The following is a 115,343-nucleotide window of genomic DNA, read 5'->3' on the forward strand; positions in this document are numbered from 1 at the left end:
AGCAGGGCATTCAGATGCTGGTGGATGGCCAGACCTCCAGCACCATCAAGGAGCTGCTCTCCAAGGAGCGCCTGATGACGCTCGAGCACAACCGTTCCGGCGCCAAGGTCTTTACCGCCCTGGCGGATGTGGGCCCGGCCATGGGCATGATCGGTACCCTGATTGGTCTGGTACAGATGCTGTCGAACATGGAAGACCCCAAGTCTATCGGCCCGGCCATGGCGGTGGCCCTGCTAACCACGCTCTACGGCGCCATGATTGCCACCATGATCGCCACCCCGATTGCCGACAAACTGTCGCTGCGGATGACCGAAGAAGCCCGCATCCAGTCCCTCTACATAGACGCTCTGGTGGCCATCCAGGAAGGCACCAACCCGCGCATTATCGAGCAGTTGCTGTCCAGCTACCTGCCGCCGAAGGAACGGGCCAAGAACGGTGAAGCCGAGGCGGCAACGGGGTAAGCCATGGACGATTTGCCGGAAGAGGAAAAACCGGGCATTCCGGCGTGGGTCATGACCTTCGCCGACCTGATGTCGCTGCTGATGTGCTTCTTCGTGCTGTTGCTGTCGTTCTCTGAAATCGACGCCATGAAGTTCAAGCAGATTGCCGGTGAACTGGCCAAGGCCTTCGGTGTGCAACGGGATGTGCCCGCCCTGGAAATTCCCATGGGCACCAGCCCGATTTTTGACGAATTCTCGCCTGCCCCGCCAGAGCCGACGCTGGTCAATGAGATCAAACAAACCACCACCGACCAGCAACCGGAACTGCAAACGCTCAAAAGTCCGGAAGAACAAGCCATAACCGAAAGCATTCAGCAAGAAATGGACGAGAACATGGCGCGGATTCTCGAGGTGCTGGAGCCAGCCATCAAGGATGGCCGCATCAACGTCTCCGAAGACCAGCGCCGGATCGTGATTCGGGTCGAAGAGAAAGGCTCCTTTCCATCCGGTTCCGCCCAGTTGACCTGGGAGTTCGAGGGTTTACTGCTGGATATGGCCGAAGTGCTGGCGGAAATGCCCGGCGATCTGGCCATTGAAGGCCACACCGACGATATTCCAATCCGTACCGACCGTTTTTACAGTAACTGGGATCTATCGGCCGCCCGGGCGGCGGCGGTGGCCAACGTTCTGGTGGCCAAAGATCAGGTGGAACCAGGTCGGCTGAGGGTGACCGGGCTGGCCGACACCGAGCCCCGTGTCGCCAACAACTCCCCGGACAACCGGGCGAAAAACCGGCGGGTCGAGATTGTGGTCGACCTATCGGAACCCATGGAAGAGCAGGAAATCCGCCTGCGGGAACTGATCCAGTCCCGGGATACCGAAGATCAGGAAGCCATTATTGGCATTGAGGCCGACAACGTCAGTTCCGGTGAGATCACCTGGTAGGCCAATCCCTCACTCGGCGGTTCTGTGGTAGCCGGTCAGCTCCATATAACCAACACCGGTATGGCTGCCCTCAACCCTGACCGGGCTTTCCCAGTAGGGGTAAAGACCCTGGTTGTAGTAATCCCCTGGCGGCGCCGATACCCGGAGGTCGACCCCGAAATCCGCCACCTGCAATCGCCAGCGCCGGGGAGCGCCAGCCGAAGCCCCATCCGGCGCCATTATGATTTGCCCGGCAAGGCCCGCCCGCAACTGTACATTTTCCAGCAAGGTCAGCGTGGGCATCAGGTTGGCTTCCTGAAACACCACCCCGAGCTTGCCCCACCTCAGTTGCGCCCAGTGGGCCTCTCGCGCTTCAGTCTGCGGCTCCCAGAGGTTCTGCGGTGGTGCCCCTGCGCCGTGCCCGCCAGGCGCGCGCCTGCTCTACCCAGGATAGCAAGGCCGGTATCACGAACAGTACCAGCACCGTCGACAGCCCCAGACCAAAGGCGATGGACGTCGCCATCGGAATCAGGAACTGGGCCTGCAGGGAGGTTTCGAACAACAGTGGCATCAGGCCACCGATGGTGGTCAGGGAGGTGAGTAACACTGCGCGAACCCGCTGCACCGCCGCCTCGTTCAGTGCCTCGGTGATGTCCAGCCCCCGCGCCCGCTGCTGGTTGTAGAAGGTCACCAGAATGATCGCGTTGTTCACCACGATGCCCGACAGGCCGAATAGCCCGAACAGGGACAGAATGGTCAGTTGCAGCCCCATCGCCCAGTGCCCCAACAGCGCCCCCACCAGCGCGAACGGGATAATGGCCATCACAATCAGCGGCAGGCTCCAGGAAGCAAAGACCCAGGCCAGCACCACGTACATCAGGGCCAGGCCAATCATCAAGCCCACCTTCATATCATCCAGACTTTCCCGCTGATCCGCCGATCGGCCTTCAAAGCTGTAACGCACTCCGTAGCGGCTGGTGATGTCCTGCAATGGCCCGGATTCCAGGCTCTCGAGCACCTGCGCGGTGGTGGTCACGCCGGCATCCAGGGCCGAAGTCACTTCCACCGACAATTTGCCATCGGCATGACGCAGCGCCTGAAAACCCTGCTGATGATCCAGATTCATGACCTGGGTCAGCGGTACAAACCGCCCATCGGGCACCCGCACGGTCAGCCGTTCCAGGGTGGCGTAGTGCTCCCGCTGATCCCGGGGCAAGCGCACCCGCACCTCCACCTCATCACGACCATCCTGATAAATCTGGGCGATCCGGCCATCGAAAGCCGCCCGCAACTGGCGGCCCAGCTCCACTGTGGTCAATCCAAGTGCGCGGCCATGGTCACTGACCTGATAAATCAACTGTTCCCGGCCCCAGGGCATGTCATCTTCCACATCCAGCACCCCCGGCAAACTGGCCATGGCCTCACCCAGTTCGGCCGCGGCGGTTTTCAGGGCCCGGGCTTCGGTGCCGGTCAGGCGCACATTCACATCCCGCCCGGGCGGGCCCGCCTGGCGTTCGGTAATATTCAGACTATCCAGGCCAGCGGGCAGCGACAGTCGGGCCCGCCATTCCCGGATAAACTCGGCATTTCGAACGGCCCGCCGGTCTGACGGCACCAGCTCAACCAGCATCGACCCGAGGCCATCATCATTACGGGAACTGCCTTCGGCACCCTGGGTCGCGCCGTAGGTGGTCACGGCATGCTTCACCAGGTCACCGCCGAGCGCCTGTTCAGTGTCGTTCAGGGCCTGCTGCATATCGACGATAAAGCCGTTCACGGTTTCCCGGTCGGTGCCAGCCACAAAGGTGGCGTTGGCGTAAAACACCGACGGCTCCGGTGTCGGGAAGAAATTGAACCCGAGGCGGCCGCCAGCCAGCAAACCAACCGTGATAATGGCCAGCCCCAGAGCCAGCGCCAGGGTAGCGCCCCGATGCTCCAGACTGTAACGCGACAGGCGCCGGAAAGTGCCGTCCCGAAACCGCTCAAAGCCTTGTTCAAAACGCCCTCTCAGGCGAGTGACCGCGTTACCGGCCCGGGGTTTGTCGGGCTCGCCCGGTCTGATCTTGAAAGCATGGCGCAGATGGGCGGGCAGCACCACAAAGCACTCCAGCAAGGAGGCCACCAGCACGCAGATCATCACGATCGGGATGTCTCCGAGAATATTACCGATCACCCCGCCGACCACCAGCAGTGGCATGAACGCCGCCACGGTGGTCAGTGAGGAAGCCAGCACCGGCCATACCATACGCCGGGCAGCGCCCTCGGCGGCGGCCTGGGAGCTTTCCCCCAGCCGGGCATGGGCATCGGCGTCCTCGCCCACGACGATGGCATCATCCACGATGACCCCGAGCGCCATAATCAGGGCAAACAGGGAAATCATGTTGAGGGTACCGCCCAGCAGCCACAACACCCCCAGGGCAGCCAGAAACGCGGTGGGAATACCAATCGCAACCCAGGCGGCCACGCGGCCCGGCAGAAACAAATACAGCAGGCCCACCACCAGCAGCAGACCGCCCAGGCCGTTGTTGACCAGCAGGGAAATGCGATCTTCGATCAGCTGCCAGGTTTCGTCATATACTTTCAGCTCCACCGACGGCGGCAACCCCGGCCGCACCTCCGCCAGCCAGTTCTCCAGCACCTTGGCCGCCGCCAGCGAGTTGCCGTTTTCCGCCCGTTGCAGGCGCAGCTCCACCGCGGGCATTCCCTCGTTTTCCAGCAGGGTCTGATTGTCCCGCGCTTCCTGCCGGATAATAGCAATATCCCCGAGCTGCAACCGGATACGGTCACCGGTGATCACCGGCACCGTTTCAAAGCCACTGACACTGCGGCGCTGTTCAACCGCCCGCAGTTCCCGGGCCGCATCCTGCTCCGCCATGATGCCTGCGGGTAAATCCCGGGACACTGCAGCCACCCGGTCGGCAATCTGCTCCAGCGACAAGCCCAGGGTTTCCAGCCGCTCTACCGGCACATCGATGCTGATCTGTTGTTCCGGCAAACCGCGGATGGCCACACGATCAATGCCCCGATCCAGCAGCTCATCCTCGAACCGGTACACCAGCTGGCGCAACTCGGAGCGGGCGACATTGCCATACACCAACAGGCGAGCCACCGGCTCGTACCGTTCGATGCGTGCAATCTGAGGCTGTTCTGCCTCTGAAGGCAGATTGGTGAATTCATCCACCTGCTGGCGCACGTCGTCCAACGCCTGTATCGGGTCGGTACCTTCCTTGAACTCAAGGGTGATGGAGGACACACTCTGGGCCGAGGTCGAGGTCATTTTTTTCAGTCCATCGACACTGCGCAACCGTTGTTCCAGCGGATCGGTAATGCCCCGCTCCACGTCTTCAGCAGAGGCGCCACTCCACACCACCCGCACACTCACCACATCCAGAGCGAAGGTCGGAAAGAACTGGATGTTCATGCGGCTCAGGGCCAGCGCCCCCGCCAGCAACATAACCAGCATCACCAGATTGCCAGCCACCCGATGCTGTACAAAAAAACCGATAACGCCGCGCCGTTCGCTCATGAGGCAGGTGCTCCGGCGGCAGTCGCCACATCCACTTTCAGGCCGGTGATGGCGTTAGGCAGGTGGGTGATGATTAGCCGGGCACCGCGGGTCAGCTGATCGCTGCGCACCAGAAGTTGCCGGTTACCCTGGCGATCACGGGTTTCACCCACCCGTTCCACGGTAATGGCCTGCATCCGGCCCTCGTCGGTCAGCAGATACATCCGGTCGGCGCCGTAAAGTGCACTGTAAGGGGCCATCACCGTGTTGTCCCGGGCTGGCCGTTGCAGCACCAGGGATTGCAGAGCGCCGGGCCGAAGCCCCCCGGGCTCGCCCTGCAGGGTCAGCACGGCTTCCGTGCCCGCGGCGTCCGAGCGTCCGGCAAAGCGCTCCAACCGGAATTGATGATCGCCAGCGTCTGCCGTTGCTATCAAGGACTGGTTGCGGGCCAGCGCCTCACTGAGCTCCGGTACAAAAGCCTGAGGTACCCGGGCCCGCACTTCCAACCCCTGCACCGGATACACCGACAACAAAGGCTGGCCGGGCGCCACCTGATCACCAGTTGCCACCTGAAGGCCAGTCACCACGCCGTCAAAGGGTGCACCGGCCCTGGCCCGCTCACTATCCAGTTCGGTGGCAGACAACTGGGCCCGGGCCCGGGACAACCGGGCCTGCAGGCTCTGCAAGCGGGTGGGATGCTCGGCAATGGCCCGTTCCCGGTTCTGCACCGTTAACTCGGCCCGGGCCAGCGCATCGGTCACCGCCTCAAGGTTTTCCCGGGAAGCCAGATTACGCGCCACCAGAGACTCAACCCGCTCGAACTGCCGCCGGGCGTTGTCAAGAATGGCCTGTTCGCTGGTCAGCGACTGGCGATCGCTACGGTAGCGTACCTGTTCCGCCGCCGCCTGGGCCTCCAGGTCGGCCACCTGGGCCCGGGCCTCTGCCAGTACCGGCTCCAGATCCGATTCGTCCAGTGCCACCAGCAGCTCGCCCCGGCTTACCTGCTGGCCCTCCCGCACCGGCAACCGCGCAATCCGCCCGGGCAAGGTGGCGGTGATGGTCTGCTCATCCGGCGCCACCAGTTCGCCATACAGCGACAGCACCGGCGTACCCACGCCAGGGGTCACCGTCTGCACCTGCACCAGCCAGCTGCGCTCACTGGCCGACACCTGTTCCGGTTCCGGTCGGGTGATCTTCAACAATGCAAAAACCGCTACGGCCGCCGCAAGGATCAACAGGGGGAGAAGTTTTCTGGACATGAGGCCTTGCCGCTCCGTTAAAATAGAAGGTGCATAACAACGGTAACGTTACTATACATTTTTCAACAACATCCGGATGACCCGGTCAACCCGACTCCCGACCAGGACTCACCCTGTGGAAGAAAGTCACGGCACGCTGCTCAACGTCACCCTGCTCAATGCGCTGCTGGTCTGCCTGGTGGTGGTTATTCACAATGAAGCCCTGGTTCGGCTCAGCAGCTTGATGGGCCGGATGCGCCAGAGCCATCATTTTCGATTGATTGTTGCCGTGCTCGGTTGCCTGGCCGCCCACACCCTGCAGGTCTGGGCATTCGCAGGGGCTTTCTACCTGATGCACCACGCCGACGGCTGGGGCCAGCTGGGCGGCAATTTCAACGGCACCCTGCTGGATTGCGCTTATTTCTCCTTCACCACCTTTACCACGCTCGGTTATGGCGATATCGAAGCGATTGGCCTGCTTCGACACCTGACCGGCATTGAGGCGCTCACCGGCCTGTTACTGATTACCTGGAGCGCCTCGTTCCTGTACCTGGAAATGCAGCGTTACTGGCCCACCCGATAACGCCGCAGGTTCAGTCAGATCCACTTGCAACGGGCCATGGTGTAATACAGCAGCGGTACCACAATCACCGTAAACAGGGTGGACATGGCCAGGCCGAACACCAGCGAAATGGCCAGGCCATTGAAGATGGGATCGTTCAGGATAAAATACGCGCCCACCATTGCGGAAATCGCCGTCAGCAGGATGGGCTTGATGCGCACGGCGCCAGCCATCACTACCGCCCGCTCCAGTTCCATGCCTTCGTCCAGCAATTGCTGGATGAACACCACCAGCAGGATGGAGTTACGCACGATAATGCCCGCCAGGGCGATCATGCCGATCATGCTGGTAGCGGTGAACTCCTTACCCAGCAGCGCATGGCCCGGCATGATGCCAATCAGGGTCAGGGGAATCGGTGCCATGATGATCAGCGGCAGCAAGTAGGAACGGAACTGCGCCACCAGCAGCACGAAGATCATGAACACGCCCACGCTGTAGGCCGCTCCCATATCCCGGAAGGTTTCGTAGGTGATCTGCCATTCACCGTCCCACTTCAGGGTGCCCTTCTCCGGTAAGGGTGGCTGCTGAATATAGAATTGTTCCGGCGCATCGTCCCGGCTTTCCAGCAGGTCTACCATGCGGAACATGCCATACAGGGGTGAATCTATGTCACCGGCCATGTCGGCGGTCACGTAGGTGACCGGCAACAGATCCTTGTGGTAAATCGCGCCCAGCCAGTCGGCCTGGTGCATATCTGCAATGCTGGCCAACGACACCAGATCGCCGGAACGGCTCCGAACCTTGAGCGACAGCAAGGCCGAAGGCTGCGCCTTATCCCCCTCCGCCAGAATGACCCGGATAGGCACCGGATACTTGGCCTGTTCGTCGTTCAGATACCCCACGCTGCGGCCGCCGAGGGCGACCTGCAGGGTTTCAACCACGTGCGCCTGGGACACGCCAAACCGTGCCGCCCGGGCCCGGTCAACCACCACTTCCCACTGGCGGGTGGGCGCCTCCAGGGTGGTGTCGATGTCCACCAGCCCCTCAATCTGCGCCATGTCAGTGGCGACCAGATTCGCCAGCCCGGCCCGGCGGTCGGCATCGGCGGCATAGATTTCCGCCACCACCGGCGACAGCACCGGAGGCCCGGGCGGTACTTCGACAATTTTCACCTTGGCACCGTGGCGGTCAGCAATCGCCTTCAGAGGAGCCCGCAGGCTCTGGGCAATATCGTGGGACTGACGCTGGCGCTGGTCGGCGGCCGCCAGATTGACCTGGATATCACCCTGGTAAGGATCATTGCGCAGGTAATACTGGCGCACCAGACCATTAAAGTTGATGGGTGATGCGGTACCGGCATAAGCCTGCCAGTCCGACACTTCCTCCACGGTTTCCAAATGCTGCCCCATGTCGGTGAGCACCCGCTGGGTCTGCTCCACCGGCGTGTGTTCCGGCATATCGAGGACGATCTGGAACTCGGATTTATTGTCGAACGGCAGCATCTTCAGAATCACCACCAGAAGCACCGGAAGCGACGCCGCCGCCAGGGTCAATGCCAGTACCCCCAGGCCAAGCAGCCGACGACGCCAGATGTGTTCACCCAGAAACGGCCCCAGCACTCGGTTGAAAATACTCAGGGCCAGCGGGCTGGCGCCTTCGGCGGAACTTGCGGAATCTCCGGCAGGCTGGGAACCCTCCGCTTTACGATGTTTCAGCAACCGGAAGGCCAGCCAGGGTGCAACCACGAACGCAACAATCTGCGACACCACCATTCCGGCCGAAGCGTTGATCGGAATCGGGCTCATGTAGGGCCCCATCAGGCCGGTGACAAAGGCCATGGGGAGCAGCGCCGCCATGATGGTCAGACTGGCCATGATGGTGGGCGTACCCACCTCGTCCACGGCCACCGGGATAATGTCTTTGATGGCCCGGCTGGAATTCTGGATGCGCCGGTTGATGTTCTCGGTAATCACGATGGCGTCATCCACCAGAATGCCGATGGAGAAAATCAGCGCAAACAGCGAGACCCGGTTCAGGGTGAATCCCCAGGCCCAGGAGAACACCAGAGTCAGCAACAGGGTTATCAGTACCGAGACACCCACAATCAACGCCTGGCGCCAACCCATGGCTGCCAACACCAGCAACATCACCGCCACGGTCGCCGACGCCAGATCCGAGATCAGCTTCTGAGCCTTGTCCGAGGCCGTCACGCCGTAATCGCGGGTAACCAGCACTTCCACATCCGCTGGCAGGGCCCGGTTACGCAGTTCGTCCAGGCGGGCCTGGATGGCGGTAGTGATGTCGATGGCGTTTTCGCCCGGCTTTTTGGCAATGGCCAGGGTCACCGCCGGATACACCTGGCCAGGCTCACCGGCCTTAAACGAGGGATGAGACGGGCCAAAGCCGGTCATCACACTCTGATCCGGAACCGTACCGCCCCGGCGCACCCGGGCCACGTCGCGCATGAACACCGCCGCGCCGTCGTGCATGCCCACCACCAGGTTGCGCACCTCCTCTTCCGACTGCAGCAGTGTTCCGGCCTGTACCGGGATGGACAGATTGTTGCGGGTAATGCGGGCTTCCTGGCCAGCCGTGTTCGCCGACGCCAGTGCACTGGCAATATCGGCAGTACCCAATCCAAAACCCGCCAGCAGGGCCGGGTCAAAAACAATGTCTACCCGATCCGGCACACCACCGATGGTGTAGATGTCCCGGGTGCCGGGTACCCGCTTCAGGGCCACTTCCAGCATATGAGCCAGGCGGGTGAGCTCTTCACCGGAACGGCTGTTGTCCGGGTCGAACAGAGTCAGACTCATCACCGGTACATCGTCGATGCCCCGGGGTTTGATCAGGGGTTGCGAGGCTCCCAGATCCGCTGGGAGCCAATCCTGGTTGGAATAAACCTGATTGTACAGGCGCACCAGGGCTTCCTGGCGGGTGATGCCCACCTCGAACTCCACGGTAATGACCGCCTGCCCCTGGCGGGACACCGAGTACACGTGCTCAACGCCTTTGATTTCGCTCATCACCTGTTCGGCAGGTGTGGCAATAACACTCTCGACCTGTCGGGCACTGGCGCCCGGCATGGCCACCATGATGTCGGCCATGGTCACATCAATCTGGGGTTCTTCTTCTTTCGGGGTAACCACCACCGAAAGCACGCCTAGCAGGATGGCCAGGATCGCCAGTAACGGGGTCAGATGGTTATTCTGGAAGGCACGGGCAATAACGCCGGAGGGGCCGACCGGAGGCAGGGATTGATTCATTGCGCGTTACTCCCCGTCTGACGGGACGGTTGCAGGCACTGCCAGTGCCGGGCTGCCTACCAGAGTGCCCGGGTTGACCACCACCTGCTCACCCTCGGAAAGCCCCGCCAGTATTTCCAGGCGGTCATCATCACGCTGGCCGACGCGCACCTGGCGTAAGCGGGGCTGGCCTGCATCGTTCTGCACAAACACTGCCCGCAACTCGCTGCGTTCAATCAGCGCTGACGCAGGAATCCACAACGCCTCACGACTGGCCACCGGCACACTGACTTTCACCAACATGCCCGGGAACAGGCTGCCATTGGGCTCTTCCAGTTGCAGCCGCAGGCGGAAAGTATGAGTTTGAGGATTGGCGTAGGGGTAAAAGGTCATGTCGCCGGTCTTCAACACCCGGCCATCGGCCAGGGTTACTGTCGCCTGGCGCTGGCTGCGAGCCGCATCGGCGTATGTCTGGGGCAGATCTACGACCACCCGTAACTGCTCCAGGGACAAGCCACTCAGCAGCGGCTGGCCGGGGCTGACCGATTCGCCCAGCTCCACATGGCGCTCGGTCAGAATGCCACCATAGGGCGCAATAACCCGGGTATAGTCCAGCTGTTTGCGGGCCTCGGCGACCGCCGCTTCAGCCCGCTCAACCCGGGCCTGGGCGGCACTCAGGTTATTCCGGGCACGATCAAGTTCCTGCCGGGACACCAGACCCCGCTCGTGCACCGTCTCGGTACGCTGGAATTGCTGGCGGGCGTCCTGCAGGCCCGATTGCGCCTCTTGCAAGCCAGCTTGCGCCTGATCCAGCCGGGCTGTCTGTTCGCTGTCTTCCAGGCGCACAATCAGGTCGCCAGCACTGACCGAGTCGTCCACATCAAAGGGCAGCTCCACAATCGTGCCACTGGTCTGAGCCGACACGGTGCTTTGCTGCACCGCCTCGATAACCCCATCAAGCTGGGCGCTTTCCTGTAAGGGCGCTGATATAACAGCGCGGGTGGCTACCGACTCCGCCCAGGTCAAGGGCGCGTGTAACATCAAAAAACCGAGACAGACGGACTGAAACTGTTTGACCATACCCTTATTCCATAATTGAATTACCTAATTCCAAAAAGTATAGCACTAATAAAAACTCGCCGGGAGCCAATTTTCACCTTGCGCCAGCCACTCAGCCATAAAAAAACCCCGCGGGAATAGACTTCCACACGGGGTATCAATGTCACCCGCCGGCTATGAGAAGCGGGTAACCGCCATACCGATTTACCATCGTGCCGTCAGGGCCGCCCGCAAGGTACGGCCCGGCTCATTCACCCGGAACACACCGCTGTCCGACAAGTTGTCCTTGCTCACGTGATGCGCCCAGGTGTTGTCAAACAGGTTATCCACGGCCCAGGTCAGGCTGAGATTGCTCATTAACGGATGGGTTCCGGACAGGTTGAATACGCCGTAGCCCGGCGAGGCACTGGGATCCAGCCCGCCATCGGCCACCAGGTCTACCCGATCTTGCCGCCGCGCCAGTTGCCACTGAGCCTCCAAAGTATGCCCCGAATGGTGCCAGCCCAGGGTCTGGACGAACTGGATGGGCGGAATCCGCGGCAGCGCCCGGTTTTCATCCCGGTTTTCACCACGCACCGAGGCCAACTGGCTGCCCAGGCTCCAGGTACCGTTGCTCCAGCCTAGCTCGGCCTCAGCACCCAATAGCCGCGCACCAATATTGCGGTAACGGGTGTCGGTTACCGTCTGGCCGTTCACCTCCCGCCGGGTATCAAACCGGTAGACGTAATCATCCACCTGATCGATCCATACCGCGGGGCGCCAGTGCCAGTTGCCGTCACGACCGGCCAGACTGAGCTCCAGCTTGTGGTGTTTCTCGGTATCCAGATGTGGATTGCCAATCCAGGAGCCTTTCATCACCTTTCGGGCCACGTAGCGCTCGTTCACACTGGGCGAGCGCACACTGTGGCTGGCGGTCAGCTCCAGAGTCTGGCGGGGTGAAAACCGCCATTCACCGGTGACAAAGCCGCTGACGTTGTTATCGCTGACCGCCGCATCGGTGACACCATAGGCGTCGCGATAAAGCATGGCCGGGGTCATCGCCATGGGCGCACCGGCTTTCATGCGGAACTCGTCGCTGGCCCGGGTGGCGTCCATTTCCACCCGGTCGTAGCGCACCCCGGCTCCCACCCGGGTGTTTACCCGAATCCGGTGAAACCCTTCAACAAACACGCCTATCCGGTCACGTTCCACGCCCGGCCACATCAGCGATGCGGCGTTCTGCAGATTCATGCCGTTGAACATAGTGGCATCCCACTCATTGCGCTCAACGTCCACCCCAACCGCCAACTCCCGGGTGTAATTGATGGTCTGATCCAGCACCAGGCGAGCGCCCTGGGTCGCGGTTTCCGAACGGGTGAGCATTTTCATCGGCATCCCCATCATTACCGGTGGGGTGCGCAGGCTGAAGTTGTCCATGATGTGATCGACATCCGCTTGCCAGGCCATCAGATTCCAACTGCCGTCGGCAACCGGCGCCCCCAGCTCCAAACGGTAAAGATCGGTATCGGTCTTCGGGGCGTCCATGCCACGCCCCGGGAACGTCACATCCCGTTCTTGCTGACGACTCGCCTGACCTTTAATATAAAGCCCGTTCTCAGCAGTCCAGGCGCCATCTACCCGGCCCTCAGTGTTCTCATAGGAACTGCGAATGTCATTGCCGTCACCGTCCTCGTAATCTCCGGCCTCATCGTAACCACCGGCCAGCCGGATATAGCGGTCACTCCGGCCCGCCGCCACGCTGCCATTCACCAGCTTGCCGTCGCCATTATCTGCACCCCCCAGGGTCAGATGCCCGGCGGTATGGTTATCCCCGGCAAACACCGGCGCCGCCGTGGTGGCCACCACCTGACCACCCGCCACCGGCCCCCAGCGCAGAGTCCGGTTGCTGGTGCGCACCTCCAGCACCGGTGCCAGCGAAGTGCTCAAGCGACTGGTGGGCGGATCCATTCGGCTCGGGCAAGCGCCTTCAACCCGCATGCCATCGATCAGAACGTCCACCCGCTCCTCATTCTGGCCACGAATCACCGGGTCCAGCCCCCGACCGCCCATGCGTGACAGAGACACCGCCGGGCTGACAGACAAGCGCTCCACCGGTTCGGTCTGGATAGCAGCTTCCGACAGCCGGGCGGCTTCGGCAGATTGACCTTCGGTTACGCGGATAAGCAAAGATGGATTGTTGTCAGCCTGAGCCCAGGCCAAAGGCGAAACGGCAGCGCCGACCAGAGCAAGGCTGATACAGCGGGCCAGAGGGGTCTTTTTCCACATCGTACAACGGATTCCCGAATCAGGATGAAAGAAGCAATTCGATACCCGACTGATTTTATGGCGATGGGGATAGCGCTGGCTTGGGACACAATGCCGCACCCCTTTCGGGGTATCCAGAGATAGCTGCAGAAGCGAACCATCCAGCCCTGCACTTGCAAACAACCCCCGAATTATGGTGAAATCGCGTCCCTTTTTTTGGTCGGTCGTAAATTCTTGCGACTTTCAATACGCGAATTCCGAGGGCTTATCCTATGACAGCAACACTCGACGAAAAGCTGCAGCCGATTTATCAGGACGTACTGCACCGCAACCCGGGCGAGAAAGAGTTCCATCAGGCGGTTCATGAAGTGCTCGAAACACTGGGACCAGTTCTGGTGAAATATCCGGAATTCGCCGACAAGAAAATCATCCAGCGCATCTGCGAGCCAGAACGCCAGATCATTTTCCGGGTACCCTGGCAGGACGACAGTGGCGAGATCCACATCAACCGCGCCTTCCGGGTGGAGTTCAACAGCGCCCTGGGCCCCTATAAAGGTGGCATGCGTTTCCACCCATCGGTCTACCTGGGCATCATCAAGTTCCTGGGCTTCGAACAGATCTTCAAGAACGCCCTGACCGGCCTGCCCATCGGCGGCGGCAAGGGCGGCAGTGATTTCGACCCCAAGGGTCGTTCCGACGACGAAATCATGCGTTTCTGCCAGAGCCTGATGACCGAGCTCTACCGCCACCTGGGCGAGTACACCGACGTACCGGCCGGTGACATTGGCGTGGGCGGCCGTGAAATCGGCTACCTGTTCGGCCAGTACAAGCGCATTACCAACCGCTACGAATCCGGCGTATTCACCGGCAAGGGCCTGGCCTGGGGCGGCAGCCGTGCCCGTACCGAAGCCACCGGCTACGGCGCGGTGTTCTTCACCCAGGAAATGCTGAAAGCCCGGGGCGACTCCCTCGACGGCAAGACCGTTGTGGTGTCCGGCTCTGGCAACGTGGCCATCTACGCCATCGAGAAAGCCCACGAACTCGGGGCCAAGGTCATTGCCTGCTCTGATTCCCAGGGCATGATTGTGGACGAGAAGGGCATTGATCTGAAAGCACTCAAGCAGATCAAAGAAGTGGAGCGCCGCCGGATCAGCGCCTACACTGAATTCCACAAACACGCGAAATACGTGGAAGACGGCAACATCTGGACGATTCCCTGTGATGTCGCTCTGCCCTGTGCTACCCAGAATGAGCTGAACGGCAAAGACGCCAAAACACTGGTCGAGAATGGCTGCATTGCCGTTGCCGAAGGCGCCAATATGCCAACGACACCGGAAGGCGTAATGGTGTTCCAGGACGCAGGCATCGCCTACGGCCCAGGCAAGGCAGCCAACGCCGGTGGCGTAGCAACTTCCGCTCTGGAAATGCAGCAGAACGCCAGCCGGGATTCCTGGACCTTCGATTACACCCAGAAGCGCCTTGAGGAGATCATGATCGATATCCACAAGAACTGCTACGAAACCGCCGCCGAATTCGGCGCCGAAGGCAACTATGTACTGGGTGCCAACATCAATGGCTACATCCGCGTGGCACGCGCCATGACCGCGATGGGCGTTATCTGATAACGCCATGACCGGCCAGCACCTCTGCCAGCCGGACGACCGGGTTTCCACCGGTCTGCCGGAACTGGACAGGGTGCTGGACGGGCTGCGAATCGGCGATAACGTGGTCTGGCGCACCGCCGACCTCTCCGATTATCGCCGTTTTGTTGTTCCTTTTCTGAATTCGGCTCAAGCTTCCGGCCGCCAGGTTCTGTACCTTCGCTTCGGCCAGCACGCCCCGATCGTCAAACAGCACCCCGCCGTACACACCATCCCTATCGACGCCCAGGGCGGCTTCGACAGCTTCACCAGCCGGGTCTGGCAACTGATTGAAACCCATGGCCGCGGCGCTTTCTATGTGTGCGACAGCCTGAGCGACCTGCTCAATGCCTGGGCCACCGACACCATGGTGGGCAATTTCTTCCGGGTGATCTGCCCGCTGCTGTTCCAACTGGACACTGTGGCCTGGTTTGCTCTGGATCCGGATCGCCACTCCCGCACCACGCTCGATCGCATTCGCCAGACCACCCAGGTGATGATCGATATCTATCGCAACGGCAACGACGTACAGGTTCAACCCATCAAGGCCTGGGAGCGGCAATCCCCCACCATGTTCCTGCCCCACCGGGAAGACAACGGGCGCTTGCAGCCGGTCACCGACAGCAGCGAAGCCACCCGACTGCAGGCCAGCCTGGAAACCCGCCGGGGCCCGTCGCAACCATTGCTGGATTACTGGGATCGTCTGTTCGAGAACGTGCAGCAGGCCATGATGGGCCGGGACAAGCCCCTTATGGCACAGCTGCGGGAACAGGTTCTGCAGGTGATGATCAGTCGTGAACCCCGAATGCAGGCACTGGCCAGGCGCTATCTGTCGCTGGAGGACCTGCTGGCCGTCCGCGCCCGCCTGGTGGGCAGTGGCTCCATCGGAGGGAAGGCCACCGGCATGCTGATTGCCCGCAGCATTCTGCTTAACGATGCGCCAGAACTGTGGCAGGCCAATCTGGAGCCCCACGACTCCAGCTATCTGGCCACCGACGCCTACTACGCCTTCCTGGTGCACAACGGTCTGTGGCCAGCGCTGATGCGCCAGCGAACCGATGAAGGCTACTTGTCCGAAGCACCCGCACTGCGCCAGAGCATACTCGAGGGCCGGTTTCCGCCGGAAATCCGTTCAGAACTCAACCGTCTGCTGGACCACTATGGTCAGTATCCCGTGCTGGTGCGCTCATCCAGTATGCTGGAAGACGGTTACGGCAACGCCTTTGCTGGCAAGTACGACAGCGTATTCCTGACCAACCAGGGCGACTCGGAAACACGGCTGACGGCACTGGAAGACGCCATCCGCCAGGTGTATGCCTCCTCCATGAGCCACGACGCACTGGTGTATCGCCAGCAGCGGGGCCTGGACCAGAAAGAAGAGCCCATGGCGCTGCTGATACAGCGGGTAAACGGCCGCTTCCACGGCCGCTACTACCTGCCTGCCGCAGCCGGTGTGGGGGTATCCCGCAATACCTTTGCCTGGGATCGGCGCATGGACCCGAACGCGGGCATGGTGAGGCTGGTCATGGGACTCGGCACCCGGGCGGTCGACCGCATCGAGAATGACCACGCCTGCGTCATGGCGCTGGATCAGCCCACCCGCCAGCCGTTTCGTAATCAGGACGAAAGCTACCGCTTCTCCCAGCACCTGGTGGATCTGCTCGACCTGGAAACTCAGCAACTCGCCACCTGCCCGTTGAGCCAGTTGCAGGCCGCAGCCCCTGACATTCCCTGGGCACAACTGGGCGAGATCGACCGGGCGGCCAGCGCCCGGGCGGAAGAGCTGGGCCTTGGAGGGCCGGTCTGGCGCCTCACCTTTCGGCCCCTGGTCCGGCAAAGCGCCTTTATTCCCCGGCTGGCAGCATTGCTGCAGGTTCTGGAGGCGGGCTACCAGCATCCAGTGGATGTGGAGTTTACCCTGCACCTGGACGAACATGGCGAGCCCGCCTTCAATCTGGTGCAGTGCCGCCCGCTCGCCACCATCGGTAAAACAGGGCGGGCCAGCCTGCCAGAGCGGGTGAAAACCCGCGACACCCTGTTCCATACCCGCGGCCACTTTATGGGCGGTAACATCAATCTGGCGATCGAACGGGTGGTTCGGGTCGACGCCAGCATTTACGCCACCCTTGACCACAACCAGCGCTATCAGCTGGCCCGCCGCCTGGGCGAGTGCCTGCGGGAAACCGATGCCACCACCATGCTGATCGGCCCCGGCCGATGGGGCACCAGCAGCCCGGAGCTTGGCGTGCCTGTGTGTTTCGCTGACATTGCCGACGTGGATGTTCTGGTGGAAGTCTCGGAAAACGCCGGCGACATGGTGCCGGACCTGTCCTACGGCTCGCATTTTTTCCAGGATCTGGTAGAAGCGCAGATTGCCTATGTGGCCCTGTTCCCGGAAGCCGCCCATTGCCAGTACTACCCGAATCATCTACCCGACGAAATCATCGAGCCTCAGCACCGCTCGGTGATTGAGCAAGCCATTCGCATCCATCAATTGGCCGACCACCCCTTGCGACTGACCGGCGATATCGATCGGCAGGAGCTGATCTGCTACCACCCGGAGGGCCCGGAGGCCTGACAACCAAAGATTGTCCGCCACCACCACCCGCGGGCTGCTAGAATGGCCGCCATGGAATGGCTGACATACTCCCAGACAGGTCTTCGCCAGGCAGCCCGCTACCTGTTGGGTATGCGACTGGCGATCATCATCACCATGCTGGTGGCCATTGCGGTGGCCGAATCCCGCCTTGCCCTCGCCCACCGGGCCGAGGCGCTGTTGCTGTGCCTGCTGTACGGCGTTCTGGCCACCCTCGGCTGGCTCTGGTTCAGCCGCCGCCCCCCGGCCTCGCCCATTCCCGCCAGCCTGTCGCTGGCCACTGATCTGGCACTGATCGGGCTCTGGCTTTACCTGACCGGGGGCTACACCAACCCCCTGGTATCGCTTCTGCTGCTGCCCATTGCAGTGGCCATTATCCTGGTGCCCGGGCGCCACGGCATTGTGCTGACCATCTCTGGCGTGCTGGTTTACACTGCACTGGTGCGCTGGCATGTGCCTGCTATTGAACATCAGCATCACGACAGCAATCTGGCGCAACTGCATCTGGTGGGTATGTGGGCCACCTTTGCCCTGACCGCTGCCATCCTGCTGCTGGTGGTTGGCACCCTGGCCCATCAGTTGCGAACCCAGCAACAGCAGCTGGCACAGTTCCGGGAAAACCGGCTGCGGGATGAACAGATCATTGCCCTGGGCCTGTCCGCGGCCTCGGTTGCCCATCGGCTGGGCACCCCGCTGAACACCCTGACCCTGCTGCTGGGGGAAGTTCGATCAGCCACAGAACACAGCCAGAACCCACACCTCGACGACGACCTGACGCTGATGGAGCAGCAGCTGACACTGTGCAGCGACCATCTCAATCAGCTCACTCAGGCCGCCGTTCAGGCCCGCTCGGCACAAACTGACGTGCTGACTGCTAGCACCTGGCTGCATCGACTGAGGGAATCCTGCACCCTGTTGTGGCCGGCAGGCCCGATTCACTGGGCAGCCCCCTGGCCAGACGCCCATATCGCAGTGGACGCCACCCTGGATCAGGCGGTGCTTAACCTGCTGGCCAACGCCCTCACCGCCAGCCCGCAGTGGGTAAATGTCAGCTGCCGGGCCACCGGCAACGATGGCATTGAGTTGATTGTTGAAGATCATGGCGAGGGCCTGGAAAGTGCGCTTTCCGGCGCCCCCGGACAGGACATCGTTGAGTCCCGGGACGGCCTGGGGGTGGGCCTGTTTCTGTCCAACGCCACCATTCAACGCCTGGGTGGCAACCTCCGGGCCAGGGTGAACGACCGGGGCACCACCATGATGATTTATCTCCCCACCGTGAACCCCGCTGTTTCAGGAGTGCTGTAATAATGTCTTCCGGTGAATGCTGGCTTTTGATTGACGACGACCTTGCCTTTCTGCAGGTACTCGCCCGCTCGCTGTCGCGGCATAATATCCAGGCCCATACCGCCACCACCTCAGCAGAAGCCCTGGCGGCCCTGGACACTCCCTGCATTCGGCGCTGCGTTCTGGACCTCAACCTGGCAGGGGAAAGCGGCCTGCAACTGCTGCCCGAACTCCTGACCAGACAACCCGGCCTGGAAGTGCTGGTGCTCACCGGCTATGGAAGCATCGCTACGGCGGTGGAAGCCATGCGCCGCGGCGCACTCAACTACCTGTGCAAACCGGTAACGGTGAATCAGCTGATCAGCGGTTTCGCGCCGCTGGATGGCGAGCCCGAATTGCGCCCCGAACCGCCCTCGGTGGAGGAAATGGAATGGGAGCACATCCAACGGGTTCTGAATGAGCACGAGGGCAACATCTCTGCCACCGCCCGGGCTCTGAATATGCACCGGCGCACACTGCAACGTAAATTGCAGAAACACTCCCGGTGGCGACAGTGAGCCCGGGTCATCAATCCTGCAACAACAACCCCCTGTTTTATTAGCGATCTAACGCAAATTTGATTAACGTCAATTTTTTACACCAAACGCGCATACCCGAACGCAAGAGGATGCTGCTATCCTCCGGCCGGTACTGCAGAAATCGGATATTGGGCAAGTTTTTAATTAAGTTGATCACCTATATTCGTTGCTATACTTGACGCGTTCTCACAAGGAGGCGAGAAAAAGCACCCAAACGACTAACAAATATGCCGTAGACGCCGATGCCGCCCGAACTCAACGCGCCCGCCCAGAACATCGATGCACGCCGCCTGGCACTGGTTGCCCGGGCAACGCGGAACATGATTCTGATTCTGGATGAAGCAGGCGCACTGGAATGGGTTAATCCCGCTTTTGAGACCCACACCGGTTATCGTCTACAGGACATTCAGGGCCGGATGCCCAGCGAATTTCTGGCCGGGCCCGGAACCGACCGGGAAAGCATAACCCGAATTCGACGTCACCTGTTCTGCAACACCGAATTTGAAATGGATTTGCTCCAGTATACCGCCGATGGCAGGCCGTATTGGGTACATACCTACTGCACCCCGGTAGGCGAAGCCCAGGGCGTTAAACCAGGATTTGTATTGGTACAGACCGTCATTTCCGATCGAAAAAATGGCGAACGGGGCCTGCGCATCGCCGCCAGTGTATTCGACCGCAGCCACGACGCCATCATTATTTCCGACCACAAGAACCGTATTGTGGATGTGAACCCCTCATTCACCCGGATCACCGGCTATACCCGGGAGGAAGTGCTGGGGCTGAACCCGGCGATCCTCAGTTCCGGTCGTCATTCCACGGCTTTTTACCGGGCGCTTTGGCAGTCCATTGAGCAGCACGACCACTGGCGGGGTGAAATCTGGAATCGCCGGAAAAACGGGGAAGAGTTTGCCGAGTTGCTGTCCATCAGCCGCGTGCATCTGGAAAGCCCGGCCACCTACTATCACGTGGCCACCTTTTCCGACATCACCGTCATCAAGAATCACCAACTGGAGCTGGATCGCGCCGCCAACTATGACCCGCTCACCGGCCTGCCCAATCGCCAATGGATTGAGGAGCGCTTGCGGGCTGCCCGGCAGGAGGCTGACAGCAACAAGCACCCGCTGGTTGTCGGATATCTGGACATCGACGGCTTCAAACTGATCAACGATCAACTGGGTAAGGAGGTCGGTGACGAGGCCCTGCGAATCATCGGCGATCGCCTGAGCAACCGCCTGGGGGAGCGCGCCACCATCGCCCGAATTGGCGGCGATGAGTTCGTGCTGATACTGGAAGGAGAACGTTCCGAGACCGATTACCGCCGAATTCTGTCGGTGGTCAGCGATCCGATCACCGTGCACAAAACACCCATTATTGTCACTGCCAGCCTGGGCATCACCCGTTACCCCGATGATGACACCGACGCCGAGGGTCTGATCCGCCATGCCGACCACGCCATGTACTCGGCCAAGGAACGGGGCCGCAATCAGTTTCAAGTGTTTGATCCCGGGCAGCACGAATGGCAAAGGCAGCGCCGCTTTCAGCTGATTGAAATCGCCCGAGCCCTGGAACACGATGAATTCGAACTGCACTTCCAGCCCCAGCTGCGCATGGCAGATTCAGAAATTTTCGGCTTTGAGGCATTAATTCGCTGGAATCACCCGGAAAAAGGGCTGGTACCTCCCGGACTCTTTTTGCCCACCGTGGAACACAGCCATCTGGAGATCCCGCTCGGCAACTGGGTACTCCGGAATACTCTGGCGCAGATGAACGAATGGCACCAGGCCGGGCAGGAAATCCCGGTGTGCATCAACATCAGCGCCGCCCATATCATGGACGCCAGTTTCATTGATGCTCTTGCCGACTGCCTGCACCGCTACCCCTCGGTCAACCCCGGCAAGATTACCCTGGAGGTACTGGAATCCACGGCTCTGGAAGACACCAAGAGTGCAGGCAACATGCTAACCCGGTGTCGTGCTCTCGGGGTTCAGGTTGCCTTGGATGATTTTGGCACCGGCTTTTCATCCATGACCTATCTACGCAGCCTGCCGGTCGATTTGATCAAGATTGATCAGAGCTTCATTCGCAACATGCTCAGCGACGCCAACGATCGGGCTATTGTGGAAAGCATCATATTCATGGCGCAACGCTTTCAGCATCCGGTGCTGGCCGAGGGCGTGGAAACCCTGGCGCACGCCGTGGCCTTGAAAGAGATGGGCTGCGGTCTGATTCAGGGCTATAGCATTGCCCGGCCCATGCCCGCTACAGAAGTGTTACCCTGGCTGCTGAACTGGCGCACCACCACCTGCCACGACACGGAAATCAGCGATTTGCGGGCACCGCCCGGCCACGGCGCGGGGATCTGACACCACAGCCTGTCAACGGTATCGGCGTTGATCCAGGGTAGTCAGACGATCGGGATGAAACACCATCAGGCCTGTCACAAAGGTACCGTTTATAAAGCCCTCCGGTATCATGAACAACGGCAGGTAGCGCAGGTATTCGTGCACCAGTTCATCAAAACTGTAGGTGCCAGAACTCCAGAGCATCAGACACATCACGATGCCCGCCGCAGCCACCGCTATACCGGCAGCAAAGAAGCCGCAGAAAAAGATGTAGGCGAAGAAGTTGCTGAAGTTGCGCTGGCGCTCCCACAGCATAATGCCATGGCTCACCAGCGCCGGTATCATCACGGTAATCAGACCATTGGCGGCAAACATGATCAGCGGCTCCCGACCGGTGATCACTGTAATGATCAGCGCCATCAGCCCCGAGAGCACCGCCAGCCCCCAACCAAGCATCAGAGTAATCACCGTCAGCCCGAATACGTGGATCGACAACCCCGGTGAGATCCCGGCCCGCAATTGCCAGACAAACCCGAGAATGACCGCCGCACCGAACAGGGTGTGCTGCAGCCCATTGTCTTGCCGCAGTCTCTGCCAGTCAATCGAGCGTACCGCCCGCCACAGAATCACCACAAACAACAGAGCGGTAATCAGCCACTGGCTGGTTGAAAGCAGGTTTTCGGTCATTCCCATGGCAGTTACCGATGTCAAAGCGGGCGCATCACTGAAAGCTAGTGTCTACAGATACCCCCTTTCGGGTCAATGGGATCACCCCGTGCAGATCATGGGAGCTTGCCGTGGCCGGTCAGAGCCTGCCAGGCAGAGAAGGTGCTCAGGAACACCTGCCCACCCAGATGATCCAGCAATTCCGTGCGCTTCAGACGATCCATCACCGGCCCCTTGATCTCTGAAAAATGCAGACGCACACCGGCATCGCGCAACCGCTCATTAATCGCCTCCAGGCTCTCCAGGGCCGACGCATCGACCAGGTTGACCGCCGGGCACACCAGCACCAGGTCGGTCAGTTCCGGCTCCCGGGTGACCAGATCCATCACCGTTTCCTCAAGAAAACGGGCGTTGGCAAAATACAGGCTCTCATCCACCCGCAGGAACGTCACCTTCGGGCACAGTTCCACCTCATGGCGCAACACATTGCGGAAATGTTCGGTGCCGGGTACCCGGCCCACCACCGCGCAGTGGGGCCGACTGGTGCGATACAGAAACAGGCCGATGGACAGCCCCACACCGGCAATGATGCCTGCTTCCACGCTGTGCAGCAGGGTTAAAAGAATGGTGGCCAGCATGGCGCCGAAATCGCTGCGGGCGTAGCGGCAGGTACGCAGCAGAGCGGGCAGGTCAATCAGGGTAAGCACCGCAACAATGATGGTGGCGGCCAGGGTGGCCTGGGGCAGCCAGGCAATCGCAGGCGTCAGAAACAGAGTGGCCAGGGCTATACCCACGGCGGCATACGCTCCGGCGGCGGGGGTTTGCGCTCCGGCATCAAAATTCACCACCGAGCGGGAAAAGCCGCCGGTCACCGGCATACCGCCCGACAGGCCCGAGCCCAGGTTGGCCGCACCCAGGCCTATCAGCTCCTGATCCGGGTCAATACGCTGGCGCCGTTTCGCGGCCAGAGTCTGGCCTACCGATACCGATTCCACAAAGCCCACCACACTGATCAGCAGAGCGCTGACCGCCAACTGGGACCATAACCCGGCATTCAGTTGCGGCATGGTAAACGTTGGCAGGCCCGATGGCACATGGCCCACCAGCCGCACCCCCTGTTCCTGCAAATTGAACAGCCAGGCCAGTAGCGTGGTGACCAGAACCGCCAGAATGGGGGCTGTCTTGGTGAGCAGGTCTGCAAACCCGGGGGCCAATCCCAAACCGCCCAGCAACGGCTTCAGACAACTCCGGGACCACAGCAAAAACAACAAAGCACCGGTACCAATGGCCAGGGTTGGCAGGTTTATCTGATGAATGGAGCCCAGCAGGGAGTGACAGATTTGCAGCAGGTTCTGGCCGTTGGCTTCCACGCCCAGCAAATGCTTCAACTGGCTGGCGGCAATCACCAACCCCGAGGCGCTGATAAAGCCGGAAATCACCGGATGGCTAAGAAAGTTTGCCAGAAACCCCAGTTTCAGTATGCCCATGACCGTCAGCATCAGCCCGGACATCACCGCCAGTAACACTGCGCCCGCCAGGTACTCGGCGGTTCCTGCCTGTGCCAGCGGCGCCAGAGCAGCCGCTGTCATCAGTGACACCACCGCCACCGGCCCCACCGACAAGGTGCGGCTGGTGCCGAACAGGGCATACAGCATCAATGGCAAAATGCTCGCATAAAGGCCGACATGGGCGGGTAGCCCCGCCAGCAGGGCATAGGCCAGCGACTGGGGAATCAGCATCACGGTAACGATCACTGCTGCCACCAGATCGCCGGTGGCCTGGGCCTTGTTATAGCCCGGCGCCCACTGCAACAGAGGGATACAACGCCTCAGTTTCATGCCCGGTCAGAACCGGTTGACCGGAATTTTCAGATAGACCTGACCATTGTCCTCGGCCGGGGGCAAGTTTCCTGCCCGCATATTCACCTGGACCGACGGCAGAATCAGCCTGGGCATGTCCAGACCGGCATCCCGCTCGGTGCGCATTTTCACAAACGCCTCTTCCGAGACTCCTTCGTGCACATGGATATTGGCTTGCCGCTGTTCAGCCACCGTCGTCATGTGGCGATAGTCCTCCCGGCCCGGCGCCAGATAATCATGACACAGGAACAACCGGGTATTTGAAGGCAGGGCCAGCAGACGCTGAATCGACTGATACAGTGCCCGGGCATCACCACCGGGAAAATCGCAGCGGGCAGTGCCATAGTCCGGCATGAACAGGGTATCGCCAACAAAGGCCGCATCCCCTACCCGATACGTCAGGCAGGCGGGTGTGTGGCCAGGCGTGTGCCAAACCTCCCCCTCCAGATGGCCGATACGGAACCGGTCGCCTTCGGCAAACAGCCGGTCAAACTGGCTGCCATCACGGGCAAACCCGGTGCCGGCGTTGAACGCTTCACCGAAAATTTCCTGCACCTGAACAATGTGGGCGCCAATACCGGTTTTGCCGCCCAACTGCTCGTGCAGATACGGAGCCGCCGACAGGTGGTCGGCGTGCACGTGGGTTTCCAGAATCCATTCCACCTTCAGATCATGCGCCCGAACATAGGCAATAAGCTCATCGGCGGAACGCACATCGATCCGCCCCGCCGCGTAATCAAAATCCAGCACCGAGTCGATGATGGCACAGGCCTGGCTGTCGGGATCCCGCACCACATAACTGAAGGTATTGGTTGGCTCGTCAAAGAACGGCTGAACAATGGGCTGGCGCATAATCTTATCCCCGGAGATACTCTCGAACCTTTACTGGCATAAGGATATACGCAAATAGAATATAAGGTAACCCCCCTTCAGGTTAGGGCCGCGATAGCCCTCCTGCATCCACCAGGCAATCACGCCCGCCCTCCTTGGCCTGATACAGGCGCTTGTCTGCCTCCCGAATCAGGATTTCCGGGGTGACACGCGCTCCCTGAAACTCAGACAGGCAGACTACCCCGGCACTGACGGTTATCCGGGCCTGATCATCCTTGAAGCGGAAATACTCGCCCCGAACCGCTTCAAGGATGCGGGTAACCACCGAGCCTTCCTGATCGGCTGCCACTTCGTTAAACACCAGCAAAAACTCTTCGCCACCATATCGGGACACCAGGTCATTCGCTCGGGTATGGGCCAGCAACAGGGTTGTGAAGCGCTTCAGGATGACATCTCCCGCCAGGTGGCCCAGGCTGTCGTTGACCTGCTTGAAATGGTCAATATCGAACATCGCCAGGCAAAACCGTTCGCCATGGCGACGACTGGCCGCCAGCATTTCATGCAGCCGGGGCATCAGATACCGCCGGTTGTACAAGCCCGTGAGCGGGTCCCGCACCGACTGGTTCACCAGGTCTTCCTCCAGCCGGTTGCGCTCCAGCGCCCCGGACAGCAAGCCGGACACAATAAACATGAGCTCAGACTGGTCGGCCCGCCAGCTGCGCACACGAACCGAGTCGACACCGAAAAACCCCATCACCTGACCGCGCACCAGAATGGGCGCACAGATCATTGCGCGAACACCCTGCTCTTCCAGCAGGCCCAGCTCTGCCAGGGCTTCCGGCGGCAGGGCCCGGGTGTCCTCCACAAACACCACGGCATCCTGGTTGGCCATGTGCCGGATTTGTTCCTGCCACCAGGTGAAATTGCGAATGTCCACTTTCTGCTGGCTCTCCAGCAAAGAGGGCACACCGTCGGCACACCATTCGTGGGTATTGGTCATGTGGGTGTAGCCGTCGGTGAAGGCATAGACGTAGGCGCGGTCGACCTCGAAGAACCCGCCAATGCCTGCCAGCAACTTATCAATGCACTCATCAATGGTGCCGAAACCGAGATGAATGAAGTCCGCCGAAAACCGGGCCATGAGCTTTTGGAACTGTGCCTGATAAGACGCCTCCTCTTCACTTTCCCGCAGGCTTTGTTCCAGAGATTTATAATGCTGGATGTTGGTGTACTGGCCATACCAGATGGTACTGCCATCTTCCTGCCGTTCAGGGCGGGAATGGGCCTCGTACCATTGATAGCTACCATCCAGCATTTTGAGGCGGGCCCGGTAACACCAGGGCGTGAGGTCGGCGGCAGACTGTGCCACCGACTCCTCCAGGCCCACAAGGTCATCGGGATGAATACGAGCAAATACTCCCTCCGCATCCCGACGCAAAGATTCCGGATCCAGACCGAACAACGCCTCAACCCGGTTGCTGATATAGGGAAACCAGTGTTGCGAACCGTCGGCGCTCAAGCAGTAAGTAAACAGCACACCGGGTACACCCGACGCCAGCTTATGGAAGAATTTCGCCGACAAACCGTTATTTTTCTGGGAGTCTTGCCTGGGAACACTCGCTGTCATGCCATGACGACCTGATTATCCGGTTCTGGAAAAGTGTAGTTCAGCCTTTGCCCCACCGCGACCCGGAAAGCACCTGCATCCTTCGACGACTGCCGCTACAATGGCGCGTCTCGTTTCATCGTCAGGAGTCCTGGTTTCATGGCCCCAGCCACAGCATCGCATAGGGAATGGCAGGCCTTCTGGCTGGCCCTCGGGTTTCTTACCCGCATTCCCATGCTGGTTCGCATTGACTACTCCCAGCGCCTGATGAACCAGAGCAGTATGTACTTTCCCCTGGTGGGCCTGCTGCTGGGGCTGGGCTACTGCGCTGCCTATGCAGTATTGTCGCTGATCGCCAGTCCGGTGGTAGCGATCATTCTGGTGGTCACCCTGCACCTGTTCATCACCGGCGCCTTCCACGAAGACGGCCTGGCCGACAGTATCGACGCCCTGGGCGGTGGTTACACGGTGGAAAAACGCCTGGCGATTATGAAAGACAGTCGCATTGGCACCTACGGCACGGTGGCTCTGGTGATGGCCCTGCTGCTGAAAGTGGCCTTGCTGGTAGAGGCGGACTCGGTGTGGCTGACGTTGCTGGTGGCGCCCGCCGTGTCTCGGCTGACGCCCTTGCTGCTGATGGCGGCTCTGCCCTACGTGACCGACCCGGACAAGAGCAAATCCAAACCGGTGGCTGATGGCTTCTCCCGCCAGCGTTTACTGGCCGCTACCGCCTTCGTATTGCTGTTATCCGCTGGTCTGTCGGCGTTTCAACCCTTGCTGCTACCCGCTGCCATCGCCTCGGTGCTGTTGGTGGCCCTGCTGTGGGGCCGCTACCTGCGCAGCCAGCTGGGCGGCTACACCGGCGACGCCCTGGGCGCGGCGGTGGTGTTCAGCGAGCTGGTGTTGCTGCTGTTTCTGTAACGCCAGCCCGGGCGTCAGTTATCCACCGTAAACGAGACAATGCGGGACAGATGGCTGATGGGCAGGCCGGTTTCCTGGTGCCAGCGATTGAACGCCTCCTGGACCTGGGTCATGCCCTTCTTGCTGGCCGGGGAGGCGTCTACAATGCAGGCGCGGGTGAGTGCGGTGACCACATCGTGAGACAGGATAAAGCCGTCCCAGCCGACCCGGCGCAGGAAGTACTGGGCCGAATTGCCACCCAGGCGCTCGCCGTTACGTTTCAGGTATAACAAGAGCCCCACCTGATCGTCGGACGGCCACTGGGCCAGAAACTGCCCAAAGCTGCCGTGGTCTTTCACCACATCCATGATCATCCGGGCGTTTTCCGGCACCGTGCGGATTTTCTGCATATTGCGGACAATGCGCTCGTCGGTGGCCAACTGCTCCAGCACCTCCGGCGGTACCTGTTGCCAGTAGGCGGGGACAAAGCCTTCGAACGCGGCTTCGAACTCCGGCCATTTGTTCTCGATCACCCGCCAGACAAACCCGGCCTTGAAGATGCAGCGGGTGATTTCCGACAGGTAGCGATCGTCGCTGATCTCGGCCAGGCGATGCTTTTCGACAACCGGCGGCAACAAGGATTTCAAGGCCTGCTCGCCACCCTTGCGGGCCAGGGCCTGCTCGTAAAACGACTCAAACTTCATCTTACCCCCTGAACAAAAGTCCCGGATTGGGTACGATCGAGCCCAATCCGGGACTTCCTATGACTGTGACAGTGCACGCTTTAATCACGTTCACTCTTTCCGAAGATACCCCAGCGGCTCGCCCCAGCGCTCGAAAATGGCCCGGTACAGGCCCTCGCGCTGGGCCTCGGTGAAGGGGGCGTTGTGGTCGCTCATAACTGCAATAAAGTCCTTAACCGGTGGGTATCCAAGCACTGCTCTACCTGATCCGCCAGCCGATCCAGCTGGTGCAGGCGATTGGCCTGATAATCGACTGCGCGAGCAGTCTCGCGGTTCAGGCCCGCCCAGGCCAGAATGGCATCACAGGCAGCCGGTGCGTCGAACAGGCCATGCACGTAGCTGCCGGCAATCTGTCCATCGGCGCTGACGGCGCCATCGGCCCGGCCATCCAGCACCGAAAACGGCCGGGCAAGGGCCGGGCCTTCGGTGACGCCGTTATGCATTTCATAACCTGTCAGCGTTACCTCGTCCGCACCTGCGGACAGCGCGCCTCCCAGCCGCCCCGTCACCTCCCGGAGCTGCTTGCCGGATACCATGCGGGTGGTCATCTCAAGGAGCCCCAGCGCTTCGGTGCTGCCGGTCTCGCCTTCCAAGCCTTGCGGGTCTTCCACGCCCTGCCCCAGCATCTGGAAGCCGCCACAAATGCCCAGCAATTTGCCGCCATAACGCAAATGTTTACGAATCGCCTCCGGCCAGCCCTGCTGTTTCAGCCATTGCAGGTCGTGCCGGGTGCTTTTGCTGCCGGGCAGGATGATCAGATCCGCCGGAGGTATGGGCGCATCCGGGCCGACAAAGGTGAGGTTCACCCCCGGGTGCAAACGCAGCGGATCGAAATCGTTGTGGTTGCTGATCCGGGGCAGCACCGGCACCACCACGTTCAGGGCCCCGGCCTCACTGGTGCCGCTGGTGCCCACGCTGTCTTCCGAGTCGATCACCAGGCCATGCAGGTAGGGCAGAACGCCGAATACCGGTTTGCCGGTATGCTCAGTCAGCCAGTCCAGGCCGGGCTCCAGCAGGCCGAGGTCACCACGAAACCGGTTGATGATAAAGCCTGCCGTGCGGGCCTGCTCACGCTCGGAAATCAGCGCCAGCGTGCCCACCAGCTGGGCAAACACGCCACCCTTGTCGATATCTCCCACCAGCAACACCGGGCAGTCCGCCGCCTCGGCAAAGCCCATGTTGGCGATGTCGTTGGCGCGTAGATTAATCTCTGCCGGGCTGCCCGCGCCCTCGGCGATGATCACATCGTAGCGCTCGCTCAATGCTCGCCAGCTTGCCATCACGCTGGCCATGGCCTCGGCCTTGTAATCGTGGTAATCCAGCGCGTCCATGTTGCCATACACCTGCCCGCGCAGGATCACCTGGGCGCCGCAATCGCTCTGGGGTTTCAGCAGCACCGGGTTCATATCACTGTGAGGTTCCAGGCCACAGGCCAGTGCCTGCAAGGCCGTGGAACGGCCAATCTCACCGCCATCCACCGTCACCGCGCTGTTCAAAGCCATGTTCTGGGGTTTGAACGGCGCCACCGACACCCCCTGGTGCGCCAGCCAGCGGCACAGCGCCGCCACCACGGTGGTTTTACCGGCATCCGAGGTGGTGCCCTGCACCATCAGGGTGGGCATTTACAACTCCACACCCTTCTGGGCCTTGATGCCCTGATCGTTGAACGCGTGCTTGACCACGCCCATCTCGGTAACGGTATCGGCCAGATCGATCAACTCCTGCGGCGCGCCGCGGCCGGTCACCACCACGTGCTGCATCTCCGGCCGGGCCTGCAGGTCGTCCAGTACCCGGTCCAGATCGATGTAGTCGTACTTCAGGGCAATGTTCAGCTCGTCCAGCAGGATCAGGTCGTAGCTATCATCTTGCAGCATGTCTGCCGCCACGTCCCAGGCCGCCGTCGCGCTTTTCACGTCCTGCTCCCGGTCCTGGGTGTCCCAGGTGTAGCCCTGGCCCATCACGTGATAGGTGACGTTCGGCAGGCTCCGGAAAAAGGCCTCCTCGCCGGTGCTGAAGGCGCCTTTGATAAACTGGACGATACCCACTTTCATGCCGTGGCCCAGGGCCCGGGCCACCATGCCAAAGCCGGAGCTGCTCTTGCCTTTACCGGGGCCAGTGAGCACCAGCAACACGCCCTGCTCTTTCTGAGCGCGGGCGATGCGCTGCTGCATGATTTTCTGCTTGGCGGCCATGCGCTTGGCGTGGCGTTCGGGGTCTTTGGCGCGGTCTTTCACGGGATCTCCTTTAATCGCTCGCCGGGGCAAACAGGCGAATGTCGTCTTTGTGTAGTTCAATCAGTTTCTGACCATAAAGGCCTTCCAGCGCATCGCGCACCAGCATCACCTCGGTTGATCCCCAGCAGGCCTGGCCATCCGGATAGAGCAACAGGACATGGCTGCACCACCGGGCCGCCAGATTGAGGTCGTGCAGGCACATGAAGATGGCTTTATTGCGACGGGAACAGGCGCTAAGCAGCCGCATCACCTGCACCTGATGGTGCAAATCCAGATGATTGGTCGGCTCATCCAGCAGCCAGACGTCCGGGTTCTGAGTCATCAGGGTGGCAATGGCCACCCGCTGGCGCTCCCCGCCAGACAGCGTATTCAGCAACCGCGTCCCCAGGTCACTGACATCCAGTGCCTCAAGGGCAGCCTCGGCCCGGCGAATATCTTCCGCCTGCTCGCTCTGCCACAACGAAAGCCATGGGTGGCGACCAATCAGCGCGGTTTCCAGTACCGTGGCAGGAAAACTGTCCTGGCGCTCCTGGAAGACCAGGCCCAGTTTCCGGGCCAGCGTCCGCCGGGGCATCGCCGTCAAATCGAGAGTGTCCAGCTGCACCTGGCCTTGCCTGGGGGGCTTCAATCCGGCCAGGGTATGCAGCAGGGTGGTCTTGCCCGCACCATTGGGGCCCAGTACGCCCCAGATTTGCCCCGGCTTGATCTCAAGACCCAGCGCCGCTCCACCCGAACGGCCGGGAATATCAATAACCAGATCGCGCGCAGAGAGCACTGTCATCATCGGCTCCGGTGCAGCAGATATAGGAATGTTGGCACGCCCAGCAAGGCGGTGATCACCCCCACCGGCAACTGTTCCGGTGCAATCACCGTGCGGGCCAGCGTGTCGGCCAGCACCAGTAACGTACCGCCAGCCAGGGCGCTGGCGGGCAGGATAATGCGCTGATCATTGCCCAGCACCAGGCGCAGCATATGAGGCACGATCAGGCCAACAAAACCGATACTTCCCACCGAGGTAACCGCCGTAGCCGTCAGCAGGCTGGCCAGAAGGTAGACCGCCCACTCCAGAGGGCGCACAGACACTCCAAGCGCAGCTGCCTGCAACGGCCCCCGGGCCAGCACGTTCAGACTTCGGGCCAGCGGCAGCATGGCCGCCACGGCAACAACCAGCACCACCATCGAAGGCCAGGGCAGACGGGCATAGGAGACATCGCCCATCAGCCAGTACAGCATGCCCGGCAATTGGTGAGCGGGCGTGACGGCCAACATCAGCGTAATGGCGGCGCCCCAGCCCGCAGCGGTCACCACACCGGTCAGCAACAGGCGCGACGGCGTCCAGCTGCCGGTGCCATGGGCCAGCCCGAACACCAGCAAGGTTGCAAACAGGGCCCCGGCAAAAGCGGCTCCGGATACCAGCACCACACCCGCCCCGGCAAGCATCGCCAGCAGCGCGCCGGTGGCGGCACCACCAGACAGACCAAGCACATACGGGTCTGCCAGCGGGTTGCGCAACAGCACCTGCATCAGGGCTCCGGCAATCGCAAGCAAGCCCCCCGCCGCGAACGCTGAAAGCGTTCTGGGCAGACGAAGATCAAGCACCAGCGTGCGCGCCAGCCCATCGGACTGCCCGACAACCACCTGCCAGAGCTCCACCGGTGCAACGGTGACGCTGCCAACGGCAAGGGAGAGCCCGCAAGCCAGCACCGCACAGCCTGTCAGAACCGACAGCGCCCGAATCATCGGCCACCTCTTACGAGGCACGCCGTGTTACTGCAACCTGGCACGTGCGACATCCAGCTTCTCGCAAACGGTACGAGCCCCCTCCAACAAACGTGGCGTAGGGCGTGAAATCGGCGATGCCGGAATAATAAACAGGTTATCCGCCTCGACCGCCTTCATGGAAGTAAACGACTGCCAGCGTTCCAGACTGGTATAACTGTTGCCGTCTTCATCGGCGCCGCCCGACAGGATGGCCTCAGGGTTGCCCGCCAACACATCTTCCGGCCCGATACGCGGCACCAGGCGATCCACTCCGGCAAAAATGTTCTGCCCGCCGCACATGGAAATCACCTTGCCGATCAAATGCTCATCGTTGATGGTCATCAGCGGCTGATCCCACACCTGGTAAAACACCCGCACCGGTTTACGGCCCCGGTATTGCTCAGCCAATTCATTGATTCCCCGACGAAACCGGGCAGCCTCGCGATCGCCTTCGGCCCCGGTTCCCGCCAATACTGCCAGCCGTTCCAGTACCGAGGACACCCCCTCGAAGGTGCGGGGTTCAATGGCAAAACTGGCCACGCCGAGCGTCTCGAGCGTGGCAACCTGCTCGACCGGATTACCAGAGACCCAGGTAACCACCAGATCCGGTTTAAGCGCGACCAGGGCTTCCAGATCAATCCGGGTATGACTGCCAATGCTCGGCAAAGCATTCGCCTCGGGGGGATAGTCACTGTATTCAACCACAGCGACCACCTGCCCGCCTGCACCAGCGGCAAACACCAGTTCGGTGGCTCCCGGGGAGAGTGTCACAATGCGACGGGCAGGCTCGGGCAGGCAGAGCATTGCTCCGGTATCGTCCGTGGCACAAACATCGGCCAACGCGTGGCTGGACAACACCAGTAACAGCATCAAAATACCAATAGCCATGCTGCCCCCCTGTACAGCTTGATGATGAACATCTGGTCATTTATTGACGGTCCGACGGCCGCCCCGTAAACTCGCACCCGATTCATTTCCGTAGCAGGTGCCTGCCCCGCGCGCCGTGAAAGCGCCGCATCAGGGCGGGTGAAACTGGGAAGTTCGGTGAAACTCCGACGCTGCCCCCGCAACGGTATGCGGTATGAGAGGAAAGGCCCAAGGCCAGCCACTGCAGCAACGCGCTGTGGGAAGGCATCCTACTCCGGCGATTACGCCAGCCGCAAGCCCGGAGACCGGCCTGCTACCGGCTATCAGTGTTTTTGACGGAGGGTCAGAACACGGAGCAGGCGAGCATGCCTCTTCTCTTTTGGTAGCTGTTCAGGCAACCGGAAGCACCATCAATGCTGGTTGCAGACTCTGAAAAAACGCAGCCGGTAGCCCGCTCTTCCATGAAGAAAATTGTCACACTTGTTCTGACGCTATTGGCAAGTCTCGCCGCAGCCGACGAAACACTTCCGTTTATCGTGGTGGAAAGCACCCCCATCAACGCGGCCGGAGACCTGGATCCGGGCCAGTCCACCGGGCCTGTACGAGTACTTGACCGATCCGACATCGAGAACCGGACGGCGACGGTTGCCGATGTACTGAGTGATCAGGCGGGCATTCAGATACGGCAAAGCGGTGGCCTGGGCAGTGCATCATCGGTATCCATTCGCGGCTCCACATCCCGGCAGGTGCAGGTTGTGCTGGACGGAATGCTCCTGAACGACCCGGTTACCGGCGGTGTGGATCTGGGCAAGTTGTCGCTGACCGACGTCAGCCGTATTCAGGTTTACCCCAGTGGCGCGCCCGCGCAACTCCCCCAGGCAGGGATTGGCGGGGTTGTGATCCTGGAAAGCCTTGGTAAAGACATCGAGAATACCACCAGCCTCAACCTGGGTGCTGGCTCATTTGATACCTATCGCACCGGATTTTTCAACAGCGGTAGCCAGGACGATGTGTATTACTGGCTGTCGATGGATCGGCAAACCAGCAACAACGATTTCCGCTACCCCAACGACAGCAACTGGTTCAACCCGAATGATGGCAGCCAAACCAGGCGGCGCAATGCGGGTTACCAGCAGGACGCCATCAGCACGAAACTGGGCTGGGAGATAAACCGCACGGCCAGGCTGGATGCACTGGTGCAATACGCCCGTTATGAGCAGGGTGTGCCCACCATCCAGAACTGGCGCGACAACAATGCCACCCTGGACAACGAAACCTTTCGTTTACAGTTGCACGGCCAGGAACAGGGCTGGCTTGCAGGGCGTTTGCACTCCAGCCATCGCCTGATCATCGGCGATATCACCGAGCATTACGATAATCGAAGCGGCCGGGTGGGCCTGGGTGTCTCTGCCGTAAAAACCGACACCCGGCAACTGGGCCTGGTGAATACGCTGGCCCTGCTTCTGGGGCCGCACACCTTAACCACCGGTGTTGATGCGACCGGTTACGACTATCGCCAAGATGACAGCCTCGACAGCAAACCGGAGGATGAAAGGGAGCGTATCCAGATCACCTCCTCGTTGTCACATGCATGGCAAAGCAATGACAACCTCTGGCGAAGCCAGGCTGCGCTCAGGCTGGTTCACGTTCGGGATGATTCCAGGGAGACCCTGGGCGACGGAACGTCAAAAGCAACCTCGGCCCGAGAGCACCACCTGGGCTGGCAACTGGGCCTGACCCGTCTACTCGGGGACAACTGGACGCTCTCCGGCAACATCGCCAATAACGTTCGGGTGCCGACGCTTCAGGAGTTATACGGCCAGCAAGGGTTATTTGTCGGCAATCCGGGCCTGGCCCCGGAAGAGTCCCTCAACTACGACCTGTCTTTACGCACAGACCAGGGCTGGGGCCACGGGGAAGTCACTGCTTACTTCCGCAAACTGGAACCCGCCGTCGTGGCCACCTACGATGCCCGTGGCGTAGGCCGCTACCGCAACCTTGAAGCCGAGATCTACGGGCTCGAGTTCGATGGCAACTATTCGATTACCGGGCACTGGTCGCTGTACGGTAACGCCACCCTGCAGGACTCCCGCAATACCGACAGATCAGCCCAAACCCGTTTCGACAAGCAATTGCCCGGCATTTATCACCAGTCCTACCTTGCAGGCACCCGCTGGCGTTTCCGGCCATTTGAACTTGATCTGGCCTACCAGTTCGATGATGAACTCTACTACGACTCAGCCAACATACTGGCAGCCGACGCCCGCAATACTCTGAACGCAACACTGACATGGCAAAAGGTTTGGCCCGGGCGCAGCCTGACCGAAGCCAGACTGGAAATTCGCAACATTACCGACAAAGTCTACCAGGACTTCAACCGCTTCCCCGGCCCCGGGCGCGGCTGGTTTATCAACCTCAAACACGCCTTCTGACCCACAAGGATATGCTTATGACTCCCTCTGACCACTTCTCATTCCGCAAAACCGCTCTGGCCACCCTGGTGCTCTCACTGGGCCTGACCGGTTGTGGCGGTGACTCTTCTTCCACACCGCTGAAGCCGGTCGTCACAAAGGACTACGGAATTGTCGCCACCGCAGCAGACGACTACACCGCCGGCGAGGTCGAGCTGATTTCAGTGAAAGATTCTGACATGACCGCTTCCGGCGGTTACTTCAGCGGCATTTCCGACATCACAGTCAACGGCCGTGGTCAGCATTACTACCTGATCCGGAAGTTCAATGGCGACCAGGTTCTAAAAGTCGATATTGAAAACCCTGCGAAGGAAGTCTGGGACGCCAGCACCCTTGAGGCTGGCGACCAGGGCAGCGCCAACCCCTACCAGATTGTCTTTGCCAGCGATTCGAAGGCCTATCTGCTACGGTATGGCAAAAATGAAGCCTGGGTGGTTAACCCGTCGGCAACACAGGCTGAAGACTTTTTTACCGGCGAAACCCTGAACCTCGAAGCCTATATGCCCGAGGACAGCATCGGTGCGGTCAATATGTCCTCCGGGGTTGTGGTTGATGGCAAGCTGTTCGTTACCCTGCAGCGCCTGGACAGCAACTACAGCCCGAGCAACCAGGGCTACGTGGCCGTTTTCGATACCGCGACCGACACCGAAATCGAAACCAACGCCAATGCTGCAGACAACCTCAAAGGTATTCCGCTCAAGGGCACCAACCCCTCCGGCATCCAGCACGTTGAAGGGATTGGGCTGGTGGTCACCAATGTCGGGGCATTCTCCGCCCCCTTCGACGGCACCAGCCTCGACATCATCAACCCGCAGAGCTATCAGGTTTCATCCATGATTGCAGATGCCGACATCGATACCCAGATCAACGATGCGGTGATCATCAGCAATACCCAGGGCTACATTCTGAACTACTCGGGCTGGCAGTCCATTGCCCTGCAGTCGTTTGACCCGTCTGTCGGCGCGGCATCACTGACCACTATCAATGATCTGTCCGGTGCGGATCTGCGCGATATTGAGCTGAGCCCGCAAGGCCGTCTGTGGCTGGCTGACGCCAGCCTGGCGAACCCCGGCATTCACGTTATCGATATCTCGGATAACACCGAAGCCGACTTTATCGAAACCTCGCTGCTGCCCATCACTATCAGCTTTGGCTCTGTCGTCAGCGACCGCTAACGTAAGCGGCGGGTGGCCTATGGCCACCCGCCAGTGTTCCTGCCAACCGTTTCGAGCGCCTGCTGCAGGCGCAGCCAGTCAGATTCCGTACCAGGCAGCCCAAGCCTGATGGCAGATGGCCGTTCGAACAGGCGGATCAGAATCCCCTGTCGGGCCAGTTGATGCCGGATATCCACCGCGTTCGGGTGCCGGAGATAGCGAAACAGCAGGGTACCCGAACTCTTCCCCAACCCGGCACCGGACAACAGGCCGTGCAGCCTCTGGCTACTGTATCTCAGCGCTTGCAGGGCCTGCTGCTGCCAATGATGGTCGTTCAGCATTTTCCCCATCAGGTAACGGGCAGGCCCGCTGACCGACCAGGGGCCGAGCTCCATTGAAACGGCCTGTATCAGCCCCGCATCCGCAACAATCGCCCCGGCCCTGAGCCCCGCCAGCCCGAAAAACTTGCCTGTGGATTTCAGCACCATCAGGCCTGGCATTCCGGCTCTGGCTGCCAGGCTTTGGTCCGCGCCGTTCATCAGAAAGGCTTCATCCACCACTAACCAGCCTGCCCGCAGCTGCAGTCTCTGGTGCCAGGCCATCAACTGCTCAGCCGCCAGCACTTGCCCGGTCGGATTATTCGGCTGTATCCACACCACCACATCAACGGTATCCAGCCAGGCCAGGTCGCCGCTTTCCATCGCATCGGGCGGAATGGCCACCACCTCGAAACCGGCACGCCGCCAGGCATGGCCGTGCTCACGGTACCCGGGCATGGGCACAGCTACCCGGCCCGGCCCATAGCAACGGGCCCGAACCGCTGGCAGCGCCATGATGGCCGCCTGAGACCCGGACACCGGCAAACAGCAGGCCGTTTCAGGAGCGCCCGCCCAATCACGGATGATGTATTCCAGGCCATCATCCGGCTCCGGCAAACGCTGCCAGACTTCCGGCGGAATGTCCGGAACCGGCCAGGGCACCGGATTAATGCCGGTCGACAGATCCAGCCATTGCTCCCGGGGAATACCCCAGCGTTCGGCCGCTGCCTGAAGCCGTCCACCATGCTCCGGGGGCTGGAGTGGTTCGAACCTCGTCATGCGGTAGCTCCCCACCCGTATCCTTGCACAACCAACGCCATCACCAGCAGAACAGCCAGCCACAACCTGACCCCACGATTCACCAGCGCAAGGGCGTTATCTATCGTTTCTGCCGAAGGCGCAGCGCCCTCTCCCAGCACCGATCGTTGCTTGATGCCGCCTGCATAGGGGGCCGGGCCGCCAAGCTGAACACCTAAAGCCCCGGCACCAGCGGCCATCACCGGGCCCGCATTGGGGCTATCCCAGGCAGGCGCCTGCTCGCGCCAGCACCGCAGCGCCAAGCGGGTGTTGCCCAGCAAGGCGTAGGTGAATGCCGTCAGCCGGGCGGGCAACCAGTTCAGGACATCATCGGAGCGGGCGGCAAATCGGCCGAAATACAGGTAACGGGGGCTGCGATAGCCCCACATGGCATCGAGCGTGTTGATCAAACGATGCAGAACCACACCGGGCAAGCCTGCCAGCAAATACCAGAACAGACTGGAAAACACCGCATCCGCTCCATTCTCCAGCATCGACTCCGACGCAGCTGCGGCAATGCCCTCCTCAGTGAGCGCATTGGCATCCCGGCTGACAATCTGGCTGACCGCCCATCGGGCCCTGGCCTCATCGCCAGTCGCCAAGGCTGTCGAAACGGCCCGGCCATGCTCCGCCAGGCCCCGCAGTGACATGGCAAGCCACACACCCGCCACCTGTATCATCAGCCACAGCCAGCCCGTGAGCAGATACTCAAACGCAAGGGCCAGGCTAAGTACCGGAAGCACCGCAACCAACGTGGCCAGAACGCCAAACCCTAGACTCCGCGCGCGCTCCTCTGCCCGCGTATTCAGGGCCTGCTCCAGCAGCGACGCCCAATGCCCGAAGCCCACCAGCGGGTGCAAACGCCGGGGTTCACCCGCCAGTCGGTCAACCCCAACCGCTACTGCACAAATCAATACCGCAACCAGAAACGTATTCAACACCAGACTCCCGGGTTCAATTGCGGGCAAGTCTACCTGAGTCATCACAACACTTGACACCCTTACGACCGGGCGGGACTATTCCCGGCTTTCCACCCACAAGGATTCATTGCCATGGCCCTGCCCGACAGCTGGCTGTCACCAATCCCAACACCTTCGCACAGTCATGCTGCCACCGCTTCGGAGCGCCAGAACACCCTCACCAAACCTCCCGGCTCCCTCGGCCAACTGGAACAACTGGCCATTACCCTGTGCGGCCAGCAACACACCGACCAGCCCAGTGCCGACCGGGTGCACATGGCCATCTTCGCCGGTGACCATGGCGTCTGCGACGAGGGCATTTCCGCCTTTCCGCAGGCGGTCACCGCCCAGATGATCGGCAACTTTGCCGGTGGCGGCGCTGCCATCAGCGTGATGGCCCGGCAGCTCGGCGCCGCCTTGGAAGTGGTGAATCTGGGCACCGTGGGTGACGTGGCCGAGGGCCTGCCCGGCGTTATCGATGCCCGGATAAGACCCGGCACCCGCAACTTCGCGCTGGAACCGGCGATGACGGAACTCGAGGTTGCTGCGGCCTTGCAGGCTGGTGATGCCGCCGCAGAGCGTGCCCACCGGGCCGGAGCCGACCTGTTCATTGCCGGCGACATGGGCATCGGCAACACCACATCCGCCAGCGCCATCGCCTGCCAGTTGCTGGGGCAACCACCGGAATCGCTCACCGGCCCGGGCACCGGTTTGAATGCCGAGGGCGTACGCCACAAGGCGGCGGTGATCACCAAATCGCTGGCCCGCCACGGCAGCGACACCGCGCCTCTGGCGGTGCTGGCATCGCTGGGCGGGCTGGAAATCGCCGCCATCACCGGCGCCATTCTGGGCGCGGCCAGCCGGGGCATTCCCGTGCTGGTGGATGGTTTTATCGTTTCGGTAGCCGCGCTGGTGGCCTGCAAACAGCAACCGGAACTGCAACATTGGCTGCATTTCGCCCACCATTCCGCCGAGCCGGGGCATAAGGCCGTCTTGCAGGCGCTCATGGCCCAGCCCCTGCTGAACCTTGGCATGCGCCTGGGCGAAGGCAGTGGCGCGGCGGTGGCGGTGCCATTGCTGCGGGCCGCCTGCGCCCTGCACAACCAGATGGCCAGCTTTGCCAGCGCCGGGGTCAGCGACCAATCCGGCGACTGAACGGCCGATAAAGGAGACTATCAGGATGACCACGACGCTAATCGATCTGATCCGCCACGGCGAACCCGAAGGCGGCCAGATGTTCCGGGGCAGCAAGGACGATCCGCTCAGCGAGAAAGGCTGGCAACAGATGCGGGCTGCCGTGAACCGCCAGGATCGCTGGGACGTGATTGTCAGCTCCCCCATGGCCCGCTGCCGCCACTTCGCGAAAGAACTGGCCGAACAGCAGGGCCTGCCCCTGCACATTGAAGACCGGCTGCGGGAAATCGGCTTTGGCGAATGGGAAGGGCTCACGGCTGATCAGGTGCAAAAACAGTACGGCGATCAGCTGAACAAATTCTGGCAGGATTCGGTGAACTTCATCCCGCCCGGTGCCGAACCGGTTCCGGCCTTCTCCCAGCGCGTGCTGGCCGGATTCGAGCACTGGCAGGCCGCGCTGTCGGGCAAGCGGGTACTGATTGTCTGCCACGGCGGAGTCATCCGCATGGTACTGGCAAGCATCCTCGGCATTCCCCTGGAAACCTCCTTTACCGGCTTTGCCGTGCCCTACGCCTGCCGCAGCCGGATACAGATAGATCAATCAGCACACGGCGTGTTCCGCAGCCTGATCAGTCACCAGCCTTGAGGGTCAGCGGTAGCCCGGCAACAGACATCACCACCTCGTCACAGTGCCCGGCCAAGGCCTGGTTCAACCAGCCCAGTTCATCGGCAAAGCGGCGGGTCAGGGCGTCCATGCCAATGATGCCAAGACCCACCTCGTTGCTGACAATCACCAGCGGCCCGGGGTAGGCCTGCACCGCTTGCAGAAAAGCCTCTCGTTCGGCGGAAAACACCTCGTCACCGGCCAGCAACAGATTGGTTAGCCACAGGCTCATGCAGTCGATCAGCAGCAAGGGCGCAGGCGCCTCGATACCCAGATTCTGTAACACACCGCCCAGCGCCAGCGGCTCCTCAGCCAGGCGCCAGTGTGTTGGCCGATGTTGCTGATGGCGCTGAATCCTCAAGGCCATTTCCTCATCACCCGCCGTGGCCGTAGCCACATACACCACCGGCACGCCAGCCGCTTCAGCGGCAGTCTGCGCCCGGGCCTCCGCCAGGCCGGTCTTGCCGGAACGTACGCCGCCGGTCACCAGTAATTTTCTATTCATCGTGCGTTTTCCCTGTTAATCGGGCACAAGGTACACCAGGCAAACAGACAACTGCTATAGTCTGGCCATACGCCGTGAACGCCGCGCCCCACCGCTGGCTTCCATTCTATTCTGCCCGGAGTCTGGAGAACCCATGCAGGCCGAGCTGCTTGATATTCGCAACCACATTGCCCAACACGCCCCCTTCGATGAAATGCCCGAAGAGCTGCTGGAGCGTATTGTCTCCGGCATTGAAGTCAGCTACTACCGGGCGGGCACCCAGATTCTGGAATTGCACCAGCAAAATACCCAGCTGCACTATATTCGTAGCGGCGCCATAGAAATCTTCCGGCGCTCAGGTGAACTCTACAACCGACTGGGCGAAGGCGACATCTACGGCCAGTTCGGCCTGTTGCGTAATCAGAAAGTGCGATTTCCGGTCAAAGCCATCGAAGACTGCCTGATCTACAAGATTCCCCTGGAAACCTTTCAGCACCTTTGGGAAAACGACGAGAATTTCGCCGACTTTGTTGAAATTGAAGACCACAGCCGACTGCGCTCGGTGATTTCAAGGCAGCAGAAATCCAACGAACTCATGTCCTCCAAGGTCACACGGCTGATCTCACGCAAAACCGTCTCCGCGCCCACCACCGTACGCCTGCAGGAGGCCGCACGGATCATGACCGACCACGGCGTCTCCGCCTTGCTACTGATGGACGAAACCGGCGAATCACCAAGGCTCAAAGGCATCATCACTGACCGGGATCTACGCACCCGGGCGGTCACCAACGCGCTGCCTTCGGAAACCCCGATCAGCGAAATCATGTCGGAAGGCCTGATCACCATCAGCGCCCGCAGCTACATCTTCGAAGCCATGCTCACCATGCTGCACAACAACGTGCACCACCTGCCGGTGATGGAAGGCCACGAGGTTCGGGGTGTGATTGCTCTGTCTGACATTGTGAAATACGAAAGCCAGAGCAGCCTTTACCTGGTCAGCAACATCTACCACCAGAAAAACGTACTGGGCCTGAAAAAAATCAGCCGGGACGTGCGCGACAGCTTTGTGCGCATGGTGAACGAAGACGCCAACTCCCACATGATCGGCAGCGCCATGGCAGGCATCGGCCGCAGCTTCAGCCAACGCCTGCTGGAACTGGGCGAAGAAAAACTCGGCCCGCCCCCGGTGCCCTACTGCTACATGGCCCTGGGCTCCATGGCCCGGGACGAACAACTGGTGGTTACCGACCAGGACAACGCCCTGGTACTGGACGACAGCTTCATCCCCGAAGAGCACGATGGCTACTTCCTGGCTCTGGCCAAATTCGTCTCCGACGGCCTGGCCGAGTGCGGCTACACCTACTGCACCGGCGACATCATGGCCACCAATCCAAAATGGCGGCAGCCGCTGAAGGTCTGGAAAAACTACTTCACCGACTGGATCGACAACCCCAAGGCCGAAGCCCTACTCAACAGCAACATTTTCTTCGACCTGGACGGCATCCACGGCGAAACCCGTTTTGCCGAGCAACTAAAAGACCTGATCGCAACCAAAGCCAGCGCCAGCCAGCGCTTCCTCACCTTCCTTGCGCGCAATGCCCTGAACCGCACGCCACCTCTGGGCTTCTTCCGCACCTTTGTTTTGGAAGAGGACGGCAAACACCAGAAAACCTTCAACCTAAAACGCCGGGGCACCGCACCCGTATCCGACCTGATCCGGGTGCACGCACTGGCCTGCGGCTCCCGCTCGCAGAACTCCTTCGAACGCCTGCAGGACATCGCCAAAACCAAACTCATGCTGGGCGACGACGCCGGCAACCTGCGCGACGCCCTGGAATTTATCTCCATCGTCCGCATCCGACACCAGGCCATCGCCATCGAAGAAGGCCGGGAGCCAGACAACAACGTGCGCCCGGAAGACCTCTCCCCCTTCGAACGCAGCCACCTGAAAGACGCCTTCCAGATCGTCAGCAACGCCCAGAAATTCCTGCGTTTCCGCTACAACGCCGGTGGAGCCACCCGCAATGTCTGACGCCATCAAAAGCGCCAACAGCAAACAGAACTGGCCACAAAACTACGCAAACGCCGCCAGCCAGGCCAAAGACGACCGCATCCGCAGTTTCTACCAGGCTGGCTGCCCAAACCCGGACACCCCCATACGAGACGTCCCGCTACTGGCCCTCGACTTCGAAACCACCGGCCTGGAAGCCGACTACCACTCCATCGTCAGCATCGGCCTGGTACCCTTCACACTGAGCGCCATCCACCTGGGCCAATGCTGGCACCAAATCGTGCGGCCACAACTGCCACTGCACCAGGCCTCAGTCACCATCCACGGCATCACCCACAGCGAAATCGAACACGCGCCCGACCTCGAAGACGTACTCGACCCCCTGTTCCAGCACCTCACCGGCCGAATCCCCGTGGTGCACTACCGCAACATCGAACGCCCCTTCCTCAACGTCGCCCTGCAACACCGCCTAGGCGAACAACTGCGCTTCCCGGTCATCGACACCATGGCCATCGAAGCCCACCTGCACCCCAACCGCAACCCCAGCGCCTGGCAACGCCTGCGCGGCCAGAAACCCATCTCCATCCGCCTGCCCGACAGCCGAACCCGCTACGGCCTACCCCACTACGCCGGCCACAACGCCCTGATCGACGCCATCGCCACCGCCGAACTGCTGCAAGCCCAGATCCTCCACAACTTCAGCCCGGATACGCCGATAGGAGACTTGTGGGTCTAGTCCAAAACAGTAAGCAAAGGGACGATGCCATCAAGGCCAGATAGTGAGCGTGCGGGATGGCTTTCCAAAAATTTCGAAGGCCATGGATGGCCTGAGAGAAGCGCACATGGATGTGCTCGTAGCGGTTTTTGGAAAGCCATCCCGCACGCTCACCCACTCCCAACCGCAAAGGCTAGGAAAATCAAACCCAAGGCCGAACCCATAGCCCAACCGCCAGGCAACCGCTAGAATGACCCCAAACCAGCCAAAGGGGCCACAGTGACCACACCGATTGCCAGAACCTCCCCCATCGACGCCTTCAAACGCGCCAGAAGAATGTGGCTCAAAGGGGAAAAAATCAGCCTGGCCGCCCTCGCCGACGACCTCCACATCGGCCGCGCCACCCTGTTCCGCTGGGTCGGCAACCGCGACCTGCTGATTGGCGAAATCCTCTGGTCGCTCTACGAACCCCTTTACAAAGAAGCCCGGGAAATCACTCCCGGCCACGGCGTAGATTACGTCGTTGGCGTGTTCCGGCACATCAACACCACCATCCTGCACTTCTCGCCGCTGCGTAAATTCCTGCACCAGGACCCGGAATACGCCCTGAAAATGCTTACCTCGTCCCACTCCACGCTGCACGCCCGCACCGTAGAAGTGAACACCCGCTTACTCAAAGACGAAGTCCGGGCGGGCCATCTCAGCCCACCCATGAACATCCAGAGCCTGTCCTACTTCATGGTGCGCATCGCCGAATCCTGCCTCTACAGCGACATCATCGGCGGACGCGAACCCCAGGAAGACGAACTCGAAGACGCCTGCACCGCCGTGCGGATACTGCTGGGCGGAAAAGTCTGACGTGCCGACTGGCAAGGTGCCCATATGAAAGCTAACCTGACATCCAAACCCCGAAGGAACATGATCGCAAAGGAGCGCCTCATGACACATACCACAAGCAACTATCGCCGTTTGACTACCACCGTGCTGGCACTTGCCTGCCTGCTACTGTCACCACTCAGCTTCAGCCAGTCACTGAGTGAAAGCGATGTCCAAGCCTTCATCCGAAGCATGCAAGCCATGCAACCGCTGCAGGATAAATATCAGGACGTATTCGATGCCGAAGAGGACGACGCAGACGACGACATCGACTTCTCACGACTGATGTCAGACGGTATCCGCAGGATGAAAGGTCATCCGGCCTACAACGAAGTTGAAAGCCTGGTAAAACAACAGGGCTTCAGCGATATCGAAAATTGGGCAAGTATCGGCGACAAAGTCGTGCAGGCCTGGTTTGCCCTGGAAATGGGTGCCCAGAGCCCGCAAATCCAGGCCGAAATGAACGCCGCAATGGCGGAAATCGAAAATAACCCCAATATGTCGGAAGCACAGAAAGCCCAGATGCGCGCCATGATGCAACAAGGGATGTCCGCCATGGCCACAGGCGCGTCAGCTCCGGAAGCCAACAAAAAGGCAGTCAGGCCTTACCTGGATCAACTCAAGGCCGTGATGGATACGGAGGAATAGCAGACTGCGGAGTTCAGGGCAGCGGCCTTTGGCAACGGGTTATTAGCGCTATTCTGTTTACAAATACACATTGTCGGCCAGGAGGCGCACCGAATGTCACTCTCTTCTTCGCTCAACAATATCTCGGTCGGCAAAAAGCTCTCAGCCAGCTTTGCTCTGCTAGTGATAATGGCCGCAGTGATTGCCGGTTCAGCCATCAACATTTTCTCAGAATACAATCAGCGCTCCATGATTGTGGCCGGAGCGGGCTCTGCCGAAAGCGCCTTGCTCGAAATGCGCATTGAAGAACGGAACTTTCAGCTGACCAGAAACGAGCGACACCGGCAGGCGGCCGAAGACTTACTAAACGATGCCATCGACACACTACAGGAGTTGCGTAAGCTCTTCATTGTACCCAACGATCATGCCCGGGTGGACTTTATTGCTGACGAGGGCAAAGCCTATTCTGCGCAACTTTCCGAGCTGGCCCGTAACCTCGACGCCAATCAAGCCACCATAGATGCCATCACCGACAAACTGAAGCAAAGTGGCATCGCAATGGTCGACAAAGCCGTTGAACTGCAGCAAATCCAGGAAAACCGGATGAAGGAGCAGTACAGCACAGCCATTACCACACTCGTCACCATCACTCTCGTAGCTCTGCTGGTGGCGGTCATGATTGCCTGGTTCATGATTCGCTCCATTACCGCCCCCATCCGTGAGGCGGTCGAAGTGGCCAACCGGGTCGCAGACGGTGACCTTACCGTACGTGTGGAAAGCCAGCGGGGTGATGAGTTCGGCGCTCTGTTATCCGCCTTCTCCACCATGGTCACCAAACTCCGGGATCTGATCCACCAGATTGGCAGCGATTCCTCCGGCATTGCCTCCGCCTCGGAGGAGCTCTCTACAGTGACCGACCAGACCCGCCGTGGCGTCTCGGAACAACGGGATCAGACCGATCAGGTCGCCACCGCCATGAACGAAATGGTCGCGACGGTAAACGAGGTAGCCAAGAGCGCAGAATCCGCCTTTGAGGCAGCCCAAATGGCCAGCCAGACCTCCGGTGAGGGCGAGGCGGCGGTCTCCCAGACCCTGACTTTTGTGACCGACCTGAACACCAACCTGCAGGAAGTCATGTCGCAGATGCACGGCTTGCAGGGTGATATCCAGAACATCGGCTCCGTGCTGGATGTGATCAAATCCGTGGCCGAGCAAACCAACCTGCTGGCCCTGAACGCCGCCATAGAAGCCGCCCGGGCGGGCGAACAGGGGCGCGGCTTTGCCGTGGTGGCCGATGAAGTCCGCTCCCTTGCCCAGCGTACCCAGAGCTCGGCCCTGGAAATCGAAACCCTGATCACCACGCTGGTGAACAGCTCGGAAAGTTCGGTTAAAACCATGGAGGCGGGCACAGAGTTGGCGGGCCAGACCCTGCAGCGGGCGGAGAATGCGGGCGTGACCATTCGGGAAATGGCCCAGGCAGTCAGCGATATCCGGGAATACAACAGCCAGATTGCCACCGCGGCGGAACAGCAGTCATCGGTAGCCGAGGACATCAACCAGAACGTGACCCTGATTCGCGATGTGGGCGAACAGAGCGCGGCCTCTACCGAACAGGTATCCTCCGCCAGCGTAGAGCTGGCACGCATGGCCGAGGGCCTCAGTGCGCGGGTCTCGCAGTTCAAACTATAAAAAAAGCCGGCACCTGAAGGTTGCAGGTGCCGGCTTTACTTGTATCAGGCCCGATGGGCCAGACCTCAGGCTGTCAGGTTGTAGACAAACACAATTGCGACGGCAATCGGTGTCACAAACCGGAGCAGGTTGTACCAGAGGTCAAAGGCACCACCTTGCAGGTTCAGATCACCCTTCAGGCTTTCCTTGGCCACAAACCAGCCCACAAACAGCGCGGTCAGCATACCGGACAACGGCAGCATGATGTTGGCGGTGAAATAGTCGAGCAGGTCGAACACAGTCTTGCCTTCAAACGCGGCAAACATACCCAGCGGGGTCACGTCCGACCATACGTTCAACGACAGGATGGAGACAATGCCCAGCGCCCAGCACAGAACGCCCACCAGGATCGCACTGCCGGTGCGAGCCAGGCTAGTCTTTTCTTCCACCCACTCCACCACCGGTTCCAGCAGGGAAATACCGGAGGTCCAGGCGGCAAACAGCAACAGAACAAAGAACAGGGTTCCGAACAGGCTGCCCATGGGCATGTTGCCAAACGCCAGCGGCAGGGTCTGGAAAATCAGGCCCGGGCCTGCGCCAGCCTCAAGACCATTGGCGAACACCACCGGGAAAATCGCCAGGCCAGCCAACAGCGCCACCACAGTATCCATCAAGGCCACGCTCACGGCTGTCCGGCCGATGGAGACATCCCGGCCCAGGTAAGATCCGTAGGCCATCATGATGGCCATACCCAGGCTCAGGGTGAAGAAGGCGTGGCCGAGGGCTACCAGCACGCCATCAACCGTCAGCTTGCTGAAGTCCGGGGTAAACAGGAAGCTGACGGCCTCGCCAAAGTGCCCGGTGGTTGTCGCGTAACCCACCACCAGCAACAGCAACACAAACAGTGCAGGCATCAGAATCGTGACCGCACGCTCCAGACCGCCTTTAAGCCCCCGGGACACAACCATCACCACCAGCGCCATGAACAGCGTGTGCCAGGCCAGCAACTGGATGGGGCTGGATAACAGCCCGCCAAACATTTCACCAACAGACTCGGCGGTGCCGCCGGTAAAGTCGCCCATGGCCGCATGCCCGATGTAGGACGCAGCCCATCCACCGATCATTGAGTAAAACGACAGAATGATAAAAGCCGCCAACATACCTACAACCGCCGACACCCGCCAGGCCGGAGATGCCAGGTTGCGCTCTGCCACCAGACGAAAACTGGTGATCGGGTTGTGGCGCCCGTTACGGCCGATAAACACCTCGGCCATCATGATGGGGATGCCGATGATAGCGATACAGAGCAGATACACCAGTACAAAGGCGCCGCCGCCATTCTCACCGGTGACATAAGGGAACTTCCAGACGTTACCCAGGCCCACCGCAGAGCCGGTAGCCGCCAGAATAAAGGCAAACTTGGAGGACCAGAGCCCGCGCGAGCCGTTACCGTTGTCGGCAACGGAATTGGACTGTTTCATGAGTTTTATTCCTGTGCTTTTGGCTGAGGAAACTACGAATTGTAAGAGTGCCCGACTCTATGGCCGGGACATTGGGAGGGGATTCTGCCAGCACTGGCGACATGATGCCAGTACCGGGGGCGGGCAATGATATGCTCCGGCGCAAGGCCGGTCACACGCAGCCCTTAACGCGAGCTGTCTGCAAACCGGGCGACCATGTCGCTCATTTCCCGAGCCATGCGGCTGAGTTGATCACTGCTCTGCTTGGCAGATTCTGCCTGGTCATCGCTCTGGTCGGCCAGGCCTGCAATATTCACCACCTGCTGATTGATGCTTTCCGACACCTGGCTCTGCTGCTCAAACGCCGCCGACATAGTCACAAAGCTATCGGAAATCGAGTCCACCGAACCCGCGATAGCGGCAAGCGCGTCGGAGGCGCCCTGAACCCTTTCCAGACCATCGCTGGCCAGAGTTTCACCGGCCTTGACCGCGTCCACCGTACTTTGCACCTGCTGCCGGAAATCCTTGACCACATCCTGAATGCGCACCGTAGATTCCCGTGTACGGGTAGCCAGTGAGCGCACTTCATCGGCCACCACGGCAAACCCCCGGCCCTGCTCACCCGCCCGGGCCGCTTCAATGGCGGCATTGAGCGCGAGCAGGTTGGTCTGGTCGGCAATGTCGCTGATCAGTTCTGCCGCCTCGCCAATCGCTTTGGTCGACATGCCCAGCCGCTCCACCGCCTGGCCTATACCCGAGACCTGCTGTGCCAGTTGCTCGATGGCGCCAAGCGCCTGATCGCTTCGGGCACGGCCATCATGGGCCGCCTGGTTGGCCTGTTCGGCTTCCCGGGCATTGGTGGCAACCGCTCCGACCACTTCCTGAATAGAAACAGTCATCTCCTGCATGGCCGAGGCAGCCTGCTCGGTTTCCGAACGCTGGCGGGCAATGGCCGAGGCCCCCTCGCTGATGTAGCCATGGGACGCCTTGGCCTGCTCAGACAAACGCTCGGCCTGGTCATCTATCCGGGCCAGCGCCGTGCGGATACGCGCCTCTTCGCTCATCAACAGCAGCGCCAGCCGCGACATCAGGCCTTTCTCATCACTGTAGGTTCGCGCCACCAGAGCATCCTGAAACGCATCCGGCCTGAGTGCCAGCAAGCCCTTCAGCCGACGATTGAGCGACCCCAGTACAAAATACGCTCCGAGCCCGTGGCCAACCACAACCAATGCGACCGCCAGGGCAGGATTTCCCGCCCAAAGTGCGCCCAGGCTCAAAACAACCGAGACAAGAAACGGCCAGCCGGTTCGCACCATCGACAATGCCCGGCTACGCCACTCCGAGCCGGTGCGGCCAGCCGAGACCCTGGCGTAGAGTTTTTCCGCACGGGCAATCTGATCACGGCTGGCGGTTGTCCGTACAGATTCGAAGCCCACCATCTGGTTATTCTCCAGAATCGGGGTTACGTAAGCACTCACCCAGTAGTGATCCCCATTCTTGCACCGGTTCTTGACTACCCCCATCCAGGACTTGCCCGCTTTCAGGTAGGCCCACATGTCGGCAAATACTGCAGGCGGCATATCCGGGTGCCGGATCAGATTGTGGGCCTGGCCAATCAGTTCCGGGCGCGTATAACCACTGATCACCTCGAAGTCATCATTACAGTGGGTAATCACGCCTTTCAGGGTTGTGGTACTGATCAGCCGCATACCTTCAGGCACGGGGCATTCACGCTGGGTAACGGGCAGGTTTTTACGCATGGGATACTGTTTCGTCTCCGGGTGGGGCTTAGCGGGTCGATACCCTAGTTATAGACACGGCCCAAAGAAATATCGAATCCGTGTCATTTTGTGTCGCCAATGTAACCAGCACCATGGCAATTATGAGCAAACTATGATTAGATGCCCGCCATCAACCGGGCACGGGCATGGAACCGGGCATTCACCCACAACGAAAACCCGATAACCGCACCACCCAGCGCAAGCCGCATCAGGTCGGCATCGCGGTTCCAGATCACCAGATTGACCAGCAACCCGGCGGGTACCAGCGCATTGTTCATAACCGCCAGGGTTCCGGCATCAACCTGGCAGGCGCCCCGGTTCCACAAATACATACCAAGCCCTGACGCAGCAACGCCGAGCCAGCCGAGAATGCCCCACTGCAAAGCCGTGGCCGGGAGCTTGTCCGGGTTTCCGAATATCAGGAAAGAAGGCAGCGCAACAATCAGGGCGCCAAAGAAGAAATAGCCGAAGGTGCGGTAGCCGGGCAGATCCAGCGGATAGCGCTGCATCACGTGTTTATAGCCCACCTGGCCGGCGGCAAAGGCCAGATTTGCCACCTGCAACAGCAGGAAGCCGATCACAAAATCCTCACTCAGACCATCGTAGCGAATAATCCCGGCGCCCAGCGTGGCAATGGCCGCCGCCAGCAGGGCAACGGGCGAGAACCTTCGCGCAAGGCCGTCGTCTACCAGGGTGACATAGAGCGGGGTGAAAATGGTAAACAGTAATACTTCCGGCACTGTCAGGTAACTGAACGAGCGGTACAGGCACACGTAGGTGATTCCGAACTGCAGCATACCGGTCACCAGAATGCCCAACCTCATACCGCCGGGAACTCCCCGCCATCGGGTAAACGGCAGGAAGATCAGGGCCGCCAGCAGCACCCGGCTCAGCACCGCAAAATCACTGTCGACCCGGCCAGCAAGAAATTCGCCGATCAGACTGAAAGAAAATGCCCAGAGAACCGTAACCAGTACCAGTGAAACCATCGTGCGCCCCTCGTTTTTCGAAGGGTCGCTACTTTACGGGTTTTCCCCTGCCATTGCAGCGTATACAGGCGTGAAAGTGCTTATGAGCCCCCATGGAAGGAATAAGTTAACATGGCGGGCCAAGATGCCAACTCTGGCTTGCCCAGTCACCCGATCAGAACACCCCGGATTCTTGCCGCAATGGATGAGACTCACCAGCCTGTACCTGCTGCCCGCCAGCCGCTGATCCAGCGCACCCTGGCAGAGTGGAAAACCCTGGCCCTGTTGGGTGGCCCAATCTGGATTGCACAGGTTGCCCAGATGGCCAACGGCGTGATCGACACCGTGATGGCCGGGCACGCCAGTGCCGAGGACCTGGCGGCGGTCGGCATCGGCAGCAGCCTGTGGATGCCGCTATTCCTGTTTTTCATGGGGCTACTGGGGGCACTGCAACCGATCATTTCCGGCTACAACGGGGCCGGAACCACGCGCAAAATCATGCCCGCCACCTGGCAAGGCATCTATATTGCCGCCGTCGGTTCGGTGATCATGGCGCTGCTGCTGACCAACGTACAGCCGGTTCTGTCCATCCTGAAACTGGATCCTCACACGGCGGGCATTACTCAGGGATACCTGGACGCGTTCGCCTGGGGCATTCCCGCCTTACTGCTGCTGAACGCGCTTCGGGGGCTGACAGACGGGCTGGGGCACACCCGGGTGATCATGGCGTTTTCTGTGCTCAGCACCGCCATCAACCTGCCACTGAACTACATCCTGATCTACGGCAAGCTCGGTCTGCCCGCCATGGGCGGTGTCGGTTGCGGCTGGGCGACGTCTATTTCCAACGGTGTGGCCGCCGTGGCCATGCTGATATACCTGAACCGGAGCCAGACGTTTCGCCAGTTTCATCTGATCGCCGACTGGGTGAAACCCAACTGGCTGCGCATCCGTTACATTCTGGGCATTGGCGTGCCGATCGGGTTCACCATCTTCGTGGAAGCGAGCATGTTTTCGGTGATCGCGTTGTTTCTTGCGCCGCTGGGGCCGGTGGTGGTGGCCGGGCATCAGATTGCGCTGAACGTGGTATCGCTGATGTTTATGTTGCCCCTGAGCCTGGGCATGGCGCTTACCTTGAGGGTCAGCTTTCTGGTGGGCGCCCGGGCACCGGGCACCGCCCGGTTAATCTCTCGCAGTTCATTGATTCTGGCCGCGGGCGTTGCTCTGGTATTCGCCAGCCTGCTGCACATCTTCTCGAACGCCATCGCCAACCTGTACACCGGCGATGTCGAAGTGCAGGCCGTAACCATCCGGTTGCTGACCTTTGCCGCTCTGTTCCAGATTGCCGACGTTATTCAGGTTACCTGTATCAGCGCCTTGCGTGGTTACAAAGACACCCGCATACCCATGTTTATCATGCTGTTTTCGTTCTGGGTGCTGAGTTTGCCCCTGGGCTACGTGCTAACCTTCACCGACTGGCTATGGCCCGCCATGGGCGCTGCGGGCTTCTGGGTGGCACTGACTGTTGGGTTAACCTCTGCCAGCCTGCTGCTGGGCTGGCGACTGTTTGGCTTTCAGCCCGACTCCGGTGTCGATACGGAAGATAAGCTGCAGCAATGTCAGGCTGACCCCAACATCGGCTGACCCGGCTCGTCGGCGAAGACAATGCGATTCCGGCCGGACTCTTTTGCAGCATAAAGAGCACTGTCGGCCCGCGCCAGCCAGCTGGCGACACTTTCACCATGCCCTAGCTGCGCCACACCAAAAGACGCGGTAACCGAGCCTCCCGGATGCCGCAGGCGCTTTTGTATCACCGCCTGCAAGCTGGCCATCACGGTTCGCGCACTGGCACCGTCCACGCCGGGTAGAAGCAACACAAACTCCTCGCCACCGTAACGGAAAATATGGTCGCTACGGCGGGTATTGTGTTCCAACAGAGCGACCAGGTCGGTCAATACCTTATCACCAATGTGGTGGCCGTAGCGGTCGTTGATTTTCTTGAAGTAATCCAGATCCAGGATGACCAGCGCGTAGGGCAAGCCAGAGCGCTCGGCATTGGCCGCCGCCAGATTCAGCTCTTCATCCATGGATCGGCGGTTTTTGATACCCGTGAGCGGATCGATGGTGGCAAGATGCCGCAGCCGCTTGCGCTGGCTGTGATTCCGGTGCGCGTAAACATAGGCACACAGGCTGACCATGACCGCAGTGGCGGCAAACGACCACATGTGCACGGTTGAACTGAATGCTTTGTCGACCATCATCAGGGCAACAATAGACAACAGATTCAACACCCCGGCAAGCCGTGGATTGACCAGAAAAAAAGTCGTGACCAAGCAAGGATACAGCCAGAACAGACCCGGCTCTCCGACAATAGTAGCGATCGCAATGGCACCACCGCAGGCGATAACCGCCAACAACATCCCGCTGCGCTTGGTGTCGCCAGTAGACCAGGCATAGAAAACCGATGACGAAATACCCAGCATGATGGACATGTCCACCAGCCCTGCCATCATGTCGCCCTGCCAGAGCCGAACCAGCGCAAAGGGCGTGATACCGAACACGGCGCTGAGCCCGAGCAGCGTTATGATCGACAACCGAAAGTCGTTTTTTAACCGGTGAAACATACCTTGTCTGCCTGAATACATCCCTATAACCGGCCAAGCATAGCGGACTGCGTGTATCTGGTCGCCTGGAAGCTACGATTTTTAACAAATATACCGACGATAGCGACACAACAGCTCCGACGATACAATGATATGCTTTGCAGGTTTCTGAACTGTATAACAGGATAGCTGTGGCCACATCTTTAATCCGAATCGCTCCCGGCGCTTTAACGCTCGGCAAACCGTTGCCTTGGGATGTATTTGACGACGCCGGTAATGTCCTGCTTCGGCAAGGCTGTGTGATTCAAACCGATACCCAGCTGGAACAGCTGTTCGAAAGGGGCCGTTTCAAGCCCAGAAAAATCGAGATACCTGAGAAACCGCAATCGGCCCCGGACAACCGGAAACACAATCCATTCGCAGAGTATGGCGATCTACTGGCCCACCTGGAGGCAACACTCAAAGCAATCGCCAATCGCGACGACACCGCATTCAAGCGCCTGCTGAACCTGGCAAAAACCCTCGACAGCATGTGCCGCCAGGCACCGGACGCCAGTCTCGCGCTGGTTCACCTTTATTCGATCAGCCCGACCATTCAGGAGCAAATGCTGTGTTACGGAATTCTGTGCCACATGATCGCCCGGGCATTCGGGCTGGAAGAAAAACGGGCACAGGTGCTGACCGCCGCCGCACTGACGGCTAACCTTGCTCTGGTTCGCGTTGCCGACCAGCTGAACGCCTCCAACAAGCTGCTCACGGAGGATCAGCGCCAGGTCATTCGCAAGCACCCGCAGCGAAGCGTTGAAGCACTGAAAGCGGCGGGCATAGACAACAAGCTGCTGCACAAGATCATAGCCCAGCACCATGAGCAGGCCGACGGCTCCGGTTACCCGGACGGCCTGAGCGGCACCGACATTCTGCCCGAGGCCGAGATACTGGCGCTTTCCGAGCGCTACGTCGCCATGATCACCCGCAGAGCCTACCGCAAGCGCCTGAATATCACCCAGGCCCGAAAGCTGATTGCCACGCTTGCCGATGGCCACCTGCGGCCTGCCATTCCCCGCTCACTGCTGGCGGTACTCGGAGAGTACCCGCCGGGCATGCTGGTGCGTTTGGTCAACGGAGAAGTCGGCGTGGTAACCCGCCGCGCTGCACTGGCCCGGGGGCCCTTTGTAAAAGCCATTTTCGATCCGGAAGGCCAGCGCTACCTCGAATCTATGGAACGGGACACCAGCCTGCTGGACTTCAACGTACGCGCTCCGGAAGAGCCTGAAACCATGCCCTCCATGGACTTCAGCCTGCTTTGGGGGTTTCGTTCCTGAAATAAGCCGACCTGGCCATCAAACCGCATCAGATACTCTAAAGTCCTCCGCGATGCATCTTAACCCCGATTCTTACGCGCCCGAAAATAACGCCGAATCCACACATAAATAATCAGGGATGAATAAATATAAAACACCCACATACCTAAAGCTCGAAAAATCACCCAGGCAATAAACGAAACGATCAGGGCAGTAGCTAGCAATGCCAGGTCGTCTTTCAGTTTACTCTTCATCATCAGGTGTACTCAAAAAGCACATGCTGATAGCGAGCCTTGGTTGCAAAGGCTTTCCGGTTGGAATGGTTTACATCATAGACTTCCGGATGCTGAACAAAGAACTCTTTATATCCTTTGAACTGCAGGTCATTTTTCTCAATATAGCTAATCACGTCGATCAGACGAGTGCCACAGCCCAAGCTCCGTCCCGTGGCTACTGCCGCACTACCAACTGCGGCTCCTGCATACCCCACAAGCAACAAGCCGCCACCAATGACCAGCTTTTCACCTAGGAATGTGGCACCTGCGAGGGTGCGGAGTCCGGTCTGCGCACCGAATTTTCCGACCAATTCGACAGATGCCGAAGCTATCCCGAAAGAACTCATCGCAGTATCAAACCACGTCGAGGGAGAGGGAAGGCCTAATCCATCCATGTTTTCTTTGAAATACTTTTGAAAGTCACCGTCGTTATAGCAGGCCAAGGTTCACATCCTTATGTGAGGTTAAAAAAATCCTTAAACCGGAAACTAGTGCATCCGGTCATCGATATCAACAGGATTCCTCTCGGCGGTATGTAATCCTGATATTAATACACGTCTTATATGACAACGTTCACGAGTTGAGAATTACTTATTAGACTTTCCTCGCCGCTCACTACCAAACACAAAAAACACGACAGAAGCAAAGACCCCACGCCAAGACTACCCTTAAGCCAACAATCAGTCTTCAGCGTCTGCAAAACGCGGACTGCCTGCTTTGAAGTCTGCCTTTGCCAGCTCCGCCAGAATGGCGGTTCGCGTTACTATGCCGATCAGTTTGCCGTGATCCACTACCGGATAGACCTTGGGTCGCCCGGCCCCCAGGTTCTGGGCCAGATCCACCACCGACATGTCCGGTGACACCGTCAGGGGCTGTCGAAACATGACATCGTCCACCAGCGGGTCGCCTTCGCGATGGTAATTACTCACCAGCAACGAGTGGATACAGTCCTGCTCCGACACGAACCCCAACACCTTGCGCTGTTCATCGACCACAGGCAGGCCCGTAACATGGTTGGCCAACAAGATCTTCACCACCTGGGTCACCGGTGTACCGCACCGGACAGGCTCGATGTGGTTCGACATGATTTCCGAAATCCTGAGTGAGCGCATGGGCAACTCCCTGGCAAACGATATGGCGGTGCCGGAACGGGCACTCTCCGTATCTATAAACATAGGCAATCATGGCAAAAATGAGAAACCCACACCGTAAACCGGTTTACATGAAGCAATAGTCGACTAAACTCAACAGCTTAGGCCCTGATGTGGCCGCCACTTTAACAACCATCAAAGCAGTCGACATTGGGAGTGTTCATGGAAGCTATTTCCGAATTTGTCAGTCAAATCAACGGCCTGGTATGGGGCCCACCCATGCTGGTGATGATTCTCGGTGTGGGCCTGCTGCTGAGTATCGGCTTGAAAATGATGCCGATTCTGAAACTGGGCGCTGGCTTCCGGCTGATGTGGAGCGGGCGCGCCCGAGGCGCCAACGAGGACGGCGACATTCCACCGTTCCAGGCGCTGATGACCGCATTGTCGGCAACGGTCGGCACCGGCAACATCGCCGGTGTGGCAACGGCGGTTTTCCTGGGCGGCCCGGGGGCGCTGTTCTGGATGTGGCTGACCGCTCTGGTGGGTATGGCCACCAAATATTCCGAGGCGGTACTGGCCGTGCGCTTCCGGGAGGTGGATGAGCGCGGCGCCCATGTGGGCGGCCCCATGTACTACATCCGTAATGGCCTTGGCAGCAAATGGGCCTGGCTGGGCATTCTGTTCGCTGTGTTCGCCTCGATTGCCGCGTTCGGTATCGGCAACACCGTACAGGCCAACTCGGTGGCCGATGTTCTGGAAACCAATTTCGGCCTGCCACACTGGGCCACCGGCGTTATTCTGATGGTGCTGGTGGGCATGGTGCTCATTGGCGGTATCAAGCGGATTGGTCAGGTCGCCAGTGCCCTGGTGCCGTTCATGGCGGTATCCTACGTATTGATCGGGTTGATTGTTCTGGCCATCAACGCCAACCAGATTCCCCACGCTTTCAGCCTGGTGTTCAGCTACGCCTTCAGCCCTGCTGCCGCCGAAGGCGGCTTTGCCGGTGCGGCGGTCTGGGCCGCCATCCGGTTCGGGGTTGCCCGGGGTATCTTCTCTAACGAAGCGGGCCTGGGTTCCGCGCCCATCGCCCACGCGGCCGCGCAAACCAAAAACCCGGTTAAACAGGGCATGGTGGCCATGCTTGGCACCTTCATCGACACCATCATTGTGTGCAGCATCACCGGCCTGGTGATCATCACTTCCGGCGCCTGGACGTCGGGTGAAACCGGCGCCGCCCTGACGTCTCTGGCGTTTGAAGCTGGCCTGCCCGGTTTTGGTAATTATGTGGTGGCGATTGCGCTGGCTATCTTTGCCTTCACCACCATTCTGGGCTGGTCGTTCTACGGTGAACGCTGCGTCGAGTTCCTGTTCGGCATCAAAGCAATTCTGCCCTACCGGATTCTGTGGATTCTGGCGATTCCGCTGGGCGCCACCATCAACCTGGGCTTTATCTGGCTGGTGGCCGACACCCTGAACGCGATGATGGCACTGCCGAACCTGATTGCCCTGCTGTTGCTGTGCCCGGTGGTGTTCAAACTGACCCGGGAATACTTTGAAAAACAGAGGCAGTAACCGCAGTTTGCCTGGGGCGCGCGGCAAAAATGCCGCTTTTCACATGAGATAAATCAAGCGCCCCTTGTTTTATTTTTTTCCGGCATCAAAGATAGCCTTATACACCGTTCGTAACGCTACCGTGTAAAAAAGGAGAATGACTATGAGTTTGCGTCTTGGAGATACCGCACCGGATTTCGAACAGGACACCACCGAAGGCAAGATCCGCTTTCACGATTGGCTGGGCAATGGCTGGGGCGTTCTGTTTTCTCACCCGGCTGACTTCACGCCGGTCTGCACCACCGAGCTGGGCCTGACCGCGAAGCTGAAAGACGAGTTTGCCAAGCGCAACGTCAAGGCCATCGCCTTGAGTGTTGATCCGGTGGACTCACACCACGACTGGATCAAAGACATCAACGAAACCCAGGGCTGCGTGGTCAACTTCCCGATTATTGCCGACCACGATCGCAAGGTGTCCGAGCTGTACGACATGATCCACCCCAATGCCGACAGCAGCCTGACCGTGCGCTCTCTGTTCGTGATCGACCCGAACAAGAAAGTACGCCTGATCATCACCTACCCGGCGTCCACCGGCCGTAACTTCAACGAAGTGCTGCGGGTGATTGACTCCCTGCAACTGACCGACGACCACAAGGTGGCAACTCCGGGCAACTGGGAGCGGGGCGGCGATGTGGTGATTGTGCCGTCACTGCAGGATGAAGACGAAATCAAACAGCGCTTCCCGAAAGGCTACAAGGCGGTGAAGTCCTACCTGCGGATGACGCCGGATCCGTCCTCCAACTGGAGTGGCGACTGAGCCGACCGGTTGGCACCAGTAACGGATACGAAAACGGGCAGCCATCTGGCTGCCCGTTTTTTATTGCCTGTTTGCCGGTGCAGGCACCGGCCTGGCATCAGAAGGCGGGAACCACCGCGCCTTCGTATTTCTCCATGATGAAATCCTTCACCGCGTCGGATTTCAGGGCAGCAGCCAGTTTCTTCATCGCCTCGCTGTCCTTGTTGTCCGGGCGCGCCACCAGAATGTTCACGTAGGGTGACTCGGAACCCTCAATCACCAGCGCATCTTCAGACGGATTCAGGCCCGCTTCCAGAGCGTAGTTGGTGTTGATCAGGGCAACGTCTACCTGATTCAGGATACGGGGCAGGGTCGCTGCTTCCAGCTCCTTGAAATCCAGATCTTTCGGGTTGTCGGCAATATCACGGGGCGTGGCGGTGATTTTGCTTTCATCTTTCAGCGTGATCAGTCCGGCTTTTTGCAGCAGCAGCAAGGCCCGGCCACCGTTGGTGGGGTCGTTCGGAATTGCCACCACAGCACCTTCTTTCAGCTCGTCCAGAGACTTGAGCTTGCTGGAATAAGCGCCAAATGGCTCGACGTGTACGCCGGTGACCGTCACCAGACTGGTACCACGGCCACTGTTGAACTCGTCCAGGTACGGCTGATGCTGGAAGAAGTTGGCATCCATCCGCTTCTGGTCCACCTGGATGTTCGGCTGCACGTAATCGGTGAACACTTTCACATCCAGCTCTACGCCTTCTTTCGCCAGCGCAGGCTTGACGAATTCAAGCAGCTCGGCGTGGGGCACCGGTGTTGCCGCCACAGACAAGGTTTCGGCGTTGGCGGCAGTGGCAAAACTTGCGGCAGCAGTCAGGGCCACCAGAGTTTTCTTCAGGCTCATTGAGCACTTCTCCTGTCAAACGATTGTTGGTATTCGGGGTTGAGCAAACAGAACGCAATCATTATTTTCGGCTGAAATAGAGCACCAGCCGGTCGCCAGCCATCTGCAGCAGCTGCACAAAGATGACCAGTAGGGCAACGGTAATCACCATAACGTCGGTCTGGAAACGCTGGTAACCGAAACGAATGGCCAGATCCCCCAGGCCGCCGCCACCAATCACACCAGACATGGCGGCATAGGACACCAGGGTGATGGCAGTAACGGTGATTCCGGCGATGATGCCCGGAAGCGCCTCCGGCAGCAAGGCACCGAAAATGATCTGGCGCACGTTGGCACCCATGGCCTGGGTGGCTTCAATAATACCCCGGTCGACTTCCCGCAGAGAGGTTTCCACCAGCCGGGCAAAGAAGGGTGCGCCACCGGCCACCAACGGCGGTATGGCACCGGCCACCCCCAGAGAGGTACCGATCAGCATCACCGTAAACGGAATCATCACAATCAGCAGGATAATGAACGGCACCGAGCGCAACACATTCACCACAAACGAGAGCATGGCGTAGGCCACCGGTTGCTCCAGCAGTTGGCGCTTGCCGGTCAGAAACAGCAGCACACCAATGGGCAGGCCGATCAGTACACTGAACAACAGCGACATGCCCACCATCACCAGGGTATCCCAGCTGGCCACACCAATCTCGGCCCAGTCCACGTTGCCCAAAAGGGTTTCCATCAAGGCTTCCATCAGCGCATCACCTCCACGTGTACATCGGCGGCTTCCAGCGCCTGCATGGCAACCCCCAGGTCACCGCCGACCAGAGACAGGGTCAACTGCCCATAGGGCGTATCCTTGATATGGTCAATCCGGCCAGAAAGAATGCTGAAATCCACACCCGACTCGCGGGCCACACGCCCCAGCAGAGGCTTGTAGGTGGATTCGCCTTTGAAGGTCAGGCGCAGAATACGGCCATTGGCTTTCTGGAAGTCTTCCTGCAATTCGTCCCGGTCAATGCTTTCGCTCTCGAATACGAAATCCCGGGTGGTCGGGTGTTGCGGATGTAGAAACACCTCACTCACCGGCCCCATTTCCACCACACGGCCCGCGTCCATCACCGCCACACGGTCACAGACCCGGCGCACCACATCCATCTCGTGGGTGATCAGAACAATGGTCAGGCCCAGTTCCTTGTTGATGTCCGCCAGCAGTTTCAGCACCGACTGGGTAGTTTGCGGGTCGAGCGCGCTGGTGGCCTCATCGCACAGCAAAATGGTGGGCCGACACGCCAGCGCCCGGGCAATGCCCACCCGCTGCTTCTGCCCGCCGGACAGCTGGGACGGATATTTGTTGGCATGGTCACTCAGACTGACCCGCGCCAGCAATTCCGTCACCCGGCTACGAATGTCTTCTTTCGAATAAATGCCCGCCAGCTTCATGGGGAAGGCAATATTGTCTGCCACCGTTTTCGACGATAGCAAATTGAAATGCTGGAAAATCATACCCACTTTGCGGCGAAACGCCCGCAACTCGGCGGCGGTGTACCAGGTGATATCCTCGTCGTCGATCAGAATGCGGCCGCCGGTGGACGGTTCCAGCTTGTTGATCAGCCGGACGAGGGTCGACTTGCCCGCACCGGAATGCCCGACGATGCCGAAGACCTCGCCGTTTTCAATGGTCATACTGGTCGGGTGCAACGCGGGAACCGCCCGACCACCTACCTGATACGACTTTTCTACCTGGTCAAATACAATCACGTTAATGCCTTGCGGGTGTGACTTTGAGGGCGGCGATTATAGCCTATTCAGCAGCCAAACCCGAATCCCCGGGCCGGTTTGGCGAATGCCTTTCTCTACTGGAACGCAACAGCCGCCTACATTTGCTGAGGTGTCTGCCCCGATGTTCCGAGACCGGGTGGAGCGGGCCAGAGATAGACCTGATTCACTGGCTGCGCTACCGCGTGCAGTCAGAGCATCTTACTAGCCGGGCATTCAGCCCCTTTTCCGGACTGGAAATTAGCTTGCTGTATACCATACTGAAGGTTTTCGGCCTGGCGACGCCGCCGTTCTCAGCATGGAGCACAGGAATATCATCATGGACTCCACATCACGTTTACAATCATCAGAGGCAAAGTTTCGGGGCCTGCTTGAGTCCGCGCCCGATGCCATAGTCATTGTCGACCAGAACGGGCGAATCCAGCTGGTCAATGCCCAGACGGAAGCACTGTTTGGCTATCCGCGCCGGGAGCTGATCGGCCAGAATATTGAGATACTGATGCCGGAGCGCTACCGGAATCAGCACGTCGGCCATCGCCAGCAATTTGCTGAGAATGCCCGGGTTCGCCCAATGGGGGCAGGGCTTGAGTTGCACGGGCTGCGCAAAGGGGGCGTGGAGTTTCCGGTCGAGATCAGCCTCAGCCCCCTTCAGACCGACGAAGGCGTATTGATCTCCAGTGCTATTCGCGACATTTCCCAGCGCAAGCAGACAGAGCTCGAACTGCAGGAAAAGAACGCCGAACTGGCCCGGGCCAATCAAGCCAAGGATCAGTTTCTTGCCAGCATGAGCCACGAGCTGCGCACACCGCTAAATGCGATTATCGGTTTCACCGGCACCCTGTTAATGAAGCTTCCCGGCCCCATAAACGCCGATCAGGAAAAACAGCTGGGGATAGTACGCTCCAGCGCCGAACACTTACTCTCCCTGATCAATGATCTTCTCGATATTGCGAAGATCGACGCGGGAAAACTGGAACTCAAACCGGAACGGCTAAATCTCAACCATCTGCTGGAACAAGCCCACAACACAGTCGCGGTTCAGGCCCGGGAAAAACGCCTTGAGCTGCATCTCGAGCTGCCAAACGAAGCGATCAATCTTGAAACCGACCGACGGGCCCTGAACCAGATCTTGTTGAACCTGCTCAGCAATGGTCTCAAATTCACTCATCAGGGCAGCGTTCGCCTCAAGCTGTCCCGACGGGGCAAACAAGAGGTTGTGATCTCGGTAAGGGACTCCGGCCCCGGCATGGACGCCGTTGCACAGGCGCACCTGTTCCAGCCATTTTCCCGGGGCGTATTGTCGTCCCGTCGCACCGAAGGCACAGGGCTTGGCCTGTATCTCAGCCAGAAACTGGCACAGCAACTGGGCGGTTCCCTGAGCCTGACCCACAGTTCGACCCGGGGTTCTGAATTCACGTTGACGCTGGTAACCGGTGAAACATGAGTGCTCAGATACTTCTGGTGGAAGACGATCCGGCCAGCCTGGAACTCTTCAGCTACCTGCTTGAGTACCAGGGCTTTCAGGTCTACCAGGCGGAAGATGGCTGCCAGGCTCTGGACAAGGCCCTGGCACTGAGCTCAGTTCTCGATCTTGTGATCAGCGATATCCAGATGCCAGAAATGGATGGCTACCAGTTGCTAAAAGCACTTCGGGCGCATAGTGATTTCGCTACCAAGCCCATCATCGCCATCACTGCATTTTCCATGTCGGGTGATGAACAGCGCATCCTGGGCGCCGGATTCGATGGCTACATCTCCAAACCGATTGCTCCCGAGCGGTTTGTTGCTCAGGTCAGCCAGTGGCTCACGCCGTCATAGCAGTCTTCGCACACGGATATCAGAGGGCATTGCACCATGGCCAAAATCCTCATTGTTGATGATCATGATGCCAACCGTGAACTGGTTGCATCACTGGCAGGCTATCTCGGCCATGAAATTCTGGAAGCCGGGAACGGTAAAACGGCACTCGACATCGTTCGGCAGCAAATGCCAGACCTGGTGATCTGCGATTTGCTGATGCCGGTCATGGATGGCTACCAATTTGTAAAGCAGGTACGCCGGGAGCCTAATATCGCCAACACCGAGATTTTGTTCTACACCGCCAATTACAGCGAGAACGAGGCTCTGCACATGGCCCAACAACTCGGCGTGAAGCGTGTGCTCTTCAAACCCTGCCTGCCTGAAGACGTGCTGGAAGCCATCGAAACCGGGCTCAATGATTCCCGCAACCCGGAGCAAGCCCCACATGGCCTTGACGGCAAGGCTTTCGATGCCGAACACGCCCGGATTCTGACAGACACCCTGTCCCGGAAAAGTGACGAGTTGGAGAAAGCCAACCACCGGCTGGCCGCTCTGACCGAAATCAACCTGCAACTTTCCGGTATGCGCGATGCCGGGCGGATACTGGAAACCATCTGCCAGGATGCCCGAACTCTGGTGGGGGCCAGCTACAGTATTCTGTGTGTGAACGAATGCCACAACGGCAATCAACAGATCCGTTTTTTCCTGAGCGGCTTCGCTGGCAGCCGCTCTCACAGCCTGCCGCGTCCGGATCTTTATGAGGGGATACCCGGTGAGGTGCTGCGCAACCGAACTCCCCAAAGGCTACATGCTGGCAATGGGCAACAAAGCATCCATATCGGCTTACCCGATGGCTACCCGGAGGTTCATTCCTGCGTCATCTCTCCCATCATGTCGGCAACCGACGTGTACGGCTGGGTCTGCCTGATCAACCGTCTGGATGGCGAGGCTTTCAACCGCGAAGACGAGTGGTTGTGCAGCTCGCACGCAGCCATGGCAGGCCGGGTGTACGAAAACCGCAGCTTGTACCTGCAACTGGAACATCGCGCCCGGAAACTGCAACTGTACGACCGGGCCATTGAAGAGAGCAGCAACGGCATTGTCATATGTCTTGCCGACAAGGCCCGGGATAATCCGGTGATCTATGCCAACAAAGCGTTCAGCGAGATGACCGGCTACCCTCATGAAGAAGTGCTCGGCATGAGCCCTCGTTTTCTGCTGGCGGATGACCAGAACCAACCCGGGCTTGAGCCCCTCAGAAATTGCATGCGGCACGGTGGTTCAGCCCGGGCCATCCTGCGCAACTACCGCAAGGATGGCAGCGCCTTCTGGAACGAGATTGCGCTGGCCGCAGTCCACGATGAGAGCGGGGAGGTTGCGCACTTTATCAGCGTTTTCAATGATGTTACCGAGCGCAAGCGCTATGAAAGCGTTCTGGAACATCAGGCCAACCACGACGACCTGACCGGGCTGCCAAACCGCAACCTGCTGAAGGATAGGTTGGCTCATGCCGTTGCGCAGTCGGAAAGAAACAACAGCAGCTTTGCCGTTCTTCTTCTTGATCTTGACCAGTTCAAACGCATCAATGATGGCCTTGGCCACAAGATCGGTGACTTACTGATACAGCGAGTGGCCGCTCGCATGAATCGCTGTATCCGGGACAGCGATACCCTCGGGCGGCTGGGCGGTGATGAATTCATGATTCTCGGCGGCAGCCTGCAAAACGAACAATCCGCATCGACGCTCGCCAGTAAATTGCTCAGTCAATTCGAACAAAAGATTGCGATCAACGGGCACCAGATTGTCGCGTCTGCCAGCATCGGAATCGCCATTTACCCAAGGGACGGAGCTTCTGGCGACGAGCTGTTTCGCAATGCCGACACCGCCATGTATCGCGCCAAGGAAATGGGCCGGAATGGATTCCAGTTTTATTCCGCGGATATGAACCTGCGGATGCGGGAGCGGCTATGCCTTGAACAGGCGCTCAGAGACGCGGTTCCGAAAAAGCAACTGTCGTTGTGGTATCAGCCCAAACTTGATCTGAGAACCAGGCAGGTTTCCGGTGCCGAAGCCCTGATCCGCTGGCAGCATCCGGAGATCGGAGCGATATCGCCGGGAACATTCATCCCGGTTGCTGAAGACACCGGCCTGATGTCTGCCATCGGTGTCTGGGTGATTCGGGAGGCGGTTCGTCAAGTGAGCCAGTGGCGACGCGAGACCACTCTGGAAGTTCAGGTCGCCATTAATATTTCCGCATTTCAGCTCAGCCACCAGAGCTTTCTCGGCTATATTTTCGAAGCACTGAAGCGTTACGCACTGCCCCCTCAACTATTAACCGTAGAGGTAACAGAAACCGCCATCATGACCAATATGGAGATCGCCGTGAGCCAACTTCAGCAGCTCCGTGACCGAGGTGTTACCGTGGCTTTGGATGACTTTGGCACCGGCTACTCCAGCCTCACCTATCTGAAGCGCTTCCCGATTGATGTGGTAAAAATCGATCGAAGCTTTGTGGCGGACATCGGCGAAGATAGGGAAAGTGATGCCATTATTCAGGCCATCATTCGACTGGCCCATAGCCTGAGCATGACTGTTGTAGCAGAAGGCGTGGAGACCCAGGAACAGCTCGCGTTCCTGAGCGCCGCCGGCTGCGATGAAATGCAGGGGTTCCTGTTCAGCAAACCCCTGCCCGCCGGTGAATTATTGGCCTTTTTGCAGAAAAACTGAGCAGGCGTCAGTGCAATGAACGCATCTGCCTGGGGTAGAGCGCCGCGCTCACCTCCGGCTCTTCCAGCAGATCCGCCAGCTCCCGGTCAATCTCGGTTTCCTGCCCCTCTTCAGGCAGGGGCTCAAACAAGGTTTCCAGCCAGGAGGCGATCTGCGGTGCCTCGTCCCGTTCGTAATCGGTAGACAGGGCCTTGATGCGACGGAACCCGATGATGCGCTGGTGCCGGGGGTCGCGGATCTGCTCGAATCCGCGCCAGTAAATTCGATCCCGGGTGTGCAACTGCACGAACAAGGTGTCAATGGGCCCCTTGTCGTCTTCCTCTTCCCGGGCATCCTCATCAGCAGACTCAGGGCGTGCTTCGGCTGTTCCGGCTTTTTCTTCCTTCCGCCGAATAGTCGTCCAGGCCGGATACAGAACCGCCACGGCATCCGCCTCAACATGTTCACGTGCGGCCCTGAGAATGAGCCCCCAGCGGGCCTTGTCGGCATCGGTCTCCAGAGAGTTGATAGGAAGGTCGTAACTCTGATCATTAGACAGCACAATCGCCATCATGGGCGCGTCCAGCTCTCCCATGGCTTCAGCCTGTGCTACGGATACCAGATCGTCGATTGCCATCGATTGGTTCATAAGATGCTCGCCTCTTCGATGCCATCAGGGTGGATAGGGAACCCCTATCCCTGTCTGACAGCATAGCCTGTTCCACCTGCAAAGATAAACGTGGGGTTGCGATTGGCGGATCACAACCCCAAATTCTCCGGCCCCGGCCTCACCCGAAAGCAGTATCCAGCTTTTCATATTGAGTAAACCAGGGCGCGGCTTCTTCCAGCTGGGCCGCCAGTTGCAAAAGTCTGGTTTCACCACCGTGAGCGGCACCCAGCTGAACGCCTACCGGCAAGCCTTCAGGCGTCCAGTAAAGCGGCACCGACATGGCTGGCGTGCCCGTCAGGTTTGCCAGCTGGGTGAACGGTGTTCGCGCCAGGCTGTCCAAGACCATCTGGTCGACCTGGCCACTTTTGTGCACCAGTTTCCCGGCTTTAAGTGACAGCATCAGGCGTGCCATCAGTTTCAGGTGAGCGGGTGTTTCCATTTCTCCGATGCGCGCCGGCATCTGACCGGTCGTCGGGCTCAGGTACAGATCGTAGCTGTTGAAAAAATCGCCCAACGCCCGGGCAAACTCATTCCACTGCTGGCGCCTGCGCACATACTCGGGCAACGGCATCGCCTGACCCAGCATACCCAGCAACCGGGTTTCCAGCTCGAAGTCATCGTCGCGAGCTGCAAACTGTTCCCGCGCTTTCGCCATTAACGCCGACACCTCACCGAAATAAAGCGCCATATAACAACGGGCCAGCGCCATGCCATCGTACCCGGGGCTGGCGTATTCTACCCGATGGCCGAGTGATTCCAGCAGTCGGGCCGTCTGCTCCACCGCTTCTACACATTCCGGCGCAACCTCTGTGCCGTAGGGTGATTCGGTAAAGACAGCGATTCTCAGCTGGCCGGGCGATTCCTGCATCAACTCCCGCCAGGGCGCCGAGGGCTTCGGGATTACAAAGGGATCACCTGCCGCAGAACCGGCCAGCACATCCAGCATCGCGGCACTGTCCCGGACGGTGCGGGAAACCACATGATCCGACGACGCGCCAGTCCAACCCTCTGCGGCGTGCGGACCCGCAGAGATGCGACCCCTGGATGGCATAAGTCCGAACAACCCGTTGTACGCCGCCGGAATCCGGATAGAACCGCCACCGTCGTTGGCTCCGGCCATGGGCACAATACCCGCAGCCACCGCAGCACCGGAACCGCCACTGGATCCACCCGGCGTGCGGGCAGTATCCCAGGGATTGCGCGTAGGCCCCCACAGCCGGGACTCGGTAATCGCCTTGAGGCCAAATTCCGGTGTCGCCGTACGGCCGATAATAATCAGACCCGCCTCCCGGGCTCTGGTAACAAACTCCGAATCACGATCCGGGATGTGCGACCGCAAGGCCCGGCTGCCCATGGTGCAGGGATGCCCCGCCTGTTCCTGGGCAAGATCCTTGAGCAACATGGGCACTCCGGCAAACAGCCCGCTCCCGGGCACAGGCAGGGAGCGGGCTTCGGCAAACTGCTCGTGGCAGATCGTGTTCAACTGCCCGTCAACCTGAGCTGCCCGAGCCGTTGCTGCAGCCACCACCTCTGCCGAGGTCACCTCTTTCCGATGGATCAGGTCTGCCAACGCAGTGGCGTCGTACCGGAGATACTCTGTCTGTTTCATGGGCAATTCCGTTTTGGTCCGGATCAGGCCAGACGCTGGACATTTCGTTTATAAACCGGAAACTCAGGAGCTTACGCCAATCGAAAAGTGAGTTCCATGAACCTGTTTCCGGAAGCCCTCGGCGACAACATTGGTTTCCTCCTGCTGCTGGCCTCAGCGGGTACCTCTATGATCACTGCAATTCTCGGTGCGGGCGGTGGTGTTCTGCTATTACTCCTGATGGCCACCTGGCTGCCACCCGCCGCCATCATACCGGTGCACGGCATGATTCAGCTTGGCTCCAACAGCGGCCGGGCGGTGTTAACCCGGCATCATATCGACTGGAAAGTCATTGCGGCCTTCGCCCCGGGCGTATTGGCCGGGGCCGCTCTGGGCGCCTGGCTGCTGGTCGACTTGCCCGCATACCTCTGGCAACTGACCATCGCCCTGTTCGTACTCTATCTGTGCTGGGGGCCAGCACTTCCCAAGGCGTCGTTCGGTACACCCGGCATTTTTATCGCGTCTGCCATCACCAGTTTCATCAGCCTGTTTGTGGGCGCAACCGGCCCTCTGGTAGCCGCGTTTATCAAGCAGATTCATACCGACCGTTTTCGCACGGTCTCCACGTTCGCAACGGCGATGACCCTGCAGCATGCCCCGAAAGCACTGGTGTTCGGCGCTGCGGGCTTCATCTTTTCCGAATGGCTGGCGTTCATGCTGGCAATGATTGCCTGTGGCTTTATCGGCACCTGGGTCGGTTTGCACTTGCTGAAATCCATCAACAATCGCTGGTTCCATCAGGCGTTCAACGTCGTGCTGACCCTGCTGGCTTTGCGCTTACTCTGGCAGGCGGCCACGGCATGGCTGGCTTGATACACCGGCAACGGTAATCTTCAGCAACTTGAAATTCCTTTGATAATCGTTATTATTTAGTTCTATTTTTCAAAACCGGGAATATCTGTATGGAAGCCATCAGCACCGCTTCTGCACCTTTGGTTGATCTGGGACCGTTTAACCAGCTGGTCGCCATGGGCGGCCCTGTCATGCTGGTTCTTATTGCCATCGCCGCCATCGGCGTTATCACGTTCTTCTATTTGATGCTGTTCGGCACCTTCTATGCACCTCGGATGACCAGAAAACTGCGTGATCTGGTTGGCCAGTGGCAGGCAAACCCGTCGGGCACCAACCCGGAGGCGATCCGAGCAAACGCTGGCCTGTTCGGGCGCACCAACCCGCTGATGCACTTGCTGGTCAACAGTATGTCTGCCAGCCAGAGCAACCCGAATCAAAGCGCCGTGCGCGAGACCGCCGTACGCGATGCTCAAACGGCACTGGAACCCTTTGAAGCGCCCCTGAAAATCATTGAAGTGATTGCCGCTCTGGCCCCCCTGCTTGGCCTGCTTGGAACCGTGATGGGCATGATGGAGGCGTTCAGCGCCATGGCCGCAGCCGACGGCCGGGCCAACGCCAGCCAGCTTAGTGGCGGGATCTACGAAGCCCTGACAACAACTGCTGCGGGCCTGGTGGTGGCCATTCCGTTTGCGGCCCTGGCGGCCTGGATTGAGTTCCGCCTGCGCCGCATTCACAAGACCATCAACAGTGTTCTGGTGAGCGTGTTCAATGTCGCCCCTGCGCTGGAGCAAACCGAAGCGCCACAGGCACTGGATGCAGAGCAGCCGACAGAACACTCCGAACCGGCGCACAGCAGCCCGCAACCGGAACGCCAGCGCGACACGGTACGAACCTACACCGTCAGCGACAAACAGCGCCTGGCCCATGCAGCTGGTTGAGCCACGGCCAAGCCGCCCGATTCCCATCCGGATAACACCACTGATCGACGTGGTGTTTATCCTGCTGGTGTTTTTTATGCTGACCACCCGGCTGCTGCCGGTGGACTACCTGGAGCTGGCCAACGAAACGGCGGGTGAGAGTACCGCCAACGGCGAGCCATTACCGGAACTTCTGGTGAATGCCGACGGCACGCTGAGCTGGCTCAACGATGACTATGCCATGGCCGATTTGCTTCCGGCACTGGCAGGCCAAGGCATTAATGAAGTGAATCTAGCCACCACTCCCGACACCAGCCTGGCCCACTTTACCCGGTCTCTGAGCGCACTGGATAACGCAGGCATCACCCCTCACTGGAAGCGCACCGGCTCACCTGAATCATGAAGCAACTGGTTCCCGCCCCCGAAACATCCGGAAAAGGCTTGCTTGAGCGCGTTGAAGACGCTCTGTTACCGCTGATCAATCTGGTGTTCCTGTTGCTGATGTTCTTCATCGTAGCAGGGCAACTGACCAATGAACCCCTCCCGGAGCTGCCCGGCGCGGCCAGGAGTGACACCGAGCAATCACCGGAAGCCGACATGATGGTAGATGCCTCCGGCCATTGGAAAGTGCAGGGCGCGATACTCTCGGGCGAGCACCTGCTCGCCGCACTACCAGCCCCGGATGCCCAGTCCGCTCTGAAAATTGCAGCGGATCAAAACCTGACCATGGCCGATATGGAGGCCTTGCTGCGCTTGCTCGAAGAGGGCGGCTATACCGAAGTGCTGTTGCTGACGGAGCCGGGATCATGATGCCGGCACGCAAACTGCCAAAGTTGTTGTGCCTGCTGCTGGCCATTGCGGCCACTGCCGCCGCCATTGCGCTGGCAGCACCCGATAAAGTGCAGGAAATGCCGGTACTGGGCGACAGCGCCGTTAATACCGCTCCAGCGATAAAAATCAGCCTTGCCGGTAAACCCGCCCCGCAGCCGACCCGGCCACCAGAGGTGCCGCCAACGCCGCAACCGGAGGTTCAGCCACAACCGAAACCAGAGCCCAAGCCTGAACCAAAGCCGAAACCCAAGCCGGATCCGAAACCCAAACCGGCACCCAAGCCAGAGCCAGAGCCAGAGCCAGAGCCAGAGCCAGAGCCAGAGCCAGAGCCAGAGCCAGAGCCAGAGCCGGTTCAGCCTACACCGAACCCGGAAATCCGCAAGCAAACAGACACGGAAACGGCAACCGAACCGCAAGGCGAAATTGGTGAAAACGACCAAAGCCAGAATGCGGTGCCTCTGCGCAACGCCGGTAACTCTTCCGATGTAGACAGCTATCTCAGCCGCCTGAGCAGGCACCTGGCCCGATACTACGAGTACCCCCGCCGTGCCCGCAGGCTCGGACAAGAGGGCACACCGGTTATCATCTTCGAGTTCCAGCGCGACGGCACATTGATTGCCCATTCTGTTCGGGATGGCTCAGGCCACCGCCTGCTGGATCAGGCTGCGCTGGATATGCTCGCCCAGGCAACACCCTTACCCAAAGTGCCAGACGCCATGCGCGGCAAGACCTTCACCTACGCGCTGCCTGTACGATTTCGCCTGCGCTGACTGGCCGGGCAAGATATTGGCCAAGCGCTCGGCCCGCCAACACGGGCCATAGCAATTTCTAAATTCGCTGGTTAGTCTGTTCATCCATACAACCACGCGACTGTATTGGGCCCAATCAAGAGTCATGCCTCAACAACCTTCGAACGCCTACGCCATCGGCACCCTGATGTGCCAGGCCACCCGCGACATTCTCTGGACTCCGGCTAAACATTCCGTTCGTGATAGGAACCCGAATGCCAGGCTGGCATTGCGGGTTGGTTCAGGCCAGGCCACCTATCACCGTTTCGACCCCCGAGAGAAAAAACACCTGATCAATTATGGCAGCAAAATGATTGTCGCCAAGCAGCGGCCAGAAACCGCTCAGGGCTGGCTGTCAACGCGGGAGATTCGGGGGAAGGGGTATTTTGGTGGTGAAGTGAGCGTTCTGAACCTGCTGGCCCACACCTGCTGCCACGAGTTCGCCCACTTGCTGCAGCACAGCGCTGGCCAGCGTCATTACGGTTCGGTTCACAACCGGTATTTTTACGGTTTCCTGGACGAGTTACACCGCAATGGCTCAGCCACGGCTACGCGCCGGTTTCTTGCGGAAAAGGCCCAAACGCTCGGCATAGACCTGCCCACCACAGTGTTTGCGCTGCCGGCCCACGCCATCGAACAGCGGCGATGGCAGGCCGGTGACCCGGTGTCCTTCGGTAATGGCGCTCACCGCAAAATCGGCCAGATTGTTCGGGTGAACCGGAAAACCTGCACCGTTGTCGTCTCAGGCCGGGCCGGCGCGCTTCACTATCGGGTGCCACTGGCATTACTCAAGCCTGGGCCTGCCAGTTGAATCACGCGGGCTCCCGCACTTCAGTTGTCGTCAGGAGATGCTGGATTTCCGGGACGCAGGATCCGCAGTTGGTACCACATTGAAGGAGTGCACCCAACGCCTCGCAGCTCTTCACGCCCTGCCGAATGGCCCGGACAATCTGGCGTTCGCCAATGCCAAAACAACTGCAGACCATGGCCCCGGAGGCTTCACCATCCGCAGGGCCCGCGGCAAGCAGCGATCGACGCTGTTCCGGTAATAACCGAGGCATGCCAATACAGCCGTCCAGCCAGCCAAGATCAGGTACTGACCGGGCGCAGGGTTCCACCAGCAGAACCCCCTCCAGACGATCACCCTGCAGCCAGGCTGCACGAAAGCGCTGCCGGGCCGTATCTTCCATCACCAGTTCGGGCTCACGCGCAAAACACGCCTGCCCCCAGGCCCGCCAGTCCATACGATGACTGCCGGCAAACCACCAGGCATGGCTGTGGGGCAGGCGCTGCCGACTCCAATAGGAAAATAAGGCGGTATCGACCACGAAATGCCCGCTTTCCCGCATTATCAACCTGGCCTGCCAGCGCGTGATCAATGGGCGAATCATCGCCACACCGTGTTTGCCCTCAGGCTGCCCTGAGATCGGGTCGACAACCGGCCGGATCAGATTCGATGCCAGCGCTGATGATGCAAACCGGCCGTTCCAGTGAATCGGCACAAAAATCTCGCCGGCGCGCTGGCCTTCATGGGCCCGGACTCGCCCTGTGTATGCCGCACCGCCTGACCCGGTGGCGGTTGCCAGCGCGCCCTCAATCAAGCCAAACCCTGCGATGTCACACGGGTGCAGCTCAATAAACGGCTCACTTCGGTGTGCAAACAACCGTGGCGTCAACCCGGTACGGGTCATCGTGTGCCATTGATCTCTTACTCGCCCGGTATTCACCACCAGCGGGTGCCGGGGCGTTGGTTGCTGAGCCGGTGATAACGCAGCGACAGGCACCATTCTGGCCCGGCCGTCCGGCGTCGGGAAGCGCCCGCTAGAGAACAGCCGCGGGGTTTGTAGCCAGGCCCCGGCATTGCCACCCGTGACCGGCCACTGCACAGGTTGCAACTCGTCATAAGCCTGATTACTGAGTTGCGCCAGGGCCGATATATCGAAAATCCGCTCACCGCCATTGCCGTATCCCGACAGAGCGGCATGCTCCCGAAAAATATCGGCGGGGCGGTGATAGTCGAAGGCGTGGCCATGGCCAAGCGCCCGTGCGACATCCCGGACTATCTGCCAATCCGGTCGTACCTGTGCGGGCAAGGGCAGAAAACGTCTCTGGCGCGAGATCCTTCGCTCCGAGTTGGTCACAGTACCGTCTTTTTCTCCCCATCCGGCCGCTGGCAATAAAATATCGGCATGCTCCGTGGTGTCGGTTTTTTCCATGCAGTCTGAAACGATCAGTGTTGGACAGCGCGCCAGAGCACTCTGGACACGCTGACTGTCTGGCAAGCTCACGGCAGGGTTTGTGCCCATGACCCACAATACCCGTATGTCGCCCCGATGCACGGCCTCAAACAGCTCCACCGCCCTGAGGCCCGGGCCGCAGGCTATCTGCCTGCTGTGCCAGAAGTCGGAGACACGGCGCTGGGCACCCGGGCTATCGTAGTCCATGTGTGCGGCCAGAGTGTTTGCGAGCCCGCCCACTTCACGACCTCCCATGGCATTGGGTTGCCCGGTGAGTGAAAAGGGGCTGGCGCCGGGCTTCCCCACCCGCCCGGTCGCCAGATGACAGTTTATAATGGCATTCGCCTTGTCGGTTCCCGACACCGACTGATTGATACCCTGTGAAAACGCCGTTACCGTTTTTGGCGTCTCTGCAAACCATTGATAGAACCGCTCCACGTCAGCATCGCTAAGGTCGCAGCCCCGGGCAACCACCCTAATCGACGGGGCGCAGGAACGGGCCAGCGCCAGCGTTTCCTCGAAACCGTTGCAATGCTGCCGGATATATTCCAATGCCAGCGCCTGGCGGGCATGCAACCAGGCCAGCAACCCGTTAAACAAAAGCGCATCGGTGCCCGGTCGCAACTGCAGGTGCAGGTCTGCCCATTCAGTGGTGGCTGTTTTTCTTGGATCAATAACAACGACTCGTCGACCGGAACGGTGCGCGGCCTTCATTCGCTGATACAGCACCGGATGCGCCCAGGCCGCGTTACTCCCCGCAAGCACCAGCAAATCTGCCAGCTCAAGATCGTTGTAGCAGGCGGGCACGCAATCCTCCCCGAATGCCCGCTTATGGGCCGAAACCGCCGACGACATACACAACCGTGAATTGGTATCCACATGGGGTGTCGCAATAAAGCCCTTCGCCAGCTTGTTCACGATGTAGTAGTCCTCGGTCAGTAACTGGCCCGACAGATAAAAGGCCACTGACTCCGGGCCATAATCGCGTACCGACTCGGAAATGGCTGTTGCGATACCCTCTATTGCCTCCGGCCAGGCCACCGGCTGTCCCGCCATCCGGGGTGCCAGCAACCGCCCTTCCTTGGTCAGGGTGTCGTGCAGGGCTGAACCTTTCACGCACAACCAGCCGCCATTGGCGGGGTGCAGCGGGTCTCCCTCACTGTGATCAACGGCAGCACGTACGCCGCAACCGACACCGCAGTAGGGGCAGGTGGTCGAGATACGGCCCAGGGGCGGTTTTTCGTGTTTCATGGCGTTCCTCACTGAGATTCACAAAAAAAGCCCGCCAACCGGTTCTCTGTTGCCAGAACCGGGGCGGGCCTCGTTGCCTTGTTTATCCGTAAGTCACAGAAGCAATTAAAAGGCCACACTGAAACCGAGCCTTCAATAGGCGTCAGGTACCTGATTTTATTCCGGTAACCGCGATCCGGATTAGGCGACAGCTCTGCTGCAACCGGGTCTGGCCATTTTTCAAAATGGTGCAAAAAGCCATAGCCATGCACCAAAAGCATTCGCTCCCCATCGGCGGGCCAGGCCCCACAATCACACCAAACTACCGTAACTTATTGAATTATAGGACTCAAAATGGATGGCACGGGTTATGCTCAGTCAACGTTGAATTTATCCGACATCACAGCTCTTACTCCCAGGCATTGGCGCCTGCCCTCCAATCACGGAGGGCGGGCGTTTTTATTTTCAAACCGGGAAACAGACGATCGCGAGGCAACAGGATGAAGACAATGACGCAGTACGTTCACCCCATGCTGGCCGCAACACTCATTGGTCTGAGCACACTGGCAGACGCTGAAATTGGCGAAGCAGAGAAACCAGACCTGAAGCTGGGTTTCATCAAACTGACGGATATGGCACCACTGGCTGTTGCCTGGGAGCAAGGCTACTTCATGGATGAAGGCCTGTTCGTAGAACTCGAAGCCCAGGCAAACTGGAAAGTGCTTCTGGATCGGGTGATCACCGGAGAACTGGACGGCGCCCACATGCTCGCCGGACAGCCACTCGGAGCGACAGTTGGCTATGGCACCAGGGCCAATATCATCACCGCATTCAGCATGGATCTGAACGGCAATGGCATAACGGTCTCGAATGCGGTTTGGGACGCCATGGAACCAAACCTGCCTGTGGAACACGGGCGGCCGGCACGCCCGGTGTCGGCATCCGCTCTGAAACCTGTTGTGGAGCAAACCCGGGCCAATGGGGAACGCTTCCGCATGGGTATGGTCTTCCCGGTATCCACCCACAACTACGAACTCCGCTACTGGTTGGCGGCTGGTGGCCTGCACCCCGGTTACTATGCCCCACAGCGCGGCGATACCAGCGGCACGCTTGACGCTGACGTCCACCTGTCCGTAACTCCGCCACCCCAGATGCCCGCCACCATGGAGGCAGGTACTATCCAGGGCTATTGCGTTGGTGAACCCTGGAATCAACAGGCGGTCTTTAAAGGCATTGGCGTGCCGGTGATCACAGACTATGAGATCTGGCCCAACAATCCTGAAAAAGTCTTTGGTGTTGCCGAGACCTGGGCCAAACAGAACCCGAATACTCACCTGCGATTACTCAGAGCACTGATTCGTGCCGCCTACTGGCTGGATGAAAACGAGAATGCCAACCGTGAGGCCGCCGTCGACATCCTTGCGCGCCCAGGTTACGTCGGTGCCGACCGGGAAGTCATCGCAAACTCCATGACCGGAACCTTCGACTATGGGCAAGGCGATGTCCGCACCGTGCCCGATTTCAATGTCTTCTTTCGCTATCACGCCACTTACCCTTATCCGTCCGATGCAATCTGGTACCTGACCCAGATGCGTCGCTGGGGGCAGATCCCCGAAGCGAAAACCGATAACTGGTACATGAAAACGGCAGCGCAGGTCTATCGGGGCGACCTCTACGCCAAAGCTGCCACATCACTCATCGAGGACGGACTAATGGACGCAGGCGACTTTCCGGACTTCCAGGCCGAGAATTTCCAGCGTCCGATGCAGGGTGAGCTGATTGACGGTGTTCCGTTTACGCCCCGCGAACCGAACGCCTACATCGACCGTTTTACCATCGGACTGACAGGTTCCGAGACCCCTTGAAGGAGGCTACCCCATGACAACATTCAGTACGAAATGGATACACGCCGTCGGTGTACCTTCCAGAGACTGGCTGGCTCAGGCACAACAGCTGCTATTGCCATTGCTTGGTATTCTGGCCTTTCTCGGGTTCTGGCATCTGGCGGCGCCTCAGGTACAAACTTCTCTCGGTGCCTTTCCGGGCCCGGTTCAGGTCTGGGAGCAGGGCGGGCAGCTTTGGCAGGAGCACACCAATCAGCGGGAACGCGCCGACAAGTTTCTGGCCCTGCAGGAAGCCCGTAACGCCCGGTTGCTGGCCGATAACCCCGAAGCCGACGTGCGTATTCGCCGATACCCCGGGGCACCCACGTTTCTCGATCAGGTGCGAACCAGTCTGGGAACCGTACTGGCCGGGTTCGCCCTGGCGTCTTTGGTGGCCGTGCCGCTCGGCGTCATGGTTGGCCTGAACCACTATTGTCAGGCCGCGATTAACCCACTGATCCAGATCTTCAAGCCGGTTTCACCCCTCGCCTGGCTGCCTCTGGTGACCATGGTGGTGTCGGCCACCTACGTCAGCGATGACCCGATGTTCGAGAAGTCCTTCGTCACCTCCATGATCACGGTCACGCTCTGCAGTCTGTGGCCCACGCTGATTAACACCAGCGTGGGTGTGGCCGCAGTCAGCCCCGACCTGATGAACGTTTCAAGGGTGCTTCGCCTGTCGTTCTGGACCCACGTTCGCAAGGTCGTGTTGCCTTCGTCGGTACCCATGATCTTTACCGGGCTCCGGGTGTCACTGGGCATTGCGTGGATGGTGCTCATTGCCGCTGAAATGCTGGCTCAGAGCCCGGGGCTGGGGAAATTCGTCTGGGATGAGTTCCAGAATGGCAGCAGTCAGTCGCTGAGCCGGATTATGGTGGCCGTACTGGCCATCGGTTTTATCGGCTTCCTGCTTGATCGCGCAATGTTATTGATTCAGAAAAAGGTAGCCTGGAATGAATAAAACACACCTTGAACTGACGGGGGTTGAGATGGCCTTCGATACCCCAAAAGGGCCGTTTGTGGCACTCGACAATGTGAACCTTAAAATACGGAAAGGCGAGTTCGTTTCTCTGATCGGGCATTCCGGTTGTGGCAAATCCACGGTGCTGAATATTGTGGCCGGGCTGCTCCAGGCAAGCAAAGGCGGATGCGTGCTGAACGGACATGAGGTTAATGCCCCAGGGCCGGAACGGGCCGTGGTGTTCCAGAATCATGCGCTCATGCCCTGGCTGACGGTGTACGAAAACGTGGAACTGGCGGTGAGACAGGTCTTTCGCAAATCGATGAACCGTCAGGCGCGCAAACAGTGGATTACCCACAATCTCGAACTGGTCAACATGGCCCACGCCGCCAACAAACGGCCCGGGGAGATCTCCGGAGGCATGGCCCAGCGGGTCGGCATTGCGCGGGCGCTCGCCATGAAACCCAGTGTGTTACTGATGGATGAGCCGTTCGGCGCGCTGGATGCACTCACTCGAGCCCACCTGCAGGATTCGCTGATGGAGATTCAGCAGGAACTGAACAATACCGTCATCATGATCACCCACGACGTGGACGAAGCAGTGCTGTTGTCCGACCGCATCATCATGATGACCAATGGCCCGGGTGCCACCGTCGGTGAAGACCTGCATATTGATTTGCCGAGGCCACGCAACCGGGTGACGCTGGCGGATGATGCCCGGTATGTGAACTACCGCCAGGAAGTGCTGTCATTCCTGTACGAGAAACAACGTAAGCTGGAATCACTGAATAACCGGCGCCCCGGAAACACCTCGGCAGCCCCGAAAACGCAGGCGTCGGCCACCGCCTGACCTTCTTGCGGGTGGGGCACCGTCCACCCGTTTTTCACTAGCCCAAAACGCCTGCCATGGAGACGACTGCTCTGGCCACATCCGGTAAGCGCCTGCCCTGATCCATCGCCAGCTTTCGCAACAAACGATGTGCCTCGTCGTTGCTGATATCACGGCGCTCCATCAGCAGCAGTACGGCTTTTTCCTGGGTTCGGCGGTCTTCCAGCGCCTCTCTGGCACCTTTTAGCTCTTCTGACATCTCCCTTAAACGGCGGGCCTGTTCCTGCAGCAGCTCCATGATGAACCGGCCCGACTGCCGGCCAACGCCATCGCTTGCCCAGGCATCACTGCCATGGTCTGACTGAGCACTGTCGCAAACCACCAGGCGCGGTGCAGACGCGGCTGGTGGTTTGCCGAGTGGCGACAGCAGGCTTTCCTGATGAGTCAGAGAGTGCCGCGCCTCGGTGTAGCGCGCCACACAACGCTGATGAAAGGCGCTTTCCATGTTGTCTTCAATCCGTTTGAGATCATCCATGCGCTCGGTCATCAGCGTGAACCAACGGTCGGCCAATGCTTCATCCAGCGTTTTAAACGGCCCCACTGATACCGCCAACTGTCTCATCCGCTCGATCTCCAGCTCTCGCGGGTGCGCCCGCAGTGCTTGCCACAAAGACAGGCTGTCCTCATTGGCAAACTCCGCAAATACTTCGAAACACCGCTCCTGCGCCTCAACCAGGTGCATCATGCGCCGGGACAGTGCGCTGTCGAACCGGCCATCGGAAAATCCCGCAGAACCCGCCGCCCGCTCCTGTCCACAGTATTCCTTGCCGTTCATAACATGAACCATAGCCACCAGCAGTCCGGCAATTGCTGGGTCTGCCGCCGTCTCAGCCGCCTCGAAAACCACCGCAATCAAGCCGTGAATGGTAGTACAGAACCACTCGGTGGCGCTTGCCACGGTCACAGACCGGTCATCCACTCGCCGGCGCTGCTCCGCCAGTTGATCAAGACCGTGCAGGGCGCTCGCGATGTGGCTCAGAAGCGAACTGCTGACCGGGTGTGTTATCAAGTCCTCCTGGGTATCCGCCAACGCAGCCCGGAAGCGTTTCGCCAGTTGGTCATTCTCTTTGAGAATGCGTCTGCGCTCTCCGACAAAGCGGTGGCCTCCCGAACCTAGGAACAGGTTGGTAGCACCCCGCTCGCGCTGCAGACCATGCACCAGATTACCGATATTCTGCACCACACACCCCATCTGTAAGAAATACTCCAGATTTCGGATCTCGCATTGACGGGATGCCATCAAAAAATCCGCAGCATGGATGGCCGAGGGGCAGGTGGAATGGGGGCGAGTGTTCATCGCATGTCTCCTGATTACTTTGGTTCGTTTCCCTGTCCCCGATCAGCAGCAATTAACAGGCCATAACGAGCCGCCCAATCTTCGTGCGCGGCGCCCTATCCGAGAGCAGTGTTGGGTACACGAGCCCAACATCTGCCCGCCGAAAAGTTGATAAGGCACTGAAATAAAGAGAATTATGGAATTGGCACAGAGATAGCTAGGCAGAAGTCAGGGATGACCAACCTGGCCAGGGAATCAGGCCGAACCATCAGATCATTATTGTTGGCATTGGTGCCGGATCATCTGTTCTTTACCGGGAGCAGGATGTTCCGGCTTTTTTCGTTACTCAGAGGAGGATGCCGGGCATGGCGTGCACACGGAACAAACCACTGGTCATCTGTGGCCATGGAATGGTGGCTCAGCGCTTACTTGAACAACTGGTAAAGTTTGGGCATCCCTACAGCCGGATTGTGGTCTTTAACGGCGAACCCTTTTCAGCCTATAACCGTATCCAACTGTCATCACTGCTGGCCAATCAGATCCGTGAAGCGGATCTGGAGCTCAAACCCTGGCAGTGGTTTCACGAACATCGCATTGACGTGCACCTGCACGAGCCCGTCACACGCATCGCCCCGAGCCGTCAGGAGGTGATCACGTCGACCGGGCGGATTCAGCCCTATCAGGCACTGATTATCGCCACCGGTGCCCGACCGTCTGGTTTGGGCATCCCCGGGGAGAGTCTGACCGGCGTTCTGCATTTTCGTAGTCTCACCGACACGCGAGAGCTGATCCACGAGGCCCGGAAAAAGCGCCGGGCGGTGGTGGTCGGGGGAGGATTCCTTGGCCTGGAAGCCGCGGAAGGGCTCAGATCCCGGGGCATGGATGTAACCGTCATGCACCGGAGCGATCACCTGCTCAACCGACAACTGAATCCGGCCGCCGGAGAAATTCTGCAACAGCAACTGCACACCCGCGGCCTTCACATTCTCACCAGCACCGCACCGGTTGCACTACTGGGCAGGGACAGAGTCCGTGCCGTGCAGCTCAACAATGGCACAGTGCTGGCGACCGATCTGGTGGTGATTGCGACGGGTATCACCCCGAACACACAGCTCGCCGCCTCGGCCGGGCTTGCATGCGATCGCGGCATTCAGGTAAACGCACAACTGCAAACCTCAACGCCCGATATCTATGCCCTGGGCGAATGCTGTCAGTTTCAGAACCACGTCTTTGGCCTGGTGGAACCCGGATACCAGCAGGCCCGCATTCTGGCCAAGTTCCTGTCAGGTGCATCGCAAGCACCGGCATTTGTGCCAGCAAGAATTGCTACACGCCTGAAAATCAGTGACCTGCCGATTTTTTCCTGCGGTGAAACAGCACCGGCGGCACACACCGATGTCGTCGAGTGGCATGACAAAGCCCATGGAGTCTACGGCCAACTGCTGATCGGGGATGACCGGTTAACCGGCGCAGTGCTCCTCGGCGACACAACCAATGGCCCCTGGTACAGCGAGCTGATTCGCTCCGGCACCGACATCTCCCGTTTTCGCGACGCCGTTGCGTTTGGCAAACCCTACTGCAATGCAGCCGCCTGATTTGCGCCCATTAAGAGAGGACAACACCATGGAACATCAAACCCTGATCGTGATCGGCAACGGTATGGTCGGTCATCACTTTCTGGAGCAGTTCTGCCAGTCTCCGGCCTCTGAGCATTACCAGCTTGTGGTGTTCGGCGAAGAGAAACAGCTGGCTTACGACCGGGTGCATCTGTCCGAATACTTCGGTGGTTCCACTCACGCCGACCTGGCCATGGCCACAGCAGAGTGGTACGACGCACAAGGTATCGAACTGCACCTGAACGAACCGGTCACCTCGATCGACCGCGAAAACCAAATCGTGACAACGCCCAAAGGCCATTACCTATACCACCAGCTGGTTCTGGCGACCGGCTCATACCCCTTCGTGCCACCCATCGCCGGTAACGACCAGGACGGTTGCTTCGTCTACCGCACACTGGCAGACCTCGATGCCATCCGGGCCAGTGCCGCCCAAGCCCGTTCCGGGGTTGTTGTGGGCGGGGGCCTGCTGGGCCTTGAGGCGGCCAACGCCCTGAAATCACTGGGCCTTCAGGCCCATGTGGTGGAATTCGCCCCCCGCCTGATGCCGGTTCAGCTTGACGACCAGGGCGGCGGCTTGCTGCGTCAGAAAATTGAAGACCTGGGCGTTCAGGTTCATACCGAAAAAGCCACCACGGAAATCTCACCGGGGGCCGAGGCACGCCTGCGGATGAACTTTGCCGACGACAGTCACCTGGACACCGATCTGATTGTGTTTTCCGCGGGCATCCGCCCTCAGGACACTCTGGCCCGGGCCTGCGGCCTTGAGGTAGGGGAACGTGGCGGCATTGTCGTGAACAACCAGTGCACCACGTCTGACCCGGCGATTCACGCCATTGGCGAATGTGCGCTTTGGAACCATCGCATCTTCGGGCTTGTGGCGCCGGGCTATACCATGGCACGGACACTGGTCGCCGCGTTGAATCAAGATCAGGACGCTGCCTTCACCGGGGCGGACATGAGCACCAAACTGAAGCTGCTGGGGGTGGATGTGGGCTCCATTGGTGATGCCCACGCCCAGATACCCGGTGCCCGGAACATTCGCTTTCATGATGAACAGTCAGGCCATTACCGGCGCATGGTGCTGAGTCAGGATGGCAAAAAACTGCTGGGCGCTATTCTGGTGGGCGATAACGGCCCCTACGACACCCTGTTGCAATACGTCCTCAACGGCATCGAATTACCGGATAATCCGGAATCCCTGATTCTGCCGGAAAGCGAGGGCGGCGCACCTGCCCTGGGCGCTGATGCTCTGCCGGACACAGCGTCCATCTGTTCTTGCCATAATGTTACCAAGGGCGATATCTGCTGCGCCATCGACGCTGGCTGCACGGATGTGGGGAGCGTTAAAACAGAAACACGCGCGAGCACCGGATGTGGTGGCTGTTCAGCCCTATTGAAGAAAGTGGTGGACAGTGAACTGGAGAAGCGCGGTGTGGAAGTCTGCACAGACCTGTGCGAGCACTTTCCCTACACCCGCCAGGAGCTTTTCCACCTGGTGAAAGTAAACGGAATCCGAACCTTCCAAAACCTGATCAGCCAATACGGCAAGGGCCAGGGCTGCGACATCTGTAAACCCACGGTGGGCTCGATTCTCGCGTCCTGCTGGAATGAACACGTTCTCGCAACCGACCACGTGCCACTGCAAGACACCAACGACACCTTCATGGCCAACATGCAGAAAAACGGCACCTACTCCATTGTGCCGAGAATTCCCGGTGGCGAGATTACACCAGACAAACTGATCGTGCTGGGCGAGGTAGCCAAGCAGTATAACCTGTACACCAAGATTACCGGCGGCCAGCGGGTGGATCTGTTCGGCGCCACGCTGAGCGAATTGCCGGAAATCTGGGAAAAGCTGATCGCCGCCGGCTTCGAAACCGGTCATGCCTACGGCAAATCCCTACGCACAGTGAAATCCTGTGTTGGCAGCACCTGGTGCCGATACGGTGTACAGGACAGCGTGGGCATGGCGATCATGCTGGAGAATCGCTACAAGGGCCTGCGGGCCCCCCACAAGGTAAAAATGGCGGTATCCGGCTGTACCCGGGAGTGTGCCGAAGCTCAGAGCAAAGACTTCGGGGTAATTGCTACAGACAAAGGCTGGAACCTGTACGTATGCGGCAACGGCGGCATGCGCCCACGCCATGCGGACTTGTTTGCCACGGATCTGTCGGATGACGAACTGATCCGGACGATCGACCGGGTAGTGATGTTCTATGTACGCACGGCAGACCGCCTGCAACGGACGTCGGTGTGGCTGGAAAACCTGGAAGGCGGCCTGGATTACCTCAAACAGGTGGTTCTGGACGACAGCCTGGGCATCGGCGAGGAACTGGAGCAACACATGGCCGAGCTGGTAAGCACCTATCGGTGTGAGTGGAAGGCGGCAGTAGAGGATCCGGAGAAGCGCAAACGATTCCGGGAGTTTGTAAATGCACCGGCGCAGAAAGACCCGGTGCAGCAATGGACATTCGAGCGCGGGCAACGGCGACCGGTATTGGAAGTGGTTGCTTCATAGCCTGCGAAACAGATGCAAAAGGCTGGCGGGACACGCAAGCACAGACTAATGACGAACGGGGAGAATGACAATGAAAGCACCTACAAACTGGGTACCGGTCTGCACCGTAGACGATCTGGTCGCGGATTCCGGCATCGCCGTGTGGACTGAGGACGGGCCAGTATCGGTCTTCTATCTACCGAACCGACTGCCGGCGCTGTTTGCCGTCAGCCACACCGACCCCTTCAGTGGGTCGAACGTGCTGGCCCGCGGCATTACCGGGGACATCAACGGCGAACCGGTGGTGGCGTCGCCGATATACAAACAGCACTTCAGCCTGCGCACCGGACGCTGCCTGGAAGACGAGGGCGTGCAGATTAAGGTCTACCCGGCGTTGCTCGATGGCAACCGGATACGACTGGAAGTGCCAGTGGTTCAGGCGGCCCCCGTCGCCGCCTGAAACTTGCTCGCGTCAGCGGAAAAACCGGCGCTATGGCCACAACCTTCTCGCTTGACCACTGTTATGGCGCCGGTTAGTCTGCCCCATAATTCTCAGGGAAAATCTCGGATTTATGGAAGATCACAGCCAGTTTCGCCTGCTGTCAGAGCGCCGGTTTTTGCCCTTTTTCGTTACTCAGTTCGCTGGCGCTTTTAACGACAACCTGTTCAAGAATGCCTTGCTGTTGCTCATCACCTATAGCGCTGGCGGGCTGTTCGGGTTGTCTGCAGATGTGGTGGTCAATCTGGCTGCCATGTTGTTTATCCTGCCGTTTTTTCTGTTTTCGGCGATCGCCGGCCAGGTCGCTGACCGGTATGAAAAATCGACGGTCATCCGCTGGATCAAGCTGGCAGAGGTCGCCATTATGGGCGCTGCCGCCGTCGGGCTCTGGTTCGGCTGGTACGAGGTGCTGTTTCTGTTGCTGTTTCTGACCGGCGTTCAATCTGCGTTCTTCGGGCCGGTGAAATACGCCATTCTGCCCCAGGCGCTGAAAGAGCAGGAGCTGGTGGGCGGTAACGCACTGGTGGAGATGGGCACCTTTGTGGCCATACTGGTGGGTACCCTGACCGCCGGGGTGATGATGAAAGCCGCAGTACCCGGGCCGGTGATTGCGGTCGCCGTGGCCTTGCTGGCCGTGATTGGCCTGATTGCAGCCGTGAAAATACCCAAAGCGGATGCCGCCGCCCCGGAACTTCGAATTCGCTTTCGGCCGCTGCAGGAAACCTGGAAACTCATGGCCATCGCCCGGGATAACCACAGTGTCTTCCTGAGCATCCTGGCGATTTCCTGGTTCTGGTTCCTCGGCGCCGCCTATCTGACCCAGTTCCCGAATTTTGCCAAAACCCACCTGATGGGTGATGAAACCGTGGTCACCATCCTGCTGGCCATTTTCACCATCGGCATTGCGGCCGGATCCATCGCCTGCGAGCGGCTGTCGGGGCACAAAATTGAACTGGGCATTGTGCCTATCGGCTCTCTGGGCCTCAGCTTCTTTGGTATCGACCTGTTCTTCAACACACCGGAGCAACCGATTCCGTCAGACTGGTGGATGATCATCACCGACGCCCATTACCGGCAGGTTGCCATCGATCTGCTCGCCATCGGTATTTTTGGCGGCCTGTTTATCGTGCCGCTGTACGCCTTTGTGCAGCAGGAAACACCTCCCGCTACCCGGGCACGGGTGATTGCCGCACTCAATGTGTTCAACGCCCTGTTCATGGTCATCAGCGCCCTGTTAGGTATGGTGATGCTGGGCTTCTTCGGGCTGTCGATTCCGGAATTTTTCCTGGTGCTATCGATCATGAACCTGATCGTGGCGGGGTTTGTGTACCAGCAGGTGCCGGATTTTGCACTGCGCTTCGTGATCTGGGTGTTGTCCCATACCCTTTACCGGGTTACCCATCATAATCTGCAGCGTATCCCAGACAACGGCCCCGTGTTGCTGGTGTGCAACCACGTCTCCTACATGGATGCACTGGTCATCGCGGGCGCAGTGCGCAGGCCGGTAAGGTTTGTGATGGATCACAACATTTTTTCCACACCGGTGATGGGTGGTTTCTTCCGGTTGGCGAAAGCCATCCCCATTGGCCCGAAAGCCAAGGTGCCGGAGATCTATGATGCCGCCTTTGAGCGAATTGACGAGGAGCTGGCTGCTGGCCAGGTGGTGTGCATTTTCCCGGAAGGCAAACTCACCAAAGACGGTGAGGTAGACACCTTCAAGCCGGGCGTCGAAATGATTCTGCAGCGCCGCCCGGTGCCGGTGGTGCCCATGGCACTGCGGGGCCTGTGGGGCAGCTTCTTCAGCCATTGCGGCGGCCCTGCGTTCAGCCACTGGCCTCGGCGCTTCTGGTCTCGCATTCACTTGCTGGCCGGGCATCCGCTACCGGCCAGTGAAGCCAGCGCCGAAACCCTGGAAACAAAGGTAAAAGCGCTTCGGGGCGAACAACCCTAGCGCAGCTGATCCATCCGGTTGCGCTCGGAAATCTGGCTGTTCAGGGTCCAGAAATCGTACAGCACCCCAATCAGAAACAGTCCGCCGGTAAACAGGTACAGCAGGCCGGTCAGCCACTTGCCCATGTACATCCGGTGTACCCCGAACACACCGACAAAGGTGAGCAAGATCCAACCGATGTTGTAGCTGACCTGGCCATCCTGAAAACGGTAATCGGCTTCCTTGTCCATGGCAGGAATCAGGAAAAGATCGATAATCCAGCCAATAAAAAACAGCCCCAGTGTGAAAAACCAGAGTGTGCCCGTTACCGGCTTGCCATAGTAAAAGCGATGAGAGCCCAGAAAGCCAAAAATCCAGAGCAGGTAACCAATCAGCTTGCTATGGGTATCGGGTGGTTGATTCATTGCCATATCTATCCTGTTAAGAGTTTGTCGCAGCACCGGGTTTGGCCAGGGCATGGGCTTCCGGGTCCCGCCCCTGCATCACCACCTCGCCCTGGCGCCACAGCCGCCACTCACCCGGCTGGTAAATATCCCAGGTCTCGTCGGTGGTCAGCGGTTCGGTAACAATAACACTGACGATGTCATTGGGCGTGGTTTCCGACTCAAAATCCACCGTTACATCCGCGTCTTTCAGTCGCGCCGGGCCGAACGGCGCTCGCCGGGTAATACTGGCCATCTTGGTGGTGCAATAGGTAAACAGCCAGTCGCCGTTGCTCAACAGCAGATTGAACACGCCATTACGGGCATAGGCTCCGGATAAGGCCACCAGGCGCTCGACCACCGCCTCGGTTGATGTGTTGCGGTCACACTGACTGCGCAGATGGTTAAGAATGTCGCAAAACAGGGCCTCACTGTCAGTGCTGCCAACCGGCTCATAAAACCCGGCTTCCACGCAAAAATCCGACAGCTGGCCGTTATGGGCAAACACCCAGTAGCGGCCCCAGAGTTCGCGGATAAACGGGTGGGTGTTAGCCAGGCATATCTCGCCCACATTGGCCTGCCGAATGTGGCAGACGGCCACTTCGCTCTTGATGGGGTGAGTCTGTACTACCTCGGCAATGCGAGACGATGCACTGGCGTCGGCATCGTGAAAGCAACGCACACCTTTGCCCTCATAGAAGGCCACGCCCCAGCCATCTTTGTGGGGGCCGGTATCACCGCCACGGCGGGTCAGGCCGGTAAAGCTGAAGCAAAGGTCTGTGGGTGTGTTGGCACTCATCGCCAGCAGTTCACACATGGTCGGTGCATCCCTGAAACTTGAAACAGACGATCAGGATAACCGATTCAGCCTCAGCCGCCAGCCTCCGGCGCCAGATCTTCACTCTCCGGAGCAGCACCCGCCTGGGCGACCCGGTTGCGGCCCGCCCGCTTACCATGATACAGGTACTTATCCGCCACCTGGAACAGCACCTGGGCTTCCCGGCCACTGTCGGGCCACTGGGCAATGCCGAACGAGGCGGTTACGCGAATACTGGCATCACCGTAACTCAACTCACGGCTAGCAATACGCTTACGCAACGCTTCCATCAACTCAAACGCATCGGGCGGGCGAACATCCCGCAAAATCAGGCCGAACTCCTCACCGCCAAGACGCCCAACGGAATCGGTGCTGCGCAGACGCTCTTTCAGGCACTGGCCAATGCTGCGAAGCACCTGGTCTCCGGCATCGTGGCCCAGGGTATCGTTTACCAGTTTGAAGTGGTCAATATCCATAATCACCAACGCAAACCCGGTGCCACTGCAATCACACTCAGCAATGGTTCGAGCCAGGATGGACTGGAAACAGGCCCGGTTTGCCAGCCCGGTCAGGGCGTCGGTCTGGGCCGTATCTATCAGGCGCTGTTCGGCTTCTTCACGCCGGGCTTCATACATATGCATGAATACCTGCATCAGGGCACCGCACAACACCATGTTGATCAGATCAATCATACGATGGGCAGAACCAACATTGCCCAGGTGCAGGTAGTACACCACACCGCCCAGAAGCATAAACGGAACAGACAGAATCATGCCTTCCCGCTTACCCAGCAGCAGGTAGGCAAGCACCGGCATCATCAACACCCAGACAAACGCGGATACCGAGGCGTCCGGCAGCAGCATGATGACCAGAAAAAAAGAAAAATTGAACACCAGATAAACATAGAGCCACTGCTGGAAGCGCCCTGTTGTAAGAACCCGGCTGGCACCGTAGAACAGGATGCCGCTGGCCAGCAGTTCTGCCAGGGATACCCAGGGAAAGCCGTTGAAGAACTGCAGGCAGGCAAACACAGACAAAGAAGTGCCGGAAACCAGAAACATCAGCCTGGCAAGCGAACGGCGGTGATTGTCCCTGAGGCCCGAGCGGCTTTGTTCCAACGTCGTCCCGAGATCCGGTTGGTGATTGTGCGTCATACTGGCTCTTCCCTGGATGCGAGTCAGTATAGACGCTCGTTCTTGGCTGTAAAATCACAGATCAGAATTTTTCAGGGGCATGGCTAACCCCTGAACCGTAACTGCCAGACGCCACATCTGCTACCCCAGAAGGTTATCCAGCGGCTGGTCGTAACCAGGCGCAAACACCTGCAGAAAGTACTGCACCTCCGGCAGTGCTTCTTCTTCCAGCCGCTGGCGAATCTGCTGCTCCGCCGGCGCAAACTCCGGATTTCCGGCCCGCAACTCGGCCCGGCATTTCAGCCAGGCGGACAACCGGTCTGCCGCCTTGATGAGTTCTTTCTCGCCCGGCGCCAGGCGGGATTCCCGGATATAGGGCGCAAAATCATCCCTCAGATCCTCGGGCAACAAGCCCAGCAGTTCCGCCTCGGCTTTGTGCTCGATATCACCGAAGGCTTCCCGCATCACCCGTGAATGGTATTTCACCGGCGTCGGCATATCCCCGGTGATCACTTCGGTGGCATCGTGATACAGCGCTGCCGCGGCAATACGATCCACATTGGCATTACCGCCGAAGTGGCGGTTACGGATCAGGGCCAGCGCATGGGCGATGGTGGCCACCTCCCAGGAATGGGTGGCTACGTTTTCATCGATGGCATTACGCATCAGCCCCCAGCGTTTGATCCAACGCAACCGCGACACATAGGCAAAGAAGTGGCTGGCCGCTCTGGCCGGATTTCTGGTCATGGTGCTCCGGGCTCCGTAGTGTGTCTTCAGCGAACATCCAGGGTGAACTGGACAGTGACATGGCCCTGCTCGTCCAGAGCCGCATCACGCGAAGGCTCCAGCAGGAACAGCTGGCGATCAGGCACCTGGTAGGTGTTTTCCAGCAGCCGCCGGATCGCCAGGCCACGACTTGCCGCCAGCGCCCCGAGCGCCTCCGGTGGCAGACTGATTTCACCCTTACGCCAAGCCGCCCGGGCCTGCTCCCAGGCGTCGCCGGTTACCTCTTCGCCCCGGGCCTTCATGCGCGCTTTCAATAACGCCAGCGCATCGGCTTCCGGTGCAATGGCGCCACGAATATTGAGCAGCAGATCGGGCCGTTTCTGCAGCGCCTCAGCCAGAACCGAGAGCTGATCTGCCTCGCCCTCAGCCAGCCGCACCGTCCCCGGCACAAAGCCCACCCGGCCCAGTTCTTCACTGCTGAACCCGGCCAGGTCTGCCAGCGACCCCAGCATACTGAACGGCGATGCAGCGGCTTTCGCCAACAGATTCACAAAAGCCCGCATCACAATCTGCCCGATACTGAACCGGGGATCTGACATATCGCCGCTGACCGGGAGATTTACATCAATGACTCCGTTGCGGTCGGTCAGCAACGCCAGCCCCAGTTTGACCGGTGCCTGGATCGCCTGATCACTGGCAACCGACGCACCCAGCGCCATACGATCCAGCATCACCTCATTGGCGGCCTCCAACTGGCTGCCGGTTATCCGATACTCAAGATCCAGCGCCAGCTTTCCGCTGTCTACGGTATAACCCAGGTAGCGGCCAAAATAGGGCGAAAGCACAGGCAGGGCAAGGTCTTTCATAGTCAGCCGCAGATTGCTCGGCTCTTTGCTGCCAAGGGCCCCGAGTGAACCCTCAAAGCGCACCGGCGCCACCCCTGCCAGGCGGCCGCTAATCGACACCCGCCCCTGCTGGGGCGGCACATTGCTGAGGCCGCTGACCATGCCCTCCAGCTGATTGAAGTCGGTGCTGAAAGGGGGCGACAGGGTAAGGTCCGTGTAGGCGATTGAGCCTTGCTCCAGAACCGTATCGCCAATCCGGAAGATGAACGCCGGGGCGCCCGGTTCGGCAGTCTTTGCTCCTGCCAGCGGCTCAGAGGGTTCGTCAGGCTCAGCCGGTGTTGCCCGGGCAATCTGTTGCAGGTTATGTACACCATCCGCGCGCCGCACCACACGCACAGCCGGTTGCTGCAATGTGATGGTGCCAATTTCAAGACGCGCCGGGTTCAGATTGAACTCGACCGGCGCCAGCCGCAATGCAGCCCAGGATACAACGTCGTCGTTGCTGCCGGGCAGGCGGCCCTGGAAGTCGTGCATTTCGGCGGTTCCGCTGAAGGTGCCTGTCAGTGGGCTATCCTGCTCATCCAGATCAAGGTTGCCATCAAAGCTCAGGCGCCCCTGCCGAACCTCCAGATTCGCTGCACGTGCAAGATAGGGTTGTATCACCGGCAGAGACAGATCTTTTCCGGTCAGGGCAGCCTCAAAGGTAAAGGGAGCAGGCGTCAGCTGTCCTGCGGCGGTAAACCGGCCGCCGGTCTGCAATTCGGCTGCAACCTGGTAAGACACGGGATCCTCCAGCTGATGCGAAAGCCCCCCCAGAGTCACCGAAAGGTTAACCAGGTCCACGGCGGCAGGCGTTTCCGGTAGCTGATCCCGCCAGTGCACCTGCCCGCCTGTTACCTCAACCCCCTGTACCGACCAGCGGAATCCGGAAGATCCCGGGCCAGGCTGCGATGCTGCCGCTGAGCCAGTAGCCTCCGGCAACGATGCCAGCCAGTCCAGTTCACCGCCGCCCAGGCGTTGCACTGTCAACTCCGGCTTCTCCACCACAATCATTCCAACCGACGCCTGCCCGGCAGTCAGATCAAAACCGATGCCCTGCACATCAAGAGCACCAACAGCCAGAGCCGGAGTTTCATCGTCTGCGGCCAGCGCCAGGGACAGATCCGCGATCGACAGGCTGCCTCCGGAGGTAATCAGCTCGAACCGGTCACCACCAGCCAGTTCATAGCCGGATTCCAGCGTCACGCTGGCCGAGCGCAGTTGCCAGGGCAGGTAGGGCGACAGAAAGTGGCTTAGAGTCTTCTGATTGATACCGGACAGCTTCAGCTGGCCGGAGGAATACAGCGGCGTGACACTCAGCTCGCCCTCCCAGTCGATGGTCTGCTCACCCAGCGCAGCGGTCAGGGAATACCGGCTCTCCAGGCCTTCCCGGCGCCAGGTTGCCAGATCACTCAGCTCAAGATTCAGGGGCGCAATACGGAACTCGGCGGGCGCTTCACGGGTAAAGTCCCGGAACCGCAGCGCACCGCCCTCGATCGCCACCTGTCCAAAATAGAGTTTTGTGGGGATGCCTGATGAAGCTCCGGAAGCGGATTCCGTTACTGCCAGTTGCGGGTTCCTCCGCTGCCAGTCCCGGGCATAGTTCAGCGAATAGTCGCTCAGTAAATCCAGGCGAATCTCCGGCTCAATCAGGCGAATATCTTCAAATCCGGCAATACCCCGAAGCAGCTGCAGAAAGCTGAGATTAACCTGCAGCCGGTCAAAGGCCAGCACCGGCTCATCGTTAGCATCCCGGGCGGCAAAGGCATCCAGTTCAAGGGCAAAGCTGTACGGATTGAAGCTCAAGCTCTCCAGCCGGGCCTGCCAGCCAAGCCGCTCCGCCAGCTGATCCGGCAGATTGCGCTCCAGCCACCAGGGTACAAGCAGGAAGCCCGCCAGGGTGTAGAGCACCAGCACAACGCCCACACTCGCCAGAACCACTTTCCCCAGCCGGGACTCCGCCTTTCTCTTCGCCACACATCACTCCCTTTGCTCACCTGCTGCGGGTTTGCTCACCCTGCAGCAAGCATAGCGCCCGCGTACCCTGTTTGTCAGCCAGACCTGACAGCCGGGGAAGAACCCGATATGCTCCGCCGACGTATAGCTTCCTGAATTGACCAACGGAGAAACGCAGCATGGACATTGGCGATATGCGCCGGGATTTCGAAAGCGAGGGTCTGGACAGGGAACAACTCGATGACGACCCGGTGAAGCAGTTCCAGCAATGGTTCGAGGATGCCAGAACCGCCGGTATCCTGGAGCCCAACGCCATGTCTCTGGCAACCACCGGTCGCTCCGGTATGCCGGATATACGCACGGTACTGCTGAAATACTTCGACAATCACGGCTTTGTGTTCTACACCAACTATACAAGCCGAAAAGCACAGGAAATGGCCGAGAACCCGCAGGCGGCGCTGTTGTTCCCCTGGCTGGGCCTGAACCGGCAGATACGCATTCAGGGCTCGGTGGAAAAGGTCAGCAAGGCCGAATCGTTGCGCTATTTTGCCTCCCGGCCACGGGGCAGCCAGATTGGCGCCTGGGTGTCTGAGCAGAGCCGCGCGATTACCTCCCGCGGACTGCTGGAGCAGAAAGTGGCCGAAATGAAACAGAAATTCAGTTCCGGGGAAGTACCCTTGCCCGGTTTCTGGGGTGGATACCGGGTAGTTCCTGAGCGAATAGAGTTCTGGCAAGGACGGCCAAGCCGGCTTCACGATCGATTTGAATACGTGAGAGAGGCTGATGGCTGGAACATCCAACGATTGCAACCCTGACCAACCCGGTATCTGGCTGTGCCACCAGATACCCCGAAACCTGGCCGCGCCACCAGACTGGATGCTGACGTCCGAAGCCGACAAACTGAACGCACTAGAAGGCACCCGGCGGCAGGAGTTCCTGACCAGCCGCTGGCTGGTGCGGCAGGCCTTGAGCCACGCCAGCGGTGCAACGCTGACCGACTGCCAACCCGCGCCGGGCAGGCCGGTTGCTTCAGCCGTACCGGAGGGCTGGCACCTGTCGCTTAGCCATAGCCACGGCTTGACCGCCTGCGCCATTGGCCGGTCACCGGTAGGCATTGATATCGAGCCCAGCCAGCGACGCCCGGACTGGGTGCGGGTGGTCAAACGCTGGTTTTCGGCAGTTGAGCAGGAATGGCTGCTCGCCACCGACGATCCGTTCAGTTTTCTAAAGGCCTGGACTCTGAAAGAGGCCTGGCTGAAAGCCACCGGTCGGGGTATTGCCGGAAACCTGCAAACGCTGGAGGTTCGCAAGCAACTGGAACTCTATGGCGACCAGCCCGACCGGCACTGGCAGGCTTGCGGCTTTTATGTGGATGGTTTTCTGGTCAGCCTGGTCTACCCTCATTCAGCGCGCTCCGGAGATCAGGAAGCCTGGCCAGGCATTTCGCTGCTGGAACCACCACCGGAAGATTACCGGCTGACCCGGGCCGAGCGGCAACCAACCAACTGGGAACCGCTGTTTCACCGGGTGATTCGGGCCAAACCCTGACCAGACTACACGGACTATGACGATGCCAACCGAACGCTGCCCCTGGTGCGGCACAGACCCGCTCTACGTGGCCTACCACGACACCGTCTGGGGGCGCCCGGAATACGACAGCCTGGCGCTGTTCGAAAAACTGTGTCTGGATGGCCAGCAGGCCGGGTTGAGCTGGATCACTATCCTGCGCAAGCAGGGGGGCTATCGGGCCGCCTATGCCAATTTCGACCCGCAAGCTATTGCCCGGTTTACCGACGCCGACGTGCACCGGTTGCTGTCTGACCCCGGCATTGTCCGCAATCGCCTGAAAGTGCAATCCATCATCCGCAACGCCCGCAGCTACCTGGCACTGCAGGAGCAGGGCCTCGAGTTTTCCGACTTTCTATGGCAATTCGTGGACGGCGCCCCCCGCCAGAACCACTGGCAGAGCCTGGAACAGGTGCCGGTAACCACGCCGGAATCCAAGGCCATGTCCCGGGCACTGAAACAGGCGGGCTTCAATTTTGTCGGCCCCACCATTGTCTATGCCTTCATGCAGGCCACCGGAATGGTGAACGACCATCTTGTAACCTGCCATGCCCATGCCGAGTGCCAGCAGCTGGCGTAATGATCTTTCGATGCCGGTTGCTCGTAAATCTTCGGGTAACGGGCTATTGGGAGCATTACCGTGCGTATCACACTCGACGAACTGCACCATCTTGAGCAACCGGTCATCCGCTTGCTGGAGATCATTTCACTGGAAGGACAGCAATACATGGCCCGGTTGCATGGGCCTGAAGGCCTGAAGCTGTTGTCAGATGCCAAAGGCCAGACCCGGCTGTTCCGCAGCGCTTGGCAAATTCAGGAAACGCTGCGGGCTTTTACCGTTGAAGAAACCCAGATAGTGCATCCTTCCGCCTACCACGAGATGATCGGTATGGCGGCGTCTGATGTGGAGCCTATGCGCATTCAGGTACAGAGGCAGACATCATGATCTCTGTGGCACGTCTTGCGGTTCTGGTGGGTTTCGCCGGGCTCATTCCTTTTATTGCCGGTGCCCTCGGGCTCTTCCTGATGCCCGCCAACAGCGTGGCCATTCTGGCCTGGTTCTATATCTACAGCGCTGGCATTCTGGCGTTCATGGGCGGCATTTACTGGACCATTGCCCTGCAACTGGAAAACCGGGCCTACCCCCAGTCGCCCATGATGACCGTGCTGTTCAGCCAGGTCTTCTTTCTGGCCGCGGGCCTGGGCCTGTTGCTGGAGACACCCCACAAAATCCTGCTTTACTCCGTGGCCTTTCTACTGCTCTATCTGGTGGATGTGCGCTGGATGCGGGCTTACTGGCCGGGCTGGTATCTCAAGTTGCGACTGGTGCTGACCACGGTCGTGTTGTTATGCCAGATCACTGTCGGTGTCTGGTTTCATCTGGTGCATGGCGGATGATGAGGCAAAGATGGGAAAGGAGCAGGAGCAATATTACTCCTGCTCTGTGCTGGCACCGAACAATGTCTGAAGTTTTTTCAATGCCGCTTTTTCAATCTGGCGCACACGCTCCCGACTGAGGCCCAACTGGCCGGAAATCGTTTGCAGTGTTTCCGCATCAGCCAGGCCGACGCCGTACTTCTTCGCTGATACACCAGTAGGCGTAGGTGGAGAACCGGAAGCCTTTGCCCGGGTCGTAGCGCTCCACGGCCTTGATCAGGCCAACATTAGCGTCCTGAATCAGATCCGACATGGGAATGCCGTGCTGGCTGTAACAACGAGCAATATGCACCGCCAGCCGGAGGTTGCTTTCAATCAGCCGCTGCCGGCACGCCAAAGCTAACCGGTAAGCCCGGCGGCAGCGGCCGGGCAGGGCACAGGCGTCACCCAGGCTGCCGAGCACGTCGCGCAGGGTGTGGGGAGTTTCTGCAGGCAGAGCCAGTTGCTGCCGAATCACCTGCAATGAGGTGACCAGCTTACGCGCCAGGCGGCGTTCGCCCGGCTCTGTCAACATTTGAAAACGGGACGCGTCCCGGAAATACAGGCCTACCAGGGATTCCCTGTCACCGTCGGCAGGCAGTGTCGGAAGCGGCCCCGGCCGATTCTGTGTCTGCATGGCTAGGTACCGGTAAGATATTTACTGAGATTACGACAGAAGTGGCCCGCTGGATTGCTTGAACCGACAGGCTAACAGAGAGGTAAGATCACATAAAGAAAGGGAAAATCGGCATCGTCTGGCCAACCTGCATCACAGGCTGGCCAGACGTCCGATCCGGAGGCAAGACTCCTCCATTACTTGCAGGCGAAGCGACCGGTTCCGCCTGCAGGCAATTCTCAGCCAGCGCTGGTCGATGCCGCCACAATGGCGTATTCGTGGTTGTGGGGCTCAATCAATGCTCCGTGCAACGCCACGATGGCCTCGCTGTAGTTATCCTCTTCAATCACAAACTGGATATCCACCTGGCGCATGCACTGATGGATGGCCAGCACACTGATATCCTTGTCCGCCAGGGATTTCACAGAGCGAGCAAGAATACCCGGCACCTTCATGTCGCTGCCAATGGCCGACACCAGCGCCACCTTGCGGGTGCTGATTTCCGCATTCGGGAAGGCCTCTTCCAGTGCCTTCACCACCCGTTTGATGTGCTTGAGCGTGGTATCGACATAGTGAGTAATGGTGTTGGCGTTGGTGTCCTTGGACATAAACCGCACCTTGAATCGGCTCAGTACCTCAAGAATCTTGCGGTCAGAACCCGGCTCACCCTGCATGTCCTGGTCGAAGACCTCGATGGCGAACACACCCTTGGCGCCAGCAACAATTTCCACCTGGGGCTTCTCACTCACGTAATCACTGGTGATCAGCGTGCCCGTGTGTTCCGGTTCGAAGGTGTTCATCACCCGCAGCGGGATTTCGTTCTGGCGCAGCCCTTTGCCGGCTCTGGGGTGAATCGCTTCCATCCCCAGGTTGGCCAGCTGGTCGGCCACGTCGTAGTTGGTACGCCCCAGAGGCACCACCTTCTCTTCGCCCACCATTTTCGGGTCAGCAGAGCTCAGGTGATACTCCTTGTGAATGATCGCTTCGCGGGCGTCGGTTATTACCGCCACCCGGCTGAAGGTCATTTCACTGTAACCCCGGTCGAAGGTACGCATCAGGCCTTCCTTGCACTGGGCGTAGCCGGTCACTATCGGCAATTCCCGGCTCAGGTCAATGGCGTCGAAGGCCTGCTTGAGCTTCTCATCCAGCGGCAGCAGTTCGGCGTCGCGCCAGCCGGTCAGGTCGACAAAGCGGGCGTTGATGCCTTCCTGCTGCAGTTTCAGCGTGGTGTTGAAGGCACTGTGCGCCTCACCGATACCCGCCAGCATCTCACGCACCGTCAGCAGGTGCTCTTCGAGCTGGAACTGGCCGTAAGAGCACAGCCGCTGCAAGTCAATCAGGCAACCGCGAACGCCTTCAATGCGGTCGGTGATGAACTGGTCGGCCTGCTGCTTGAGCATCGGGTCGGCGAATAACTCGCCGTTGATGTCAGTCAGCAGCTGAATCAGCTTGGTGAGGTCGTCGCCCCAGGCCCAATCGGATTCGGCGTCGGCAAACAGGGCATAAACGCCCGGCTCGCCGGTTTTCTTATGCTCCAGCAGCTCGTTGGTCACGCCACCGTAGGCCGACACCACAAAAATCCGCTGGTAGAGGTCGCTCTTCTTGCGCTTACCAATAATGATATTGTCGCGCACCGCCTCGTAATTACTCATGGAAGTACCGCCGATTTTCTCGACGGTATGTTGTGCCGTAGTCATGTCGTTGCCTTTGCTATCCTGCAGAATATGAGTCGTGTGAAAAGCGGGCGTCTTACGACGCCACGCTGACACCTTCCTGCATGATTTCATCCACACTCTCTGCCAGGATCTTCACGCCAAGACGCAGGTCGTCTTCGCTGGTGGTCAGAGGCATCAGGCACTTGATGACTTCATCGTTCGGGCCACTGGTCTCGATGATCAGGCCCTTTTCAAAGGCACGCTTGGTCACCGGGCCGGTCAGGTCGGCGTGTTTGGCCTCGATACCTCGCATCAGGCCGCGGCCTTTCATTTTGAACTCGCCCGGATACTTCTTGCAGATGGCTTCCAGCGCATCGCCCAGTACCTGGGTTTTGGCTTTCACCTCATTGGCGAAGGTGTCGTCCTTCCAGTAAGTTTCCACCGCAGCACGGGCGGTCACAAACGCCATGTTATTGCCACGGAAGGTACCGTTATGCTCGCCGGAGGACCATACGTCCAGTTCCGGCTTGAACAGTACCAGCGCCATCGGCAGGCCATAGCCACTCAAGGACTTGGACACGGTAACAATGTCCGGCTTGATGCCAGCAAACTCGAAGCTGAAGAATTCACCGGTACGGCCGTTACCGGCCTGAATGTCGTCCAGAATCAGCAGAATGTCGTGCTTCTTGCACAACTCAGACAGCCCCTTGAGCCACTCGGCACGGGCGGCATTCAGGCCACCTTCACCCTGCACGGCTTCGACAATCACGGCGGCGGGCAGTTCCACACCGGAGGAGCTGTCTGACAGCACCTTGTCCATGACTTCCAGGGTATCAACGTTTTCACCCAGGTAACCGTCGTAGAACATGAAGTCCACGTTGCCCAGCGGCATACCCACACCGCCGCGGTGATGTTTGTTGCCGGTCGCGGCAACCGCGCCGGTGGTCACGCCATGGAAACCATTGGTGAAGGAAATAATGTTGGTGCGGCCTTTCACCTTGCGCGCCAGCTTCATGGCGGCTTCCACACAGTTGGTGCCGGTGGGGCCGGTGAACTGCATTTTGTAGTTCAGGCCACGGGGCTCAAGAATGTACTTCTTGTACGCTTCCATGAAATCGTGCTTGGCCGTGGTGAACAGGTCCAGACCCTGGCTCACGCCATCGCTCTCGATGTACTCAAGCAGCGCTTTCTTCAGAATGTCGTTGTTGTGGCCGTAGTTCAGGGAACCGGCGCCAGCCAGAAAGTCCAGATACTGCTTGCCGTCTTCGGTGTACAGATGCGCATTTTTGGCGCGGTTAAAAATCACCGGAAACGCACGGGAATAAACACGAACTTCCGATTCAGTGGACTTGAAAATTTCCATTGTCTTGCCTCTTAGCATGTCAGGTTCGAGGTAAATGCGCGGGAGCCTGTCGGTAAAACGTGTCGGTCGCGACAGACCCTCCGAGCGTTGCTTTTAGCCGCATGGCAGACCCACCCCGGGTGGCCTGCCGGCTACTACAACTCGTTCGGGTATTGGCCGAAGGCGTCAGACGGGCTTGGTAAAGGGGCCGATCCGCAATAAAAATTCGGAATCGTGCTTGCCGCCAAAATGGATCTGCTGCTCGAAATGCTCATGGTAGGTGAGCTCGGCACCCAGATCGCGGGCAAAAGAACGAAACAGCGCCCAGGACGCCTCATTGTCTTCGGTAATCGTCGTCTCCAGATGGGTCACATCGCGACAGGCGTTGCGGCCGACGATTTCCTTCAACATCCGCTTGGCCAGGCCCTGTCCACGACCTTTTTCGTGCACGGCCACCTGCCAGACAAACACGGTCTCGGGTTGGTTGGGGGGGATATAACCGGAGATGAAACCGACCAGATCGCCGTCTTTCTCCGCGGCCACGCCGGTCTCGGCGAAGTGGCTGCACTGCAACAGGTTGCAGTAGATGGAGTTGGGGTCGAGTGGCGGGCACTCAGCCACCAACTGGTGGAGCCTGAAGCCATCATCCTTGGTGGGTTTCCGCAGGGTGATGGCGGTGGTATTCGATCCTTCTGAGGTCATAACGTCATCGTTTCGCTTCCAAAAGTTAGTGCTGAATTATATAGACCTCGAAAGATATTTCAAGTTGACAGGCGGAAAAGCATGGGAAAACAAACCGCAACACCGAGAAAAACCCTGGCAAACACCGGCTAAATCTTTGTTTTTGATGAAAGTCATCGCGAAAGCATCTTTAAGAGAGGCCAAGTAGTTTTCTATCACACTCGAGCCGCTCAAACACCAATCTTTAGGCCTCCAAGCATTACACCGGCGCCGCGCAACTGGCCCCAAAGCGGTAGCAGGAAAAACACCGGTGATGCCGCAGCATAATGCGCTGCGTCATACTGGCGGCCAGGGTATCACCCAAATCATACTGCGGATCGTCATCCACCAGAGTGCAGGCATAAACTCCCACCCGGTCACCCTTCTTCACCAGCATCCGGGAATAGGTGCACATAAAGTGCGCCCGGGATTCCCGGGTCGGGTATTTTTCCATGCAGGTCTCGGTAATTTCCGGGCTGTTGTCCTCCGAGCCCGGCGTGCCCAGATCGGGGAATGCGGTAAAGGCGAGGTTTTCTGGAATGCCCCTGTCCCGGAAAATGCCACGGAACGCGGCCTCCACTTCGGCCGGTTCTTCCTCTGCGTCGGTCTGGCGGGCAACGGACACCCGAAAGCCCTGCTCACTGAGCCAGCGAATGCCATCCAGAGCCTGCTCAAAACTGCCATCACCCCGATCCCGGTCGTGGCGCTCGCGATCCGGATAATCCAGGCTGACCCGAAAATGGATCGGATAAGGGTTATCGAGCAGCGGCAATACCTGATGCTGGCGCCGGTGCAGCGGCTCGGTGGCGTTGGTCAGCACGAAGCACGGCCGGTGCTGGCTGGCGTAGTCCAGAATATTGACGAAGTCGCGGATCACGAAGGGCTCGCCACCGGTGAAGGAAAACTGCTCCACGCCCAGTTCGATGGCCTCATGAATAAACGGTTGGACATCACTGAGTTTCATGCCCGGAATGCGCCCATCGCCCGGATGAGAGCCCTCCAGGCAAAACGGGCAGGCCAGGTTGCAGGCAGTTCCGGTGTGAATCCACAACTCTTTCAGCCGATCGCCGTCAATGTAGCCACGGGGCTCCCCGGCGCGGGTATGAGTCCAGCTGTCGGCAGCCCGTGGCGCCACAATCTCCACGGCGGGAATTTTTTTGGATACGGCGGTCATGGGTTATTACGCTCCTGAGAACCTGTACCGAGGCGCCAGCGATGAAACTGTTGCAGCCGGGCCAGCAGCCAGCCGGGCGCATGAGCGCGCTTCCACTCGCCTGCGGCGTACTTGGCGGCCTCGTTCCAGGTCGGGTAGGGATGAATGGTGCCCAGTATCTTGTTCAGGCCCAGGTTGTGTTTCATGACCAGGGTAAACTCCCCGAGGATCTCACCCGCGTGGCAGCCCACCACCGCCGCGCCCAGAATGCGATCCTTGCCGGGCGGGGTCAGCACCTTGATAAAACCACCGCCGTCGCTTTCGGTAAGGGCCCGGTCAAGGTCGCCCAGGTCATAGCGGGTGACTTCGTAAGCCACGTTTTTACTCCGGGCCTCCGCTTCACTGAGCCCCACCCGGGCCACTTCCGGCGTGGTAAAGGTCACCCAGGGCATCACCCGGTAATCCACTTTAAAGCGTTTGAACTGGCCAAACAGGCCATTGACCGCCGCGTACCAGGCCTGATGGGCCGCCGCGTGGGTAAACTGATAAGGCCCCGCCACGTCGCCACAGGCAAAGATGTGCGGGTAACGCAGGCTCATGTCATCGTTCACCGGCAAGGCGCCGTTGGCCAGTGGTTCAATCCCGATGTGCTCCAGGTGCAGACCTTCGGTGTTCGCGGCCCGGCCAACCGCCACCAGCACCTGATCAAAGACAAGACGCACCTGCTCACCCTGATGTTCGCAATAGACCACCTTCTCGCCGTTTTCCTCAGCAAACGACGTCGCAGCATGGCCAAAGCGAACGTCAACGCCGTCTTTTCGAAACTGCGTCAAGACTCGCTCCGCCACGTCTGCGTCTTCCCGGGGCAACAGGCGATCGCCGGTTTCCAACTGGGTGACCCGACTGCCCAGCCGGGCAAAGGCATGGGCCAACTCACAGCCGATGGGGCCGCCGCCCAGCACCAGCAAACGCTCCGGCTGCGCCTGCAAGTCCCAGAGATTGTCCGAGGTGAGCGGCTGCATCTGATCCAGCCCCGGAATCGGCGGCATTGCAGGTTTGCCTCCGGTGGCAATCACAATGCTGCGGGCGGTCAGGCGCTCTGCCCGGCCATCGCTGTGGGCCACCTCCACCTCCCAGGGCGAGACAAACTTCGCTTCCCCGGCGAGGCAGTCCACCCCCAGCCCGCGGTAGCGTTCCGGCGAATCGTGGGGCTCAACCCGGGCGATGACCTGCTTCACCCGCGCCATGATCTGGCTGAACGCAGGCGTTACCGGCACCGACTCCAGCCCGTACTCACGGGCGTGGCGCAGGGTATCGGCCGCCCGAGCACTGCGGATAAAGGCCTTGGACGGCACACAACCGGTGTTCAGGCAGTCGCCACCCATGCGGTGCTTTTCCACAAGCGCGACTTTGGCCTTAACCGCCGCCGCAATGTATGCCGATACCAGGCCTGCCGAACCACCGCCGATCACGATCAGGTTGTAGTCAAACCGGGCGGGTTTCTGCCATCCGGCATACGCCTTGCGACGCTGGGCGAAACCCACCAGAAATTTCGCCAGCAAGGGGAAAAGCCCCAGCAGTACAAAGGCAAACAACAGGTCGCCGGAGAGAATGTCCGCCGTGGATTCAATCTGCCCAAGCTGGGTACCGGCGTTCACGTACACAAACGTACCCGGCAACATGGCCACCCAGCTGACCAGGGCATAAGTGCGCATTTTCATGCCGCTCAACCCCATGGCCAGATTGATCAGGAAAAACGGAAATACCGGCACCAGACGGAGGGTCGCCAGATAAAAGGCACCGTCTTTTTCGATGCCCCGATCCATCTTCGCCACCACATCGGAGTAGCGGCTGCGAAGGGTATCCCGCAGCAGAAATCGCGCAACCAGGAAAGCCAGCGACGCACCCACGGTGGAAGCCAGTGAAACGGCAATCAAACCATAAACATTGCCGAAAAAGGCGCCACCGGCCAGGGTCATGATCGCCGCACCGGGAAGCGACAACGCGGTCACCAGCACATAGATAAGGGCGTATCCGGAAACCGCCAGCAGGAGATTGTGGTCAATCCACTGCGCTATCGCCGCCTGTTGCGATTGCAGATTCGCCAGGGTAAGCAGCTTATGGCCATCGGCTGCCAGAAATACCAGCACAAGAAGGGCGATGGTCAGGAGCAGTACCAGTTTGCTTCGGGTCATGAAAATGCCAGTCTGAGGGTACGTAGAGCCCGAGCAGTCCTGTGCCAGAGCACGATCTTGTGTCTACCGATACGTCGCAAAGCGGGAAAGAAGTCAGTGGTTTTTGACGCTATTATAGTTGCCGTACACCATGACACCGGAGTTTCCCTATGTTGTTGCAGTGGCTCTCCCGGCATCTGGCCGCCTATCTGTCGAAAGAAATAGCACAGCACGCAGTGCGCACCTCCACCTGGGAAGCCTTGGTCAACACACTGCAACCGGGAGATGTCTTGCTGGTTGAGGGCAACACTCGCATCAGCGTTGCCATCAAATATCTGACCCAGTCCACCTGGTCACACGCGGCCTTGTATCTCGGACAGGACAGCGGGCTGGGGAGTTCCGCAAACGGCGAAGCAAATGTCCTGGTTGAGGCAGATCTGGAGGAAGGCATCCGGGCCGTGCCTTTGTCGCTCTATCGGCAGGCCCATACCCGCATCTGCAGGCCAGTAGGGCTGGGTGGCCGTGATCGGGCACAGCTGGCCAGCTATGCCTGCAGTCGGCTGGGGCACCAGTACGACCTGAAAAACGTGTTTGATCTGGCCCGTTACCTCTGGCCGACCCCGCCGGTGCCCAGCCAACATCGCCACAAGTTACTTACCTTTGGCAGCGGCGACCCCACCCGGGCCATTTGTTCGACCTTCATCGCCGAGGCTTTCCAGCAACTGCGCTATCCGGTCTTACCCATCGTTCGCACGGTGCCATCAACCGACCCGGATTGTGAAGTCTGCGAGATCGAGCGTTACCGGGTGCGGCACCACTCCCTGTTCACCCCCAGGGATTTCGATGCCTCACCCTATTTCCGGATCGTCAAACCCTCTCTCGAGCACGATTTCGACTTTCGGGCCATCGACTGGGACAACGACCCGGCAGAGCGCTAGCGCAGATCCGGGTTCAGCGTATAGGTGCCGGTTACCCGGGCACTGGCCAGCACGTGGCCCGCCATGGCCTCGCGCACGTCGTTGCCATCAAATTCACCAGACAAACCCAGGCTTTCAACGTCCAGCGCATGCACTTCAAAGTGATAGTGGTGCACGATCGAGTCGTTCCAGGGTGGGCAGGGGCCATCGTAACCGGCGTAGGTACCGGCCATGTCCGGATTGCCAGCCAGAAACTGGGTGTAGTTATTGACCCCTCGAGTGCCAATGGGGCCGGGGCCCGGCTGTTTGCCTTTGGGGCTCACGCCGTCGCTATCCTCGCCTTCGGGAATCCGGGTCGCGCTGGCCGGTACATCCACCAGCAGCCAGTGGAAGAAATCCACCCGCGGCAAATCGGCGGGGATGGTTTTGCCTTCCTGGTTCACATCGTCGGCAACGCTGGGCACATCCGGGTCGAACATCATGACCACGAAACTCCGGGTACCCTCCGGGGCCTCTTCCCACGCCAATTCCGGGTTCCGGTTGGGGCCAAAGCTCATATGATCCTGTTCATTGAACACACCGAAAGCAAACTTTTCGGGAATGGGCTGCCCCTGTTCCACGCCATGAACGTGCAGTTTCACGGTATCGTCTCCTGTCTGGATTCTACTTATCGTCCTGCGGTTGTAGCAGCGGACACCGTTCAGTGTCCAGTACCATAGTAAGCATGGCGCTTAATTGTCTGGCTGAGGTTTCGACGTTAGTATAACGCGCTGGCCAAAAACGGATCGTGCCAGGCGTATTACGAACAAAAACCGCCTGCCCCGCCCAGTGACGACAGCCAAGCACTTTCCGCGAGAGTGTTTGGGCTATCCTCACTTAAAGGCCTGAACCTTATGAATAACAAACATCACATTGTCGTGGTCGGCGGTGGCGCCGGCGGTCTGGAACTGGTTACGCAGCTGGGCAAAAAGCTCGGCAAAAAGCACAAAGCCCGGGTTACCCTGGTGGATTCCGGGCTGACCCACGTCTGGAAGCCCCTGCTACACGAAGTGGCTTCCGGCTCGTTGGATGTCAGTACCAACGAAATCAACTACCGGGCTCATGCCCGCAAACACCACTACGAATTCCAGCTGGGCCGGATGAGCGGGCTGGATCGCAGCAGAAAACAACTGGTGATCGCGCCCTTCCATGATGAAGAGGGCCGGGAAGTGGTGCCGGAACGGCGGATTGACTACGACACCCTGGTGATTGCCGTAGGCAGCACCGCCAACGACTTTGGCACCCCCGGTGCTCAGGAGCACTGTCTGTTTCTCGACAGCCTGAAACAGGCCCGGCGCTTTCACAACCTGCTGCTCAACGCGTTTCTGCGGATGAATCACGAAGCGCTGCAGGGCAACCCGCACAACCTGAACATCAGCATCATCGGTGCAGGTGCGACCGGCGTGGAACTGGCGGCGGAATTGCGGCTGGCCTCCCGGGAGCTGCCGGTTTACGGCATGAACCACCTGCAATCGTCAGACGTGTCGATCAGCGTGATCGAAGCCGCCGATCGCATTCTGCCCGCCTTGCCAGGCAGGCTTTCTGCAGCCGCTACGCGGGAGCTGGAGCGGCAAAAAGTGCAGGTACTTACCGGCCAGCCAGTCAGCGAAGTCCGGGCCGACAGCCTGCTGATGAAAGACGGCACCGAGCTGCCATCCCAGATGACCATCTGGGCCGCGGGCATCAAGGCACCGGCATTTCTGGCCGAGCTGGATGGCCTGGAAACCAACAGGGGCAACCAGCTGGTGGTGGATCAGACCCTGCAGACCACCCAGGATGCCGACATCTACGCCTTCGGCGATTGCGCCGCCTGCCCGCAACCGGACTCCGAACGGCCGGTGCCACCCCGCGCCCAGGCCGCACACCAGCAGGCCGATGCCCTGTTTAAAACCCTGTGTAACCGGTTTGAAGGCAAGCCCGCAGTACCTTTCATCTACAACGACCACGGCTCGCTGATCAATTTCAGCAAATACACCACCGTCGGCAACCTGATGGGTAACTTATCCGGGCGCAGCATGTATATCGAAGGGAAAGTGGCACGGCTGTTCTATGTGTCACTTTACCGCATGCACCAGGTGGCCCTGCACGGCTTTCTGCGCACAGGGGTGATCTGGCTGATGGACAAAGTCAGTCGGGCCATGCATCCGCGGTTGAAGTTGCATTGATAGTCGGGCCAGACTGAAAGCATTTGACAGCGACCCGACCAAATCAAATACAATCAACGATTAAAGCGATAGCTTCCGGGTTGCTGTCTCAATGTAGTTCTCGGCTTTAGCCTGGTATTTTGCATCAGGGAACGATTTCAAGTAGTTTTGCGCAAAAGCCTTGGTTCGTTTCAAATAGCGCAGTTTTTCTTCTATGGAACCTGCCTTTTCATAACGATTCCACTCTTCCGAGACCACTTTCCATTCACGCTCATCCAATAGGTTTTGGCGAGCCTCCTCCCACTTGGGCAGCAGGTCTTCCAATTCGTCATTATCCGGATAGGATTCTAATGCTGCCTCCAGGTTAGGAATAACCGCCAAAGGAGAGTCTTCCGAATTTTTGAAAAGCTTGACGAGTTCATTCTGGGAATCCCCGAGAGAAATTGCGTAATTTCCGGTAAAGTCCCGAATGAAAAGTACATTCTCTGGCCCAATATCATCAAACTTTAAGAGATAGCGATCATCTCCTAAAGATTTTACTCTGGGCGACTGCTCATCGTACCGTTCATGATTGATGATAGCGATTGGCTTGGTATAGAAATAAGATCTTACGGGATCCCAGTTTTCACGATAAACATGAACGTATAAAGAGTCGTCATCACGCTCAACACTTTCAATATTTTTCAGCTTATCAAAACCAAACCGATTAGAATTAAATGATTCCGCTCTAACGTATTCATTTCCATTCTTAATATAGTAGCCTTGGAATTCCGGCAATTCTTCGGCAAAAATAGATTGACTGAAAAACAAAAAAATCAAAAAAGTTCTAAACACCACCGGCGATTTTCCCCAGTTGCCTGACCGATTGATACTCATTCTCCACTCTCCTTGTTTGTAAATCACAAAAACTCACTAACCTGCCATGAAATGGCACCGTAGTGTGTCATTCAAAAGCCACAAATTCATGAGCAAATCAGGAAAGAAGATACAGGACTGAAGCTAAAAGCGACATATATGCGCTGCAAGCATATCGCAATGAAACAATCCGCTGTTTCTATGCAACCGCATTATTGCGGCCACGTCCTCCCTGATTTCGAGCCGTAGTTATAACACAGCCGGTCAAGCTCCCACAACTATCCATCAGTGCCTCAATCCCCAAGCCCAGAGAGCCCTTCGTGGTAGCTGTCACTCGTCAGCGCTCGAGTGCAGCGAGTGTTGCAGATGAAAGCCACACCGACTTTGAGGAGCCAGCCGTTCTTGCAGATGCCAACCCGTTAATCCACGCTATTAAAGGTCACACCAAATCAGTGTGTAAGGTCAGAAGCCACTATCACCCTGGAACAGCATTCAGGATTGCATTGAAGACAATAGCTGTAGCAAATGAATGCACTTGCCGACTTCATTTAGAGAGCCTATGTTTCATATTGGGACAGCTAAAAACAAGGGATTTGTTGCATGAACTGTTATAAAAACGGTGATTTTCAAAAATATTTTAAAGAAAACATGGATGCTTTAGGGCTTCCATCTCCCTCGACATGGTTTGAAGCAACAACGACTGCGCTTGGCGCGGCAGGCACTTCAATTGGGCTTGTCGAAAAGTTTGGCGCTCAAGCGGGGTTGCGCACTTTAATCGGTGCTACTTTTGCTGGTGAGAAGATCGTTTTAGCCAGCGGCCTGTTATTTGTCGGATATGCCGGGGCAGCCGTTGGCAGCGCGGCGGTTGCGGCGGGTCGAAGTCTGGGCTGTGGCACTCGAATGATCGACGTAATCAGTTACATCGAAAGAAACAATCTGCAATTTAAAGGGTATAAGGAATTCTACATCCGCCACCCGGAAGTCTATGATACGAACCACTCCAACCGTAAGTCCTTTGTTGTGAAAGCTCGCCACCAACCCAAGTTATTCGAGTACACATAATGGCTAAGGCTAAAGTCAAAGATGACCTGGCCTTGTTGCTTACCGCCTGTATCGTATCGGTCGTTGGCTGGGGCATCTTTCAACTTCTGGGTATGTACACTTTTCTCGTAGGGATTGCTGCGTGGATGTATGTCAGCATTCGGCACTGGAGGCGTGTACCCAAAAAAGGATCGGAGAGAAAAGAGGGGTAGAGGGTACCTACTCCTACTCTCAGCGACTGCAACGCAATAACCGGTAACATTCAGAGTTTTGTTGAGCGTGCTGCCTGGAGCGGGCGATGGGAATCGAATCTTTGTTTTAAATCAGACAGTTAAATATGGAAATCTGGTTCGTCATACAAACTACCATACAAGCTTTGCCAGCCTACATTTTCTGTTATTTTTTGTAACAAAACCAACTCGTCTACTCAAATTAGGAGTGGATGTCATGATTTGGCCCTCTTCGGGGTGAGGGCCTGCAAGCAAAGCGAACACTCAAAACTCATTCATATCAACTCGAATACTTGGCTCTCCACTTCGCTCTGTAACAACGGCAACCAACTCATGATCATCCAGCCTGTCGAGCATCGCCTCGTATACTGCAGCAGGAACACAGTAAAAGATGGGCTCATTCCGATTCAAAACAGCAATTGGAAATCCCGCCCCTGAATCCAGTGCCGCCATAGGATTCTTTTTCAGTTCTGAGATGCTTACAGCTTTTTCTGAGAAGACTTGTTCGGCCATCTAACCGCCTCACTATAAAGATCTATTAATCGGTCTGAGCTCCAGAGGGCAACATGGCTCACCAAAAACCATCGGGAACTACGGCGCCCAGCGCTCCTGTGTATTTAGCTCATCTCCGTGAGTAGCTTTGGTCGCAAAGCGAACATTGAGATTTGGGGTTGACGCTGAAACACAGTGGGGCCCGACGGATTCTACCCCGTTAATACTGATACATCCTTTTATCGGGGTGCTATGCGATAAGCCGAGGGCGTCTTTCCGGTCCATCGCTTGAAGGCTTTCGTGAAATTGCTCTGGTCGGAAAAACCCAGCAAATAACAGATATCCGTCAGTGACAGTTCTGGGCGGCTCAGCAGTTCCTCAGCCATTTCACGCTTCGATTTTTCCAGAAGCTCGCGGAAACTGTAGCCCTCCTTTTCCAGTGCCCTCTGCAGCCGGCGGGCGCTCATGCCCAGCCGGCGGGCGACTGTGCCCTGATCCACGTTCCCGTCAATCGTGCCTTCAAGGAGCAGCTTCTGAACCTGGCCGGTGATGGAAAGCGAGTCTGTGCGCTCAAGGTACTCCTTCATCCAGCGGTCCATATTCTGAACCAGCTCCGGATTTGACTGGTAGCAAGGCAAGCGCAGCACCTGCTCATCGACGACAAACTTGCAGACCGGTGCATTGAAAAAAACCGGCGCCTCAAAAAAAGCCTCAAATTGCGCCCTGAGCCCAGACTTATCGTGACTGAAATGAACCTCGCGAGGGCGGAATTTGTCGTCGGTAATCTGTTTCAGAATGCGGCTGCCACAGGCCATGAAGGCCTCAAGGGCTTCGCCCGCCACCGGCATCTGCAGGTGGAAAACCACCTCCAGTGAGTTGTTCTTGCGGGGAATGGTTTCTAGATGGGCGGCACTACTGGCAACGCCGCTGTAACGGCACATTCGTTCGATGGCCTCACCCGTCGTATCGCTGAACATCATGGCCAGGCTGAGCCCGCTGAACATATCGGCGCGCGCAAGATCCGCAAGACGGAGAGTAAACAATGGGTCGGCGCTGTCGCGCGCAGCCAGCTCCCACAACTGGGTCATGTGAGCGACCTTGATCCGGCCATTGGGATTTTCAAGATCGCTGCTACGTATACCTGCTTCGCAAAGCAGTTTATCGGTATCAAGCCCTTTCAGCTTAAAACCGGCAAGGATGAAACGTGCCCAACTGGCAATCGTGGAAAAGTCTGCGACGGGTCGAGTTTTTGTCACTGTCGTAATTTCACCAAAGATTGGCGGCGTTCAACCAGCTTTAGCTGGTTGCGCCCTTATATCATTTTCAGTTTGTCATAGAACGATAACACGACCAACGTGACCGGAGCGCATTGAATCATGGAAAAGGTATCGGCTCGAAGCGGATTGTCCGCATTATTTGTCGGTTTATTCGCAGCAACACTTGGAGCCTGCAGTGGTGAGACAGGCAGGGAGCTCAGCGAGCACTCCCAAGGCTTCACTGCGGCCTCCACTTACACAGCCTCGAGCAATCAAAAGGCAATAGAAAGCTTGCCCCAACGCGACACCACCGACCATGAAGCCGCAAATCGTGGCTTCATCGGTACCTTCGAAGGTGAGAAAGCCATCATCAGGAATAAGCAGGGCGACCTAATCTGGGACCTCAACGAGTACACCTTCATTGACGGCGCATCACCGGACAGCACGCACCCTGGTCTCTGGCGCCAAGCCGGCCTGAATAATCTTCACGGTCTTTTTGAGGTTACCGACCGCATTTTCCAGGTCCGCGGGTTCGATCTGGCCAATATGACCATCATCCAGGGCGACACCGGACTGATCATCGTCGACCCTCTGACCTCAGAGGAAACCGCTGAGGCCGCACTCGCGCTGGTTCGGGAACACCTCGGCGATGTACCAGTGGTTGCCGTGATTTTCACTCACAGCCACATCGATCACTTCGCCGGTGCCTGGGGTGTTATCAACCGCGACGATTACGATGCCGGCAAGGTTCGCGTGATTGCCCCGATTGGCTTCATGGACGAGGCAACCAGTGAAAATATCATTGCTGGAACGGCCATGGCGCGGCGAGCTTCGTTTATGTATGGCCGCCGACTGGCGAAGGGTCCCCATGGCCATGTGGGCTCGGGGTTGGGGAAGTCACCTGCTTACGGCACCTTTGGCATTGCCACACCCACCGAAATTATCGACACCACCGGGCAGCGCCTGAACATCGACGGGCTGGATTTTGTTTTCCAGAATGCGCCCGGCTCTGAGGCACCGGCAGAGCTGACCTTCGGAATACCCGAACTGGCCGCATACTGCGGTGCCGAAATCGCAACCCGGACTATGCACAATCTGTACACGCTGCGTGGAACGAAAGTCCGGGATGCGCTCAAGTGGAGTGCCTACATCGACGAGATCATCGATCTTTCCGCCGACAGCGACGTCTACTTTGCCAGTCATCACTGGCCTGTGTGGGGGCGCACCGAAATCGTTGACTACCTGGAGCTGCACCGCGACACCTACAAGTTTATCCATGACCAGACGGTAAGGCTGCTCAATAACGGATTCACCTCCAGGGAGATCGCCGAACGGTTGCAACTGCCGCCAGAACTGGCTCAGACATTCTCCAACCGAGGCTACTACGGTACGCTGAAACACAACAGCAAGGCGGTCTATCAGTATTACATGGGCTGGTACGACGCCAACCCCGCGAACCTGGATCCGCTGCCGCCAGAGAAGGCCGCCAGCCGGTATGTCGCTCTTGCCGGTGGCGCTGATGCCCTGCTGGAAAAAGCGCGTGCCGCGTTTGACGAGGGTAGCTATCGCTGGACCGCAGAAATTCTGAACCATCTGGTCTTCGATGAGCCAGACAACGAATCGGCCAAAACCTTACTCGCCGAAACCTACGATCAGATGGGGTATCAGGCCGAATCGGGACCCTGGCGAGACGTCTATCTCAGCGGTGCCTACGAATTGCGCCATGGCGCACCCGAAGAACCACTGATGGATATGTCCACCCTACTCGGGATTCTTCAGCAAACACCGGTCGAAAAGTTCTTTCAGACTATGTCGGTGCGCCTGAATGCGGAGGATGCCGAAGGCGTGGAGCGACGCATTGCCATTGTGTTTACCGACCTCAATGAATCCTATCTGCTGACGGTTAAGAATTCCGTCCTGCATGTCCACAAAGATGCCAGCCTCGACCACGCCGAATCAACGCTGAGAGTCACTCGGGAGCTGTTCACCCGTCTGCTGATTGGAGAAGTCGGCGTGACCGAAATGCTGACATCCGACGCCCTGGAACTGGAAGGCAGCACGATTCAACTGGTGCGGTTCCTGTCGCTGTTCGAGACACCGAACAGTGAATTCAACATCGTAGTACCCTAAAGCAAAAGGACCATGAAATGACCATGAAAACAATGAAAAACAGGTTTCCCGCCAGGAGTCTGCTTCTGGTTGCGGGTACAGCAGCCCTGATGATGGGTTGCAACGGCTCTAGCAGTTCTGACACGACCATGGTGTCTGATACCACGGCGTTTTCAGCACCGCCCAGTGATTGTCTGTGGGTTGGGCCTTACGTCAAAGAGAACGAGGGTTTCAACTTCGCCTACCCGGATAGCGGCGCCATCTATTGGTCTGCCGCCTATACGCTTCCGGAGGACGGTGCCTACATCACCCTGGAAGCAGATTTCCCTTACTCCCGATACATGTCCTTCAACAGCTACCGGGCCAACACAACACCGGCGCAATCGTTGACAGACAAAAACATCATTGCCGAAGCCGGCTCTATCAATCCTTTTATTGATGGCGCGGTTCGCACCGATCCGTCCCGCCGTTATCTGGTCACGGTCAAACCCGGTGACCCAAACGACCCGGCAAACCCGTCTGAAGACAACACGTTGTATGACGCAACCAGCGCGGCGGGCGAGGAAGCGGTACTGATTTACCGCAACTACGTGCCCAACATCGGTGCCGATTGGACCGGCGATGTGGGGCTGCCAAGAGTGACGCTACACCTGGCCGACGGTAGCACTCTTCAGGGCGAAGAAGCCTGTGCTGCCATGTCTGCCGGCACTGACCCGCTTGGCATTCCATTTGTGCCAGCGGACACTTATGAAACCTTGCGCGCCAATTTCGAGCCGGCCCGTGAAACCCCGGCGTTCAGGGCCAGCTATGGAACGGCGTTTTTGTTTCAATGCGACTTTCAGGGCAACTGTAAAAACAACCCCCCACGGAACACCGCCTTTTACGCCAACGCAGATAACCAGTACCTTTACTCGTTCCTGAACCAAGATTTCGGGGACGTGGTCGTTATCAGGGGGAAAATTCCTGAAATCCCAGAAACGCTGAACGATCAGGAATTTTTCAACGAAAACGACCTGCGCTACTGGTCACTTTGCCAGAACGAATACTACTCCCAGGCGGTGAAAGAATGCCTGTATGACGAGCAAATCTTCATCAACCCTGACGGTTTTTACACCATCGTGACCAGCGAGCCCGAGAATCGCCCCGAAAATGCCGATTCTGACTGCGGGGTTGGCTATCTGCCCTGGCCCAACAAAGGCGACGGTTTCAGCATTGTTGACGGAAAAACCGACGACCCTGATTCCGCGTTTCTGATTGTGCGCAATATGCTGCCAGCTGATGATTTTAACCAGGCAATCCAGAACACTATGACCGCTGGCGATGAAGCGTCAGTATTGGGTGACTTTATGCCAAAAGCGACCTACATGAGCAAGGCTGAGTTTGAAGACTTGGGCTGTGCGCCCTATACGTCATTGGCCTACGACCAACTGTAGACATGAAACCCTGGCCACATCAAAAATGTGGTCAGGGTGGTTTGTAGTGGTCAAGTGTTTTAGGCCACCGTCTTTTGAGTTTTCCAATAGGCCTGTTCTGCCTCATTTGGCGGCAATCCGCCGTTGTATTTATGAGGCCGCAGTGCGCTGCAATAACCGATCATATAGTCCGTGACCGATTGCTTCGCCGTGGCAAAGCATGGACATCCGATTTCCGGCCCCCATTCTGCTTTCAGACTCCAGAAGATTCGGGATATCCAACTGTGGCTGATCCGCCTTCTTGTAAGCGTGCCCTAGCGGCTGCGAGCGCCAGCAGATCCGTTGCTGACAGCATGCGCCTCGACAACCTCGTCCAGCAGCGCTTTCTCAGCCTCGCAAGGCTCTCTGTCTCGGTCACGCCAGGCCCGGTAGCTGCTGCGGTACACCTCAAACACCCGACGCAGGCGCTGCACCGCATAGCTCTCTTCAAGTCGCTCGATTATCGAGAATTGCTCAGGGAGTCCGAGCTTCACCTTTTTGTGGTGCCTTGCCTGATCGCTCGGCTCGAAGCCTGCGCACCCAATACTCCATGATTGATTTACCAACCCCCATGGCATCGCAGGCCGCTTTCATTGTGTAGCCCTGGTCAATCACCAGCTGGGCCGCTTCCAGACGGAATTCCGGACTGAAATTTATTTTCTTTGGCATCCAATCCACCTGACTTGCTCTACGAGTGATCATACACTTAAAATCAGGTGGCCAGATTCACTATGCCACTACTCTTATAGTCAATTCGGTCGTTTCTGAATGTTCGCTTTTGTTTACAAGCTTCAAAGCCATATGTAAGTTCTATTCGTCCTCATCTTTTGACTTCTGAACTAAAGGCTTCAATGCGTTCACGGCTCGCTGCATTTCATCGGTGGGCTTCATCGCTTCCATAACCCGCTGCATTTCGGCGGTGGGCTTCATTGCCTCCATAAGCCGTTGCATCTCGGCGGTGGGTTTCATTGCCTCCATAAGCCGTTGCATCTCGGCGGTGGGTTTCATTGCCTCCATAACCCGTTGCATCTCAGCGGTAGGCTTCATTGCTTCCATAACTCGCTGCATCTCAGCGGTGGGGGCCATTGCCTCCTTAATCCGTTCCAGTTCAGCTAGCGAGAACTCAGATTGAATTGAAGATGACGAATAGCGTGAAGAGTCTACCGGAGGCAATGACCTCTCCTCCGTTTCGATTTCCGTTAGCTCTTCAGGACTAAGCTTTATGGTAGCGTCAACTTTCGTTGTCTCGACGAAATGCGTCAGGCCCTCAACTAAATCCTCGAATATGTGCACGATGGGATCATTAGTAATTTGTGCAAGCTCGGCTCTCAAGAAGCTGTTTAGAAAAAAACTTCCTCCAAATGCAGTGCCGTAATCACCGTCTCGTGAAATTATCCAAAGTCGTCGTTTACCCGCGAAGTGGCTGAGAACCTGCTCCCATGTAATTTCATCACCAAGAGGATCGTTTGCCTTTCCTGGAGGATTTCCGATTTCTTTTCGCTCTCGAGCCCGCTTCATTTCATCGCGTGTGGCCTGAACTGC

At 58.9% G+C, this 115,343-nt stretch carries 97 protein-coding genes, 1 pseudogene and 1 riboswitch (2 of these 99 cut by a window edge); of the genes and pseudogenes, 48 read left to right on the forward strand and 50 right to left on the reverse strand.

The genetic code is table 11. The features are described from left to right. Positions 1-461, forward strand: the 3' portion of a protein-coding gene (gene pomA / locus C7H09_RS01620; protein WP_106760911.1) for a flagellar motor protein PomA. 316 nt of this gene lie to the left of the window's left edge; 461 of the gene's 777 nt are visible here — the last part of the coding sequence; its start codon lies off the left edge, out of view; it ends in the stop codon at positions 459-461. Positions 462-464: 3 nt separating this feature from the next. Beyond that, entirely contained in the window at positions 465-1,385 is a 921-nt protein-coding gene (locus tag C7H09_RS01625) for a flagellar motor protein MotB (protein ID WP_106760912.1), read from the forward strand. Positions 1,386-1,394: 9 nt separating this feature from the next. Here C7H09_RS01625 and C7H09_RS01630 read toward each other — a convergent pair whose 3' ends face one another. The 3 genes from C7H09_RS01630 to C7H09_RS01640 form a co-directional block, all read right to left on the reverse strand. Further along, positions 1,395-1,667, reverse strand: coding sequence for a lipocalin family protein (locus tag C7H09_RS01630; RefSeq protein ID WP_106761175.1), 273 nt, complete (start codon positions 1,665-1,667; stop codon positions 1,395-1,397). Positions 1,668-1,737: 70 nt separating this feature from the next. Beyond that, entirely contained in the window at positions 1,738-4,890 is a 3,153-nt protein-coding gene (locus C7H09_RS01635) for an efflux RND transporter permease subunit (protein WP_106760913.1), read from the reverse strand. Then, positions 4,887-6,128: an efflux RND transporter periplasmic adaptor subunit gene (locus C7H09_RS01640; RefSeq protein ID WP_106760914.1), complete on the reverse strand. Its 1,242-nt coding sequence runs from the start codon at positions 6,126-6,128 to the stop codon at positions 4,887-4,889. The genes C7H09_RS01635 and C7H09_RS01640 overlap by 4 nt, the downstream gene beginning before the upstream one ends. Before the next feature lie 76 nt (positions 6,129-6,204). On the opposite strand from C7H09_RS01640, the gene C7H09_RS01645 reads away from it, so the two are divergent. Beyond that, positions 6,205-6,690, forward strand: a complete 486-nt coding sequence (locus C7H09_RS01645; RefSeq protein WP_206074248.1) for a potassium channel family protein — start codon at positions 6,205-6,207, stop codon at positions 6,688-6,690. 14 nt (positions 6,691-6,704) lie between these two features. On the opposite strand, the gene C7H09_RS01650 is transcribed toward C7H09_RS01645, so the two are convergent. The 3 genes from C7H09_RS01650 to C7H09_RS01660 all read right to left on the reverse strand — a co-directional run bounded on the left by C7H09_RS01650 (position 6,705) and on the right by C7H09_RS01660 (position 13,238). Next, positions 6,705-9,935 carry an efflux RND transporter permease subunit gene (locus C7H09_RS01650; protein WP_106760916.1) on the reverse strand — a complete coding sequence of 1,077 codons (3,231 nt, stop codon included), beginning with the start codon at positions 9,933-9,935 and terminating at the stop codon, positions 6,705-6,707. A 6-nt stretch (positions 9,936-9,941) separates the two neighbouring features. Continuing rightward, positions 9,942-10,955, reverse strand: a complete 1,014-nt coding sequence (locus tag C7H09_RS01655; protein ID WP_240616477.1) for an efflux RND transporter periplasmic adaptor subunit — start codon at positions 10,953-10,955, stop codon at positions 9,942-9,944. A gap of 222 nt (positions 10,956-11,177) precedes the next feature. Further along, complete coding sequence (locus C7H09_RS01660) at positions 11,178-13,238, reverse strand: TonB-dependent receptor domain-containing protein (RefSeq protein WP_106760918.1); 2,061 nt, start codon at positions 13,236-13,238, stop codon at positions 11,178-11,180. A 251-nt stretch (positions 13,239-13,489) separates the two neighbouring features. On the opposite strand from C7H09_RS01660, the gene gdhA reads away from it, so the two are divergent. The 5 genes from gdhA to C7H09_RS01685 all read left to right on the forward strand — a co-directional run bounded on the left by gdhA (position 13,490) and on the right by C7H09_RS01685 (position 21,681). Next, entirely contained in the window at positions 13,490-14,839 is a 1,350-nt protein-coding gene (gene gdhA, locus C7H09_RS01665; RefSeq protein WP_106760919.1) for an NADP-specific glutamate dehydrogenase, read from the forward strand. A 7-nt stretch (positions 14,840-14,846) separates the two neighbouring features. Continuing rightward, positions 14,847-17,435, forward strand: a complete 2,589-nt coding sequence (locus tag C7H09_RS01670) for a PEP/pyruvate-binding domain-containing protein (protein ID WP_106760920.1) — start codon at positions 14,847-14,849, stop codon at positions 17,433-17,435. A gap of 51 nt (positions 17,436-17,486) precedes the next feature. Continuing rightward, entirely contained in the window at positions 17,487-18,758 is a 1,272-nt protein-coding gene (locus tag C7H09_RS01675) for an ATP-binding protein (RefSeq protein ID WP_106761176.1), read from the forward strand. A gap of 2 nt (positions 18,759-18,760) precedes the next feature. Further along, positions 18,761-19,294, forward strand: a complete 534-nt coding sequence (locus C7H09_RS01680) for a response regulator transcription factor (RefSeq protein ID WP_106760921.1) — start codon at positions 18,761-18,763, stop codon at positions 19,292-19,294. Between the two features lie 263 nt (positions 19,295-19,557). Beyond that, the gene (locus tag C7H09_RS01685; RefSeq protein ID WP_240616478.1) at positions 19,558-21,681 is read left to right on the forward strand and encodes a putative bifunctional diguanylate cyclase/phosphodiesterase; all 2,124 of its coding nucleotides are present in this window, start codon (positions 19,558-19,560) and stop codon (positions 21,679-21,681) included. Positions 21,682-21,693: 12 nt separating this feature from the next. Here C7H09_RS01685 and C7H09_RS01690 read toward each other — a convergent pair whose 3' ends face one another. From C7H09_RS01690 to C7H09_RS01705, 4 genes are all read right to left on the reverse strand, one after another. After that, the gene (locus C7H09_RS01690) at positions 21,694-22,353 is read right to left on the reverse strand and encodes an energy-coupling factor ABC transporter permease (protein ID WP_106760922.1); all 660 of its coding nucleotides are present in this window, start codon (positions 22,351-22,353) and stop codon (positions 21,694-21,696) included. 89 nt (positions 22,354-22,442) lie between these two features. Then, positions 22,443-24,164 carry a SulP family inorganic anion transporter gene (locus C7H09_RS01695; protein WP_106760923.1) on the reverse strand — a complete coding sequence of 574 codons (1,722 nt, stop codon included), beginning with the start codon at positions 24,162-24,164 and terminating at the stop codon, positions 22,443-22,445. Positions 24,165-24,170: 6 nt separating this feature from the next. Next, entirely contained in the window at positions 24,171-25,037 is an 867-nt protein-coding gene (locus C7H09_RS01700; RefSeq protein ID WP_106760924.1) for an MBL fold metallo-hydrolase, read from the reverse strand. A gap of 82 nt (positions 25,038-25,119) precedes the next feature. Then, a complete protein-coding gene (locus C7H09_RS01705) occupies positions 25,120-26,643 on the reverse strand; it encodes a diguanylate cyclase (protein ID WP_106760925.1) in 1,524 nt (507 codons plus the stop codon). Between the two features lie 138 nt (positions 26,644-26,781). On the opposite strand from C7H09_RS01705, the gene cobS reads away from it, so the two are divergent. After that, the gene (gene cobS, locus C7H09_RS01710; protein WP_106760926.1) at positions 26,782-27,543 is read left to right on the forward strand and encodes an adenosylcobinamide-GDP ribazoletransferase; all 762 of its coding nucleotides are present in this window, start codon (positions 26,782-26,784) and stop codon (positions 27,541-27,543) included. 14 nt (positions 27,544-27,557) lie between these two features. Here the strand turns inward: cobS and C7H09_RS01715 are convergent, their stop codons facing one another. The 6 genes from C7H09_RS01715 to C7H09_RS01740 all read right to left on the reverse strand — a co-directional run bounded on the left by C7H09_RS01715 (position 27,558) and on the right by C7H09_RS01740 (position 33,148). Further along, a complete protein-coding gene (locus C7H09_RS01715; RefSeq protein ID WP_106760927.1) occupies positions 27,558-28,226 on the reverse strand; it encodes a DNA-3-methyladenine glycosylase I in 669 nt (222 codons plus the stop codon). 191 nt (positions 28,227-28,417) lie between these two features. Next, the gene (locus tag C7H09_RS01720) at positions 28,418-29,887 is read right to left on the reverse strand and encodes a cobyric acid synthase (RefSeq protein ID WP_106760928.1); all 1,470 of its coding nucleotides are present in this window, start codon (positions 29,885-29,887) and stop codon (positions 28,418-28,420) included. After that, on the reverse strand, positions 29,888-30,499 hold the full coding sequence (gene cobO / locus C7H09_RS01725) for a cob(I)yrinic acid a,c-diamide adenosyltransferase (protein WP_106760929.1): 612 nt from the start codon (positions 30,497-30,499) through the stop codon (positions 29,888-29,890). A gap of 10 nt (positions 30,500-30,509) precedes the next feature. After that, positions 30,510-31,280: an ABC transporter ATP-binding protein gene (locus C7H09_RS01730; protein WP_106760930.1), complete on the reverse strand. Its 771-nt coding sequence runs from the start codon at positions 31,278-31,280 to the stop codon at positions 30,510-30,512. Next, positions 31,280-32,239: a FecCD family ABC transporter permease gene (locus C7H09_RS01735; RefSeq protein WP_106760931.1), complete on the reverse strand. Its 960-nt coding sequence runs from the start codon at positions 32,237-32,239 to the stop codon at positions 31,280-31,282. Before C7H09_RS01735 ends, C7H09_RS01730 begins: the two co-directional genes overlap by 1 nt. A gap of 27 nt (positions 32,240-32,266) precedes the next feature. Continuing rightward, positions 32,267-33,148, reverse strand: coding sequence for a cobalamin-binding protein (locus C7H09_RS01740; RefSeq protein WP_106760932.1), 882 nt, complete (start codon positions 33,146-33,148; stop codon positions 32,267-32,269). Between the two features lie 78 nt (positions 33,149-33,226). Continuing rightward, positions 33,227-33,455: riboswitch (cobalamin riboswitch) on the forward strand. Positions 33,456-33,540: 85 nt separating this feature from the next. On the opposite strand from C7H09_RS01740, the gene C7H09_RS01745 reads away from it, so the two are divergent. Together C7H09_RS01745 and C7H09_RS01750 are read left to right on the forward strand one after the other, a co-directional pair. Next, a complete protein-coding gene (locus tag C7H09_RS01745) occupies positions 33,541-35,559 on the forward strand; it encodes a TonB-dependent receptor (RefSeq protein ID WP_106760933.1) in 2,019 nt (672 codons plus the stop codon). A gap of 17 nt (positions 35,560-35,576) precedes the next feature. Next, on the forward strand, positions 35,577-36,773 hold the full coding sequence (locus C7H09_RS01750) for a hypothetical protein (RefSeq protein ID WP_106760934.1): 1,197 nt from the start codon (positions 35,577-35,579) through the stop codon (positions 36,771-36,773). A 17-nt stretch (positions 36,774-36,790) separates the two neighbouring features. On the opposite strand, the gene cobD is transcribed toward C7H09_RS01750, so the two are convergent. Beyond that, positions 36,791-37,849 carry a threonine-phosphate decarboxylase CobD gene (cobD, locus tag C7H09_RS01755; RefSeq protein ID WP_106760935.1) on the reverse strand — a complete coding sequence of 353 codons (1,059 nt, stop codon included), beginning with the start codon at positions 37,847-37,849 and terminating at the stop codon, positions 36,791-36,793. Continuing rightward, positions 37,846-38,850: an adenosylcobinamide-phosphate synthase CbiB gene (gene cbiB, locus C7H09_RS01760; RefSeq protein ID WP_106760936.1), complete on the reverse strand. Its 1,005-nt coding sequence runs from the start codon at positions 38,848-38,850 to the stop codon at positions 37,846-37,848. The genes cobD and cbiB overlap by 4 nt, the downstream gene beginning before the upstream one ends. Positions 38,851-38,919: 69 nt before the next feature. Between cbiB and cobT the strand changes: the two genes are divergently transcribed. Both cobT and C7H09_RS01770 read left to right on the forward strand, forming a co-directional pair. After that, positions 38,920-39,981 carry a nicotinate-nucleotide--dimethylbenzimidazole phosphoribosyltransferase gene (gene cobT, locus C7H09_RS01765; protein WP_106760937.1) on the forward strand — a complete coding sequence of 354 codons (1,062 nt, stop codon included), beginning with the start codon at positions 38,920-38,922 and terminating at the stop codon, positions 39,979-39,981. A 25-nt stretch (positions 39,982-40,006) separates the two neighbouring features. After that, on the forward strand, positions 40,007-40,606 hold the full coding sequence (locus tag C7H09_RS01770; protein WP_106760938.1) for a histidine phosphatase family protein: 600 nt from the start codon (positions 40,007-40,009) through the stop codon (positions 40,604-40,606). Here the strand turns inward: C7H09_RS01770 and cobU are convergent. After that, a complete protein-coding gene (gene cobU / locus C7H09_RS01775; RefSeq protein ID WP_106760939.1) occupies positions 40,590-41,129 on the reverse strand; it encodes a bifunctional adenosylcobinamide kinase/adenosylcobinamide-phosphate guanylyltransferase in 540 nt (179 codons plus the stop codon). The two genes, C7H09_RS01770 and cobU, sit on opposite strands and share 17 nt — an antisense overlap. A 133-nt stretch (positions 41,130-41,262) precedes the next feature. Here cobU and C7H09_RS01780 point away from each other — a divergent pair, with 133 nt between their 5' ends. From C7H09_RS01780 to C7H09_RS01800, 5 genes are all read left to right on the forward strand, one after another. Continuing rightward, positions 41,263-43,140 (forward strand): putative nucleotidyltransferase substrate binding domain-containing protein, encoded by a 1,878-nt coding sequence (locus tag C7H09_RS01780; protein ID WP_106760940.1) that lies wholly within the window; start codon positions 41,263-41,265, stop codon positions 43,138-43,140. After that, entirely contained in the window at positions 43,133-43,855 is a 723-nt protein-coding gene (locus C7H09_RS01785) for a 3'-5' exonuclease (RefSeq protein WP_106760941.1), read from the forward strand. Before C7H09_RS01780 ends, C7H09_RS01785 begins: the two co-directional genes overlap by 8 nt. Before the next feature lie 258 nt (positions 43,856-44,113). Then, positions 44,114-44,692, forward strand: a complete 579-nt coding sequence (locus tag C7H09_RS01790; protein ID WP_106760942.1) for a QsdR family transcriptional regulator — start codon at positions 44,114-44,116, stop codon at positions 44,690-44,692. An 81-nt stretch (positions 44,693-44,773) separates the two neighbouring features. After that, positions 44,774-45,358 carry a hypothetical protein gene (locus C7H09_RS01795; protein ID WP_106760943.1) on the forward strand — a complete coding sequence of 195 codons (585 nt, stop codon included), beginning with the start codon at positions 44,774-44,776 and terminating at the stop codon, positions 45,356-45,358. A 93-nt stretch (positions 45,359-45,451) separates the two neighbouring features. Then, positions 45,452-47,026: a methyl-accepting chemotaxis protein gene (locus C7H09_RS01800; RefSeq protein ID WP_106760944.1), complete on the forward strand. Its 1,575-nt coding sequence runs from the start codon at positions 45,452-45,454 to the stop codon at positions 47,024-47,026. A 65-nt stretch (positions 47,027-47,091) separates the two neighbouring features. Here C7H09_RS01800 and C7H09_RS01805 read toward each other — a convergent pair whose 3' ends face one another. The 3 genes from C7H09_RS01805 to C7H09_RS01815 all read right to left on the reverse strand — a co-directional run bounded on the left by C7H09_RS01805 (position 47,092) and on the right by C7H09_RS01815 (position 51,235). After that, complete coding sequence (locus C7H09_RS01805; RefSeq protein ID WP_106760945.1) at positions 47,092-48,486, reverse strand: sodium-dependent transporter; 1,395 nt, start codon at positions 48,484-48,486, stop codon at positions 47,092-47,094. A 164-nt stretch (positions 48,487-48,650) separates the two neighbouring features. Further along, positions 48,651-50,225, reverse strand: a complete 1,575-nt coding sequence (locus tag C7H09_RS01810; protein ID WP_106760946.1) for a methyl-accepting chemotaxis protein — start codon at positions 50,223-50,225, stop codon at positions 48,651-48,653. Positions 50,226-50,362: 137 nt separating this feature from the next. Beyond that, on the reverse strand, positions 50,363-51,235 hold the full coding sequence (locus C7H09_RS01815) for a carboxylate/amino acid/amine transporter (protein WP_106760947.1): 873 nt from the start codon (positions 51,233-51,235) through the stop codon (positions 50,363-50,365). 180 nt (positions 51,236-51,415) lie between these two features. Between C7H09_RS01815 and C7H09_RS01820 the strand changes: the two genes are divergently transcribed. Then, positions 51,416-52,855, forward strand: coding sequence for an MATE family efflux transporter (locus tag C7H09_RS01820; RefSeq protein WP_106761177.1), 1,440 nt, complete (start codon positions 51,416-51,418; stop codon positions 52,853-52,855). Here the strand turns inward: C7H09_RS01820 and C7H09_RS01825 are convergent. After that, positions 52,831-53,835, reverse strand: a complete 1,005-nt coding sequence (locus C7H09_RS01825) for a GGDEF domain-containing protein (protein ID WP_106760948.1) — start codon at positions 53,833-53,835, stop codon at positions 52,831-52,833. The genes C7H09_RS01820 and C7H09_RS01825 overlap by 25 nt on opposite strands. A gap of 170 nt (positions 53,836-54,005) precedes the next feature. On the opposite strand from C7H09_RS01825, the gene C7H09_RS01830 reads away from it, so the two are divergent. After that, complete coding sequence (locus C7H09_RS01830) at positions 54,006-55,136, forward strand: HD-GYP domain-containing protein (RefSeq protein ID WP_106760949.1); 1,131 nt, start codon at positions 54,006-54,008, stop codon at positions 55,134-55,136. A 235-nt stretch (positions 55,137-55,371) separates the two neighbouring features. Here C7H09_RS01830 and C7H09_RS01835 read toward each other — a convergent pair whose 3' ends face one another. Both C7H09_RS01835 and C7H09_RS01840 read right to left on the reverse strand, forming a co-directional pair. Beyond that, positions 55,372-55,833: a hypothetical protein gene (locus tag C7H09_RS01835; protein WP_106760950.1), complete on the reverse strand. Its 462-nt coding sequence runs from the start codon at positions 55,831-55,833 to the stop codon at positions 55,372-55,374. Between the two features lie 237 nt (positions 55,834-56,070). Beyond that, complete coding sequence (locus C7H09_RS01840; RefSeq protein WP_106760951.1) at positions 56,071-56,502, reverse strand: CBS domain-containing protein; 432 nt, start codon at positions 56,500-56,502, stop codon at positions 56,071-56,073. A gap of 201 nt (positions 56,503-56,703) precedes the next feature. Here C7H09_RS01840 and C7H09_RS01845 point away from each other — a divergent pair, with 201 nt between their 5' ends. Both C7H09_RS01845 and C7H09_RS01850 read left to right on the forward strand, forming a co-directional pair. Then, the gene (locus tag C7H09_RS01845) at positions 56,704-58,053 is read left to right on the forward strand and encodes an alanine/glycine:cation symporter family protein (protein ID WP_106760952.1); all 1,350 of its coding nucleotides are present in this window, start codon (positions 56,704-56,706) and stop codon (positions 58,051-58,053) included. A gap of 142 nt (positions 58,054-58,195) precedes the next feature. Next, on the forward strand, positions 58,196-58,849 hold the full coding sequence (locus C7H09_RS01850; RefSeq protein WP_106760953.1) for a peroxiredoxin: 654 nt from the start codon (positions 58,196-58,198) through the stop codon (positions 58,847-58,849). Between the two features lie 97 nt (positions 58,850-58,946). On the opposite strand, the gene C7H09_RS01855 is transcribed toward C7H09_RS01850, so the two are convergent. The 3 genes from C7H09_RS01855 to C7H09_RS01865 form a co-directional block, all read right to left on the reverse strand. After that, positions 58,947-59,729, reverse strand: a complete 783-nt coding sequence (locus tag C7H09_RS01855; protein ID WP_106760954.1) for a MetQ/NlpA family ABC transporter substrate-binding protein — start codon at positions 59,727-59,729, stop codon at positions 58,947-58,949. 61 nt (positions 59,730-59,790) lie between these two features. Beyond that, the gene (locus C7H09_RS01860) at positions 59,791-60,468 is read right to left on the reverse strand and encodes a methionine ABC transporter permease (protein ID WP_106760955.1); all 678 of its coding nucleotides are present in this window, start codon (positions 60,466-60,468) and stop codon (positions 59,791-59,793) included. Further along, positions 60,468-61,475, reverse strand: coding sequence for a methionine ABC transporter ATP-binding protein (locus C7H09_RS01865; RefSeq protein WP_106760956.1), 1,008 nt, complete (start codon positions 61,473-61,475; stop codon positions 60,468-60,470). The genes C7H09_RS01860 and C7H09_RS01865 overlap by 1 nt, the downstream gene beginning before the upstream one ends. A 337-nt stretch (positions 61,476-61,812) precedes the next feature. Here C7H09_RS01865 and C7H09_RS01870 point away from each other — a divergent pair, with 337 nt between their 5' ends. The 3 genes from C7H09_RS01870 to C7H09_RS01880 are packed head-to-tail and all read left to right on the forward strand — an operon-like array spanning position 61,813 to position 66,020. Further along, on the forward strand, positions 61,813-62,937 hold the full coding sequence (locus tag C7H09_RS01870) for a PAS domain-containing sensor histidine kinase (protein WP_240616479.1): 1,125 nt from the start codon (positions 61,813-61,815) through the stop codon (positions 62,935-62,937). Beyond that, positions 62,934-63,311 (forward strand): response regulator, encoded by a 378-nt coding sequence (locus C7H09_RS01875; protein ID WP_106760958.1) that lies wholly within the window; start codon positions 62,934-62,936, stop codon positions 63,309-63,311. Before C7H09_RS01870 ends, C7H09_RS01875 begins: the two co-directional genes overlap by 4 nt. 36 nt (positions 63,312-63,347) lie before the next feature. After that, positions 63,348-66,020, forward strand: a complete 2,673-nt coding sequence (locus tag C7H09_RS01880; protein WP_106760959.1) for an EAL domain-containing protein — start codon at positions 63,348-63,350, stop codon at positions 66,018-66,020. Positions 66,021-66,027: 7 nt separating this feature from the next. Here the strand turns inward: C7H09_RS01880 and C7H09_RS01885 are convergent, their stop codons facing one another. Continuing rightward, positions 66,028-66,648: a hypothetical protein gene (locus C7H09_RS01885; RefSeq protein ID WP_106760960.1), complete on the reverse strand. Its 621-nt coding sequence runs from the start codon at positions 66,646-66,648 to the stop codon at positions 66,028-66,030. 139 nt (positions 66,649-66,787) lie between these two features. Then, on the reverse strand, positions 66,788-68,278 hold the full coding sequence (locus tag C7H09_RS01890) for an amidase (RefSeq protein WP_106760961.1): 1,491 nt from the start codon (positions 68,276-68,278) through the stop codon (positions 66,788-66,790). Between the two features lie 96 nt (positions 68,279-68,374). Between C7H09_RS01890 and C7H09_RS01895 the strand changes: the two genes are divergently transcribed. The 6 genes from C7H09_RS01895 to C7H09_RS01920 all read left to right on the forward strand — a co-directional run bounded on the left by C7H09_RS01895 (position 68,375) and on the right by C7H09_RS01920 (position 72,456). After that, entirely contained in the window at positions 68,375-69,130 is a 756-nt protein-coding gene (locus C7H09_RS01895; protein WP_106760962.1) for a sulfite exporter TauE/SafE family protein, read from the forward strand. Positions 69,131-69,219: 89 nt separating this feature from the next. Next, entirely contained in the window at positions 69,220-70,047 is an 828-nt protein-coding gene (locus tag C7H09_RS01900; protein ID WP_206074249.1) for a MotA/TolQ/ExbB proton channel family protein, read from the forward strand. Further along, on the forward strand, positions 70,034-70,429 hold the full coding sequence (locus C7H09_RS01905; RefSeq protein ID WP_106760963.1) for an ExbD/TolR family protein: 396 nt from the start codon (positions 70,034-70,036) through the stop codon (positions 70,427-70,429). Before C7H09_RS01900 ends, C7H09_RS01905 begins: the two co-directional genes overlap by 14 nt. Further along, positions 70,426-70,836 carry an ExbD/TolR family protein gene (locus C7H09_RS01910; RefSeq protein ID WP_106760964.1) on the forward strand — a complete coding sequence of 137 codons (411 nt, stop codon included), beginning with the start codon at positions 70,426-70,428 and terminating at the stop codon, positions 70,834-70,836. The genes C7H09_RS01905 and C7H09_RS01910 overlap by 4 nt, the downstream gene beginning before the upstream one ends. Beyond that, the gene (locus C7H09_RS01915; protein ID WP_106760965.1) at positions 70,833-71,627 is read left to right on the forward strand and encodes an energy transducer TonB; all 795 of its coding nucleotides are present in this window, start codon (positions 70,833-70,835) and stop codon (positions 71,625-71,627) included. Before C7H09_RS01910 ends, C7H09_RS01915 begins: the two co-directional genes overlap by 4 nt. A gap of 124 nt (positions 71,628-71,751) precedes the next feature. After that, on the forward strand, positions 71,752-72,456 hold the full coding sequence (locus C7H09_RS01920; protein ID WP_240616480.1) for a SprT family zinc-dependent metalloprotease: 705 nt from the start codon (positions 71,752-71,754) through the stop codon (positions 72,454-72,456). A gap of 1 nt (position 72,457) precedes the next feature. Here C7H09_RS01920 and C7H09_RS01925 read toward each other — a convergent pair whose 3' ends face one another. Continuing rightward, the gene (locus C7H09_RS01925) at positions 72,458-75,133 is read right to left on the reverse strand and encodes a nitrate reductase (RefSeq protein ID WP_106760966.1); all 2,676 of its coding nucleotides are present in this window, start codon (positions 75,131-75,133) and stop codon (positions 72,458-72,460) included. Positions 75,134-75,621: 488 nt separating this feature from the next. Between C7H09_RS01925 and C7H09_RS01930 the strand changes: the two genes are divergently transcribed. Genes C7H09_RS01930 through C7H09_RS01940 form a run of 3 tightly spaced genes read left to right on the forward strand, consistent with a single transcriptional unit; the run spans position 75,622 to position 78,806 of the window. Continuing rightward, on the forward strand, positions 75,622-76,977 hold the full coding sequence (locus tag C7H09_RS01930) for a CmpA/NrtA family ABC transporter substrate-binding protein (protein ID WP_420844160.1): 1,356 nt from the start codon (positions 75,622-75,624) through the stop codon (positions 76,975-76,977). Between the two features lie 13 nt (positions 76,978-76,990). Next, a complete protein-coding gene (locus C7H09_RS01935; RefSeq protein ID WP_106760968.1) occupies positions 76,991-77,956 on the forward strand; it encodes an ABC transporter permease in 966 nt (321 codons plus the stop codon). A 28-nt stretch (positions 77,957-77,984) separates the two neighbouring features. Further along, positions 77,985-78,806: an ABC transporter ATP-binding protein gene (locus C7H09_RS01940; RefSeq protein WP_420844164.1), complete on the forward strand. Its 822-nt coding sequence runs from the start codon at positions 77,985-77,987 to the stop codon at positions 78,804-78,806. Positions 78,807-78,843: 37 nt separating this feature from the next. On the opposite strand, the gene C7H09_RS01945 is transcribed toward C7H09_RS01940, so the two are convergent. Beyond that, complete coding sequence (locus tag C7H09_RS01945; protein ID WP_106760970.1) at positions 78,844-80,142, reverse strand: nitrate- and nitrite sensing domain-containing protein; 1,299 nt, start codon at positions 80,140-80,142, stop codon at positions 78,844-78,846. 344 nt (positions 80,143-80,486) lie between these two features. Between C7H09_RS01945 and C7H09_RS01950 the strand changes: the two genes are divergently transcribed. From C7H09_RS01950 to C7H09_RS01965, 4 genes are all read left to right on the forward strand, one after another. After that, positions 80,487-81,716, forward strand: a complete 1,230-nt coding sequence (locus tag C7H09_RS01950) for an NAD(P)/FAD-dependent oxidoreductase (protein ID WP_165794767.1) — start codon at positions 80,487-80,489, stop codon at positions 81,714-81,716. 28 nt (positions 81,717-81,744) lie between these two features. Further along, the gene (nirB, locus tag C7H09_RS01955; protein ID WP_106760972.1) at positions 81,745-84,258 is read left to right on the forward strand and encodes a nitrite reductase large subunit NirB; all 2,514 of its coding nucleotides are present in this window, start codon (positions 81,745-81,747) and stop codon (positions 84,256-84,258) included. A gap of 70 nt (positions 84,259-84,328) precedes the next feature. After that, positions 84,329-84,697, forward strand: coding sequence for a nitrite reductase small subunit NirD (gene nirD / locus C7H09_RS01960; protein WP_106760973.1), 369 nt, complete (start codon positions 84,329-84,331; stop codon positions 84,695-84,697). A 112-nt stretch (positions 84,698-84,809) separates the two neighbouring features. Then, on the forward strand, positions 84,810-86,687 hold the full coding sequence (locus C7H09_RS01965) for an MFS transporter (RefSeq protein WP_106760974.1): 1,878 nt from the start codon (positions 84,810-84,812) through the stop codon (positions 86,685-86,687). Here C7H09_RS01965 and C7H09_RS01970 read toward each other — a convergent pair. From C7H09_RS01970 to C7H09_RS01990, 5 genes are all read right to left on the reverse strand, one after another. Further along, positions 86,684-87,091, reverse strand: a complete 408-nt coding sequence (locus tag C7H09_RS01970) for an NINE protein (protein ID WP_106760975.1) — start codon at positions 87,089-87,091, stop codon at positions 86,684-86,686. The genes C7H09_RS01965 and C7H09_RS01970 overlap by 4 nt on opposite strands. A gap of 16 nt (positions 87,092-87,107) precedes the next feature. Further along, positions 87,108-87,926 carry a class II glutamine amidotransferase gene (locus C7H09_RS01975; RefSeq protein WP_106760976.1) on the reverse strand — a complete coding sequence of 273 codons (819 nt, stop codon included), beginning with the start codon at positions 87,924-87,926 and terminating at the stop codon, positions 87,108-87,110. Positions 87,927-87,979: 53 nt separating this feature from the next. Beyond that, a complete protein-coding gene (locus C7H09_RS01980) occupies positions 87,980-89,080 on the reverse strand; it encodes a GGDEF domain-containing protein (RefSeq protein ID WP_106760977.1) in 1,101 nt (366 codons plus the stop codon). A gap of 120 nt (positions 89,081-89,200) precedes the next feature. Continuing rightward, positions 89,201-89,806 carry a 5'-deoxynucleotidase gene (gene yfbR, locus C7H09_RS01985; protein ID WP_106760978.1) on the reverse strand — a complete coding sequence of 202 codons (606 nt, stop codon included), beginning with the start codon at positions 89,804-89,806 and terminating at the stop codon, positions 89,201-89,203. A gap of 26 nt (positions 89,807-89,832) precedes the next feature. Then, positions 89,833-92,646 carry a DUF748 domain-containing protein gene (locus tag C7H09_RS01990; RefSeq protein ID WP_106760979.1) on the reverse strand — a complete coding sequence of 938 codons (2,814 nt, stop codon included), beginning with the start codon at positions 92,644-92,646 and terminating at the stop codon, positions 89,833-89,835. Between the two features lie 158 nt (positions 92,647-92,804). Here C7H09_RS01990 and pdxH point away from each other — a divergent pair, with 158 nt between their 5' ends. Genes pdxH through C7H09_RS02015 form a run of 5 tightly spaced genes read left to right on the forward strand, consistent with a single transcriptional unit; the run spans position 92,805 to position 95,589 of the window. Continuing rightward, complete coding sequence (pdxH, locus tag C7H09_RS01995) at positions 92,805-93,440, forward strand: pyridoxamine 5'-phosphate oxidase (RefSeq protein WP_106760980.1); 636 nt, start codon at positions 92,805-92,807, stop codon at positions 93,438-93,440. After that, the gene (locus tag C7H09_RS02000; RefSeq protein ID WP_106760981.1) at positions 93,409-94,173 is read left to right on the forward strand and encodes a 4'-phosphopantetheinyl transferase family protein; all 765 of its coding nucleotides are present in this window, start codon (positions 93,409-93,411) and stop codon (positions 94,171-94,173) included. Before pdxH ends, C7H09_RS02000 begins: the two co-directional genes overlap by 32 nt. Before the next feature lie 16 nt (positions 94,174-94,189). Then, the gene (locus C7H09_RS02005) at positions 94,190-94,771 is read left to right on the forward strand and encodes a DNA-3-methyladenine glycosylase I (protein ID WP_420844161.1); all 582 of its coding nucleotides are present in this window, start codon (positions 94,190-94,192) and stop codon (positions 94,769-94,771) included. Positions 94,772-94,831: 60 nt separating this feature from the next. Then, entirely contained in the window at positions 94,832-95,137 is a 306-nt protein-coding gene (locus C7H09_RS02010) for a DUF6482 family protein (RefSeq protein ID WP_106760983.1), read from the forward strand. Then, complete coding sequence (locus tag C7H09_RS02015; RefSeq protein WP_106760984.1) at positions 95,134-95,589, forward strand: DUF3429 domain-containing protein; 456 nt, start codon at positions 95,134-95,136, stop codon at positions 95,587-95,589. The genes C7H09_RS02010 and C7H09_RS02015 overlap by 4 nt, the downstream gene beginning before the upstream one ends. Positions 95,590-95,622: 33 nt before the next feature. Here the strand turns inward: C7H09_RS02015 and C7H09_RS20510 are convergent, their stop codons facing one another. The 7 genes from C7H09_RS20510 to C7H09_RS02045 all read right to left on the reverse strand — a co-directional run bounded on the left by C7H09_RS20510 (position 95,623) and on the right by C7H09_RS02045 (position 103,288). Next, entirely contained in the window at positions 95,623-95,754 is a 132-nt protein-coding gene (locus C7H09_RS20510; RefSeq protein WP_420844165.1) for a sigma factor-like helix-turn-helix DNA-binding protein, read from the reverse strand. Then, a complete protein-coding gene (locus tag C7H09_RS02020) occupies positions 95,747-96,244 on the reverse strand; it encodes a sigma-70 family RNA polymerase sigma factor (protein WP_240616481.1) in 498 nt (165 codons plus the stop codon). The genes C7H09_RS20510 and C7H09_RS02020 overlap by 8 nt, the downstream gene beginning before the upstream one ends. A gap of 218 nt (positions 96,245-96,462) precedes the next feature. Further along, positions 96,463-97,920 carry an aspartate kinase gene (locus C7H09_RS02025; protein ID WP_106760985.1) on the reverse strand — a complete coding sequence of 486 codons (1,458 nt, stop codon included), beginning with the start codon at positions 97,918-97,920 and terminating at the stop codon, positions 96,463-96,465. Between the two features lie 52 nt (positions 97,921-97,972). Further along, positions 97,973-99,241 carry a diaminobutyrate--2-oxoglutarate transaminase gene (ectB, locus tag C7H09_RS02030; protein WP_106760986.1) on the reverse strand — a complete coding sequence of 423 codons (1,269 nt, stop codon included), beginning with the start codon at positions 99,239-99,241 and terminating at the stop codon, positions 97,973-97,975. 165 nt (positions 99,242-99,406) lie between these two features. Then, positions 99,407-99,922, reverse strand: coding sequence for a diaminobutyrate acetyltransferase (gene ectA, locus C7H09_RS02035; RefSeq protein WP_106760987.1), 516 nt, complete (start codon positions 99,920-99,922; stop codon positions 99,407-99,409). A gap of 238 nt (positions 99,923-100,160) precedes the next feature. Beyond that, positions 100,161-101,114, reverse strand: a complete 954-nt coding sequence (locus C7H09_RS02040) for a radical SAM protein (protein WP_106760988.1) — start codon at positions 101,112-101,114, stop codon at positions 100,161-100,163. Next, positions 101,111-103,288, reverse strand: a complete 2,178-nt coding sequence (locus C7H09_RS02045; RefSeq protein ID WP_106760989.1) for an FAD-dependent oxidoreductase — start codon at positions 103,286-103,288, stop codon at positions 101,111-101,113. Before C7H09_RS02045 ends, C7H09_RS02040 begins: the two co-directional genes overlap by 4 nt. 149 nt (positions 103,289-103,437) lie before the next feature. Between C7H09_RS02045 and C7H09_RS02050 the strand changes: the two genes are divergently transcribed. Beyond that, positions 103,438-104,205 carry a YiiX/YebB-like N1pC/P60 family cysteine hydrolase gene (locus C7H09_RS02050; protein WP_106760990.1) on the forward strand — a complete coding sequence of 256 codons (768 nt, stop codon included), beginning with the start codon at positions 103,438-103,440 and terminating at the stop codon, positions 104,203-104,205. On the opposite strand, the gene C7H09_RS02055 is transcribed toward C7H09_RS02050, so the two are convergent. Beyond that, positions 104,202-104,825, reverse strand: coding sequence for a YbhB/YbcL family Raf kinase inhibitor-like protein (locus C7H09_RS02055; RefSeq protein WP_106760991.1), 624 nt, complete (start codon positions 104,823-104,825; stop codon positions 104,202-104,204). The genes C7H09_RS02050 and C7H09_RS02055 overlap by 4 nt on opposite strands. A 252-nt stretch (positions 104,826-105,077) precedes the next feature. Here C7H09_RS02055 and C7H09_RS02060 point away from each other — a divergent pair, with 252 nt between their 5' ends. Continuing rightward, the gene (locus tag C7H09_RS02060; RefSeq protein WP_106760992.1) at positions 105,078-106,388 is read left to right on the forward strand and encodes an NAD(P)/FAD-dependent oxidoreductase; all 1,311 of its coding nucleotides are present in this window, start codon (positions 105,078-105,080) and stop codon (positions 106,386-106,388) included. Between the two features lie 60 nt (positions 106,389-106,448). Here C7H09_RS02060 and C7H09_RS02065 read toward each other — a convergent pair whose 3' ends face one another. Then, on the reverse strand, positions 106,449-107,243 hold the full coding sequence (locus C7H09_RS02065) for a hypothetical protein (RefSeq protein WP_106760993.1): 795 nt from the start codon (positions 107,241-107,243) through the stop codon (positions 106,449-106,451). A 579-nt stretch (positions 107,244-107,822) separates the two neighbouring features. On the opposite strand from C7H09_RS02065, the gene C7H09_RS02070 reads away from it, so the two are divergent. After that, positions 107,823-108,284 (forward strand): hypothetical protein, encoded by a 462-nt coding sequence (locus tag C7H09_RS02070; RefSeq protein ID WP_106760994.1) that lies wholly within the window; start codon positions 107,823-107,825, stop codon positions 108,282-108,284. Between the two features lie 473 nt (positions 108,285-108,757). On the opposite strand, the gene C7H09_RS02080 is transcribed toward C7H09_RS02070, so the two are convergent. Both C7H09_RS02080 and C7H09_RS02085 read right to left on the reverse strand, forming a co-directional pair. Next, a complete protein-coding gene (locus C7H09_RS02080) occupies positions 108,758-109,006 on the reverse strand; it encodes a type II toxin-antitoxin system Phd/YefM family antitoxin (protein WP_106760996.1) in 249 nt (82 codons plus the stop codon). 218 nt (positions 109,007-109,224) lie between these two features. Continuing rightward, the gene (locus tag C7H09_RS02085; protein ID WP_072678514.1) at positions 109,225-110,241 is read right to left on the reverse strand and encodes an AraC family transcriptional regulator; all 1,017 of its coding nucleotides are present in this window, start codon (positions 110,239-110,241) and stop codon (positions 109,225-109,227) included. A gap of 291 nt (positions 110,242-110,532) precedes the next feature. Here C7H09_RS02085 and C7H09_RS02090 point away from each other — a divergent pair, with 291 nt between their 5' ends. Then, positions 110,533-112,371 carry an alkyl/aryl-sulfatase gene (locus C7H09_RS02090; RefSeq protein WP_165794768.1) on the forward strand — a complete coding sequence of 613 codons (1,839 nt, stop codon included), beginning with the start codon at positions 110,533-110,535 and terminating at the stop codon, positions 112,369-112,371. A gap of 17 nt (positions 112,372-112,388) precedes the next feature. Beyond that, positions 112,389-113,783 carry a hypothetical protein gene (locus tag C7H09_RS02095; protein ID WP_072678512.1) on the forward strand — a complete coding sequence of 465 codons (1,395 nt, stop codon included), beginning with the start codon at positions 112,389-112,391 and terminating at the stop codon, positions 113,781-113,783. A 59-nt stretch (positions 113,784-113,842) separates the two neighbouring features. Here C7H09_RS02095 and C7H09_RS02100 read toward each other — a convergent pair. Next, positions 113,843-114,470 (reverse strand): annotated as a pseudogene (locus C7H09_RS02100) (transposase). 141 nt (positions 114,471-114,611) lie between these two features. After that, positions 114,612-115,343 carry the 3' portion of a PIN domain-containing protein gene (locus tag C7H09_RS02105; protein WP_106760997.1) on the reverse strand. 405 nt of this gene lie beyond the right edge of the window, so only the last 732 of its 1,137 coding nucleotides appear in the window; its start codon lies off the right edge, out of view; it ends in the stop codon at positions 114,612-114,614.

This window comes from Marinobacter fuscus, from assembly GCF_003007675.1.
Taxonomy (GTDB): Bacteria; Pseudomonadota; Gammaproteobacteria; order Pseudomonadales; family Oleiphilaceae; genus Marinobacter; species Marinobacter fuscus.

Excerpts from the sequence above, each read along its gene's own strand:
- cobD (WP_106760935.1), bottom strand. The coding sequence starts at position 37,849 with ATGACGAGGTTCGAACCACTCCAGCCCCCGGAGCATGGTGGACGGCTT.
- C7H09_RS01820 (WP_106761177.1), top strand. The coding sequence starts at position 51,416 with ATGGATGAGACTCACCAGCCTGTACCTGCTGCCCGCCAGCCGCTGATC.
- C7H09_RS01630 (WP_106761175.1), bottom strand. The coding sequence starts at position 1,667 with ATGCCCACGCTGACCTTGCTGGAAAATGTACAGTTGCGGGCGGGCCTT.
- C7H09_RS01815 (WP_106760947.1), bottom strand. The coding sequence starts at position 51,235 with ATGGTTTCACTGGTACTGGTTACGGTTCTCTGGGCATTTTCTTTCAGT.
- C7H09_RS01895 (WP_106760962.1), top strand. The coding sequence starts at position 68,375 with ATGAACCTGTTTCCGGAAGCCCTCGGCGACAACATTGGTTTCCTCCTG.
- C7H09_RS01625 (WP_106760912.1), top strand. The coding sequence starts at position 465 with ATGGACGATTTGCCGGAAGAGGAAAAACCGGGCATTCCGGCGTGGGTC.
- cobT (WP_106760937.1), top strand. The coding sequence starts at position 38,920 with ATGGCCCTGCCCGACAGCTGGCTGTCACCAATCCCAACACCTTCGCAC.
- C7H09_RS01655 (WP_240616477.1), bottom strand. The coding sequence starts at position 10,955 with ATGTTACACGCGCCCTTGACCTGGGCGGAGTCGGTAGCCACCCGCGCT.
- C7H09_RS01750 (WP_106760934.1), top strand. The coding sequence starts at position 35,577 with ATGACTCCCTCTGACCACTTCTCATTCCGCAAAACCGCTCTGGCCACC.
- C7H09_RS01675 (WP_106761176.1), top strand. The coding sequence starts at position 17,487 with ATGGAATGGCTGACATACTCCCAGACAGGTCTTCGCCAGGCAGCCCGC.
- C7H09_RS01660 (WP_106760918.1), bottom strand. The coding sequence starts at position 13,238 with ATGTGGAAAAAGACCCCTCTGGCCCGCTGTATCAGCCTTGCTCTGGTC.
- gdhA (WP_106760919.1), top strand. The coding sequence starts at position 13,490 with ATGACAGCAACACTCGACGAAAAGCTGCAGCCGATTTATCAGGACGTA.
- C7H09_RS01800 (WP_106760944.1), top strand. The coding sequence starts at position 45,452 with ATGTCACTCTCTTCTTCGCTCAACAATATCTCGGTCGGCAAAAAGCTC.
- C7H09_RS01645 (WP_206074248.1), top strand. The coding sequence starts at position 6,205 with ATGACCCGGTCAACCCGACTCCCGACCAGGACTCACCCTGTGGAAGAA.
- C7H09_RS01910 (WP_106760964.1), top strand. The coding sequence starts at position 70,426 with ATGAAGCAACTGGTTCCCGCCCCCGAAACATCCGGAAAAGGCTTGCTT.
- C7H09_RS01975 (WP_106760976.1), bottom strand. The coding sequence starts at position 87,926 with ATGTGTGAACTGCTGGCGATGAGTGCCAACACACCCACAGACCTTTGC.
- C7H09_RS01650 (WP_106760916.1), bottom strand. The coding sequence starts at position 9,935 with ATGAATCAATCCCTGCCTCCGGTCGGCCCCTCCGGCGTTATTGCCCGT.
- C7H09_RS01965 (WP_106760974.1), top strand. The coding sequence starts at position 84,810 with ATGGAAGATCACAGCCAGTTTCGCCTGCTGTCAGAGCGCCGGTTTTTG.
- C7H09_RS01670 (WP_106760920.1), top strand. The coding sequence starts at position 14,847 with ATGACCGGCCAGCACCTCTGCCAGCCGGACGACCGGGTTTCCACCGGT.
- C7H09_RS01950 (WP_165794767.1), top strand. The coding sequence starts at position 80,487 with ATGGCGTGCACACGGAACAAACCACTGGTCATCTGTGGCCATGGAATG.
- C7H09_RS01700 (WP_106760924.1), bottom strand. The coding sequence starts at position 25,037 with ATGCGCCAGCCCATTGTTCAGCCGTTCTTTGACGAGCCAACCAATACC.
- C7H09_RS02025 (WP_106760985.1), bottom strand. The coding sequence starts at position 97,920 with ATGACTACGGCACAACATACCGTCGAGAAAATCGGCGGTACTTCCATG.
- C7H09_RS01795 (WP_106760943.1), top strand. The coding sequence starts at position 44,774 with ATGACACATACCACAAGCAACTATCGCCGTTTGACTACCACCGTGCTG.
- C7H09_RS02050 (WP_106760990.1), top strand. The coding sequence starts at position 103,438 with ATGTTGTTGCAGTGGCTCTCCCGGCATCTGGCCGCCTATCTGTCGAAA.
- C7H09_RS01870 (WP_240616479.1), top strand. The coding sequence starts at position 61,813 with ATGGACTCCACATCACGTTTACAATCATCAGAGGCAAAGTTTCGGGGC.
- C7H09_RS01720 (WP_106760928.1), bottom strand. The coding sequence starts at position 29,887 with ATGCCCACCCTGATGGTGCAGGGCACCACCTCGGATGCCGGTAAAACC.
- C7H09_RS01690 (WP_106760922.1), bottom strand. The coding sequence starts at position 22,353 with ATGGGAATGACCGAAAACCTGCTTTCAACCAGCCAGTGGCTGATTACC.
- C7H09_RS01825 (WP_106760948.1), bottom strand. The coding sequence starts at position 53,835 with ATGTTTCACCGGTTAAAAAACGACTTTCGGTTGTCGATCATAACGCTG.
- C7H09_RS01845 (WP_106760952.1), top strand. The coding sequence starts at position 56,704 with ATGGAAGCTATTTCCGAATTTGTCAGTCAAATCAACGGCCTGGTATGG.
- pdxH (WP_106760980.1), top strand. The coding sequence starts at position 92,805 with ATGGACATTGGCGATATGCGCCGGGATTTCGAAAGCGAGGGTCTGGAC.
- C7H09_RS01925 (WP_106760966.1), bottom strand. The coding sequence starts at position 75,133 with ATGAAACACGAAAAACCGCCCCTGGGCCGTATCTCGACCACCTGCCCC.
- C7H09_RS02070 (WP_106760994.1), top strand. The coding sequence starts at position 107,823 with ATGAACTGTTATAAAAACGGTGATTTTCAAAAATATTTTAAAGAAAAC.
- C7H09_RS01970 (WP_106760975.1), bottom strand. The coding sequence starts at position 87,091 with ATGAATCAACCACCCGATACCCATAGCAAGCTGATTGGTTACCTGCTC.
- cobU (WP_106760939.1), bottom strand. The coding sequence starts at position 41,129 with ATGAATAGAAAATTACTGGTGACCGGCGGCGTACGTTCCGGCAAGACC.
- C7H09_RS02015 (WP_106760984.1), top strand. The coding sequence starts at position 95,134 with ATGATCTCTGTGGCACGTCTTGCGGTTCTGGTGGGTTTCGCCGGGCTC.
- C7H09_RS01705 (WP_106760925.1), bottom strand. The coding sequence starts at position 26,643 with ATGACAGCGAGTGTTCCCAGGCAAGACTCCCAGAAAAATAACGGTTTG.
- C7H09_RS01880 (WP_106760959.1), top strand. The coding sequence starts at position 63,348 with ATGGCCAAAATCCTCATTGTTGATGATCATGATGCCAACCGTGAACTG.
- C7H09_RS01780 (WP_106760940.1), top strand. The coding sequence starts at position 41,263 with ATGCAGGCCGAGCTGCTTGATATTCGCAACCACATTGCCCAACACGCC.
- C7H09_RS01915 (WP_106760965.1), top strand. The coding sequence starts at position 70,833 with ATGATGCCGGCACGCAAACTGCCAAAGTTGTTGTGCCTGCTGCTGGCC.
- C7H09_RS02020 (WP_240616481.1), bottom strand. The coding sequence starts at position 96,244 with ATGCAGACACAGAATCGGCCGGGGCCGCTTCCGACACTGCCTGCCGAC.
- C7H09_RS01735 (WP_106760931.1), bottom strand. The coding sequence starts at position 32,239 with ATGATTCGGGCGCTGTCGGTTCTGACAGGCTGTGCGGTGCTGGCTTGC.
- cobS (WP_106760926.1), top strand. The coding sequence starts at position 26,782 with ATGGCCCCAGCCACAGCATCGCATAGGGAATGGCAGGCCTTCTGGCTG.
- cbiB (WP_106760936.1), bottom strand. The coding sequence starts at position 38,850 with ATGACTCAGGTAGACTTGCCCGCAATTGAACCCGGGAGTCTGGTGTTG.
- yfbR (WP_106760978.1), bottom strand. The coding sequence starts at position 89,806 with ATGACCAGAAATCCGGCCAGAGCGGCCAGCCACTTCTTTGCCTATGTG.
- C7H09_RS02060 (WP_106760992.1), top strand. The coding sequence starts at position 105,078 with ATGAATAACAAACATCACATTGTCGTGGTCGGCGGTGGCGCCGGCGGT.
- C7H09_RS01640 (WP_106760914.1), bottom strand. The coding sequence starts at position 6,128 with ATGTCCAGAAAACTTCTCCCCCTGTTGATCCTTGCGGCGGCCGTAGCG.
- C7H09_RS01685 (WP_240616478.1), top strand. The coding sequence starts at position 19,558 with ATGCCGCCCGAACTCAACGCGCCCGCCCAGAACATCGATGCACGCCGC.
- C7H09_RS01940 (WP_420844164.1), top strand. The coding sequence starts at position 77,985 with ATGGCCTTCGATACCCCAAAAGGGCCGTTTGTGGCACTCGACAATGTG.
- C7H09_RS01945 (WP_106760970.1), bottom strand. The coding sequence starts at position 80,142 with ATGAACACTCGCCCCCATTCCACCTGCCCCTCGGCCATCCATGCTGCG.
- C7H09_RS01635 (WP_106760913.1), bottom strand. The coding sequence starts at position 4,890 with ATGAGCGAACGGCGCGGCGTTATCGGTTTTTTTGTACAGCATCGGGTG.
- C7H09_RS02045 (WP_106760989.1), bottom strand. The coding sequence starts at position 103,288 with ATGACCCGAAGCAAACTGGTACTGCTCCTGACCATCGCCCTTCTTGTG.
- C7H09_RS01695 (WP_106760923.1), bottom strand. The coding sequence starts at position 24,164 with ATGAAACTGAGGCGTTGTATCCCTCTGTTGCAGTGGGCGCCGGGCTAT.
- C7H09_RS02065 (WP_106760993.1), bottom strand. The coding sequence starts at position 107,243 with ATGAGTATCAATCGGTCAGGCAACTGGGGAAAATCGCCGGTGGTGTTT.
- C7H09_RS01875 (WP_106760958.1), top strand. The coding sequence starts at position 62,934 with ATGAGTGCTCAGATACTTCTGGTGGAAGACGATCCGGCCAGCCTGGAA.
- nirD (WP_106760973.1), top strand. The coding sequence starts at position 84,329 with ATGAAAGCACCTACAAACTGGGTACCGGTCTGCACCGTAGACGATCTG.
- C7H09_RS01930 (WP_420844160.1), top strand. The coding sequence starts at position 75,622 with ATGACGCAGTACGTTCACCCCATGCTGGCCGCAACACTCATTGGTCTG.
- C7H09_RS02005 (WP_420844161.1), top strand. The coding sequence starts at position 94,190 with ATGACGATGCCAACCGAACGCTGCCCCTGGTGCGGCACAGACCCGCTC.
- C7H09_RS01890 (WP_106760961.1), bottom strand. The coding sequence starts at position 68,278 with ATGAAACAGACAGAGTATCTCCGGTACGACGCCACTGCGTTGGCAGAC.
- C7H09_RS01860 (WP_106760955.1), bottom strand. The coding sequence starts at position 60,468 with ATGGAAGCCTTGATGGAAACCCTTTTGGGCAACGTGGACTGGGCCGAG.
- C7H09_RS01850 (WP_106760953.1), top strand. The coding sequence starts at position 58,196 with ATGAGTTTGCGTCTTGGAGATACCGCACCGGATTTCGAACAGGACACC.
- C7H09_RS01905 (WP_106760963.1), top strand. The coding sequence starts at position 70,034 with ATGCAGCTGGTTGAGCCACGGCCAAGCCGCCCGATTCCCATCCGGATA.
- C7H09_RS02000 (WP_106760981.1), top strand. The coding sequence starts at position 93,409 with ATGGCTGGAACATCCAACGATTGCAACCCTGACCAACCCGGTATCTGG.
- C7H09_RS01745 (WP_106760933.1), top strand. The coding sequence starts at position 33,541 with ATGCTGGTTGCAGACTCTGAAAAAACGCAGCCGGTAGCCCGCTCTTCC.
- ectA (WP_106760987.1), bottom strand. The coding sequence starts at position 99,922 with ATGACCTCAGAAGGATCGAATACCACCGCCATCACCCTGCGGAAACCC.
- C7H09_RS02040 (WP_106760988.1), bottom strand. The coding sequence starts at position 101,114 with ATGACCGCCGTATCCAAAAAAATTCCCGCCGTGGAGATTGTGGCGCCA.
- C7H09_RS01730 (WP_106760930.1), bottom strand. The coding sequence starts at position 31,280 with ATGACAGTGCTCTCTGCGCGCGATCTGGTTATTGATATTCCCGGCCGT.
- C7H09_RS01785 (WP_106760941.1), top strand. The coding sequence starts at position 43,133 with ATGTCTGACGCCATCAAAAGCGCCAACAGCAAACAGAACTGGCCACAA.
- C7H09_RS01770 (WP_106760938.1), top strand. The coding sequence starts at position 40,007 with ATGACCACGACGCTAATCGATCTGATCCGCCACGGCGAACCCGAAGGC.
- C7H09_RS01805 (WP_106760945.1), bottom strand. The coding sequence starts at position 48,486 with ATGAAACAGTCCAATTCCGTTGCCGACAACGGTAACGGCTCGCGCGGG.
- C7H09_RS01855 (WP_106760954.1), bottom strand. The coding sequence starts at position 59,729 with ATGAGCCTGAAGAAAACTCTGGTGGCCCTGACTGCTGCCGCAAGTTTT.
- C7H09_RS01920 (WP_240616480.1), top strand. The coding sequence starts at position 71,752 with ATGCCTCAACAACCTTCGAACGCCTACGCCATCGGCACCCTGATGTGC.
- C7H09_RS01900 (WP_206074249.1), top strand. The coding sequence starts at position 69,220 with ATGGAAGCCATCAGCACCGCTTCTGCACCTTTGGTTGATCTGGGACCG.
- C7H09_RS01840 (WP_106760951.1), bottom strand. The coding sequence starts at position 56,502 with ATGCGCTCACTCAGGATTTCGGAAATCATGTCGAACCACATCGAGCCT.
- C7H09_RS02095 (WP_072678512.1), top strand. The coding sequence starts at position 112,389 with ATGACCATGAAAACAATGAAAAACAGGTTTCCCGCCAGGAGTCTGCTT.
- ectB (WP_106760986.1), bottom strand. The coding sequence starts at position 99,241 with ATGGAAATTTTCAAGTCCACTGAATCGGAAGTTCGTGTTTATTCCCGT.
- C7H09_RS01980 (WP_106760977.1), bottom strand. The coding sequence starts at position 89,080 with ATGACGCACAATCACCAACCGGATCTCGGGACGACGTTGGAACAAAGC.
- C7H09_RS01885 (WP_106760960.1), bottom strand. The coding sequence starts at position 66,648 with ATGAACCAATCGATGGCAATCGACGATCTGGTATCCGTAGCACAGGCT.
- C7H09_RS01680 (WP_106760921.1), top strand. The coding sequence starts at position 18,761 with ATGTCTTCCGGTGAATGCTGGCTTTTGATTGACGACGACCTTGCCTTT.
- C7H09_RS01715 (WP_106760927.1), bottom strand. The coding sequence starts at position 28,226 with ATGAAGTTTGAGTCGTTTTACGAGCAGGCCCTGGCCCGCAAGGGTGGC.
- C7H09_RS01935 (WP_106760968.1), top strand. The coding sequence starts at position 76,991 with ATGACAACATTCAGTACGAAATGGATACACGCCGTCGGTGTACCTTCC.
- C7H09_RS01810 (WP_106760946.1), bottom strand. The coding sequence starts at position 50,225 with ATGCGTAAAAACCTGCCCGTTACCCAGCGTGAATGCCCCGTGCCTGAA.
- C7H09_RS01740 (WP_106760932.1), bottom strand. The coding sequence starts at position 33,148 with ATGGCTATTGGTATTTTGATGCTGTTACTGGTGTTGTCCAGCCACGCG.
- nirB (WP_106760972.1), top strand. The coding sequence starts at position 81,745 with ATGGAACATCAAACCCTGATCGTGATCGGCAACGGTATGGTCGGTCAT.
- C7H09_RS02080 (WP_106760996.1), bottom strand. The coding sequence starts at position 109,006 with ATGGCCGAACAAGTCTTCTCAGAAAAAGCTGTAAGCATCTCAGAACTG.